Source organism: Pseudomonas sp. LBUM1679 (genome assembly GCF_059695565.1).
The window spans coordinates 3,908,157-4,021,038 of the sequence record NZ_CP166774.1; the positions used below are offsets into that span (position 1 = coordinate 3,908,157).

A 112,882-nucleotide genomic window follows, 5' to 3' on the forward strand; every position below is an offset into this window, starting at 1 on the left:
CGCTGCTGATCCCGTTGCTCGGGGTGATCAGTGCTTCGGCGCTGGTGGTCTACATCATCGCCAGCCGGTTGCTGCCGTTCAGCCTGTTCGGGTTGTTGAGCTATGTCGAGCCGGTGCTGTTACTTGGGGTGGCGTTATTGCTGGGGGAAAGTATCAAGCCCGGTGAATGGCTGACCTACATTCCGATCTGGCTGGCGGTGGTGGTGTTGGTGTTTGAAGGGTTCAAGCACATGCTGCGCAATCGACGGCCTTAAAAGCAAAAGATCGCAGCCTGCGGCAGCTCCTACATTGACCGTGTTCGCCGCAATATTTACGGATAAACACGCACCTGTAGGAGCTGCCGCAGGCTGCGATCTTTTGATCTAAAAAAAAGCCCGGTCAACGACCGGGCTTTTCTTATAGTTGGACCGGCTTACTCGGTGGACAACACACCCCGACGAACCTGGTCGCGTTCAATGGATTCGAACAGCGCCTTGAAGTTGCCTTCACCGAAGCCATCATCGCCTTTACGCTGGATGAATTCGAAGAACACCGGCCCCATCAGGGTTTCCGAGAAGATCTGCAGCAACAGGCGCTTGTCGCCCGACTCGGACGAACCGTCCAGCAAGATGCCACGCGCCTGAAGTTCGTTGACCGGCTCGCCGTGGTTCGGCAAACGGCCTTCAAGCATCTCGTAGTAGGTTTCCGGCGGCGCGGTCATGAAGCGCATGCCAATGCTTTTCAAGTGATCCCAGGTCTTGATCAGGTCCTCGCTGAGGAAGGCCACGTGCTGGATGCCCTCGCCGTTGAACTGCATCAGGAACTCTTCGATCTGCCCGGCGCCCTTGGACGACTCTTCGTTCAACGGGATGCGGATCATGCCGTCCGGCGCGGTCATCGCTTTGGACGTCAGGCCGGTGTATTCACCCTTGATGTCGAAGTAGCGGATTTCGCGGAAGTTGAACAGCTTCTCGTAGAAGTTGGCCCAGTAGGCCATGCGCCCGCGGTACACGTTGTGGGTCAGGTGATCGATGATCTTCAGGCCGGCACCGACCGGGTTGCGATCAACGCCTTCGATGAACACGAAGTCGATGTCGTAGATCGAACTGCCTTCACCAAAACGGTCGATCAGGTACAGCGGCGCGCCGCCGATGCCTTTGATTGCCGGCAGGTGCAGCTCCATCGGGCCGGTCTCGATGTGGATCGGCTGGGCGCCGAGTTCCAGGGCACGCTTGTAGGCCTTTTGCGAATCCTTGACCCGGAACGCCATGCCGCACACCGACGGGCCGTGTTCGGCCGCGAAGTAGGACGCGACGCTGTTGGGTTCGTTGTTGAGGATCAGGTTGATTGCGCCCTGGCGAAACAGGTGCACGTCTTTGGAGCGATGGGTCGCGACCTTGGTGAAGCCCATGATCTGGAAGATCGGCTCCAGGGTGTTAGGGGTTGGCGATGCGAATTCAATGAATTCAAAGCCCATCAGGCCCATTGGGTTTTCGTATAAATCTGCCATGGTTGACGCCTCATCATTTTTATCAAGTAACGGATTCGTTAGTTGCTGGCAATGCTGAGACCGGCGGGTGGCGCGCAGGAGATCCCCCGCACGCTGCGGGCGAGGAAGTCACCGTAGATCAATTGAAACCCAAATATCTTCATGGTCGACCCAAGGCTATGACGGGCGAGGCTTCTGCTGCCAGAAGACGATTATTCTTATATGCGTAACCGGATTCTACACAGCGTAAATCAATTTGTCCGCCTTCTGTATCAAATCGCCTTTTTCCCTGCGCGCGCAAGGGGTTTGTTGCGCAGTAATCCCCGCCAGCGGCGCGGGCTTTTATCCAATTGGCCATGGGTCTGTACTACCGTTGATCGGCAAAAATCCTCAAGCCCATCTATCATGCCCGTTATCTGCACTCTTCTTGGGAGGCCTGTTGTCGTCCTGCCAGCATTTGAGAGCCCTTTTTCACACCGCTACAGGTTCCACAAATGCCACTAAACGTCAAAACCCGTCGCAAACGCGGGATCAGGATTGCCGTGACAGTCTTGAGCGGTTTACTCCCGGTGCTGCTGGGTTTCGCCATTCTCCATATGCAGGCCGAACGCACACTGCAACACAGCACCCGGCTGTCGGCCAGCGAAGCGGTGCGCCAATTCGAACTGATGCTGGACAATACCGCCCAGGCCGCACGCGAATTGCTGCCGCTGGCAGGCCAACGCTGCAGCGATATAAAGCTGGCGTTGCGCGAACAGGTCACCCGCCGTCCGTTTGTGCGCTCGACCAACCTGATCTGGGACAACATTATCTATTGCAGTTCCTTGTTTGGTGATTATCAGGAGCCGATCAATTCCGGCGACTACACCCAAGGCCAGTTGTTATTGATGAAGGGCAACACGGTCACGCCCGACCGCGCGTTGCTGGTGTATCGACTCAGCGAAGGACAAAGGGGGGCCTTGAGCACCCTGGATGGTTATCACCTCAGTAACATTCTGCGCCTGATCGACCGCCACACCCTGCTGGTGTTACAGGTCGGCCCCCATTGGTTGTCTGCTGATGGTCAGTTTCATCAGGATGCCCTGCCCGCCTTTGCAGAGGCGCAAAGCGAACTGACTTCTTCACGTTATGCATTCAGTGTGGCAGCCGGTTTCCACGAGGGTGAAACCTGGCGCTACATGAAAAGCGAGTATCCGCCGCTGTTCAGTCTGCTGATCTTTTTCGGCGTGGTGTCGGGCTCGATCGGCCACTTTCTGCAAAAACGCTCCATGTCACCCAGCCATGAAATGCAGCGCGCGATGGAAGCCGCGGAGTTCATTCCCTACTTTCAGCCGGTGGTCCATGGCGGCAGCAAGCAGTGGTCCGGCTGCGAGGTGCTGATGCGCTGGAATCATCCCAAGGAAGGCCTGGTACGCCCGGACCTGTTCATCCCCTTTGCCGAGTACTCCGGGCTGATCGTGCCGATGACCCGCTCATTGATGCAACAGACCGCCGCGTTACTGGCGCCCCTGTCCTCGTCGTTCGACGAGCCGTTTCACATTGGCATCAACATCACCGCCAGCCATTGCAAGGACCTGGATCTGGTCGAGGATTGTCGCAAGTTCATCAAGGCCTTCGCACCAGGCTCGATCAGCCTGGTGTTGGAGCTGACCGAGCGCGAACTCATCGAGCCCACGGCCATTGCCCATCAATTGTTCGAACAGCTGCACGGGCTCGGCGTGATGATCGCGATCGATGACTTTGGCACCGGCCACTCCAGCCTGGGCTATCTGCGTCAATTCAACGTGGACTTCTTGAAAATCGACCAGAGTTTTGTCGCCATGATCGGGGTTGACGCCCTCTCCCGACACATTCTCGACACCATCATCGAGCTCTCGGCAAAACTCGATCTGGCCGTTGTCGCCGAAGGCGTGGAAACCGCGGAGCAAAGTGATTACCTGACCGCCCATGGCGTGAACTTCCTGCAAGGTTATCTGTTCGGCCGGCCAATGCCCGGCGCAGAGTTCATTAACGCATTAAGTCATCATTAACTAACCGCTAAAAGCGACGAGACAGAGCGGTCAGACAGCATCAAAAGACTAGTGTAGTTACATGAATAAAAAGACAGGATTTACTCTTGACCCATTAACAACTACAATTTTTAATGCCTGCGCAAGATTGGCAGGCGAGCCATCATCACCGAGTCGCTACAAGGCGCTTGGCTTATAACCTTGTTTGCGGTTGGTATCAGCCAAATACACTATTGGAGTAAAGATATTGTCCAGACTCGCTGAATTTCGTGCAGCTGAAAAGGCCCTTCAGGAACAGCTCAAGCAGCTCGAAGCCCTGAAGAACGATGCCGGGCTCAAGAAAGAAATCGAATTCGAAGAAAAGCTCCAGGGGCTGATGAAAACCTATGGCAAGAGCCTGCGCGACATCATCGCCATTCTCGATCCGAACCCGGGCAAATCCGGTCTGCAACAGGCCGCAGCGCCTAAAACCCGCCGTGCTCGCGTGGTCAAGGTCTATCAGAATCCGCACACCGGTGAACTGATCGAAACCAAGGGCGGCAACCACCGCGGCCTGAAAGCCTGGAAGGAACAATACGGTGTCGACACCGTGGATTCCTGGCTGCGTGGTTAAGTACGCGCGGTAATGAAAAAGCCCTGCCAATGCAGGGCTTTTTCATGGGCCCCGTCCAACTGCAACGATGGGCGCCGATCATTCGCTACTTGCCGACTACTTCAGGCTTAATCCTTCTAGCCTCTAAAAACAGGCACTGGGACCCTGGACTGCAGCACATTGAAATCTGCAACTAAAGTTTCAAGCTGTTACGGGCAGCGTCTATTTCACCCTGACTTGCCTTATAAGCCTCAGCCTGCCCCGCGCAAGAAAAAACATAGGCCTTATCGGCATCCACGGCCGCCACCAATGTTTGAGACAGCACATGACGCCCGTTCTGGGTAATCGTGCAGGTAGTTTCCAGCGCTTCCAGGCGGCTCAAACGAGCGGGGTGAATCTTGTTGCAGACACTTTGATAGCCCCCTTGAAAGAAGTCTTTCTGCACCGACTTGCGCATCTCCAGCAACACCCCCTGCAAGTTCACCTGATGGCCGGTTTGCACTTGAGTCATGGTCAACTCCATCACCATCACCGGCGTGCCGCCCTGATCGTGTTTCACTGCGCGCTGACGGGACACCTGGGCATTGGCGGCTTCCTGCGGAACAGCTTCGACCTCCCAACCGGCAGGCCAGGTCACGACTGGCGCATCGGCGTGAGCAGTGTTCGCAGCCAAGAGCACACTCAGCAGGACGAAAATCGATGGACAGAACCGAATCATTGCAATGAATACTCAGGGTTTGATCCGCAAAGTCTGAGCCTCGCCCGTCGGCCAGGCAATAGCCTAAATTTGGTGATGCCTGCGCCCTTGCGTATCATGGTCATCATTCGCCAGTCCCACTTATTGTCCGGAGGGCCCATGAGCCTGCACGAATTGAACACCTTCCCCGGCGTGACCGCCCAGCCTGATACCGCGACCCACAAGTTCGTGTTCAACCACACCATGCTGCGGGTCAAGGACATCACCAGGTCCCTGGATTTCTATACCCGGATCCTGGGTTTCTCGCTGGTGGAAAAGCGCGACTTCCCGGAAGCAGAATTCAGCCTGTACTTCCTGGCGCTGGTCGATAAAGACCAGATCCCGGCCGACGCCGCGGCGCGCACCGAATGGATGAAATCGATCCCCGGCATTCTCGAACTGACCCATAACCACGGCACCGAAAACGACGCCGATTTCGCCTACCACAACGGCAACACCGACCCGCGCGGTTTCGGCCACATCTGCATCTCGGTGCCGGACATCGCCGCCGCCTGCGAGCGCTTCGAGGCGCTGGGCTGCGATTTCCAGAAACGCCTGAACGACGGCCGCATGAAGAGCCTGGCGTTCATCAAGGATCCGGATGCCTACTGGGTCGAAATCATCCAGCCCGCTCCGCTCTAACGTACACCACCCCCCTGTAGGAGCTGGCTTGCCAGCGAAAGCGGAGTGTCAGTTGACATCTGCGCCGGCTGACACAATGCCTTCGCCAGCAAGCCGGCTCCTACAAAAGCGTGCAACGGCGCGCACAAAAAACCCCATGATCGATCATGGGGTTTTTGTGTTTTCAGCGTCCGGGTTTACGCCGGGGCCGAAGTCCGGATCAGGTGATCGAATGCGCTCAGGGAAGCCTTGGCCCCCTCGCCCACCGCAATCACGATCTGCTTGTACGGCACGGTCGTCACATCGCCGGCCGCAAACACCCCCGGCACCGATGTCTCACCACGGGCATCGACAATGATCTCGCCGCGCGGCGACAACTCGATGGTGCCTTTAAGCCAATCGGTGTTGGGCAGCAGACCGATCTGCACGAAGATCCCCTCCAGTTCCACCGTCCGCAGCTCGTCCGACTGACGATTCTTGTAGCGCAGTCCGTTGACCTTCTGACCATCGCCGGTCACTTCAGTGGTTTGCGCATGGGTGATCACGGTGACGTTCGGCAAGCTGTGCAACTTGCGCTGCAGGACCGCATCGGCGCGCAGTTGCACGTCGAATTCGAGCAGCGTCACATGGGATACGATGCCGGCCAGGTCGATGGCCGCTTCGACGCCGGAGTTGCCGCCGCCAATCACCGCCACCCGCTTGCCTTTGAACAGCGGACCGTCACAGTGCGGGCAGTACGCCACGCCCTTGTTGCGGTATTGCTGCTCACCGGGGACGTTCATTTCACGCCACCGCGCACCGGTCGAGAGGATCACGGTCTTGGCTTTCAATGTGGCGCCGCTGGCGAAGTGGACTTCGTTCAATTCACCGTTCTTGCCCGGCACCAGTTTGTCAGCGCGTTGCAGGTTCATGATGTCGACGTCGTACTGCTTGACGTGCTCTTCCAGGGCCACGGCCAGTTTCGGCCCTTCGGTTTCCTGCACGGAAATGAAGTTCTCGATGGCCATGGTGTCCAGCACCTGCCCACCGAAACGCTCGGCCGCGACACCGGTGCGAATGCCTTTACGGGCGGCGTAGATCGCTGCCGCAGCACCGGCCGGGCCACCGCCGACAACCAGTACGTCAAAGGCTTCTTTGGCGCTGATTTTCCCGGCCTGACGCTCGATGCCGCTGGTGTCGATCTTGGCGAGGATTTCTTCCAGGCCCATGCGACCCTGACCGAAGTTCACACCGTTGAGGTAGAGACTGGGCACGGCCATGATCTGGCGCTCGTCGACCTCGGCCTGGAATAGCGCGCCGTCGATGGCGACGTGGCGGATGTTCGGGTTCAACACGGCCATCAGGTTCAGCGCCTGGACCACGTCCGGGCAGTTCTGGCAGGACAGCGAGAAGTAGGTCTCGAAGTTGAATTCGCCCTTGAGCGAGCGGATCTGTTCGATCACGTCAACACTGGCTTTGGAGGGGTGGCCGCCGACTTGCAGCAAAGCCAACACCAGGGAGGTTAATTCGTGGCCCATGGGGATGCCGGCGAAACGCAGGCTGATATCGGCACCCGGGCGGTTGATCGAGAACGATGGCTTGCGTGCATCATCACCGTTGTCGAGCAAGGTAATCTGGCTGGAAAGACTGGCTACATCTTTCAGCAGTTCGAGCATTTCCTGGGATTTCGCACCGTCGTCGAGGGAGGCAACGATCTCGATCGGCTGGGTGACCCGTTCCAGGTACGATTTCAACTGGGCTTTAAGATTGGCGTCCAACATACGGGCGATTTCCTTTTTGAATTTGAAAAAAAACGCCCGAGCGAATCTCGCCCGGGCGTTTTTATTGGGCGGTTGCAGCTTACTTAGGTGCGGGAACCCGCCCTGATGATGCGATCCACAGACTTAGATCTTGCCGACCAGGTCCAGGGACGGAGCCAGTGTGGCCTCGCCTTCTTTCCACTTGGCTGGGCAAACCTGGCCCGGGTGAGCAGCGACGTACTGGGCTGCCTTGATTTTGCGCAGCAGTTCGGAAGCGTCACGACCCACACCACCGTCGTTCAGTTCGACGATTTTGATCTGGCCTTCAGGGTTGATCACGAAGGTGCCACGGTCAGCCAGACCGGCCTCTTCGATCAGCACGTCGAAGTTGCGGGAGATGGCGTGGGTCGGGTCACCGATCATGGTGTACTGGATTTTGCCGATGGCTGGCGACGTGTTGTGCCAGGCAGCGTGGGCAAAGTGGGTATCGGTGGAAACGCTGTAGATCTCGACGCCCAGTTTCTGGAACGCGTCGTAGTTGTCAGCCAGGTCTTCGAGTTCGGTCGGGCAAACGAAGGTGAAGTCGGCTGGGTAGAAGAACACGACAGACCACTTGCCTTTCAGGTCAGCGTCCGAAACTTTTACGAAGTCGCCATTTTTGAAGGCGTCAGCTTTGAATGGTTTAACTTGGCTGTTGATGATAGGCATCGATGACTCTCCGTCAGGGTTGAAAAGTTGATGGAATGAATCCTACCTATTCAATCCCCCGATAGCTCATTGGCAAACCTCATGCAACTGATTGGTTTTCGCTATTAGCGGACAGTATTAATAGAAGAAAACGCTCCTAGGAGCCTTTCTCAATGGATTCCCCAGCGCAACGGGGAAACAGATTGAGAACGCCCCCTAGGGGATCACGGGCTTTTCAACGATCCGGGGCATCACCGGAAACGGATTGGCCTCGACGTAGCGCATGGCCGACTTCATGTCCTTCCAGCCGACGTAACTCATCAACGATTTCAAATCCCACCCGCTCTGATGTGCCCAGGTGGCGAAGCCGCGCCGCAAGGAGTGGCTGGTGTATTGCTCAGCGGGAATTCCCGCGCGCTCCAGCGCCTGGCGCAATAACGGGATCACGCTATTGGCGTGCAACCCCTCCTCGCTCAAGTTGCCCCAGCGATCAATTGCGCGAAACACCGGACCACGGACCAGCGCGGCCGCGCTGATCCAGTCGATGTACGCCTGCACCGGACACAACCGCTGCAGGGCCGGCGTCTGATAAGTCTTGCCGAGATTTTCACGATCGCTCTTGCTGCGCGGCAGGTACAGCGTGATGCCGGCACCGGCGCTCGCTTGCACGTGCTCGATCTGCAGGCGACACAACTCATCGCTGCGAAAGCCACGCCAGAAGCCCAGCAGGATGAGTGCCGTGTCGCGCCTTGCCCGCAAGAGCGCCGGATGATCGCCTGCGGATTTTGCGGATTGCGCCTCCTGCTCCAGCCAGGCCACTGCTTGTTCGAGGTGCTGCAGCTGCAATGGCTCGGCCTGTTTCTCCTGCGCCGGATGCAGCGCGCGAATGCCCTTGAACACCTTGCGCACCACCGGCGCCTTGGTCGGGTCGGCAAAACCCTGGCTGTTGTGCCATTGCGCCAGTGCCGATAGGCGCAGCTTCAAGGTGTTGATCGACAGCTCACCGGCATACGCCACCAGGTAGCGCGCGATGCTGTCCGCCGTTGCTGGCAGAAACCCACCCCAACTGACTTCGAAGTGCTCGATGGCCGCCCGATAGCTGCGACGGGTGTTGTCGCGGGTGGCCGCTTGCAGGTAACGATCCAGCTCACTCATGAAAATGACCCGTAGGAGCGAGCTTGCTCGCGATGGACGTCAACGATGACGCTTGCTGCCTGAATGCCCGCGGCGCTCTCGGGTTTTCTGTGCCAATCCCCAAGTTGACACCGCCCCCTGTAGGAGCTGGCTTGCCAGCGAAAGCGGTGTGTCAGCCAACATATTTTTAACTGGACGGACGCCTTCGCTGGCAAGCCAGCTCCTACAGGGGATTTGTGTACCGAAATCCAGCGACGAATGCTTCAGAAACGCTCTGACACGGGGTAATACCAGTATATCCCGTGTCATTAAACAAGGCATATTTAACTTTTAAGATGGCGTGGTACAATGTGTATTTGGTGGTACGTACCACATTACGAAATCGTAGGAGAGCACATGGCCCGTGGCGGCATCAACAAAGCAGTGGTTCAAACGGCCCGCTTGGCAATCCTCGCCCGCGGTGAAAACCCGAGCATCGACGCTGTACGGATCGAAATGGGCAACACCGGCTCGAAAACCACCATTCACCGTTACCTGAAAGAACTGGATGACGGCGCTGAACCGGCCGAGTCTTCTTCCGAGCCCCTCGACGACGAGCTGGCAGGGCTGGTGTCGCACCTGGCGCAGCGCCTCAGGGAGCAGGCGCAGGAACCGATCGATCAGGCGCGGGCGCAGTTCGAGCAACAGCGAACAGTGCTTGAAACTCAGTTGACCGAAGCCCGGCAAGCCAACACGCTGCTGCAGCAGCAATACGAAATTCAAAGCCTGGCCTACACCCAGGAATCCGACGCACTGGAAAACACCCGCGCCCTGTTGCAGACCGAGCAAACCCGCAACGCCGGGCTGAACCAGGCATTGACCGATTTCGAATTACGCTTGCAAGACAAGGACGAGCAGATCCGCTCCCTTGAAGAGAAACACCTGCACACCCGCGACGCCCTGGAGCACTACCGCAACGCAGTCAAAGAGCAGCGCGAGCAGGAGCAAAGTCGCCATGAAGGCCAGGTGCAGCAGATTCAGATGGAATTGCGCCAGGCCCAGCAAAGCGCACTGGTACGCCAGGATGAAATCACCCAGCTGCACCGCGACAATGAGCGCCTGCTGACGGAGAACCGAGGAACGCTGCGGGAGTTGAGCCTGCTGCAGGAACAGCTCAAGCAAACCCACCATCGCCAGGACCAGTTGCTGGAACAGGTCAATCGCATCGACAGCGAGCGCACCCTCCTCCAGGAACGCTTGCGCACTGCTCTGCTGGAAAGTCAGTCACTCAAGCAGAGTGTCGAGGAGCACGCACAGGCCAATAAATCACTGGAAGCCGAATTGACCCAGACCCAGTCGTACCTGGAGCAACTGCGCCTGGCGGCCGTCGTTGCGACAGCGCCAGACGCAACAGAACAGCAGAAGGACGATTAACCGGCGACCGGCGACCGCATGGTGACGAACTCTTCGGCGGCCGTCGGGTGCACGCCGATGGTTTCGTCGAAGTCACGCTTGGTCGCGCCGGCCTTCAAGGCAATCGCCAGGCCCTGGACGATTTCACCGGCATCAGGGCCGACCATGTGGCAACCCAGCACCTTGTCGGTCTTGCCGTCCACCACCAGCTTCATCAGCGTGCGCTCCTGGCATTCGGTCAGGGTCAGTTTCATCGGCCGGAAACGGCTTTCGAAAATCACCACCTCGTGCCCGGCCTCCCGGGCCTCCTCCTCGGTCAAACCGACCGTGCCGATGTTCGGCAGGCTGAACACCGCCGTCGGGATCATCTTGTAATCCACCGGGCGATACTGCTCAGGCTTGAACAAGCGCCGCGCCACCGCCATGCCTTCGGCCAGCGCGACCGGTGTCAGCTGAACCCGACCGATGACATCGCCAAGCGCCAGGATCGACGGCTCGGCGGTCTGATATTGCTCGTCGACCTCGACGAAGCCTTTCTTGTCGAGCTTGACCCCGGTGTTTTCCAGCCCGAGGTTGTCCAGCATCGGACGCCGCCCGGTGGCATAAAACACACAATCGGCTTCCAGCTCGCGACCGTCCTTGAGGGTGACTTTCAGACTGCCATCAGCCTGTTTGTCGATGCGCTCGATGTCGGCGTTGAATTGCAGATCCATCCCGCGCTTGGTCAGCTCTTCCTGCAGGTGCTTGCGCACCGCACCGTCGAAGCCACGCAGGAACAGTTCACCGCGATAGAGCAAGGTGGTGTCGGCGCCCAGGCCATGGAAGATCCCGGCGAACTCGACGGCGATGTAACCGCCGCCCACCACCAGCACGCGCTTGGGCAGTTCCTTCAGGAAGAATGCCTGGTTGGAACTGATCGCATGCTCATGCCCCGCAATCTCTGGAATCTGCGGCCAGCCGCCAGTGGCAATCAGAATGTTGTTGGCGGTGTAGCGTTCGCCATTGATCTCGACCGTATGCGGGTCGACGATCTTGGCGTGACCTTCATGCAAGGTCACGCCGCTATTGACCAGCAAGTTGCGATAGATGCCGTTCAGGCGATTGATCTCGCGATCCTTGTTGGCGATCAGCGTCGCCCAATCGAACTTCGCCTCGCCCAGGGTCCAGCCAAAACCGGAAGACTGCTCGAAGTCTTCGGCGAAGTGCGCGCCGTAGACCAGCAGTTTCTTCGGCACGCAGCCGACGTTCACACAGGTACCCCCCAGGTAACGGCTCTCGGCCACGGCCACTTTCGCACCAAAACCCGCCGCAAACCGCGCAGCCCGCACACCGCCGGAACCGGCGCCAATCACATAAAGGTCAAAATCGTAGGCCATTTCTTTCTCCTCGGCAGGCTACCAGCATACCTGCGGGCGCCCATTGAGCAAGCATCACGCCGAAATGGCCGGGCCGAAATGCGCGGCCCGCCCTTTGCTTTCGATCAATGCCCCGCTGCCGGCTGCGCTTTCGGTATCCCTCGTTTTGATTCGTCCATCCTGTTACCTGAATTCCACCAGCAAAGATCCAACCAACAGCCAAACGCCACTACCAATCAACATCACAGCTTTGATTTGCAACAGACGCTTGAGATGAGGAGGGAAGTTCTTAATATCTACGGGGTCCAGTTCACCAATGCGGATTGATGTCCTTGGCATCATCACCATCCCGCTGATTTTTGCTACAAGCATGAGACATCCGAACCAACCCTGATTGCGCAGGCCAGGCCCCCAGATGTAGATATAACGACTGTTTTTCAAAGCCTCCATCATCGCGTCCAAGTGACGGCCCAAGTATAAAGAGTACGCGATACCCACAACCCCCAATAGGAATGGCCCCCCAACAACTATTATGGCAACCCAAGGTGGCCACGCGTCGATCATGGCGTTGAGCCTTCGTACAATTTTTCGCCTACAAACTCGCCCCCAACACCGCCACGATTCGTACCCACCCATGCGCCAACACCTATCACGGTTGCGACGCAGATAACTCCCCCAACTCCAGTAGAGACTCCAAGGGCCAGGCAGATAGGTCCACTGGCATATCTGCCAATCTCTCCACCGATAACACCACCAACAGTAGAGACCGCAAATCCCCCCCTTCAGTACACTTGACCTTCTCGCAAGCTTCTGCAGAACCGGTATTACAAACCTCCTGAATACTCAGCAGCGAAGACACCCCGCCGATACCAATGCCGATGTAACTACCACTCTGCATGTATTTGGCAGCACGACTGGTTGCCTCCACATGAGTGGCATAACCCGGTAACTGGCCCGGCACCCGGCTGCAACTGGAAATGCCGAGGGCCGTCTTTAACTTGGGGTGATCTCCCATAAAATTACTCAAACTTCATCAGCACATAGCCAACCAATACCCAAATTGCACTACCAACAAGCATCGCCACGTCTGTTTGTAGAAGTCGTTTGAGATGAGGAGGGAAATTTTCGATATCGATGGGGTCCACATCACCGATGCGGATATACGCCCTCGGCCACACCACCATCCCGGCAATTTTATTGATCAGTACGTAACCCCCAAACCAACCCTGATTCCGCAGGCCGGGACCCCAAATATAAATGTAACGACTGTTCTTCAAGGCTTGCATCATGGCGTCTAGATGACGCCGGCTCAGGTACAGACTGAATACAACATGTACATAAATCAGCAGAATTGGACCAGCTAGAAGCCAGAAAGCTAACCAAGATGTCCAAAATTCCTCCCTTATCACTGATGTGTTCTCTCATACAAAATTTCACCAGCTCTCTCACCTCCCGCACCAACATAAGTCGTACCCACCCATGCGCCAATACCTATCACAGTCGCGACGCAGATAACTCCTCCAACTCCTGTAGAGACTCCAAGCGCCAAGCAGATCGGACCACTGGCATGTCGAGCTATCTCGCCACCCGCAACGCCACCACCGGTGGACCCAAAAAATTTACCCCCTTCAGTAAACTTTACCTTTTCACAAGCTTCTGCAGAGCCGGTATTACAAACCTCCTGAATACTCAACAGAGAAGACACCCCACCGATACCAATGCCTATGTAACCACCACTCTGCATGTACTTGGCAGCACGACTGGTTGCCTCGACATGGGTGGAATAACCCGGTATCTGGCCCGGCGCACCAGCCTTGTCCCAGTGATGCACCAGGCTGCGACTGGAAATGCCGAGGGCCGTCTTCAACTTGGGATGATCACCCAAGGTCGTCTGCCCACGCAGGCGAGTGGAGTTCAGCAGGTGTGCATCAAGTTGGGCGAGCAGGCGCTGGCGCTCGGTGAAGAACTGCGGCGATCTGAGGTGGCCGTGCTGGCGATAGGTGTCCTGATGCAGGCGTTCCATGGCTTGAAGGGTATCGCGCAGCCGGGTCAGGTGCTTTTCCATCACCACCGCGCTGACGCCAAGCCAGGTCGAGGTCTGGCCGGTAAAACTGGCGATTTCAGCCGCGTGGCGGAACATGAAATCGGCTTCCTCCGGTGTCAGGGGATCGAGGTCCGCCTTGACCTGTTGAGCAGACTGCATCAGTAGCGCTTCCTGGTAGGTGCAGGATGTGTTGTTCGGATCGCTCAGCACGATCATCGAACCTGCTTTTAGGTCGCCTGGCTGAGGGTTGAGCGCCTGAAACTTGCTCATCACGGCCGGGTCGCGAGCGGGGAAAAGCGTCGCTTCCAATGCTTCGCGGGTCATGCTCTTGGGCACGACATAGAAGCCAGGTTCCTGGGGCTCTTCGCTATTAAAAATCGCTGGCGCTTGAGGGTTCGAAGGAGCGAAACCGGATTGACGCGGCGCTACCGAATGACGGGTAGCCGCAGGAGAGGTCGGTTGAGCGGCTCTACTGGTGGCATGCCGCGCAGGTCGTGCTTCATTCTGATAGGTGGCTGTGAACACCGAAGGGATCAGTCGCGCTTTACAGGGACAATTGCTGAAGCTGTCCAGCGTGCCAGCCACGTGTTTGCCATGACTGATAAAGTGCGAAACGCCACCGACGATCTGATAGATCTTCCCGTCCTTTCCACAAGTGACTCGATCACCTTCGCGAGCATGGGCAAGGCCATACAGCATGAGTCTGGTATCACCATCCAGGACTTTGCCACCACAGGTGGTCTTGTCATCCAAGCCAATGTAATAGCCTTCATTCATCGATTTACTTCTCCATTTCATCCGGTCGAGCCGGGAGGCTTGCGACCGTAAGTTGCGACCATTTGTTTTGAAGACATTGGCGCAGCGCGGCACTGAGAAATAATCCAGCAGCGCCACGCGTTCCTGTCAGCCCGTGATAGATGGCAGAAAATCTTCTGCCATCGGCACACCTTCACGCACCACATACAAGGCCATGCCTTGCGGCGTATTGATGATTTCATCTCCATTGCTGAGATAACTGCCAACCAGCGCAAAATGGTTACAGTCTTGTCCCGCGCCGGTGACGATCTGCGCCGTACTGCCATCGGCATACACGACGTAATCACCTTTCCTCGCTACGCGCACTATCCGATCGTTATCCAATGTGAACTCCAGCGTCGCTGTCGTTTGCTGGACCACCCCGCCGTTACGGGTTTGACTGCCCTCGGTTGCCCACCGGTAAACAGCGACGGGGGGATGAGCGATAACGTAATCCTGCTGCTGACGAATAATCGCCTGGGCCTGTTCGTCGAATTTCGCAACCTGCTGCTCCGTGAAAGGCGAGTCGTTCAGGCTGTTGAGAAATTCAGGGGAGACATCGTTGGTATACAAGGGATGCAAGGGTGTATTCATTCGCAGGATCCTTATCCTTGGGGGCTCTGGGTTACTTGCCCCTCTTCCCCCGGCAAGAGCGCCGAGCCGGGCAAATATCGGGGCGGTCATAAATGATAAGGCGGACGCTAACAGCGTCGCGGCCCCCAAGGCAGGGTCAAAAGGACGATTAGGAAATTTCGCCAAAATAAAAACTCCTTTTCCTACAACGGCGTTGTTATGGAGTTGTTATTCGGGCAAGAGAACTCTGTTTTATAGCCGGTTGATCAGCCACATCACTTTAATGTTGCGCTGATACCCAGCGTCGAGGCGATATCAATCAACGAGATGCTCCTCGGCGATCAACTCTTTCAGGGGCGGATGGAAACAGGCTGGTCTGGCTATGCGACTCTTTTTGTCAGCAGGCCACAACAAAAAATGCCCCGTATCTTTCGATACGGAGCATTTTCATGAATCGCCGCGCAGAGGTTTTCACCCTGCCTGCGGGCAGCCTTTCATTACAAGCAGCTCAAGCTATCAGTAAGCCTTGCCGGTCTTGTAGAAGTTCTCGAAGCAGAAGTTGGTCGCGTCGATGTAGCCTTCGGCGCCACCGCAGTCGAAACGCTTGCCCTTGAACTTGTAGGCCATCACGCAGCCGTTTTGCGCCTGCTTCATCAGGGCGTCGGTGATCTGGATTTCACCACCCTTGCCTGGCTCGGTCTGTTCGATCAGGTCGAAGATGTCCGGGGTCAGGATGTAGCGGCCGATGATCGCCAGGTTCGACGGCGCGTCTTCCGGCTTTGGCTTCTCGACCATGCTGTGCACGCGGTAGATGTCGTCGCGGATCATTTCGCCAGCGATCACGCCGTACTTGTGGGTTTCCTGCGGATCGACTTCCTGGATGGCGACGATCGAGCAGCGGAATTGCTTGTACAGCTTGACCATCTGGGTCAGTACGCCGTCACCGTCGAGGTTGACGCACAAGTCATCCGCCAGGACCACGGCGAAAGGTTCGTCGCCGATCAGTGGGCGGCCGGTCAGGATCGCATGACCCAGGCCTTTCATTTCGGTCTGGCGCGTGTAGGAGAACGAGCAGTTGTCGAGCAGCTTGCGGATGCCGACCAGGTATTTTTCCTTGTCGGTGCCCTTGATCTGGTTTTCCAGCTCGTAGCTGATGTCGAAGTGGTCTTCCAGGGCGCGTTTACCGCGACCGGTGACGATGGAGATTTCGGTCAACCCGGCGTCCAGTGCTTCTTCGACGCCGTACTGGATCAGTGGCTTGTTTACCACCGGCAGCATTTCTTTGGGCATGGCTTTGGTCGCTGGGAGGAAGCGAGTGCCGTAACCGGCTGCTGGGAACAAGCATTTCTTGATCATATAAGTCCTTGAAAGGGCTGTGTGTTCGAGTTTCGGCGCAGTCTAATCAGGCGGCGCGCACCTTACAATGCCCCGCGCTGGCTAACCGATGCCATCATAGAGAAATATTCACGCGGATAGTTCCGCATAACGTTCTGCAGATATTCCGCCGCCCTCTATAAATAGCAGAGGTTGGCAGACTTGCACGGCCATCGACCGGACAGGCAACCGCACCACCATACGCCCATCAGCACCCGTTGGCTGCATTTGGCGCTATCATTGCGCGATTGAACCAGCCAACGAGGCAGATAGATGTCGGTAGCAAAGAGCGTCAACGGGTACCTGATCAACCAGGCGAAAGACGGCCAGTGGTGGGTCGACAGCGTCGGCGGCGAGAATATCGCCGGACCGTTCCCCAGCGAAGCGTTGGCGATTGAAGTGGCATCGGTGTTGCAAGACCAGCCTGCAGCCCCTAAACGCCGTGGCAAGGACAAGAGCTGATCCGCCCTGTCCACACAGCCCTGCTTCACGCAGGGCTTTTTTGTGATTGCCCGCGGCGAAGTGGCCAATCGCTATAACCTTTTGCAGCCAGCGCTGTCACAGGCTTAGCCCCATCATCCCGACGACGACCACCCACATGAATAGATTTTTGCCAATGATTGCGCTTCTGGCCCTTGCCGGTTGCGCCACGTCGGAAACGACTTACCTGCACAACGGCGAACAGGGCCTGACGATCGACTGCTCCGGGGAGGCCAACTCCTGGGCCACCTGCTACGAAATGGCTGACGCCTCCTGCGCGGGCACCGGCTACAACATCGTCGGGACGGATGGCTCACCTTCGACCAGGGAAAGCGACAAGACCCTGGGCGTGGATGTAGGCAATTACAAGAACCGCAGCGTGGTGGTGGTCTGCAAGTAAGGCACCCTGCCCCTACATGTGGATCTCGGCGAACTTGATCCCCAGGCCGCGCACGGTCTCGATCAAGTCATCGAGACCAGCGAAGGATTCGACTTCGTCGTTGTCATCCACCAGGAAAAAACTGCGCCCGGCGCTTTTCTTGAAAAACACGATCCATTCCCCCGGGTTCGCCGGGTTCTGAATCACGTGGGTGGCAGAGATATGACCCTCTGCATGGCACTTGCGTACCTGCTCTCGCTTCATGCTCGACTCCAGAAATGACAATGCGGTCCTGCCAATGCGATCCACTGGTAGGAGCGAGCTTGCTCGCGATGGTCGTTAACGATAACGCGTACTGACTGGCTAAACGCGGCGCTCTTAAGTCCTTCGCGAGCAAGCTCGCTCCTACATAAACGCGGCGCTGTTGAGTCCATCGTCCGCACGACGCCCCGAGCGAGGTTGCTCCCGTCCATCAGCCGGAAATGCACGCAGTGGCGGCATCGCGTACATCCTGGGGGCGCAACGGCACATTGGAGATGCGTTCGTGCAACTTGATGCTGCTGCCGCTGGAGCGCTCTTCGATGTCGAATACCGCCGCCGGGCCCGAGGAAAGCTTCTGCGGCACGATCACCCGCACACCATCCTTCTGCGGCTCGACCTGCAGGGCGCCACGGCTGTCGGCCAGTTTCCCGGTCAGGCACTGCGCATATTCATGGGGTTTCTTGCCTGAAATCACACTCATGGTAGGCAGCGTCTGACTGATATCCGAGACACTCGCACAACCACTCATCGCCACTACCAATGGCAGGATCCATATACCCCATTTCATGTTAAATCTCCAATAAAGAGCCTCCGACCGCATAAACGCGGTTTTTCTCCGAGGCTCGTTGCGTTTATCGCGCAGGGAATCGCGAATAACTGTTTTTAATTGTCAAAGCACGCCTCGACGACCGGATAATAACCTGTTCGGGCTGATAAACTGCGCCAATCGCCCATGCTATCGTTTTGATTTTGTAGAAAAAGCCCTTCTGGAGGCGCCCATGAAATTTATCCACCAGCGCGAGCACCTCAACGAAGACGACATCGTCGTCATTCAATGCTCGCAAACCTGCAACATCCGCTTGATGAACGACGCCAATTTCCGCAGTTTCAAGAATGGCGGTCGTCACACTTACCACGGCGGTGCGTTCGACACCTTCCCGGCGCGTATTACGGCGCCGAGCACCGGTTTCTGGAACATCACCATCGACACGGTCAACAGCCGGCCGATCAGCGTGACCCGCAAACCGACCCTGACTCATTCGATCAAGATCATCCGCCGCTCCAGCTCGAAACTGAGCTGAGTGACGCGACCACCCACAGACAAGCAGGTATGACCGTGGCTCAAACGACCAAGTACGTCATCAAATACAAACTCAACGGCGAGCGCCGCTTCGAATTTGCCCAGCTTGAAAACGGCACTGAAGCAGAAGCCAAAGTCGCGCTGGACGCCATTCATGGCCAGGGTGACGACGTCATCAGCGAAATCAGCGTCAGCAAAGCGCTGTAACGCAATCCAGAGCGAGGAATTCGACCGCAAGCGCCGGAGTGTTCGCGCCGGCAGCGCGCCCTAGACTGGCGACCTCAACCCTGGTCAAGGCGTCAGAACATGTCCGCTTCCTCGATTCGCTCTATCAGCGGCACTGCCGATCGCGAGGCGCGACGATGAGCGAGCCACTTCTCGAAGGACTGGATTGGCCAACCCTGGAGCAGCAACTGGATCAGGATGGCTGCGCGATCATCCGATCGCTCTTGAGTGGCCAGACGTGCGATGCAGTCAGCGCCCTGTACCCCCGGTCAGAACCGTTCCGCTCGCAAGTGATCATGGCTCGTCACGGTTTTGGCCGTGGCGAGTACAAATACTTCAGATATCCTTTGCCCGATGTCGTCGTCCGCTTGCGCAGTGCGCTCTACCCTCGCCTGGTGCCGATTGCCAATCGCTGGTACGAACGCATGGCGCTGCCGACCCGCTTCCCGGCGACGCACGAAGCTTTTCTCGAACGCTGCCATGCCGCCGGTCAGGAACGCCCGACCCCGTTGTTGCTGCAATATGGGCCGCAGGATTACAACTGCTTGCATCAGGATCTGTACGGTGAACAGGTGTTCCCGCTGCAAGTGGCGATTCTGCTGTCAGCGCCGGACGAGGATTTCACCGGCGGCGAGTTCGTGCTGACCGAACAGCGTCCACGGATGCAGTCGCGGCCTCAGGTCATCGGCTTGAAGAAAGGCGACGGGCTGATCTTTGCGGTCAATCACCGACCGGTCAAAGGCGTTCGTGGCTATTACCGCGTGACCCTGCGCCACGGCGTGAGTCGCCTGCACAGCGGAAAACGGCATACCCTTGGAATCATTTTTCACGATGCCTCATGAGCCCATGTCCCCGATCACTTTCGACCTGTTTGCCGATGCTGAACCCGAGCAGCAGCCCCGGCGCGAACAGATTGGCGAACAGTCTTTCGTCCTGAGGGGCTTTGCCCTGCCCTGGCTGGACCGGTTGCTGCCCGCGCTGGACACAGTGCTGGCCGCTGCGCCGTTGCGCCAGATGGTCACGCCGGGCGGCTTCACCATGTCGGCGGCCATGAGCAGTTGCGGCACATGGGGCTGGACCACCGACCGCAGCGGCTACCGCTACACCCGCCATGACCCGCGGACCGGGCAACCCTGGCCAGCGATGCCCGAGGCATTTTTCGAATTGGCCCAGGCGGCGGCGCGTGAAGCAGGGTTTGCCGGTTTCGTGCCTGATGCCTGCCTGATCAACCGTTATGTCCCCGGCGCGAAGATGTCATTGCACCAGGACAAGGACGAAGCCTGCCTCGCAGCGCCGATTGTGTCGGTGTCGCTGGGGTTGCCGGCGATGTTCCTGTTCGGCGGCTTCGAGCGCAGTGACAAAAGCCAGCGAGTGCCGTTGCTGCATGGCGACATCGTGATCTGGGGCGGCGTCGATCGCCTGCGTTATCACGGGGTGTTGCCGATCAAGGCCGGCCAGCATTCGCGCCTGGGTGAGCAACGCATCAACTTCACCTTTCGCACTGCCAGATGACGACCTCGAATTCGACCACAAGACCCGGAGTGCAGCCACCCCTGCGGCTGGTTAATCTGGATCAAACGGACCAACGGATATGACGCCATGACCAGTCACTCGCCAATTATCGCCACCGAGCATGACCCGCGCTGGGCCGCTGTCGTCGCGCGTGATCCTCGCGCCGACGGGCAGTTTGTCTATGCCGTGAAAACCACCGGTATCTACTGTCGCCCCAGCAGCCTGGCGCGCTTGCCGAAACCGCAGAATGTCGAATTCTTCGACACCGCCGCGCAAGCCGAGGCGGCGGGTTATCGTCCGAGCAAACGGGCGGCCAAGGACCACAGCGAGGTCGCCGCACAACATGCCCTGACGGTGGCCGCCGCTTGCCGCCAGATCGAAACCGCCGAACACTTGCCCGCGCTGGGCGAGCTGGCCCAGGCTGCGGGCCTCAGCAGCTTTCACTTCCATCGGGTGTTCAAGACCGTGACCGGGCTGACACCCAAGGGTTATGCCACGGCCCATCGTTCCCGCAAGGTCCGTGAGCGTTTGACCGATGGCGGTTCGGTGACCGACGCGCTGTATGACGCCGGCTTCAACTCCAACAGTCGATTTTACGAGGCGGCGGATCAGTTGCTGGGCATGAAACCCGGCGATTACCGCGCAGCCGGTCAGAATACCGACATTCGTTTTGCCGTCGGCCAGTGTTCCCTGGGCGCGATCCTGGTGGCGCAAAGTACACGCGGGGTATGCGCGATCCTGCTCGGCGATGATCCGCACCAACTGGTCTGTGACCTGCAGGACAAGTTTCGGCGGGCCAACCTGATTGGTGCCGATCGTGAGTTCGAGCAGCTGATTGCCAGGGTCGTCGGTTTTATCGAAGCCCCGGCCATCGGCCTGGACTTGCCGCTGGATGTTCGCGGTACGGCGTTTCAGGAGCGGGTCTGGCAAGCGCTGCGGGAGATTCCGGCCGGCAGCACCGCCAGCTACGCCGATATCGCCCAGCGCATCGGCGCACCGAAAGCCGTGCGCGCCGTGGCTCAAGCCTGTGGCGCGAACAGCCTGGCGGTGGCGATTCCGTGCCACCGCGTGGTGCGCAGTGATGGTAATTTGTCGGGGTATCGGTGGGGGGTGGAGCGCAAGCGGCAGTTGTTGGAGCGGGAGGGGCTGTAGATCAATCGATCAAAGATCAAAAGATCAAAAGATCAAAAGATCAAAAGATCAAAAGATCAAAAGATCGCAGCCTCGCTTCGCGAGACAGCTCCTACGCACACAGCCCCCCTGCACAAGCCGGTGTTGTCGTCCCTGCCCTGTTTTCATGTTGGAGAATTCTGCAATGAGCCAATGGCCAGATACCCGCATTCTTGATCTGCTCGGAATCGAACTGCCGATCATCCAGGCGCCCATGGCCGGCGCCACGACCTCGGCCATGGTGATCGCGGCGAGCAACGCCGGCGGACTGGGCTCGATGCCCGCCGCCATGCTGAGCATCGAGCAGTTGCGTGAGGAATTGAAGACGATTCGCCAGCACAGCCAGCGACCGATCAACGTCAACTTCTTCTGTCATCAATCTCCGGCGGTCGATGAGCAACGCGCCCGGGACTGGAAACATCTGCTGGCGCCTTACTACCGCGAACTGGGCGTCGACTTTGAAGCGCCGACACCGGTGTCCAACCGTGCGCCATTCGATAACGCGGCGTGCGAAGTGATCGAAGCGCTGCGTCCCGAAGTCGTGAGTTTTCACTTCGGCCTGCCGGAAAAAACCTTGCTGGATCGGGTGAAAGCGACCGGGGCCAAAGTGCTGTCTTCAGCCACCACCGTCGAAGAAGCCCTCTGGCTTGAGCAGCAGGGCTGTGATGCGATCATCGCCATGGGTTATGAAGCGGGTGGTCACCGCGGGATGTTCCTCAGCGACGACCTGAGCAGCCAGGTCGGCCTCTTCGCCCTGGTGCCGCAGATCGTCGACGCCGTGAACGTGCCGGTCATCGCCGCTGGCGGCATAACCGATGCGCGAGGCGTCGCGGCGGCATTTGTGCTCGGGGCATCGGCGGTGCAAGTGGGCACCGCGTATTTGTTCACGCCAGAGGCCAAGGTCAGCGCCTCTCACCACAAGGCCCTGCGCACGGCCAGGGCGAGCGAGACCGCCATGACCAACATTTTTACCGGTCGCCCGGCACGGGGCATTCTCAACCGGGTCATGCGCGAACTCGGTCCGATGAGCGATAAAGCACCGGCCTTCCCGCTGGCAGGGGGGGCGCTGATGCCGTTGCGGGCCAAGGGGGAAGCGGATTTCAGCAACTTGTGGGCCGGGCAGGCGTTTACCCTGGGGGTTGAAATGAGCACGGCGCAGCTGACCCGCAAGCTGGCGGATGAAGGATTGGCAAGATTGATTAACCGCTAAAAGCCGGCCCCCGATTCTCCGACATGATCATCTGTGTACAAATGATTGCGAAAAACGCCGCCCCCTGTAGGAGCCGGCTTGCCGGCGAAGGCGTCCTCATGGGCGCGGCAAGACTTGAAGCCGTCTTCGCTGGCAAGCCAGCTCCTACATGATCACCTGCATACCGATAAATTGTGGTCAACGCCAAACCCTGTAGGAGCCGGCTTGCCGGCGAAGGCGTCTTAATGGGCGCTGCAAGGCTCGAGGCCGCCTTCGCTGCGGTGCGGCGATCCGACAAACCATTTCTACAACGTTCCGTTTACAGGCATTTCGCTATATATTCCGCTATATAGCGTTTCCCCCCTTGCTGTATTTGCCTATAGCGGAGCCGTTTCATGACCATTCGCGCCTCACGTTTTGCCCCCACCTGCCTTTCGAGCCTGATCGCTGTGTTCGCCTCGGGTTCTGCGCAGGCGGACGAAGTCCAGGTCGCCGTCGCGGCCAACTTCACGGCGCCGATCCAGGCCATCGCGGCTGATTTCGAGAAAGACACCGGGCACAAACTGGTCACCTCCTTTGGTGCAACCGGCCAGTTCTACACTCAGATCAAGAATGGCGCGCCGTTCGAAGTGTTCCTCTCGGCCGACGACACTGCCCCGCAAAAACTTGAAACCGAAGGCGACACCGTCAAGGGTTCGCGCTTCACCTATGCCATCGGCACCCTGGCGCTGTGGTCGGCCAAAGAAGGCTACGTCGACGCCAAGGGCAAAGTGCTCAGCGACAATCAGTATCAGCATCTGTCCATCGCCAACCCGAAAGCCGCACCCTACGGCCTGGCTGCGACCCAGGTGCTGGCCAAGCTGGGCCTGACCGACAAGGTCAAAGCCAAGATCGTCGAAGGCCAGAACATCACCCAGGCCTATCAGTTCGTCTCTACCGGCAACGCCGAACTGGGCTTCGTGGCCTTGTCGCAGATCTACAAAGACGGCAAAGTCACCGGCGGTTCGGCCTGGATCGTTCCGGCCGAGATGCACGACCCGATCAAACAGGATGCGGTGATCCTCAACAAAGGCAAGGACAACCCGGCCGCCAAGGCGCTGGTTGACTACCTCAAGGGCCCGAAAGCCGCCGCCGTCATCAAGTCCTACGGTTACCAACTCTAAATGACCCTATCGAGTGCCGACTTTTCCGCCATCTGGCTGACCCTGAAACTGGCGTCGCTGACCACGATCATCCTGCTGATCATCGGCACTCCGATTGCGTTATGGCTGTCGCGCACCCAATCCTGGCTGCGCGGTCCGGTCGGGGCGATCGTCGCCCTGCCCCTGGTGCTGCCGCCTACGGTCATTGGCTTTTATTTGTTGCTTGCGCTCGGCCCCCACGGGTTTGTCGGCCAGTTCACCCAATCCCTGGGGCTCGGCACCCTCACCTTCAGTTTTGCGGGGCTGGTGATCGGCTCGGTGTTGTACTCGATGCCATTCGTGGTCCAGCCGCTGCAAAATGCTTTTTCCGCCATCGGCACCCGCCCCCTGGAAGTGGCCGCGACCTTGCGCGCCAATCCCTGGGACACTTTTTTCAGCGTGATCCTGCCCCTGGCCCGGCCGGGTTTCATCACCGCGGCCATCCTCGGTTTCGCCCACACCGTCGGCGAGTTCGGCGTGGTGCTGATGATCGGCGGCAATATTCCCGACAAGACCCGGGTGGTCTCGGTGCAGATCTACGACCACGTCGAGGCCATGGAATACGCCCAGGCCCACTGGCTGGCCGGGGCGATGCTGGTGTTCTCGTTTGCCGTGTTGCTGGCGCTCTACTCCAGCCGCAAAACCAAAGCGGGCTGGAGCTGATCGATGATTCATACGCGCTTGAAACTGAAATATTCGGGGTTTGCCCTGAATGTGGATTTGCAATTGCCCGGTCGTGGCGTCACCGCGCTATACGGTCACTCCGGCTCGGGCAAGACCACTTGCCTGCGCTGCATTGCCGGCCTGGAACGGGCCGAACAGGGCTTTGTAAAGGTCAACGATGAAGTCTGGCAGGACAGCGACAAGCAGATTTTCGTCCCGCCGCACAAACGCGCACTGGGTTATGTCTTTCAGGAAGCCAGCCTGTTTCCCCATCTGTCGGTGCTGGCCAACCTGGAATTCGGCCTGAAGCGAATCCCGAAACCACAACGCCGGGTCGATATGATTCACGCGACCGAACTGCTCGGGATTGGCCATCTGCTGGATCGCCATCCACAACACCTTTCCGGCGGTGAACGGCAACGGGTCGGCATCGCCCGCGCCCTCCTCACCAGCCCGAAACTGCTGCTGATGGACGAACCGCTGGCGGCGCTGGACAGCCAACGCAAAGGCGAAATCCTGCCTTACCTGCAACGGTTGCACGATGAACTGGACATCCCGGTGCTGTATGTCAGCCACTCCCAGGACGAAGTCGCGCGGCTGGCCGACCACATCGTCCTGCTCAGCAACGGCAAGGCGCTGGCCAGCGGGCCGATCGGCGAAACCCTGGCGCGGCTCGACCTGCCCCTGGCACTGGGCGATGACGCGGGCGTGGTGATCGAGGGGCATGTCAGTGCCTATGACCCGGAGTATCAACTCCTGACGCTGCAGCTGCCAGGCACCGCCCTGAACATTCGCGTGGCGCACACGCCGATGGACGCGGGCCAGGCACTGCGCTGCAAGGTTCAGGCACGGGATGTCAGCCTGAGCCTGCACAGCGTCGAGCAAAGCAGCATTCTCAATCGCCTGCCGGTCACCGTGATCAGTGAGATGGGCGCCGACAATGCCGCTCACGTGCTGATCCGCCTGGACGCCGCCGGCACGCCGCTGCTGGCGCGCATCACCCGCTACTCCCGGGACCAGTTGCGCGTGCACCCCGGCCAGCAACTCTGGGCTCAGATCAAGGCGGTCGCCGTGCTGGCATAACTTGGCTGGCACCACTGCAACGGCATGCGGTCAATGGCAATAACGGCCCCTGATTCGTCGCAAGGACTACCGCCATGCCCGATACCGTATCGCCCGACGTGCTGCCGCCCGATTTGCATTACGTCGATGACACCCTGCCCGGAATCACCCGCCGGAAGCTGCGCGGCAAGTTCTGCTACTTCGATCCAACGGGCCGGCGCATCACCGACCCGGATGAAATCAAGCGCATCAACGCCCTCGCCGTGCCCCCGGCCTACACCGATGTGTGGATCTGCGCCGACCCGCGCGGGCACCTGCAAGCCACCGGACGCGATGCTCGGGGTCGCAAGCAATACCGTTATCACGCACGCTGGCGGGAAGTGCGCGATGCCGATAAATACTCGCGCCTGCGCGACTTCGGGCGCGCCTTGCCCAAGCTGCGCCGACAGCTGGAAACGCTGTTGGCGGCGCCGGGTTTCAGTCGGGACAAGGTCATGGCCACGGTCATCACCTTGCTCGATGCGACATTGATCCGGGTCGGCAATACGCAATATGCGCGGGATAACCGCTCCTACGGCCTGACCACCCTGCGCAGCCGACACGTCGAGGTCAATGGCAGTGCGATCCTGTTCCAGTTCCGCGGCAAAAGCGGCGTTGAACATCAGATCACCGTCAAAGACCGGCGCCTGGCGCGGATCGTCAAGCGCTGCCAGGAAATCCCCGGGCAAAACCTGTTTCAGTATCTGGATGAAAATGGCGAGCGGCATAGCATCAGCTCCTCCGACGTCAACACCTACCTGCAAACCCTGACCGGCGCCGACTTCACCGCCAAGGATTACCGCACCTGGGCTGGCAGCGTCCTGGCGTTGTCGGTATTGCGTCATTTGCAATGGGAGCCGGAGTCGGACGCCAAGCGCCATGTGGTGGAGATGGTCAAGAACGTCGCCCGGCAACTGGGCAACACCCCGGCGGTCTGCCGCAAGTGCTACATCCACCCGGCAGTGCTCGACGGATTTCTCCTGGGGGCCCTGGCCGAGTTGCCGCGCCCCAGAACACGCAAAGGACTCAGGGCCGAGGAAGTCGGACTGGCGACTTTTCTCGAGAACATGATCGCTGCCGCGGACAAAACCTGACTGGCGGTACGCCGCAGATTCAGCCGACGAACTGCCCGTTGATTTTTTTGCATGATCGCAAATGGCTTCTATGCTTGTTCTGGACACGTTTCACCTGCGGTGACGCAGTTGAACGCCAGGTCGCAGATAACCGCCCGACAAGGCTCAAGTCCGGGTCTATACTGAAAAAGGCTGAAGGATCAGCGACCCCATCGGTAGAAAGCTCGCTCCCAGCGGGCTTTTTGCTAGCACTGACAAGGTATCTTCAACGGAGGTGTTTGCCATGTCCGAAAAAGAGTCCATCACCACCCTGCTCACCCTGCTTGACTCTCGCCAGGCTCGCTTGGCTGCGGCGTGCAAGGAAATCGCCGACTGGGTCGACCATCAAGGCGGGCACCCGACTGCACTCAGAATTCGTGATCGGCTGAATGACATCGAGAAGGACACGCCACTGATCCGCAACACGCTGTCTTCGCTCCAACCTGTCGACCCGCCCCTGCCGCGGTTCAGATGAGTGGATCTGGACAACGGATTCGAGAGCACGGCCTGATTCAGGACGCATGAACGGCAACGAACAGTTACCGGGTACGTCCTTGCCTGAGCGCTTGCCGCTACACCCGTCAACCCGACCTGGCGTCGGGATTTTTTTACCTGAAGTTTCCTTTCACATCGCTTTCACAATTCACCCCCTACAGTGGCCTCACTCCTTTTGAAGCATCCCTTGGCCCGCCCGCATGCGAGCCTTTTTTTTGCCCGTGACCCGGTCAACGAACGTCGTCACCTGCGCAAGGTCAAACGATCACACGTCACGAAGGAGACGACTGATGGTCACCCATCTAAAGATCGACGGGCATCTGGCCTGCGGTCACAAAGGCACCAATCTCACCTCGACCCGCGAACTGAACCGCGTGAAATGCAGAAGCTGTCGCAACACCGACGCCTTCAAGCAAGCGCGCAAAGACCAGCGCAACGCTGCACGCCGCGCCTCACGTAAAACCAGAGTCACCCCCACTGCCAACGGCTGGCGCGCGGCCTGGACCGAGCGGCTCACCGCCATGGCCGGACGGCAACGCTTGCCTCGGGGTTTTACCGGTCAACCATTCGTTTAACCGAGCGGTCAGGCGGCCGGGTTGCGTTCATTCGGCCCGGCCGTCCACTGGCGGAGTGCTCAGTGGAAAATCCGATGGAACAAGGCTGTTCGTTATGTTTCCAAAGGTATAGGCCCTGACCTTGCAGGCAGGGCGTTACTGGAGAGGAAATCCTGATGAACAGTAGACTTGTGCTTCTGCTTGCCTGCCTGAGCCCTACCCTGACGATGGCCCAGGGGTGCGATGTCCTGACCCGATCCCAGAGCCCTTCCGTGCCCGTGATCGAGACCCATACCTGCTATGAATACAAAGGCCTGCCGGTAGACGCCATCGACTGGTCCTGCAGCAACGAGAGCAAGGAGATGCTGACCAGCACCAAGAAAAAAGTCGAGCAGTGCGCCGACCTTTACCAGGCCACGTGCATGGGCACCGTGACGCCCGAATCCCTGGCCAACCCTCAGTCCGTCAGCAAGGACAAGAACAGCAAGGCACTCAACATCCCGAAAGATGCCCAGATCATTACCTATTACTACGCGGCTGAAAATCTCGGGCAATCGAAGGTCGATTGCGAAACCGGCGGTGGCAGCTGGAAACAGAAATAGCAACTAACGCACACTGAATTTATTATTGGTGGTCTTTTTCGTTTGATCGACCAGCCAAACTGACACACCATCGCTGTGCACTGTGCTGCATTCCTCACCATATTGTTCATAATTGACACAGATGACCTCGCCTGCAATTTTCCAGTTGCCTTTCTCTATATGATCATTGGCAATCTGGATTTTCGCAGTTCCGTCAGGATTCAAGGTCTCCCAGAAATCATACCCTTTAGCCGTAACGCTGGTGAGCTTGCGACCAATAAGCGTCTGCTGGATCTCGGCGCCACTTAGCTGCTTGGCACCGGGAGGGGGTGGAGCATGGGCATCATTCGGCGCCTGGGGGCCGGAAGAACATCCCGTCAGAAAGAGTGCCATGGCTAGGGTAGTCAATTTGATCATCACTTCCACCTCACTGATCCGCCTGTTTGGGCACCACAGCGCTTAAGGTTAGATAAATCAAAATTGTGCACTATATTATTTGATTATTAGGGTTATAGCGTCGCCGTCAGCAAGGTAGCGCTATCGTGTCAATTTGTTGGCAACAATGAGTTTCCTCAACTAGGGTTCCTAGCACATCAAGCGTCGATTTTTATAACCGCGTCCAATCAAGGAGAGATAGATGACCTCCATTCGTGCCGCCGAAAAAACCTATCGTGCCTGGTCCAGCCCGATCCTGCTTGAACTCAAGGAGAGAGAGCATCAGCTGGATCCTGATGCCCGGCAGGCCTTGCAAAACGTTTTGGTGGAGCGAAGGCTGCTGAATGTCGGCAATCCTTCAGGGAGCGATCGCCGCAAGCCTGATCCGACTCCTGGTGGAGGTCGACCCTAGATTTTTGAAGCACAAAAATACGATTAACATGAAGAGGGTTTGCATTAAGTATTACTTGCAAGTCATTGATTTTGCGGAGTTCTACCCACTAAAAAATGAATTTTTGTTGCGATGACAGTCTATCTTGCATGGCGTATCGATACTCGTCCTGTCACAGACCAGAACTCAAGATCCTGTGCCAATTGGGTCTGGTGCAATGAAGCGCTCCTGGCCTGGCGATGGAAAGAGGTTGCGTAATTTGAAAGGCAAATTATTGGGTGCCGCCGCCACCTTGGCGATTATTGGTGCCGTGACATATGGGTTGAGCACCTGGGAAGCCAACGAGAACCCGCAGCGGGATGAGCAGTGCAAGATAGCCCGGCAGCGTGTGAAAGCCCTGGAAATCCAGGCGCGAGCGCTGGCTGCAGGACTCTCGGTCGATGGTTACGCCGAGGCCGAAAAGGCCGAGGTCGGCAAGCTGGTTCGCGCGCTCGATACCGCTAAAAACGAGCAAGAGGTCGAGGCAGTCATCGAGGCGCACGCTGCCACGGTTCAAGCGCAGGTTGCCGCTTCAGATGCCGAGGTGAAGTCCCGGGGCGATCAGCTGTTTCTCGAACAACGGCTGAAAGAGCAGCGAATACCTGCCGACGTCAAACAGCAACTCAAGCGCGCCGAAAAGGCCGTCGCCATCGCCTGTAATTGACCTTTGGCATTTCATCCCAGCGAACGCCAGGCACCCACCGCTCGTCCGCTGCCCAGCACGATTTCGTCGCCGATTTTTCCAATGCCGTGTTAACCACATGCAAGGAAGATTGACCATGATGAAGCATAAAATTGCAATGCTCACGCTTGCAGGCCTTATCTGCGCCTCCTCGCTGTATGCGGTCGCAGCAGACAGCACGTCCACAGGATCGACTTCAACCGATGGCACCAGCCAGACGCGTGAACCGGCGCCAAAAAGCACCAATGCCGATCCAGACGCCGCTTCGCTCCCCAAAGGAGCCGATGGCGGCACCACGGATAGCGGCCCTACGCCTGCCGGTTCCAAACCCGGTGGTGCCGACAAGGCCGGAGCCGGTAGCAGCAGCGGAGGCAGTGGTGGCAGCTAGTGGTCTGACTCAGGACTTTTGTACAACACCGATTAACTGTGGGAGCTGGCTTGCCAGCGAAGGCGGCCTATCAGTCGACATCGATGCCGGATGTCAGTTCGACATAAGGGCCTGCGCGAGGTATCTCACGCAAGCCCTTGATATGTATGGTGCCCGAAGCCGGAATCGAACCGGCACGCCCTTACGAGCGGGGGATTTTAAGTCCCATGCGTCTACCAGTTTCGCCATTCGGGCGGTAGCGCGGTGAAGCGGTCTGAACAGTGCCAATAAACAAGCTGGCAGTTCTGACGCTTGTGCAGCAGAGGTGGAAATATATACATCCCGCCCCGGTGAAGCAAGTTCGCAGATGCCCATTTCAAGACTAAATCTTGCCGAACTATGCAAATAAAAAAGCTCCGTAAATCATAGATCTACGGAGCTTGTTTAAAGTGGAGGCCGAGGTCGGAATCGAACCGGCGTAGGTGGATTTGCAATCCACTGCATAACCATTTTGCTACTCGGCCTCAAACATCTGATGTCATGTAGCACAACACCAAACGCGTACAAACTTGGAGCAAGATCTCGATCTAACTCCTTGAAAACATTGAGCTTTTTGAGCGATCAGTGCTTTCGATGGCGTGAATTATGTACTGATTTCCCAAGGCTGGCAACCCCTTGATTTCAAAAAAATTTCTGTCACGTGGATTACGGGCTTTCAGGCGGCCGTCCAGCCCTGCTGCAGGGGATAACCCCCTGTAGGAGCGAGCTTGCTCGCGATGGTCTCAAGGGCGCCGCGTCCATTCAGAAAAAACAAGTTATCGTTGACGTCCTTCGCGAGCAAGCTCGCTCCTACAGGGGATTCCTGTGTTTGACACACAGCGTATGGTTCACCCGCCGCTGGACCTTCCATGGTCATCCGCACCCGATTTCAATTACCACAGTAGTTGCGGATTCAACCTGCTGCTGAGCCGCTCAGTGCCCGCGAATGTAGTGCTCCAGCTGCCGAATCAAATCGGCCTGCTCGACGATGGCTTCCTTGACCAGATCGCCGATCGACAACAGCCCGATCAGTTCACCGCCCTCCACCACCGGCAGGTGGCGCAGGTGACTGTCGGTCATGACCGCCATGCAACGCTCGATGCTTTGCTGGCTGTCGGCCGTGACCACCGGCGCACTCATGATGGCCCTGACCGGGGTGCCGACCGACGAGCGTCCCTGCAGCACCACTTTGCGTGCGTAGTCGCGCTCGCTGATCACGCCCACCACCTGCCCGTCTTCAATGACGGGCAGCGCGCCGACGTTCTTTTCGGCCATGATCTTCAGCGCCTCAAGGACCATCACATCTGGCGCGACGCTATGTACCTGGCGGTTTTGTACCACCTTCAGCTTAAGTAACTGTGCGGCTGTTTTCATAAGAGTCTCCGATACTGTTGCGCCTTGACTCGAAGGAGCGTGGCATCAAGCCACCCCCACCTCCACCACACCGCCATTCAAGCGCACCGGCCACACCCGCAGGCGCTGTTGCGGGTACTCCAGGCAACTGCCGTCCTCCAGGCGGAAGTGCTGCTTGTAGATCGGCGAGGCAACGACCAGGTCGCCCTTGATATTGCCGACCAGGCCGCGGCCGATGACATTCGCCCCGGATTGCGGGTCATGGTTGTCGATGGCGTACAGGGTCTTGCCGTGAACGCCCGGCAGGTAGAACAGCGCCACTTGTGCGCCGTCGAGCCAGACGACCACGCCGGAGTTGCTGACCAGATCCCCTTGCCCGCACACCGTTTGCCAGACATCGGTGTGGGTCAGGGATTCGACACGCTGGGTAGTGGACTGGCTCATCAGACAATCTCCTCGATAACAGGGATAAGGTTGAGTTCGGCGGCCATGATCGGGCGCCGCTGGCCGCGTTCCTGGACAAAGTGGATGTCCGGGTCCGGGCGTTTATCGTTGACGAAGGTGCGGAAGCGCTTGAGTTTTTCCGGGTCCTGGAGGGCGTTGGCCCATTCGCATTCATAGCGATTGACCACCAGCTGCATCTGCGACTCGAGTTCGGCGCCCAGGCCAAGGCTGTCGTTGATGATCACGTCCTTGAGGTAGTCCAGGCCGCCTTCCAGGCTTTCACGCCAGACCGAGGTGCGCTGCAGTTTGTCGGCGGTGCGGATGTAGAACATCAGGAAACGGTCGATGTAGCGGATCAGAGTTGCATCGTCGAGGTCGGTGGCGAACAGCTCGGCGTGGCGCGGGCGCATGCCGCCGTTACCGGCAATGTAGAGGTTCCAGCCCTTCTCGGTGGCGATCACGCCGACGTCTTTGCTCTGGGCTTCGGCGCATTCACGGGTGCAGCCGGAGACGGCGAACTTGAGCTTGTGCGGCGAGCGCAGGCCCTTGTAGCGGTCCTCGATCGTCAGGGCCATCTGCACGCTGTCCTGCACGCCATAACGGCACCAGGTACTGCCGACGCAAGACTTCACCGTGCGGGTCGATTTGCCATAGGCGTGGCCGGTCTCGAAACCGGCTGCAATCAGTTCAGCCCAGATGTCCGGCAATTCGTGCAACTGTGCGCCAAACAGGTCGATGCGCTGGCCGCCGGTGATTTTGGTGTAGAGGTCGTATTTCTTCGCGACGACGCCGATCGCGATCAGTTTGTCGGCGCTGATTTCGCCACCGGGGATGCGCGGCACCACCGAATAGGTGCCGTTCTTCTGCATGTTGGCCATGAAGGTGTCGTTGGTGTCCTGCAAGGGCACCAGCGAGGCGTCCATGATCGGCTGGTTCCAGCACGAAGCGAGGATCGAGCCCACCGCCGGTTTACACACGTCGCAACCGGTGTGGCCACGGCCGTGTTTGGCCAGCAGTTCTTCGAAGGTGATCACCCCTTCTACCCGCACCAGTGCGTACAGCTCCTGACGGGTATAGGCGAAGTGCTCGCACAGGCTTTTGTCGACACTGACGCCACGGGCAATCAGCTCATGCTCGAACACCTGCTTGAGCAACCCGGCGCATCCGCCACAGCCGGTACCGGCCTTGGTTTGCGCCTTGAGCAGGCCAAGGTCGGAGCAGCCACCGTCGATGGCCGAGCAAATGGAACCCTTGGTGACGTTATGGCACGAGCACACCGTGGCCGACTCGGGCAATGCGCCCGGGCCCAGGGTCGGCGCGCCTTCGGATGACGGCAGGATCAGGCTGGCGGGCTCCGCAGGCAACGCAATGGCGTTCTGCATGTATTGCAGCAAGGTATCGTAGTAGCTGTTGTCGCCAACCAGCACCGCGCCGAGCACGTGCTTGCCCGTGGCGTCCACCACCAGGCGGCGGTAGCTGGCGCTGGTTTCGTCGATGAACTGATAGCTGCGTGCGCCCGGCGTGTTGCCGTGGGCGTCGCCGATGGAGCCGACATCGACCCCCAGCAGTTTGAGTTTGGTCGACATGTCGGCACCGGTGAACGGCTCCGCGACCTGGTGGCATAACCGCGCCGCGACGCTGCGCGCCATCTGGTAACCCGGCGCGACCAGGCCGAACAGGCTGCCGTTCCAGGAGGCGCACTCGCCGATGGCGTAGATGTTCGGGTCGATGCTCAGGCAATGGTCATCAATCACCACGCCACCGCGCGGGCCGATGTCCAGCGCGCATTGACGGGCCAGCGCATCTTGCGCACGGATACCGGCGGAGAACACCACCAGGTCGGTTTCGAGGCATTCGTCGTTGGCAAAATTCATGCGGTAGCGGTAGTCCTGACCCGCACTGATCGATTGGGTGGCGCGGGACAGGTGCACACCGACGCCCAGCCGTTCGATCTGCGACTTGAGTGCCAGGCCGCCCATCTCGTCCAGTTGCACCGGCATCAAGCGCGGGGCGAACTCCACCACATGCGCTTCCAGGCCCAGGCTTTTCAGGGCGTTGGCGGCTTCAAGGCCGAGCAGGCCACCGCCGACCACCACGCCGCGGCGGGCGTTGGCGGCCGCGGCACGGATTGCGTCGAGGTCTTCAAGGGTGCGGTAGACCAGGCGCGAGTCGCCCTCGGCGCCTTCGATCGGCGGCACGAAGGGATAGGAGCCCGTCGCCAGCACCAGCTTGTCGTAGGCGACGCAACCTTGCGCGGTGATCACCTGGCGGCGGGCGCGGTCGATTCCCAGCACCGGCACGCCCAGGTGCAGGGTGACGCCCGGGGTCTGGTACAGCGACGCATCCGACAGCGCCAGCGACTCGGCATCACGGCCGGTGAAATACTCGGAAAGGTGCACACGGTCGTAGGCGCGCATCGGCTCCTCACTGAACACATGCAGCCGATAGTGATCGAGGGCACCGCGCTCGATCAGCTGCTCGACACAATGATGTCCGACCATGCCATTGCCGATCACGACCAGCGTTTGCAGTTTGTTCAACGCGGCAACATTGGAATTCATAAGTAGCACCCGGCTAAAGCCCGTCACGGTTCAAAAATGCAAAAAAAAACGCCTGAAACCTTGCGGTTCCAGGCGTCTTTGCCTGTTCTTTTGCGGTGTTGAAACCAGACGTCTGTGCCTGATTCACCGATGTTGCCCACGAATCGATCGTCGTTGACCGAGGGGGCTGCCCACTCGACTGTATTCGCTGCGGGCCTGGCAAGAGCTAATGCAGCGTTTGTGCCAGATCGTGCAGACAGCGCATTCAGGCCCGCGTATCAGGCACTTGGCGATGCAAGGGGACACGGATGAACACCCGCGGTTTGCCTTCGCATAGTGCAGCGGGCTGCATCAGGGCTTTATAAAAGTGCACGGATCACGCGCCGGACAGCTCAACGGGGATTGAGCAAGGCCTCGCGCAACAGTCTGGCGGCTGGCGAGTCCGGCACGCCCGTGCGCGACACCAGCTCGTAGGGTTCGCTGCGCGAGGTAATGGGCAGCGGCAGCGTGGTGGTAAAGCCGTAGCCAGAGCAGAATTTCGCCACGTCAGTCGACACCAGTGCGACCAGGGTCGGGTTTTCCTGGAGCAGCGACAAGGTCGCGAAGGCCGAGGTCGTCTCCAGCAGGTGCACCGGAAACCGCAGGTCGGCCTCGTGGAATTCCCGCTCCAGCAGCAGGCGCATGGGCATGTTGGCGCGATAGACCACCCAGCGGTAATCCACCAGATCCTTGAGGGACAGCCGCCTGGCATAGGCGAACGGATGCTGGGTGCTGGCGATCACCGCCAGGGTTTCCTCGACGAAGGTCGCGCTCTCATACAAATACGGCGTGGTGCTCACGGTGGTGCGGCAGATCGCCAGGTCCAGGCGCCCGGAATCCAACTGGCTGAGCAGCGCGGCGCTGGTGTCCTCGACGATCTCGATGGACAGCTTCGGGTGGTCGGCAATCACCCGGCTGATCGCCGTGGTCAATAAAGGCACGGCGCCCATGATGGTGCCGACCGCCACCCGGCCACCCTCGCCGCTCATGATGCCGATGATCTCTTCACGCAGGTGCGCGAGGTCGGTCTGGATCAGGCGCGCGTAACGGATCACCGAGCGCCCGGCGTCGTTTGGCTCCAGCCCGCGGTTGGTTCGGGTGAACAGCGAGGTGCCAAAGGTGGTTTCGATTTCCTGCAGCGCCTTGCTGGCGCCGGGCTGCGTCAGCGCGACCTGCCTGGCCGCCCCCAGCAAGGAGCCGTGCTCATCCAGGGCTATCAATAAACGCAGCTGCTTGAGGTGCAGGCGGGACATGATCGAGTTCAGTGAGGGAGTCATCAGGGTTAACTAAAAGTTATAGAGGTATCGAAAGTTGTCAGTATCGAGGCTCGCCACGACGGCCCTATAGTCCACCCCACAACCAGGCAATGCAATGGGTTTGACCAGAGCGCGCAAGCCCTCCTGCCATCCGACCGATTGCAACAACAACAATCCTGTATAACTTGTGGTGAATCATGTCCCTCATCAATTACGTCACCAAGATCCAGTTCGGTTACGACAGCTTGCAGCAACTGGCCTCAGAAGCCGAACGCGCCGGCATCACTCGCCCACTGATTGTCACCGACGTCGGTGTGCGCAAAGCCGGCATCGTCGACAAAGTCATCGCCGCCCTGGGCGCCACACGTACTCCCACGATTTTCGACGCCACCCCGCCCAACCCTAACGAGCACGCGGTGCGTCAAGCCGTGGCGCAATACCACCTTGGCGAGTGCAACGGCATCATCGCCGTCGGCGGCGGTTCTTCCATCGACCTGGCCAAGGGCGTTGCCGTGTGCGCGACCCACGACGGCCCGCTGCAAAGCTTCGCGGTGATCGAAGGCGGGCTGGATCGCATCACCTCGGCCACCGCGCCGTTGATCGCGATTCCGACCACCGCCGGCACCGGCAGCGAAGTCGGGCGCGGCGCCATCCTGATCCTCGACGATGGTCGCAAAGTGGGCGTAATCTCACCGTATGTGGTGCCGCGCGTGGCCATCTGCGATCCCGAGCTGACCCTGGGCCTGCCGCCCATGCTCACCGCCGCCACCGGCATGGACGCCATCGCCCATTGCATCGAGACTTTCATGGCGCCGGCCTTCAACCCCGCCGCTGACGGCATCGCCCTCGATGGCCTGTGGCGCGCCTGGGAACACATCGAGCGCGCCACCGCCGAACCGGGTGACCGCGAAGCACGGATGAACATGATGAGTGCCTCGATGCAGGGCGCCCTCGCGTTCCAGAAGGGCCTGGGCTGCGTGCACAGCCTGTCCCACGCCCTGGGCGGGATCAACCCGAAGCTGCACCACGGCACCTTGAACGCGATCTTTCTGCCCGCCGTCGTGGACTTCAACGCCAACGCCCCCACCGTTCGCGATGAACGCAAACTCGAACGCCTGCGCCACGCCATGGGTCTCGAGGCCGGCGCGAACATCGGTACCGCGATCGAAGACCTGACCCGCCGTCTGGGCCTGCCGACCCGCCTGCGTGACATCGGTGTCGACGAGAGCCTGTTCGCCGGGATCGTCGAAGGCGCGTTGCACGATCACAGCCACAAGACCAACCCCCGCGAAGCATCGTCGGCGGACTACCTGTCGATGCTCCGGCAGTCGCTGTAAACAGCCGCTATCCCACAACAATAAAACAGGAGGCAGCCGCATCGTCGAACGGTGATTCGACGCCAGCGGCACCATCATGAACTCCACTGTCCTTATCGAACGGCAAGACGCCATTGCCATCGTCACCCTCAGCCACCCGGGAAAAATGAACGCCCTGACCTTGTCCATGTGGCAGGACCTGGGTGACGTCATGACCGAGCTGTCCGCTGACGCCACCGTGCATTGCGTGGTGCTGCGCGGCGCCGGCGAACAGGCCTTTGCCGCCGGCGCCGATGTTGGCGAGTTCCCGAGCGTGCGGGCTGATCAGGCGCAAGCCCGGGTGTACGCCGAAGTGACGTCGGCCGCCATGCGTGCGGTCGTTGACTGCCCGCACCCGGTCATCGCCATGATCCACGGCGTGTGCGTCGGTGGCGGCCTGGAAATCGCCGCGCTCTGTGACCTGCGTATCTGTGGCACGTCCAGCCGCTTCGGTGCGCCGGTCGGCAAACTGGGCCTGGTCATGTCCTATGACGAAATGGCCGGGCTGGTGGCGCTGGCCGGACGCTCGACCACCCTCGAGATCCTGCTGGAAGGCCGCATCCTCGACGCCAACGACGCCTACGTGAAAAACCTCGTGACCCGCGTCGTGCCAGACGCCGAGGTCGAAACCGAGACCCTCGCCACCGCCAGACGCATTGCCAACGGCGCGCCCCTCGTTGCCCGCTGGCATCGCCAGGCCGCGCGCCAACTTGAAGCCGGCGTGGCACCCACCGCCGAGCAGATCGACAGCAGTTACAGCTGCTACGACACCGAAGATTTTCAGATCGGCCTGAACGCTTTCATCGCGAAAGCCAAACCACAGTTCAAGGGGAAATGACATGGGACCGCTGACAGGCATGCGCGTTGTAGAACTGGCTCACATCATGTCCGGCCCGGTGTGCGGGATGATGCTGGCCGACATGGGCGCCGACGTGGTGAAGGTCGAGAAAGTCCCGGACGGCGATGATTCGCGGCGATTCTCGCCGATCATGGCCAGCGGCGAATCCGCCTCCTTCATGGTGGTCAACCGCAACAAGCGCGGGATCGGCCTGAACCTGAAAACCGACGGCGGCCGCGACGTGTTGCGCCGCCTGTTGCTGGATGCCGATGTGGTCACGGAAAATTACCGGGCCGGCACCATGGAGAAATTCGGCCTGGGCTATGAAGCGCTCAAAGTGATCAACCCCGGACTGATCTACTGCGCGATCTCCGGTTACGGGCGCAGCGGGCCGTTCGGCGAGAAAGGCGGTTTCGACCTGATCGCCCAGGGCATGAGCGGCATGATGAGCATGACCGGTGAAGCCGGGCGCGAGCCGGTCAAGGCCGGTTCGCCGGTGGCCGACATCAACTCCGGGATCCTCGCCGCCCTCGGCATTTGCGCCGCCTATGCCGCCAAACAGAAAACCGGGCTGGGGCAGATGGTCGACACCTCGTTGTTCGAAGCCGGTTTGCAACAGATGTACTGGCCGGCGGCCGCGTACTTCGCCGACGGTACCATCCTGCCGAAGATGGGTTCGGCCAACTCCACCAGCGCGCCGTATCAGGTGTTCCGCACCGCCGACGGCTGGATCAACATCGGCGCTGCCAACCAGGCCAACTACGAACGACTGGTCGAAGCCCTGGCCGTGCCGCAACTGAAGGCCGATCCGCGCTTCGCCAGCAACGCGTTGCGCATGGAGCACCGCCTGGCCCTGGTGGAAATCCTCAACGAAGTGCTGGTGGCGCGCACCACGGATCAATGGATGGTGGTGTTCGACAGCCTCGGCCTGCCTGCCGGGCCGGTGCTGGACATTGCCGCGGCGCTGGCCCATCCACAAACCATCGCCCGGGGCATGGTCGTCGAAACCGAACACCCCACCGAAGGCCGGGTACGCGGCATGGGCCTGCCGATTCACTTCTCCGACATGGACAGCGCCGCGCCGCCCACCAGCCGCCACGCTCCGCTGCTCGGCGAACACACCCGCGAAGTGCTGAAGGAAAGTGGTTATGCGGAAGGTGAAATCGATGAGTTGATTCGCACCCGGGCGGTCGTGGCACTCGCATCCTGAACCGCCACAACACCAGAACCCGATCCTGATCCTGATCCTGATCCCGATCCCGATCCCCTGTGGGAGCGAGCTTGCTCGCGATGGACCTGAGAGCGCCGCGCTTAACCAGAAAGCCCGCGATATCGTTAACGACCATCGCGAGCAAGCTCGCTCCTACAGGGAGCAGCGTTCGATCAGTTGATCCGAAAGTTTTTTAGAACAACAAAAACAACAAGGTGAACATCATGAGCCGTATCTTGACCGAGGCCGTCAGCCGCCGATCATTTCTAATGTCTGCCGGCATCACCGTGGGCGGTGCATTCGCCGCCAACCTGCTGCCCTCCAGCGTCTTCGCCGCGACCAAACCCATCGTGCTGCGCTACACCAGCAGCCTGCCCGACACCCATCCGCTGAACATCCAGATGAAGGCCGCGTCACTCGCGATCAAGACCGAAACCAACGGCGCGGTGGACCTGCAGGTGTACGCCAACGGCGCCATGGGCGGCGACACCGACATGCTGTCCCAGGTCCGTGCCGGGGCAATCGACTTCATCCCGTTGCCCGGCGCCATCCTCTCCACCCTGGTGCCGGCCATGTCCATTGAAAGCATGCCCTTTGCCTTCAAGGACTACGACAGCGTCTGGGCCGCCCTGGACGGCAAGCTGGGCGAGTACGTGCGCGCCAAGACCGCCAAGGTCGGCCTGATCCCGATGGAGAAAGTCTGGAACAACGGCTTCCGCCAGATCACCAGCTCGACGCGGCCGATCTTCACCCCGCAGGACCTGGCCGGCTTCAAGCTGCGGGTGCTGGTCAGCCCGCTGTGGACCTCCATGTTCAGCGCCCTGGGCGCCTCTCCGACCGGCATCAGCATCAACGAAACCTACTCGGCGCTGCAGACCAAAGTGGTCGACGGCCAGGAAAACCCGTTGGTGGTCGTGGAGTCCGCGCGCTTCTATGAAGTGCAGAAATACTGCTCGATGACCGACCACATCTGGGGCGGGTTCTGGATCGTCGCCTCGGGCAAGACCTTTCCAAAACTGCCCGCCGATGTGCAGGAAATCGTTTCCCGCCAGATCAACGCCGCGGCGCTGGTCCAGCGTCAGCAGGTGATCGACCTCAACGCGAGCCTGGAACCGTCCCTGACCGCTCATGGCATCACCTTCAACAAGGTCGACCGTTCATTGTTCAGGGCCGATCTGCAATCGAAAGGCTTCTACACCCAATGGAAGGAAAAGTACGGCGACGAAGCCTGGAGCTTGCTCGAGCAGTACGCGGGTCAACTGTCCTAAGCCGGAGACAAGGTCATGAAAAACGAACTGCCAATGACGGACGTATCTCCCGCTGAAGGACTCAGCCCGCGCGCCGCCACCTTTCGCCTGGGTCGCGCGCTCGACACCGGCCTGCGCTGGCTGACCGAAGGCAGCGCAGCGTTGCTGGTGGTGGTCGAAGTGGTGTTGCTGTTCTGCAACGTGTTCTCGCGCTACGTGCTCAACCAGCCCATCGTCTGGGGTGACGAGCTGGCTTCGCTGCTGTTCCTGTGGCTGGCGATGCTCGGCTCGGTGGTGGCGATGCGCCGGGGCGAGCACATGCGCCTCACCTCGTTCATCGCGCGGCTGACGGTGGAAAAACGCGCCTTCGCCGACACCCTCGGCGCGGTGATCGTGATCACCTTCATCGGGTTGCTGTTCACCCCGGCCTGGGAGTACGTCAGCGACGAATGGATCATCACCACCGCTGCCCTGGAAATTCCCAACGCCTTTCGCGTGTCCGCCATCGCGGTCGGTCTGAGCCTGATGCTGATGACCTGTGTCGCCCGCCTGCTGACCAGTGCGCGGTTGATCGACTTTTCGGTGTCGGTGGCGATGCTCGCCTCCCTCGGCGGGTTGCTATGGGTGGCGGAAGGCCCCCTGCTGCTGATGGGCAACTGGAACCTGGTCATCTTCTTCATGATCGGCGTGATGGCGATGATCATCATCGGCGTGCCGATCATGGTCGCGTTCGGTCTGGCCACCGTGGCGTACCTGTCGACCATGACCGGCACGCCCTTGAGCCTGGTGGTGGGCCGGATGGACGAAGGCATGGCCAGCCTGATCCTACTGGCGATCCCGCTGTTTGTATTTTTGGGCGCGCTGATCGAAGCCATGGGCATGGCCCGGGCGATGATCAGCTTCCTCTGCTCGTTGATTGGCCATGTGCGTGGCGGGCTGTCCTACGTGCTGATCGGTGCCATCTATCTGATCTCCGGCATTTCAGGTTCCAAGGCTGCCGACATGGCTGCCATCGCCCCGGCGCTGTTTCCGGAAATGAAGAAGCGCGGCGAGGATGAAAACGAACTGGTGGCGATGCTCAATGCCTCCGGGGCGATGTCGGAAACCATTCCGCCAAGCCTGGTGCTGATCACCATCGGCTCGGTGACCGGCGTGTCGATCTCCGCCCTGTTCACCGGTGGCTTCATGCCGGCGGTGGTGGGTGCGATCGCCATGGCGGCGGTGATCTGGTGGAAAAACCGCAAAGGCGAGGCCTCCACCGGCAAGCGCGCTTCGGGCAAGGAAATCGGCCGTTCGTTGCTGGTCGCGGTGCCGGCCCTGGCGTTGCCGTTCGTGATCCGCACCGCGGTGGTCGAAGGCGTCGCCACCGCTACCGAAGTCGCCGCCATCGGCGTCGCCTACACCTTTATCGTCGGTTTGCTGTGCTACCGCTGCTTCGACTGGCGCCGCCTGTATCCGATCCTGGTCAGCACCGCGTCGCTGTCCGGGGCGATCCTGATCATCATCGGCAGCGCAACCGCCATGGCCTGGGCGCTGACCCAGTCGGGCTTCTCCCATCAGCTGGCGCAAGTGATGTCGACGGTGCCGGGGGGGGCGCTGGGTTTCCTGATCATTTCCGCCGTGGCGTTCATCCTGCTGGGCAGTTTTCTCGAAGGCATCCCGGCCATCGTGCTGTTCGGGCCGCTGCTGTTCCCGATTGCCAAGGCCATGGGCATCCACGACGTGCATTACGCCATGGTCGCGATCTTCGCCATGGGCCTGGGCCTGTTCGCCCCGCCGTTTGGCGTGGGTTTCTACGCCGCCTGCGCCATCGCCAAGGTCGACCCCAGCGGCGCCATGCGCCGGGTCTGGCCGTATCTCGGGGCGTTGGTTGTCGCCCTGGGGGTGCTGATCGCCGTGCCATGGATTTCCATCGGTTTCCTGCCCACTAAATAAATCATCCTTTGCCATCCCGGCCGACAGTCGTCGCTGCGACTGTCGACACTCTGAGAACACGAGGTCGCTCATGAACTTCTCCACGCTGGAAGCCGGCACCGCCGCCACCGAACGCCAACTGATCGTCGACAAGGCGCGCACCATCTCGTTCCTGGGTGAGGACTTGCGCATCTACGCCACGCCGCGCCTGGTGGATGACATCGAACAGACGTGTCTGGATTACCTGCTGACCTTCCTCGATGAGGGCGAGAACACGGTCGGCGCCGCGGTCGATATCCGGCATGTCGGCGCCACGCTGCTGGGCATGTCCGTTAGCATCGTTGCTACGGTCACCCGGATCGAGGGGCGCAGTGTCACCTTCAATGTCGAGGTGCGCGATGACGTCGAGCTGGTGGCGACCGCCGCCCATACCCGCGTGGTGGTGAACGTGGCCAAACTGCGCAGCCGCGTACAAGCCAAGGCCGAGGCGGCCGCCGCCGGCGAAGTCGAAGACGGCGTGCTCAGCCCTTCCCAATTCGCCGCGTCGCGCTGAGCAAGGGACGACCTCATGATCACCCTGCATGAACGCAACGGCCTGCCGAACCTGGCGGCCGGGGATGCGCTGCCGATTGTCGATGCCCACCATCACCTGTGGGACCTGGGCAACGGTCGTTATCCCTGGCTGCAGGACGAGTATCACGAGGATTTTTTCCTCGGGGACTATCACAGCCTGTGCCGCGATTTCCTGCCGGAACACTTCCTGGCCCTGACCGAAAAGCAACGGTTGGTCGGCACGGTGCACGTCGAGGCCGAGCGCGCCCGCGACCAGCAGGTCGCCGAGACCCGCTGGTTGGAACAGGTGCACGCACGCTATGGCTTCCCCAATGCCATCGTTGCCCACGCCTGGTTCGACCGCGAAGACAGCGCGGAGATTCTCGCCGCACAGGCCGCTCGCCCACTGGTGAGAGGCATACGCTCGAAACCGGTCACCTCGGCTTCGCCGGAGGTATCGGTGGCCGGCGCAAAAGGAACCATGCAAGACCCGAAATGGCTGGAAGGGTTTTCGCGGCTGGCTGAGCACGGTCTGTCGTGGGACCTGCGCGTTCCGCCCTGGCACCTGGTCGAAGCCGCCGAAGTGGCGGCCATGTTCCCGCAGATCCCGATCGCACTGAACCACACCGGATTCGCCTGGGATCGCAGCCCGCCAGGCATGGCGCGCTGGCGCAAGGGCCTGGAAGCACTGGCTCTGCAGCCCAACGTGCAGATCAAGCTCTCGGAGTTCGGCCTCAAAGACTCGCCTTGGAACTACGACGACAACCGGATGGTGGTGCTGACCGCGCTGGAGATCTTCGGCCTGGAACGCTGCATGTTCGCCAGCAACTTTCCGGTCGCCGGGTTGCGCGCCTCCTACGACACGATTGCCGATGGCATGGCCGCGATGCTCGCGCCCCTGGGGCGTGCGGTGCAGGAAGCGGTGTTCGCCGGCAATGCGCGACGCTTTTATCGCCTGGAGCAACCGCATGGATGAGTTAACGAACATCGACTGGCGTGCTCGCTTTCTAGCCAGCGGCGAAGACGCGGATTTGCCCATCGTCGACGCGCATCAACACTATTTCGACATCGAGGCCCATTACTACCCGTGGCTGAACGATCGACCGTTGCGGCCGTTTCGTTATGGCGATTACTCGTCGATCTGCCGCAACTTTCTACCCGAGGACTATCGCCGGCTCACCGGCAGCCACCGCATCGTGCAGACGGTGGTCATCGAAGGTGAATGGGACCCGGCGACGCCCTTTGACGAGGTTCGTTTTGTCGAGTCATTGGCCAAAGACGAACCCACCCTGGCCGCGATGGTGGCGCAGGTCTGGCTCGATCGTGAAGACGCGACCGATCTGCTTCGCCTGTACGGCGATCACCCATTGGTGCGCGGCGTGCGCCACAAACCCGTGGTGACCAGCCTTGAGGCATGGCGTGAGGATTTCGCGGCACCTGGCTCGATGCGTGATCCCCGCTGGCGCGACGGATATGCCCGACTGGCGGATAACGGCCTGCACTTCGAGTTGCAGGCGCCCTGGTGGCACCTGCCGGAAGCGGCCGAGCTGGCCAGGGACTTTCCCGACGTGACCATCGTGGTCAATCACACGGCGCTGCCGGCGGATCGCTCGGAGCAAGGCCTGGCCAGCTGGCGTGACAACCTCGCAGTGCTGGCACGGGAACCGAACGTCGCGCTGAAGATTTCCGGCATCTGCATCCCGGGCAAGGCCTGGCCTGTCGAGTCGAACCGCGGGGTGGTGAACGATGCGATCTCGATCTTCGATGTCAGTCGCTGTGCCTTTGCCAGCAATTACCCGGTCGACGGCGTGGTGAACAGCCTCAGCGAAGTGCTCGATGGCTTCAAGACCATCGTCAGGGAACGTTCCCTCGCCGAGCGGCTTGCCCTGTTTCATGACAACGCCCGACGCCTCTACCGCCTCACTTGATCCCTATTTGAACAGCCCTTCAGGAGTTCCCATGTTTGAAGTTTCAGGCCACAACTACATCGCAGGCAGCCGCTCGGCCCAAGGCTCGAACACCTTGCAGAGCCACGACGCCAGCAGCGGCGAAGCGCTGCCCTATCGATTCCACCAGGCGACCGCGGCTGAAGTGAATGCGGCCGCCGAAGCGGCGGCCTCTGCCTTCCCGATCTTTCGCAACCTGTCGGCTGCCCGCCGCGCCGGGTTCCTCGACGCCATCGCCACCGAGCTCGAGGCGCTGGACGATTCGTTCATTGCCCTGGTGTGCCGGGAAACCGCCCTGTCCGCCGGCCGCATTCAGGGCGAGCGGGCCCGCACCAGCGGCCAGATGCGCCTGTTCGCCACGATGCTGCGCCGCGGCGACTTCTACGGCGCACGCATCGACCGTGCATTGCCGGACCGCCAACCCTTGCCGCGACCCGACCTGCGCCAGTACCGCAGCGGGCTCGGGCCGGTCGCCGTGTTCGGCGCCAGCAACTTTCCGCTGGCCTTCTCCACCGCCGGTGGCGACACCGCTTCGGCCCTGGCCGCCGGTTGCCCGGTGGTGTTCAAGGCCCACAGCGGTCATATGGCCACGGCCGATTACGTCGCCGATGCGATCACTCGCGCAGCGCGCAAAACCGGGATGCCCGAGGGCGTGTTCAACCTGCTCTACGGCAGCGTCGGCGAGGCCCTGGTCAAGCACCCGTTGATCCAGGCCGTGGGCTTCACCGGATCTTTGCGCGGGGGGCGTGCGTTGTGTGACATGGCGGCGGCACGCCCGCAACCGATCCCGGTGTTCGCCGAGATGAGCAGCATCAACCCGGTGGTGCTGATGCCCCAGGCGCTGAAAGTCCGGGGCGAGAAAATCGCCGGCGAACTGGCCGCTTCGGTGGTATTGGGCGCAGGGCAGTTTTGCACCAATCCCGGTCTGGTGCTGGGCATCCGCTCACCCGAGTTCTCGACCTTCCTCGAACGGTTTACCGGGCTGATGGGCGAACAACCCGCGCAAACGATGCTTAACGCCGGCGCGTTGAAAAGCTATTGCCACGGCCTGGACAACCTTCGCGCCCACCCCGGCATCACCCACCTGGCCGGCGCCGAACAACAGGGCAACCAGGCGCGGCCGCAAGTGTTCAAGGCCGACGTCAGCCTGTTGATCGAGGGTGATGAGTTACTACAGGAAGAAGTGTTTGGCCCGACCACCGTCGTGGTCGAAGTCGCTGACCAGGCCGAGTTGCTCGAGGCGCTGAACGGTATGCGCGGCCAGTTGACCGCCACCCTGATCGTCGAGGATACGGAACTCGACTCCCTGGGCGAGGTGCTGGCCGTGCTGGAACAGAAAGTCGGACGCGTGCTGTTCAACGGCTACCCCACCGGAGTCGAAGTCTGCGATGCCATGGTCCACGGCGGGCCGTATCCGGCGACTTCGGATGCACGCGGCACCTCGGTCGGGACGTTGGCGATCGATCGTTTCCTGCGCCCGGTGTGTTACCAGAACTGTCCCGACAGCTTGTTGCCGGACGCCCTGAAGAACTGCAACCCGCTGGGCATTACGCGATTGATTGACGGCGTCGGCAGCCGCGATTCGCTGTAAGCCACCAAGGCTCGGCTCCAACTAACGCCCACCGTTAACAACAACTACCCGCGCCTGTTGCAAAACAGGCGCCGGGGACACTCGTCTCAAAATCCGTTGCACCCACACAACAACAAAAACAGAGGAAGCCCCATGCACGTTCAGCTTCAGACCAGACACTGCCTTTGCAAACTGCTATTGGCCATGACCGCCGCCGTGATGTTCACCACAGCGGCCACTCAACCGGCCGTTGCCCAAGCCCAGCCAACCGCCACGACAGCGCCCATGCAATGTGCAACCGAAGCGACCCCGCGCTACACCAAGACCCCCACCGGTTATTTCATGGTTCTGCGCATGGGCGATAACGCCTTCAAGGAACTGACCAAACTGGCCATTGCCGAGAAAATCCCTAGCGCCTCCATCAGCGGCATCGGCTTCGGCAACGTCAAGTTCGGGTTCTGGAACAAGGACAAAAAAGACTTCGACGCCAAGACTCTGAACAGCGTCGAAATGGCGAGCATCACCGGCTCCGTGGCGTGGAAGAACGACCAGCCTTCGATCCACATGCACGGCGTCGCCGGTGACGCGACCTTCCAGGCCTATGGCGGCCATATCCTCGACTTCGATGTCACCACCGGCTCGATGGAAATCACCGTAATCGTCCACCAGCGTCGCCTGGAGCGCGGGATCGACCCGTGCATCGGCGCCAATGTGCTGGGTATTTAACCCAAGCCCCTCCGATTCGACAACATCGCTCCCGCAGGCAGCGCACTTTGCCGACACCCGCCGTGGCGGGAGCAACCCTGATATTCCTTGAAACTTGCATCTGACCGATAGCATGCGCGGACACGTCCGCTCCCAACTTCAAACTACAAAAAAAGGGGCGATATACATGAGCACAAATAAGACGGCGGTAACGGTTGCACTGGGCGCTCTTGCACTCGGCAGCCAGGCCCATGCGGACTTCTTGAGTGACAGCAAAGCCACCCTGGGGATGCGCAACTTCTACTTCAATAACGACAACCGTGACGGCACGGCCGCACCTTCGAAAACCGAAGAGTGGGCCCAGGGTTTCATGCTCGACTACAAGTCGGGTTATACCGATGGCACCCTCGGCTTTGGCGTCGACGCCTTGGGACTGATGGGCATCACGCTGGACAGCGGCATGGGCCGGCACGTCGGCAGCTCGATGATTCCCTCGGACAGCGACAACAGCGCGGTCGACCAGTGGAGCCGACTGGGGCTGACCGGCAAGGTCAAGGTCTCGAAAAGCGAACTGCGCCTGGGCACGCTGATGCCGAAGCTGCCGATCCTGGTGTCCAACGATGGCCGCCTGCTGCCCCAGACCTTCGAAGGTGGCCAGGTCACCTCGAGCGAGTTCAAGGACCTGACCCTCATTGGAGGCCGGATCGAACATGCCACAGGACGGGGTTCAAGCGACCGGACCGGGCTGGCCGCCACCGGTGGCACCCGTGAAAGCAACGAATTCGACTTCGCCGGCGGCGACTGGAAAGTCACCAAGGACCTGACCGCCCAGTATTACTATGCCAACCTCGACAACTACTACACCCAGCAGTTTGTCGGCCTGGTCCACACCCTGGCAATCGGGGACGGTCAATCGCTGAAAACCGACCTGCGCTACTTCAAGACAGATTCATCCGGGGCCAACAGCTCGGGGACCACAGGCTACCGAATCAGTGGCTACACCGAAGACAATGATGGCGAGATCGACAACCGCACCTGGAGTGCCACGCTGGTGTACACCCTGGGTGGTCATGGCATCACCGCGGGCTACCAAAGCGTTTCCAGCGGCAGCAACTTCACCCAGCTCAGCCAGGGCAACCTGCCGGACAAGGGTGCCGGCGGCGCCAGTCTGTACCTGTATACCGATCGCCTGATCCAGACCTTCACCCGCGCGGGCGAGCGCACCGCCTTCGGCCAGTACGCCTACGACTTCGCCGCCCTCGGCATGCCGGGCCTCAAAGCCTCGGTCATGTATTTGAGCGGTGACCATATCAAGACGGCCTCGGGTGACGACCAGAAGGAGTGGGAACGGGATATCAGCCTGGATTACACGATCCAGTCCGGCGCGCTCAAGGGCGTCGGTTTCGGTTGGCGTAACGGCGAGACCAACAGTGAAGCGTCTCGTGACCAGGATCAGAATCGGTTGTTCGTCAGCTACAGCGTGCCGCTGCTCTGACCACGCGGCCGCATTATCCGTGAACGACCCGGTCACCTGTAATTGAATGGACTCGTCGGGTCGCCGCATCGCAGCGAATGCAGTGTGACCGACGACATTGATGCTGGATGTACTGGCCTCTTCGCTGGCAAGCCAGCTCCTACATTTGACCTTTGCCGGGCGCAGGATTTGTGTGGACCCCGATCACCTGTAGGAGCTGGCTTGCCAGCGAAAGCGGCGTGTCAGGCGACATCAATGTTGGATGTGCTGGCCTCTTCGCCGGCAAGCCGGTCTCGCTCCCACATTTTGAACTTGGGTCTGAGCGCTGACATCGCGAAAAAAAACGCCACTGCGGGATCGAGTGGCGTTTTTTTTATCTGGGGAGTGCAGTCGTTAGATCATCGGCGAACTACTGACCACCCGCAGTGCAAGTCCTTCATAGGCATCCAGGGTGATGGTGAAATCGCCCTCGGGCGTGAGATCGCCCTCAACCCGCTCATTGATGATGTCGACCACCGGCCCGGGCGCAATATTGGGCAGGTGCAGGGTTTCGGTGATCGGTGTCGAGCCGAAGTTCAGCGCGGTGATTTGCGTGCCTTTGCCGGCCGGCAACTCATGGACCATGACCAACAGCCCCGGATGCTCGACATCCGGCACCAGGATCTGGCGACTGGCGGCGATATCGTAGGCGCGCCGCGCCGCAAGAATTTTCTGCAGCTGCGAGGCAAACGAATCCGGGTCGTCCAATTGACTGATCAAGCTGCCGTACAAGGTTTTCGCGCGCGGCATCTGCCCCGCCGACAGCGGTGCATCGGGATTGAGATCGACCAGATCGTAGGCACCGCGATGAATCCAGCGGGTATCGCCGTCGAGCATCAGATCCGCGACCTGCTCCGCCGGCAACGGCAGTGCACCCACGAGGTCCCAGCCCGACAGTGCGAACACGCCGGGTTGCATGGCGTTGTACATCACCAGCAGCAGATGGACCTGGCGGATCTGCTGAATGTCCGCCGGGGTAATCCCATCGAGGTCGCGAATGCCGAGCGCCGCGGTGATGATGCTGGCGGTGGTGCAGGACACGCCGTTGGTGACAAATTTCAGGTTATAGGGCGCATGCTCTCCGGCCAGGCGTTCGTACATCTGCTCGCGGATGTGCTCGCGCAAGATGTTGCCGGGGAAGGTCTGGCCCTGATAGAGGAAGGTGTCGTGGGCGTGCAGGGTCCAGAAATGCACCAGTTCCAGGGTCAGTTCGTCATGGTTCTGCAGGGCATGGATCAGCGAGCCCGGGTCGATGCCGAGGTTGTGCATCTGGCGCAGCATCAAGCGCAAAAATTCGGTGTCGCCCATCAGCAACGCATGCTGGTAGGCCGGCCGGGTGATGAAGTCATACGACAGGTCGGCGCCACCGTGGGACATGGAGGCGATGTCGTCGACCGTCAGGTTCAATTCCTGAAAACTGAAGCCGCCGGCCTTGCGAATCGCGCCGCCCAGCAACTGGTTGCCGGTGATCGACAACGGGTGGCTTTCGGACCAGGCGGTGCCATCCAGCTTGCGTTCGACGCCGAGGAAGCCGTTGGCGTCCAGGCGCAGGATCTTCGCGCCCATGACATCGATCGCATGCAACGCATCGCCGATGATCATCTGCTGCGCGGCGAAGGTCGGGTCCAGCCAGTTCAACGACGGTTGCCCCTCCTTGAAGTAATGCAGGTAGACCCAGCGTCGCGGCTTGCCGTCAACGCCCACCACCACCGATGTCGCGCTCCAGTCGGTTTCCTTGACCCCAGGCTCGAAGAAGATCACCCGCTGCAGCTGGCCGACGATGTAATGCTTGTCCCGCAGCATGTCCACCTGCGGCGGACTGAGGTTCTGCGCATCGCGCCCCTCGGCGATCTCCGGCAGCAGCGGCCAGTCCTCTTCGCGGATTTCCACCATGTGGTAGAGCCCCGGATAGTCCTCGTACGCCATCTCGGCCAGGCGAAAATCCGCGCCTTTGCCCGTATGCGAGGGGATGACGTCATCGATGATGACGGCGTTGTGGGCGGCGGCCATGCGGGTCAGCGCGTGGAGTTGGGCGTCGGTGCCCAGTTGCGGGTCGATGTCGAAGCTGATCCGGTCGAAATTGCCGTCGATCGTCGGGGTGAATTCACTGCCCTTCAGGCCGCCAGAGCGTTTCAGCGGGCCATTGTGAATCCCCTGGATACCGATTTTCGACAGCGCGTGCCACAGGGTTTCATCGCCCAGCGCTTCAAGCACGGTGCCCTCTTCCCGGGTGATGATGGACGCCGGGTACGCGGTGAACCATACGGACGCCAGGGCCGAAGCATCACGGGGCCGGGTATGGGCATAAGGCTGTTGCCACATCCGGCCTTGTCCGGAATAAAGCTTGGCCCGCTGCCTGGCGACATGCAGCATGGATTGTTCGACCAACCAGGTCACTTGGTTCTTTTCAGCAGCCGTCATATAAACAATTACCTATTGTCGGGGTGAAACCGCAATCGGCCATTGCATCGGTACCAATGGCTCAGCTCGTCTTTATATGAGGCCCTGGTGTGGCATTCGTTGCATCGCAGGGGCGTGATATCCGCGTGGTTTTGCCTGGCGACGCGTGGCGACCCGGCCAGAAGCCCGGCTTTCAAGCATCCCAAGGTGCCACAGCATCCACGTCAATGGCATACCGCGCAATGGCCTCGGCACAGACGCTGGCGTCGAGGCGTCCCTCGTGTTCCAGTGACGTCAGTGCACTCAAGACGATCTGATAACGGTCCACTTCGAAAAACCTGCGCAGCTGGCTGCGGGTATCGCTGCGGCCGAACCCGTCGGTGCCGAGCACGGTGTAACGGGCCTCCAGATAACTTGAGATCAGCTGAGGCACGGCGCGCACGTAATCGGTGCAGGCAATGATCGGCGCCGACCCTTCAAGCGACGCCTGCACATGGCTACGGCGCGCGGGCTGTCCGGGATGCAGGCGATTCCAGCGCTCCACTTCACGGGCATCACGGGCCAGTTCGGAAAAGCTGGTGACGCTCCAGACCTGGCTGTCGATCTCCCAATCGCTGGCGAGCAACTCGGCGGCGGCCATCACTTCGCGCAGGATGGCGCCGGAGCCCAACAACCGGACTGCGCCGCGTGCCTCCTCGACTTGATGCCGGGCAAACAGGTACATGCCCTTGATGATCGCCTGTTCGACGCCTGCAGGCAGGTTGGGCTGCGGGTAGTTTTCGTTCATCAAGGTGACGTAATAAAACTCGTCCGCATGACGCTCCAGCATCTGGCGCATGCCATGATCCAGGATCACCGCAAACTCGCCGGCGAACGCCGGATCGTAGGCACGGCAGTTGGGCACCATCGACGCCATCAAATGGCTGTTGCCGTCCTGATGCTGCAGGCCTTCGCCGCCCAGCGTCGTGCGCCCGGCGGTAGCGCCGAGCAGGAACCCGCGAGCCCGCTGATCCGCTGCCGCCCAGATCAGATCGCCAATGCGCTGGAAGCCGAACATCGAGTAGTAGATGTAGAACGGCAGCATCGGCAGGCCATGCACCGAATAGCTGGTCGCGGCGGCCACCCAGGAACTGATGGCGCCGGCCTCGCTGATGCCCTCTTCGAGAATCTGCCCGTCCAGGGCTTCCCGATAACTCAGGATCGAACCGATGTCCTCCGGCTCATAGCGCTGCCCCACGCTGGAATAGATGCCGATCTGCTTGAACAGGCTGGCCATACCGAAGGTCCGCGCCTCATCCGCCACGATCGGCACGATGCGCGGCCCCAGCTGCTTGTCCCGGAGCAAACCGCTGAGCATCCGCACGAAGGCCATGGTGGTGGACATTTCCTTGCCTTCGGCGGCGATGGCAAACCCGGCGTAGCTGTGTACATCGGGTACGGCCAATGATGACTCGCCGGTCGCAGGCCGCGACGGCATGTACCCGCCCAGTGCACGGCGGCGTTCATGCAGGTAGCGCATTTCGGCACTGTCTTGTTCGGGCTTGAAGAAGCTCAGCGAGATCGCCTGCTCATCGGTCAGCGGCAGGTTGAAACGGTTGCGGAACGCGAGCACTGCCTCGTTATCGAGTTTCTTCTGCTGGTGCACGGTCATCTTGCCCTGCCCGGCCGCGCCCATACCGAACCCTTTCTTGGTCTGAGCCAGGATCACTGTGGGCTTCTTGCCCTCAAGCATTGCGCTTTGATATGCGGCAAAGATCTTGACCATGTCGTGCCCACCGCGCTTGAGGCGGTCGATCTGCTCGTCGCTCAGGCCTTGGGCCAACTGCGCCAATGCCTCGTTCTGCCCGAAGAAATAATCGCGATTAAAGCGCCCATCCTTGGCCGCGAATGTTTGAAACTGGCCATCGACAGTGCTGGACAATGCCTGGACCAACGCGCCGTCTTTATCCCGGGCAAACAGTCCGTCCCAGTCGGAGCCCCAGACCAGTTTGATCACATTCCAGCCGGCACCGCCGAACAGCGCCTCAAGCTCATCGATGATGCGCCCGTTGCCCCGGACCGGACCGTCCAGGCGCTGCAGGTTGCAGTTGATCACCCAGACCAGATTATCCAGCCCTTCACGCGCCGCCAGGGTCAGGGCCGACATGCTTTCCGGCTCATCCATCTCACCGTCGCCAAACACCCCCCAGACGGTGCGCCCGGAGGTGTCTTGCAGGCCGCGGTGCTCCAGATAGCGCATAAAGCGCGCCTGGTAAATCGAACTGATAGGACCAATCCCCATGGAGCCGGTCGGGAACTGCCAGAAGTCCGGCATCAACCAGGGGTGCGGATAACTCGACAACCCCCGGGCGCCATGGGCGCGCGCGCCGATCTCTTGCCGATAGTGCCGCAGATCCTGTTCCTCCAGGCGTCCCTCGAGAAAGGCTCGGGCATAGACGCCTGGCGCCGAGTGCGGCTGGTAGAACACCAGATCACCGCCTCCGGTGTCGGTCCGGGCCTTGAAGAAGTGGTTGAAGCCCACTTCGAACAGATCCGCCGCGCTCGCGTAACTGGCAATGTGTCCGCCCAATTCCCCATAGGCGTGATTGGCCCTGGCCACCATCGCCAGGGCATTCCAGCGCATGATCGACGCCAGGCGCTCTTCGATGGCCAGGTCCCCGGGAAACACCGGTTGCTGCTCAACGCTGATGGTATTGATGTAGGGCGTGCCGTGACTGGGCCGCCAGCCGATGTCTGAAGCGCCTGCCACGGCCACCAGCATGTCGAGGATCTGCTTGGCCTGGGCCGTTCCGCCGTGGGCGATGACGGACAGCAACGCATCGCGCCATTCAGCGATTTCTTGAGCGTCTTCGGTGGCCTGGCCCGACAATTGGGCGTGAAGATCGGACGGATTCATGGGCAACTCCTGCAGGTGTCGGGTAACACTTCAAGGTGGCGCGAATGGCTCGCTCGGGCGAGCTTTTGACTTGCTCTACCGCGGCAACGACAGATCTGGTTTTTGAAGTTGATTCAGTAAAAGAATAGTCATCACATGGACGGGTTGACGAAACACGCTTCAACGCGCTTTTCGCCTGTCACACCGCTATCGCGGGCAAGCCCGCTCCCACAGGGATCCGTGCGAGTTTGGAGATTTTGTATATACCACCGCCCCCTGTAGGAGCGAGGCTTGCCCGCGAAGAGGCCATCACATTCAACCTCGATGGCGCCTGACCCACCGCTTTCGCGAGCAAGCCCGCTCCCACAGGTGATCGGGGTCGTACACAAATACTGCGCCCGGCGAAGATCCAATGTGGGAGCGAGCCTGCTCGCGAAGGGGCCATCACATTCAACATCATCATTGACTGTTTCATAGCTTTCGCGAGCAGGCTCCCAAAGGGATTCCATGGCGGAGTTGGATTTTTCGGATGCGCGTAAAACGCGTCAGAGCTGGAAGCCGTGTCCGATCAACCCCACCAACACCTCCCCCGCTTCACTCAATTTCCCCGGGGCCAGCATCAGTCGCAGTTCATGCACCGGCAGTTCAGGCAACCCGTCCGCCGTGGACAATACGCGCATGCCTGGCCTCACTTGAGCGCGGTCGACGATGCCGACGGCCAGTCCGGCTTCGATGGCGGTTTCCAGTGCGGTGACCCCGGCACTCATGATGACCACCCGCCAGCGCCGGCCCAGCTGGGTAAGCGCGTCGACCGCCACACTTCGATACGGGCAGCCCTTGCCGTGCAAAGCCAAAGGCACCGGCCTGGCGAGGTCCAGCCGGTAGTCGTGGGCGGCCACCCAGACAGGCTGGGTGAGGCCCAGGGTCTTGATGCAGCGCGTGTCCGGCGCAATAACGTCAACCGGCTCCACCAGCAACGCCAGATCCAGTTGCCCGCGCTGCAGGCGAGTGTTCAAGCGCCCGCTGGAACCGGTTTCGACCTCCAGCTCAATGTAAGGAAAGTCCGCGGTCAAATGCGGCAGCGTACAACCAAGTACCGCGCCGGCGTACTCTTCGGATATGCCCAGCCTGACCCGGCCACTGGCCACCGGCGCACTGAAGCTGGCAAGCATCCGGTCGTGCAGCAACAGGAGCTCGGCACTTTGCAGGGCAAAGCGACGGCCCAGCGGAGTCAGGTTGACGGTCTGGTTGTCACGCTCCAGCAAGCGTCCCCCTGCCAGGGCTTCCAGGCGCCGCACATGCAGACTGACCGCCGATGGGCTTTTGTTCAAAAAGCTCGAAGCCGCCAGGAACTGCCCGAAGCGCACGATCGCATGGAAGGTGCGCAGCAGTTCAATATCGATCGTCTCGGCCATGATTCATAAATCCTGCACCAGTTGTGCTGATCGTATCGTTTGATTGCATCACCTGTTGATTCATACCATCGAACTCAGCCCACTGTCAGGTGCCATTCGATGAACGTCCCTTCCCCCCGCTTATCGCTGTTGGCCAGCGGCTTGCTGTTGTTGGCCATGGTCGTCAGCTGGAGCTCCGGTTTCATCGGCTATCGGTACGTGGCCGATCAGGGCAGCGTCTACCTGGCCACGCTCTGGCGTTTCATCCTGGCAGCGGCTGTATTGCTGCCCTTCGCCTGGACGGGTTTGCGCGCCTTGCGCGGCCGCGACCTGGCGCATCAAGGACTGCTGGGGCTGTTCGCGATTGGCGGCTATATCGGACCGATCGCCGCCTCCATTCAGCTGGGGGTGGCGCCAGGCACAGCCTCACTCATCGCCAATCTGTTGCCACTGACGATCGTGGTGTTGGCCGGTAGCGTGCCCGGGCAACGCACCCGCGGCTGGCAGTGGTTGGGACTGGCGCTGTGTCTGACCGGCATGCTGGTGGCCAGCGCTGCCAGTGTCGAATGGGACGCCACTGATCTGCGGGTTTATGGCTTGCCACTGCTGGCAGTCCTGTCCCTGGCGGCGGCTACGCTGTACCAGAAAGCACTGCCCGGGGCATCGATGTCCGCCCTGACTGCGCTGTTCATTCAGGTCTGTGCAGTGATCCCGGTGTTTGCCCTGCTGGCGGCTCTTGAAGGCGAAATCAGGCCGCCGATGAGTACCGGCTTTGCAGCAGGAGTGGTGTGGCTGGTGGTCTTTGCGACGCTGGGTGGCTACGGTTTCTACTGGCTGTGCCTGCAGCGGTTCAGCATTCAGCGCATCAGTGGCGCGCTGTTCCTGACCCCGCCGGTGACCATGATCTGGGCCTGGCTGCAGTTCGGCGATCCGTTGGCCAGTAGTGCAATGGTGGGCGTGGGGCTGACGCTTCTGGGATTGCCGTTGCTGGGGATGAGCCTTGTTGACACACATTGTGCCGATAAGGCCGGGCGGCACGTCCGCTCCTCGTAATGAACAATGGTCGTGGCGACGAGAGAAGGCAGGTCCGATGATATCGGACCCTGAAGGACGTCCAGACGCTAGCCCAACGCAGTATCCAGAAACATCATCACCCCAAACCCCAGCATCAAGCCCAACGTGGCAGGCGTTTCATGCCCGTTGCGGTGCGTCTCGGGAATCACCTCATGGGAGACCACGAAGATCATCGCACCGGCCGCCAGCCCCAGGGCGATCGGATAGCCCAAGGCAAACCCGGAAGACACCCCGAGACCGATCACCGCGCCCAAGGGTTCCATCAGGCCGGAACCGACGGCCACCAGGGCTGCACGCAGTGCCGAGATACCGGTCACCCGCAGCGCCAGTGCGATGGCAAGACCTTCCGGGATGTCCTGCAGCGCGATGGCCGTCGTCAGTGGCAGCCCCACGGTCATGTCGCCGTCGGCGAAGCTGACGCCGATGGCCATGCCCTCGGGCAGGTTGTGCAGGGTGATGGCCAGGACAAACAGCCAGACCCGGTTGATCCGTTGCACCTCGGGCCCTTTTCTTCCGCTCCTCTGGTGTTCATGGGGCACAAAGCGATCCAGCCCGACCATCAGCGCCGCGCCCAGTCCCATCCCGAACACCACGACGGCGGCAGCCGCCATCTGGTTGCCCGTGATGGACTGCGCCGCATCGATGCCGGGCAGGATCAGCGAAAAGGAACTGGCCGCCAGCATCATCCCGGCGGCAAAGCCGAGCATCATGTCCTGGGTGCGCACCGCCACTTCACGCAGCACCAGCGCCAGTACGGCGCCCAGGGCTGTCGCCGCGAAACCGGCAGTGCCGCCCAGCATCGCGAAATGCAGTATCTTCGGGTCGGCCCCGGTCAGCGCGCTATAGCCACTGAACAGCAACAGGAACGTGACGATGGTCAGGGTCAACCAGAAGCAGGCGCCCTGCCAACTGCTGCTGCGAGCCAGTTCAAGCCATGAGCGTGATGCACTTGCACCAGACGACGCTGGATCTGCCATACAACCTCCTATCGACTGTTCGCCCGCTTGCGGCCTGCCCCTGAAGTCATCGGCAGCAACTGCCTTGAGATGCGCTGTGCGTCTCGTTCGAATGCCTTCGCCGTGGCGCTGATCAAACCGGACAGGTCCAGGGAGCTGTCCCGGGATCCCCTATTGAAATTCGAAGCCATGTCATTCACCCCGTAGTCACTTGGTAGTAGTCACTTGGTAACGGAAAGGCACCGCACACCTTAACAGCGTGCGGTGACAGGCGGTCTGAATGCGCCGCCCACAGTCATCTGAAGCAATTGCCCGATTGAAAATTTTAAAAATATTTTTGAGTCACGACAGGCGGTCTTGAACCGTTGACTATGCATCGAATTACCGCCAGTCGTCGGCGGCATGCCCTGCGGATACAAACTTCCAGTGACCCGTCGATATCTATATCGCACAAGACAAACGCGTGCCGCGAGCCGCCCTATAAGGGTGTCAGAGGATCAGCAAAGCAGAGTTTTTTGTAGAGGGAGTCGAACGAAACAGCAAGGTGCACCAGCCCTGGTGCACCTTGTATCGGGAGGGAGTGTCAGGCGTTACAGCGCCAGGGGACGATCGCCATGCTCGTCCTTGATGCGGGTCGGCAGGCCCATCACGTCCAGCGCCTTGAGGAACGGCTCGGCAGGCAGCTCTTCGACGTTGGCCATACGCTGCACGTCCCACTCGCCGCGGGCGACCAGCAGGGCTGCTGCCACCGGTGGCACGCCTGCGGTATAGGAGATGCCCTGGCTGTCGGTTTCGGCGTAGGCGTCTTCGTGATCGGCGACGTTGTAGATGAACACCTCGCGCGGCTGGCCATCCTTGGTGCCCTTGACCAGATCGCCAATGCAGGTCTTGCCGGTGTAGCCGGGCGCCAGCGAGCTCGGGTCAGGCAGCACGGCCTTGACCACTTTCAGCGGCACCACTTGCAGGCCTTCGGCGGTCGTGACCGGTTGCTCGGAGAGCAGGCCGAGGTTCCTCAGTACCGTGAACACATTGATGTAGTGCTCGCCGAAGCTCATCCAGAATCGCACGTTGGGCACGTCGAGGTTCTTCGACAGCGAGTGCACTTCGTCGTGGCCGGTCAGGTACAGGTTCTGCGCCCCTACCACCGGCAGGTCGTCGGTGCGTTTGACTTCGAACATGGTGTTGCTGGTCCACTGGCTGTTCTGCCAGCTCCACACCTGTCCGGTGAATTCGCGGAAGTTGATTTCCGGGTCGAAATTGGTGGCGAAATATTTGCCATGGGAACCGGCATTGACGTCGAGAATGTCGATCGAATCAATGTGGTCGAAATACTGTTGTTGCGCCAGCGCCGCATAGGCGTTGACCACACCTGGGTCGAAGCCCACACCGAGGATGGCGGTGATGTTCTTCTCTTTGCACTCTTCGAGGTGGTTCCACTCGTAGTTGCCATACCAGGGCGGCGTCTCGCAGATTTTACCCGGTTCTTCGTGAATGGCGGTGTCCAGGTAGGCCACGCCGGTATCGATGCAGGCACGCAGCACCGACATGTTGAGGAAGCTGGAGCCGACGTTGATGACGATCTGCGAGCCGGTCTCGCGGATCAGCGCCTTGGTTGCCTCGACATCCATGGCGTTCAGCGCAAAGGCCGTGATTTCAGCGGGCACTTTGAGGCTGCCCTTGGCCTTGACGCTGTCGATGATGGCCTGGCATTTGGAGATGTTGCGCGACGCGATAGCAATACGACCGAGTTCATCGTTGTGCTGCGCGCACTTGTGGGCCACCACCTTGGCGACACCTCCTGCACCAATGATAAGTACGTTCTTCTTCAATTTATCTAACTCTCCTCTGCGCCAGCTTACGAAAGGCTGGACATGTAGTCGTTGTAACCAAATTCGCGAACCACCTCGATACTACCGTCGAGTTGTTTCACTACGATGGACGGCATTTTCAAGCCATTGAACCAGTTCTTCTTGACCATGGTGTAACCCGCTGCATCGACGAACGACAGCCGATCGCCGATGGCCAGCGGCCGAGCAAATTGATACTCGCCGAAAATGTCGCCGGCCAGGCAGGATTTGCCGCACACCATGTAGGTGTGCTCACCCTCGCTCGGCGCCAGCTTGGCGTTCAGGCGATAGATCAGCAGATCGAGCATGTGCGCTTCGATGGAGCTGTCCACGACTGCCAGGTGCTTGCCGTTGTACAGGGTGTCGAGCACCGTGACTTCCAGCGACGCGCTCTGGGTGATGGCGGCTTCGCCCGGCTCCAGGTAGACCTGTACGCCGTACTTCTGCGAGAAGGCCTTGAGGCGCGCGCAGAACTCGTCCAGCGCATAGCCTTCACCGGTGAAGTGAATGCCGCCACCGAGGCTGACCCACTCGACCTTGTGCAGCAGGTGACCGAAACGCTCTTCGATGGTGCACAGCATCTGGTCGAACAGGCCGAAGTCGCCGTTCTCGCAGTTGTTGTGGAACATGAAGCCGGAGATCTGGCCGATGACCTGCTCGATCTTCACCGGGTCCCATTCGCCCAGGCGGCTGAACGGACGCGCCGGGTCGGCCAGCAGATAATCCGAGCTGCTCACCTGCGGGTTGACCCGCAGGCCGCGGACCTTGCCCGCCGACGCTTCGGTGTAGCGCTGCAGCTGGCCGATGGAGTTGAAGATGATCTTGTCGCAGTTCTCGAGCATCTCCTCGATCTCGTCGTCGGCCCAGGCCACGCTGTAGGCGTGGGTCTCGCCGGCGAACTTCTGTCGACCGAGCTTAAGTTCGTAAAGCGACGACGACGTGGTGCCGTCCATGTACTGCTGCATCAGGTCGAACACCGACCAGGTGGCGAAGCACTTGAGCGCCAGCAGGGCCTTGGCCCCGGACTGTTCGCGCACATAGGCGATCTTCTGCATGTTCGCCAGCAGCTTCTGTTTATCGATGAGGTAATACGGCGTTTTGATCATTTCGAGGCGCCTCCGGCAAGGCCAGCCAAAAAAGGATGCGCATTGTGCCTTCACTTATTACATATCGAAAGAGCAGAATGCGCAGTTTGCCGATTGTCGGGTGGCCTTTACCCGGTCGATTGATTCGAAAATGCAGCGCTGGGTGCCCATCGGGCTGACGAATGGTGTTAATTTTGGAAATGTTCTGTTACTTCGATCAGACACTTCCCAACCAGCCTGCAAAGGAATGCCCAGCAATGAATTATTCACTCAAGCACCTGGCCGCAGCCACCTTGCTACTCGCCAGCCTTTCTTCGATTGCCACGCCAGCGTACGCCAACATCACTCCGCAACAGAGCGCGGCCATCCTCAAGCGCTTCGATAACGCATCTGTCACGGATTTCAGGCAGTTCCTGGGAGACCTGGCCAAAAGCGACCTGGCCAAGACCAACGACCTCGGCGCGGCCATCAGTGCCTTCCTGGGCAACAAGACCCTTTCCCCTGAACAGCAGAACGAGATCCATCGCCTGCTGGGCATTTATGCACGGGTGAAATACGGCAACGCGGCCAACGAGACCCTGCGCGAACTGGTCGCCATCCCGACCTTTCGCGTGGACGGCGTTGCCCAGCACGAGAACCCCGAGTTCATCAAGATCGCCGACAAGCTCAAGGGCCTGGCGCAAGCCTTCAACCTGAACTTTCGCAACATCGACAACCGCGTCTACGAAGTCGCCCTCGAGGGCAGTAGCGAGGAAGTCGTGGGCATTCACGCGCATGCCGATGTGGTGCCCGTGACCCCGGAAAACTGGGTCCTCAAAGACGGCACCCGGCTCGATCCGTTCAAGGTCACCCTGGTCGGTGACCGCCTGTATGGCCGGGGCACCGAAGATGACAAGAACGGCATCGTCGTGGCGCTCTACGCCATGAAGGTGATCAAGGAAGAAAAGCTGCCGCTGGCGAGGAATTTCAAGCTGCTGATAGACACCACCGAGGAAACCACCGGCGACGCCATCCCTTACTACTTCGAACGCAACCCGACGCCCAACTACAACCTGGCACTCGATGGCAGCTACCCTGTGGTGATCGCCGAGAAAGGCTACGGCACCGTCATGGCCAGCTTTACCCGGCGCGCTGCAGAAGGCAAAGGCGCCGAAATCATCTCAATGACTGGCGGGCTGGCCACCAACCAGATTCCGTCGACCTCGGTCGCCACCCTGGTGACCGACCAACCCGCCGAACTGGCTGCCAGCCTGCAAAAGGCCGGTGCCGATTATGCCCAGCGCAATGGCGCCAACTTCGAGGTGACCGCCAAGGTCGTCGGCAAGGATGTGCAACTGACGGTCACCGGCGTTTCCGCCCACTCCTCCGAACCCGAATCCGGCGTCAACCCGGTGGCCAGGATGCTGGACTTGATCAACAGCCTCGACGGCAAGGTCGCGCTCAAGCACAACCACATCACCGACGCCGCGCGCTACGCCGCCGACAACTGGGGACTGGATTACCTGGGCGGCAAATTGGGTGTGGGCTTTTCCGATGCCTTTATGGGCCCGCTGACGGCCTCCCTGACCTATGTCGGGATGGATGAAAAAGCCTTCAAGCTCGCGGTCAACCTGCGGGTGCCGAAAGGCAAGTCGCCAGAAGTGCTCAAGAGCGAAATCGCCGACAAGCTGGTCGCCTGGAGCAAGCACACCCACATTGCGCCGACCTTCGACTACTCGATCGCCGAGCCGATGTACCGCAACCCCGAGGGTGAATGGGTCAAGGCCCTGCTGGCCGTGGCCAGCGAAAACCTGAGCATGGAACACAAGTACGGCACCTCCGCCGGCGCCACCTCGGTCCATGAGCTGCCCAATGGCGTGCAGTTCGGCCTGGCCCGACCCGAGCTCAAGTACACCGGCCACACCGACAACGAGTTCAAGACCGTCGACCAGTTCCTGCTGGACCTACAGATCGTGACCGAGATGCTCGGACGCATCGGGCAGTTGCCGAAGCTCTGATCTCCCTTTCGGACCCGCTGTTCTGGCGGGTCCAACTCTTTGACCGGCTGGGTCCCGTCGTGACGCCGAGCAGCGCCGTGCTGTTGTAGGAGCAAGCTTGCTCGCGATGGTCTCAAGGCCGACGCGTTAATTCAGGGAACACGCATTATCGTTGACGTCCTTCGCGAGCAAGCTCGCTCCTACAACGGCTCTTTTATCCAATTACGACCCTTACACACTAAAAGCGACACCTCATCCCCTAGACGATTGACGCACCAAGCCACGTCCTATTAAGTGCTATTTATCCGCATTAATAGGATAAATGGAAATCCATGCTCAGTCGCCCGATCCGCCGCAAACGCCAGAAGCTTTCCGATGTGATAGTCGAGTCGGTCAAGCGCTCCATCGTCACCGACGCGCTGCGCCCTGGCGACCGTTTGCCCACCGAGCGCGAGCTGATGGAAAGTTTCCAGTGCTCCAAGGGCTCGGCGCGTGAAGCGCTCAAGGCCCTTGAGGTCGAAGGTCTGGTCAACACCCGCACCGGCCCCAGCGGTGGCGCGTACCTGAATGAAGCCGGCACGGAGCCGGCCAGCCGCGCCTTGCGCAACTACCTGCATTTCCAGCACCTGGACGGCGAGCAGGTGTACCAATTACGCAAGGTCATCGAGGTCGAACTGTCGGTGTCGGTGATTGGCCGCCTCAGCGCGGCTGACTTCAAAGCCCTGCAGGACAACGTGGATTTCTGTAGCGCGCCGGAAGACAGCGAAGCCGGCCAGCGCGAACAGCGCCTGGCGGAACTGGAGTTCCACAACCTGCTGGCCCGTGCCTGTCCCAACCCTCTGCTGGCGTTCATGGCGCACTTTCTCAATGACCTGCTGCGCGACCTGGTGGTGTTGAAGAAAGCCTACAAACCCAAGCGCAAGCAGTTTGACGCGGCCAACCTCGACTACCACAAGCGCCTGCTGAACGCCTTGCAAGCCGAGGATGAAAGCAGCGTGCGGCAATTGATGCATGAACATATGTGCGATGCCGAGCACCACATGAGCGCCCTCGAAGGGGAAGTCACCCGCCACTTTTTACTGGAGTTCGATCACACCCACTGAAGTCCGCTGCGACCTCCAATAAAAGGCCTGCCCACAGGCCGTGATGCGCCGTTTTGCCATTGCCACTCCTGCCAATAACTACTCCAGGGAGTTACCCCATGCAGCGTCGTACGTTGTTGAAAGCCAGTCTGACCGTTGCCGGAGCCCTCAGCCTTCCGCTGGGTGTGCGTCATGCGTTTGCCGCCGAGCCCTTTACCTTTTATGGGCTTAAATCGATGTCCGGCGCCTTCGCCAGCTACGGCAAGTTCGCCGACATGGGCTCGCGCCTGGCGGTGGAGCAACATCCGACCTTGCTCGGCCGGCCCCTGCACTACAAGGTAATCGACACCGAAGGCAACGCCGGCAAGGCAGTGCGCAAAGTCCAGGAGGCGATTGCCCAGGATGGCGCGCGATTTTTCCAGGGTTGTACCCTATCGTCTTCAGCACTGGCAGTGGCCAAGGAAGTTGGCAAGGTCGGCGGTGTATTCATGACCCCCGTGGGGGCTGATGAAGTCACCGGCAAGGACTGCAATGCCTCGACCTTTCGCTGGTCGGTGCCGACCTACGGCGCCATTCGCGAAACCATGGTGCCGCTGATCAAGCTGCTGCCCAACGCCAAGCGCTGGTACACCATCACCCCACAATACGTCTTCGGCGAGGCGCTGCTCGCAGGCGCGAAACAGGTGTGCGCCGAGCATGGCATCGAACACATCGGCAATAGCTATCACTCGTTGCAGGAGCAGGAATTTTCCGGCTACCTGACCAACGCCATCGCCGCCCGGCCTGACGTACTGGTGCTGCTCAACTTCGGCAGCCAGTCCTCCAATGCCCTGCGCCAGGCAGTGAACTTCGGCATCAAGGAAAGAATGAAAGTGCTGCTGGTGTGGTCCGCCGGGCTTGACCAGTTCCAGGAGCTGGGCAGCGACGTGCTCGAAGGCGTCTACCTCGGCGCCCAGTACTGGCACCAGGTCGATACCCCGCTCAACCGCGAGCTGGTAAAGATCACCCAGGCCAAATACGGCATCAATCCCACCTACCCGCTGGCGGCCGATTACATCGGCACCAGGATCATGCTCGAGAGCATCATCGCCACCGGCAGCTTCGACGGCCCTACCGTGGCCAAGGCCATGCAGGGCTTGAGCTACGAAGGGCCCACCGGCCAGGAGTCGATCCGCGCCGGTGATCACCAGGTGATCAAGGATTACTACCTGTTGGTGGGCAAGGCCGCCGCCGACATGCGCGACAAGGATGACCTTGCGCAGGTCGTCAGCTCCGGCCGCTCGTTCCCGCCGGCAGACGCGACCGGCTGCGTCCTCGGCTGACCCGAGAAACCTTTCTACCGCTCGCCACAGGCAGCGGGCCGGGTGACGCCTTCGTCAGCCGGCTCCCTGCAGAGGGTACCTGCATGCTCAATCTTTACCTGTTCCAGATACTCAATGGCCTCGGCCTGGGGATGATCTACTTCCTGATCGCGGTCGGCCTGACGATCATTTTCGGCCTGCTGAACTTCGTCAACTTCGCCCACGGCGCGTTTTTCGTGCTCGGCGCCTACATCTGCTACACCGTCGTCAGCCTGAGCGGAAGCTTCTGGCTGGCCCTGCTGCTTGCGCCGTTGGTGGTGGCCGCCCTCGCCTGGGCCATCGAGCGATTATTGATCCAAAGGATCTACCACTTACCCCATACCTTTCAGATTCTGGTGACCCTAGGTATCGCGCTGATTATCCAGGAAGCCAGCGTGCTGATCTGGGGCCCGGTGGGCAAGAGTGTGGCGGTGCCGGAACTGCTGCGCGGCGTGTTGATCATCGGCGACTTCGTCTATCCCTACTACCGCTTGTTCCTGATTGTCTTTTCCGCACTGATAGGGCTGACGCTGTGGCTGCTGTTGGAGTGCACGCGGTTCGGCGCATTGGTGCGGGCCGGCAGTGAAAGCACTGAAACCGTGTCGCTGCTGGGCACCAACATCTTCCGGCTGTTCTCCATGACCTTCGCCCTCGGCGTCGCCCTGGCGGGTGTCGCCGGTGTGCTGTTTGCGCCGTTGCGCGGTGCCCAACCCTTTGTCGGCCCGGAGATTCTCGGGGTCGCGTTCGTGGTGGTGGTGATCGGCGGAATGGGCTCGTTCAGCGGTGCGCTGGTTGGCGGTTTGTTGGTCGGTGTGGTGCAAAGCCTGATGACCACTATCTGGCCGCAGGGCGCCAGTCTGATGATTTACGGCGCCATGGCGGCGGTGATTCTGGTCCGTCCCTACGGCCTGTTCGGGAGAGCATGAGCATGAGCGAAAAAACCCCCCTGCCCTTTGCCAAGACTCAGTCGCGCTCCATGCTGCTGTTGGTGATTGCGGTGCTGATCGGCCTGCCGCTGGTGCTGCCATCGGCGACCCTGGCTACAGAAATCCTGATCTTCGCCCTCGCGGCGCTGGCCTGTAACCTGCTGCTGGGCTACACCGGGCTGCTGTCATTCGGCCAGGGCATCTTCTTCGGTGCCGGTGCCTACTGTGCCGCGTTGTTGATGATCCACCTGCAATTGGGACTGTTGAGCGCCCTGCTCGGTGCCGCAGTGGCCGGCGCAGTGCTGGCGTTAGTGGTAGGCGCCCTGGCGATTCGTCGCACCGGCATCTATTTCGTGATGCTGACCCTGGCGTTCAGCCAGATGGCCTACTTCATCGCCTACACCCTGAGCGACTGGACTGGCGGCGACAACGGCCTGCTCAGCGTGCCGCGCCCGGAAATCCGCATCGGCGACACCGTGCTGCTGTCGCTGAGCGACGCGCGTTATTTCTACGGTTTCGTCGCGGTCCTGTTTCTGCTGATCTTCATGGGTGCCCGTCGGGTAATCGCCTCGCCATTCGGCAGCACGCTGATGGCAATTCGCGAGAACGAGACCCGGGCCGCCGCCATCGGCTACGACACCCGGCATTTCAAGATCCTGGTGTTCATGCTGTCCGGCGCGGTGACCGGGATCGCCGGGGCGCTGTACGCCATGCTCCTGCATTTCGTACCGCTGTCGAACATCGACCTGGCGATGTCGGAAAACATTCTGATCATGACCATAGTCGGCGGTACCGGTTCGCTGTTCGGCTCCTTGCTGGGCGCCGGTTCCATCGTATTGCTCGGCGAGTTCCTCTCCGATCTCTGGCCACGTTGGCTGATGCTCCTGGGGATCATCCTGATCCTGGTGGTGGTGTTCATGCGCGGCGGGTTGTGGGGCGGGCTGTCGAGCCTGTTCGAGCGCCTCAAGGGCCAGCGCAAGACGGCCGAGCCGGTCAAGGAGAAACTGTCATGAACAACCCTGGCCAATACCTGCTCGAAACCCGCGACCTGGAACTGGCCTATGGCGCCTTCCACGCGGTCAACGGCGTCAACCTGAAGGTCGAGGCAGGCACTATCCACACCATTATCGGCCCCAACGGCGCCGGCAAGACCAGCCTGTTCCACTGCCTGACCGGTGAACGCCAGGCCACCGCCGGGGCCATTCTGTTCAACGGCAAAAACATCATCAAGAAACCGGCTCACGGCCGGGTCGGCCTGGGCATGGCGCGTTCGTTCCAGCTGACCAGCCTGTTCCAGAACCTCAGCGTGCGGGAAAACCTGCGCCTGGCCGCCCAGGGCCGCGATGGGCTGGGGGCGCTGAACTTCTGGCGTCACGTCGACAGCCGCCGCGAACACCTGGAAGTGGCCGATCAGGTACTCGAACGCCTGCAGCTGACGACCCGCGCCGACACCCTCGCCGGCGAACTGTCCCATGGCCAGCAGCGGGTGCTGGAAGTCGGCATGTCGATCTGCTCCAAGCCAAAGCTGCTGATGCTCGATGAGCCAACGTCCGGCATGGGCATCGACGACATCCCGATCATGACTCAACTGATCAGCGACCTGGGCCGCGATCACACCGTGCTGCTGATCGAGCACAACATGAGCATCGTCATGTCGATCAGTCAACGCATCACCGTCATGAGCCACGGCCAGATTCTGGTCGAAGGCACACCGGAATTCGTCCGCGCCGACGAGCGCGTACGCATCGCCTATCTGGGAGAAGCTGCCTGATGCTGACCGTCGAGAATATCCATTCCTACTACGACAAGAGCCACGTCCTCGAAGGTGTCTCGTTGCAGGTCAACGCCGGTGAGTTGGTGACCCTGCTGGGACGCAACGGTGCGGGCAAGACCACAACCCTGCGCAGCATCCTCGGGATCATCTGCCCGCGTCAGGGGCAGATCCGTTTCAACGGTCAGGAGCTGGTCGGCCAGAAAATCTTCGAGATCGCTCGCCAGGGTTTGGCGCTAGTGCCAGAACATCGGGGCATCTTTCGCTTGCTCAGCGTTGAGGAAAACCTGCGGATCGCCCAGCGCAAGACCAGCCGCTGGCAGCTGGAGGATGTCTACGCGATGTTTCCGCGCCTCAAGGAACGCCGTAAAAACGCCGGGCACGCGCTGTCCGGCGGCGAACAACAGATGCTGGCCATCGCCCGCGCCCTGCTCAATGACCCGAAGCTGCTGATCCTCGACGAACCCACCGAAGGCCTGGCGCCAGTGATCGTCGATGAGCTGGTGAAGATCCTGCGCAAGATCAAGGACGACGGCCTGCCGGTGCTGCTGGTGGAACAGAACCTGATGGTCTGCGACAAGCTCGCCGACCGCCATTACGTCCTCGAACAGGGCCGTGTGGTGTACGAAGGCAGCGCCGCTGACTTCCGCGCCGACCCGACCATCAAGAACCGCTACCTGGCCCTGAGCGCCTGACGGGAGAGATGAAAATGAACCACCCGATAGTGTCTGCACCGCAGTTGCAAAACAACGCCCCACTGGTCAACCGCGAACGTCTCTGGCAATCGCTGATGGCCCTCGCGCAGCTCGGCGCCACCGCCAAGGGCGGCGTCTGTCGCCTGGCCCTGACCGACCTTGACCGGCAGGCCCGTGACCTGTTCGTGCGCTGGTGCGAAGAGGCCGGTTGCACCGTCAGTATCGATGGCATCGGCAATATTTTCGCTCGCCGTGCCGGACGCGACCCCGAGCGCGCGCCCGTGATGACCGGTAGCCATATCGACACCCAGCCCACCGGCGGCAAGTTTGACGGTTGCTACGGGGTGATGGCCGGACTGGAAGTGATCCGTACCCTCAATGACCTCGGCGTGCAGACCGAGGCGCCGATCGAGGTGGTGGTCTGGACCAACGAAGAAGGCTCCCGATTCCCGCCGTGCATGATGGGCTCGGGGGTGTTCGCCGGTAAGTTCGACCTCGAGGACACCCTGAGCAAACAGGATGAACAGGGACTGTCGGTGGGCAGCGAGTTGCAGCGCATCGGCTATGCCGGTTCGCGGGCGGTGCACGGCCATCCAGTGGGCGCGTATTTCGAGGCACACATCGAACAGGGCCCGGTGCTGGAAGACCGGGAGACCACCATCGGCGTGGTCATGGGCTGCCTCGGGCAGAAGTGGTTCGACCTGACCCTGACCGGGGTGGAGGCCCATGCCGGGCCGACGCCGATGCACCTGCGCAAGGACGCCCTGGTCGGCGCCGCGCAGGTGGTCAGCGCGGTCAACCGCATCGCCCATGCGCAACAGCCTCATGCCTGCGGTACCGTCGGTTGCCTGACCCTGCACCCTGGCTCGCGCAATGTGATTCCCGGTCAAGTGCAGATGACCATCGATCTGCGCCACTTGCATGCCGATAAACTGCAAGCCATGGTCGATGAGGTGCGCCAGGTGATTGAAGACACCTGCCTGCAGCACGGTTTGAGTTACGAGCTGACCCCTACCGCCGACTTCCCGCCGCTGGACTTTGACCCTGCCTGTGTCACCGCCGTGCGCCAGGGCGCCGAGCAGTTGGGCCTGAGCCACATGGACATCGTCAGCGGCGCCGGACACGACGCGATCTTCGTCGCCGAGCTGGGCCCGGCCGGGATGATCTTCGTTCCCTGCGAAGGTGGCATCAGCCACAACGAAATCGAAAACGCCGCGCCCCAGGACCTGGCCGACGGTTGCGCCGTGCTGTTGCGCGCCATGGTCAACGCGGCACAAGCACAAGGAGGACCCGCGGCATGAAGCAACACAGCGAAATCGCCGAGATGAGTGGCGTCGAGCTACTGGCCCATTACCGCGACAAGCGCCTGTCGCCAGTGGAGGTGACCGAGGACGCCCTGGCGCGCATCGAGCGCTTCAATCCGCAGGTCAACGCCTATTGCCATGTCGATCCGCAAGGCGCGCTGGAAGCGGCGCGGGCCTCTGAACAGCGCTGGCTCAAGGGCCAGCCGTGCGGCGCACTGGACGGTGTGCCGGCGTCGATCAAGGACCTGACCCTGACCCGTGGCATGCCCACGCGCAAGGGTTCGAAAACCACCTCCGCCACCGGCCCCTGGGAGGTGGATGCGCCCTTCCCGGCATTCATGCGCAACGCCGGCGCGGTGCTGCTGGGCAAGACCACCACCCCGGAATTCGGCTGGAAAGGTGTGACCGACAACCCGTTGTACGGCATCACCCGCAACCCCTGGGACACGCGCATGACCGCCGGCGGTTCCTCCGGTGGTGCGGCCGCTGCCGCTTCGCTGAACCTCGGGGTGCTGCACCAGGGCAGCGATGCCGGCGGCTCGATCCGCATTCCCTGTGCCTTCACCGGTACCTTCGGGATCAAGCCGACCTTCGGATACGTACCCCAGTGGCCGGCCAGCGCCATGACCCTGCTCTCGCACCTGGGGCCAATGACCCGCACCGTCGACGATGCGGTGCTGATGCTGCAAACCGTTGCCCGGCCGGATAGCCGGGACGGCCTGTCCGGGGCATCACGCAGCACGCCCTGGCTATCCGAGAGCAATGATCTCAAAGGCCTGCGCATCGCTTACAGCCCGGACTTCGGTTATGTGAAAGTCGATCCGCAGGTGGCGCGGGTGGTGGCCCAGGCAGTGGGACGCCTGGCGCAACTGGGCGCGCACGTCGAGCAGGTCGACCCTGGTTTCAACGATCCACTGGAGCTGTTCAACACCCTGTGGTTCGCTGGCGCCGCACGACTGGCCGGACAACTGAACCCGACGCAACGCGCACAACTCGACCCAGGCCTGCTGCGCATTGCCGAACAGGGTGAACGCATCAGCCTTCACGACTACACACTGGCCCTGGAAGCCCGCGCGGCGCTGGTGGCGCATATGGCCGAGTTCCACAGCCGCTACGACCTGTTGGTGTCGCCGATGCTGCCGATCACCGCCTTCGCCGCCGGGCACAACGTTCCGCCGGACTCTGGCCTGGGCGAATGGATGGAGTGGACGCCCTTCAGCTACCCCTTCAACCTGACCCAGCAGCCGGCAGCATCCGTGCCGTGCGGCTTCGCGCAGGACGGGTTGCCTGTCGGCTTGCAGGTGGTCGGTGCGCGCTTTGCCGATGATCAGGTACTACGCGTATGCCGGGCCTACGAACGGGCATTTCCAAGTCCCCATCCCCGGCAGCCGTTGGTGAAAGGCTGAAACCTTGCGCGGAACAAGCGGGTCGTGGTTTGACACGACCCGCGTTCTGCATCTTGTGCGCGGCAACCCGATCACATGCTCACAAGAAACTCATCGCTCGTCACAAATGGCTTGAGCCCACCAATAAACGTTTTGCCGTGCTCAAACCAAACCTTTCTTTTATCGGCCTCCATGTACAGCTCATAGTCGGACCGATCGCGAAACCAGCATTCCCCAATAGCATGCACAGGTGGCACCTCAAGATAGGGTACGTGGGTGTCGCTTGGGTTGTCTGACACCAACCTGACCTCATATTTGTGCAAGCCAGGGGCTGGCTGTCGGCGATGATCCCCACCGAGTACGGCGCCGCTGATCTGCGCGGTACGACGCTCAATCAGCGCATCACAAAATTGCTGGATATTGCCCATCCCGAACACAGGGCTGCACTTCAGGCGCAACTCGATAAGGGCGACGCATGCATCGCGACAGCCTAACAACAATAAAATACCTTTGAAGTATCAAACAATACTTTCACGATATTAGACCGCCTAAATAACACAGAGGAAACTTGAATCAAGCAAAATAATACCTAAAGAGCATAACCATGATCCCTGTCTACGAACACGTTTCTGCCACAACCCCATCAACCTTCAGCACGTTGATTGGATAACGAACATGCAGTCCAACTCTTCCTGGATTGTCCTTTCCATCACCGGTTTCTACATGCTCAGCCTCGCGCTGATCAGCTTCGGTGTTCGTCGACATTCTCGTAGCGCCAATAACTACACCACCGGCGGCGGGCACTTTCCTGCATTCTTGATCGGCTTTCTGATGCTGTCGGAATTCATCGGCACCGCCGTCAGTATCGGTACGGCCCAGACTGGCTTCAAAACCGGCATCTCCGCCGCATGGAACCTTTTTGCGCTGGCGTTGGGTTTTGTGTTGTTCGCTTGGCTGTTGGCGCGTAAATACAAGGACCTGGGTGACAACACCATCTCCGGCGTGTTGTCGCGTAACTACGGGCAAAGAACCCGTTTCGCCACGTCGATCATCACCATCTTCGCCCTGGAAATCGTTGCCGTCTCAATCTATGCCAGCGGCGGTGCGGTGTTGGCCAGTGTGCTGCAAGTGGATCGCACACTGGCGATCATCATTGTCGGTGTCGTGTCAGTCATGTATGTCAGCATCGGCGGCATGCGCTCAGTCATCTACACCAACTTCGTACACGCCAGTCTCAAATACTTGGGTGTCGGGTTAGCGCTGTGGTTTGGCCTGAAACAGGTCGGAGGGATCAGCGCGCTGCAGACTCAATTGCCGCCAAGCATGTTCGACTGGACCGCCATCGGTTGGGGTCAAATCATCGCCTGGATGATTGCCGGTATCGGCTCGATCTTCTCCACCCAATACGTGATTCAGGCGGTGAACACCGTCAGCGATGCAGGTAAGGCGCAACGCGCATGCTTCTATTGCGCAATCCTGATGATCCCGTTCGGTATCGGGGCTGCCTTGATCGGCATGTGCAGCGCCGCGTTGTTCCCGCAAGTCGATTCGCTGCAAGCCTTCCCGCGCCTGATCGCGAGCATGGACCAATTGACCGCCGGACTGGTGGTCGCAGGATTGGCAGGCTCGCTGTTCGGCACCATCTCAGCGGTCAGCATGGGCTCGGCCACTTTGTTGCTGCGCGACTTCTATGAGCCATGGTTCAACCCGGAAAAAAGCGATGTTAAATCCCTGCGCTTTGTACGCCTGGCTACCATCGCCGTCGGCCTGCTGCCAATTGCGTTGGCCCTGACCTCCGAGAAAGTGCTGATGATCGCCTTCCTCGGCAAGGCCCTGCGCGCCTCTCTGGCAGTGCTGGTGCTACTGGTGTTCTACGCACCGAAATTCGGCACCGCGACCGCCGCGTTCCTGAGCATCATCGCCTCCCTGGTGGCTACCGTCAGCTGGTTCCTGGCCGGCAATCCGTGGGGCATCGACAATGCCTACATCGCCCTTTTCACGCCGTTGGTGATCATGAGCATCAGCCACATTACACGACGCGGTGCACCGCCCGAGTCGGTTGTTGTAGAAGGGTTGAAACAACAGGGTGCCTGACCACGTTATATACCGGGGCACCCCGATCAAATCGACACTGCCGTTCAAGGACAACTGACTCATCCTTGAACGCCAGGAAACCGAGCGGGGTGTGAGAGGGCATGTTGGACACCCCTCCCCCCGAGCAGCCATCAAGCCTCAGTGGAACCTCATCATGCGTATACCTTCCCTGCCTTTCGGTATTGCTCTTTTGAGCACCTTCTCAGCAGCCCTCTGCCAAGCCTCCGATTTCAGTTGGGTCGACCCCGCCGTCGCCTCAGTCAATCAGGACGTCATCGAGCTGCGCCACACCATTCACCAGAACCCCGAGTTGGGGAATATGGAGGTGAAAACCTCGGAACTGGTGGCGCAGCAGCTCAAGGCACTGGGGCTGGAGGTGCGCATCCACATCGGCAAGACGGGCGTGGTCGGCGTACTCAAGGGCGGTAAACCCGGCCCTGTGGTGGCCTTGCGTGCCGACATGGATGCCCTCCCCGTCAAGGAAATGACCGGCTTGCCGTTCGCCAGCACGGCAACCGGCGTGCGCCGGGGCAAAACGGTGCCGGTCATGCATGCCTGTGGGCATGACACGCACACCGCGATGCTCCTGGGCGCGGCCAAGGTGCTTGCGGAGCATCGCAACGAGGTCGCCGGCACCGTGGTTTTTCTGTTCCAGCCGGCTGAAGAAGGAGCCGCCGACGTGGATGAGTTCCAGGCAGACGCAGTGATCGGCGCGCAGGCGATGATCCGCGACGGGGCACTGGACTCGCCGAAGGTCGAAGCCATATTCGGGGTGCATGTCATGGCCGGTTACCCGACCGGCCACCTGTATTACAAATCCGGGACTGTACTCAACAGCAACGACGCCTTCCGCATCACCCTCAAAGGCCAGCAGACCCATGGCTCCGCGCCGTGGAGCGGCGTGGACCCGATAATCGCGGGCGAGAACATCATCGGCGGCCTGCAAACCCTGATCAGTCGGCGGATAGACATGACCAAGGGCATGGGCGTCATCAGTGTCGGCACGATCAATGCCGGCTCGGCGAGCAATATCATTCCCGAGACTGCCGAACTCACTGGCACCATTCGCACCAATAACGCCTCGATACGCAACACCATATTGCAGAAGATGCCGCCGCTGGTGAACGGCATCGCCAGCGCCTATGAGACCCAGGCCAACCTGTTATTGGTGAACATTGCCCCGGTGACCACCAATAATCCTGCGCTGACCGAAGCCATGGTGCCCGCGCTGGAGCTGGCTGCGCCGGGCAAGGTCGAGCGACTGGAATCATCGCTGTCACCGAGCGAGGACTTTTCCTTCTACGCAGAGAAGGTGCCGGGGCTGTTCGTGTTCCTTGGGGCAACGCCTGCCAACCAGGACATGCAGAAGGTCCCGAACAATCACAGTCCCTACTTCACCGCGGACGATGCGACCCTGGCGACAGGGGTGAAGGCGCATGTCCAGTTTGTGCTCAACTATCCAGGGCAGGTGGCCAAAAAATCTTGAAGGCCTGAAGTATCCTCAGGTCTACTGGCAGTCCACAGGTTTCGTCTCTCACCAGGCTTCTAAATGGACCACTACGTTCCGCGCGACTGGCAACCCCACGAACGGCCCAGCTTGCCCGGTTCGCCCTCGACGCCGCTGCACCCCAATGCCAAGCGGTTCGCCTACGGGCTGGTGGGGTTGCTGGTCGCGTTGACCGGTGGTTTGGGTAACTCGCTGGTAATCGCCAACCTGCCTTACCTGCAAGGCGCACTCGGTGCGACGACTGCCGAAATGGCCTGGCTGCCGGCAGCGTATGTCATGGCCAACGTTTCGATGAACCTGCTGCTGGTGAAGTTTCGCCAGCAGTTCGGGCTGCGCGCCTTCACCGAAGTGTTCCTGGTGCTTTATGCCCTGGTGACCTTCGGGCATTTATTCGTCAACGACTTGAATTCGGCGATCGCGGTGCGGGCGGCGCACGGCATGGTCGGCGCGGCCCTGAGCTCGTTGGGCCTGTATTACATGATCCAGGCCTTCCCGGAGAAATGGCGGTTGAAGGCGCTGGTGCTGGGACTGGGTGCGTCGCAACTGGCATTACCGCTGGCCCGGCTGTTCTCCGAAGACTTGTTGCAGATCGCCGAGTGGCGAGGGCTGTATCTGTTCGAACTGGGCATGGCGCTGCTGTCGCTGGGTTGCGTGCTTTTGCTCAAGTTGCCGCCGGGTGACCGCTTCAAAACCTTCGAAGCACTCGACTTTCTGACCTTCACGATCCTTGCCAGCGGCGTGGCGTTGCTCTGCGCGGTGCTGTCGCTGGGGCGGATCGATTGGTGGCTCGAAACGCCGTGGATCGGCGTCGCTTCGGCGGCCTCCATCGTGTTGATCCTGGCTGGCCTGGCCATCGAGCACAACCGCAGCAACCCGATGCTGATGACCCGCTGGCTCGGCAGCGGCGTGATGATTCGCCTGGCGCTGGCGGTCATCCTGATTCGCATGGTCACCTCGGAACAATCGACCGGCGCGGTCGGCTTCATGCAAATGCTCAACATGAGCAGTCAGCAGCTGCACAGTCTATATGTCGTGATGCTGATCGGCAGCGTCGCCGGACTGGCCACCAGTGCGCTGACGATCGACCCCAAACACCTGCTCATGCCACTGATCATCTCCCTGGCGTTGATGGCCGTCGGCTCGGTAATGGACAGTCATTCGAACAACCTGACCCGCCCGGAAAACCTCTACTTCAGCCAATTCCTGCTGGCCTTCGGCGGCACGTTTTTCCTCGGCCCGACCATGGTGCTGGGGGTGCGCAACGTACTGACCAATCCGCGCAATCTGGTGAGTTTTTCAGTGATGTTCGGGATTTGCCAGAACCTCGGCGGCCTGATCGGTGCGGCGCTACTGGGGACGTTCCAGATCATTCGCGAGAAGTTTCATTCCAGCCACATCGTCGAGCACCTGACCCTGCTCGATCCACGCGTGGCCGCGCGGGTGCAGAGCGGCGGCTCGGCGGTCGGTTCATTGATCGCCGACCCGGGCCTGCGTAATCTTCAGGGCATTCGCAGCCTGGCCACAGCCGCCACCCGCGAGGCCAATGTGCTGGCCTATAACGATGTGTTCATGCTGATTGCGGTAATCGCCGTGCTGACCATGGCCTGGATCTTCGTTCGCGCCCTGTGGCTGATGAGCACCACCAAAACCGTCGCCCCAACGCCTGCCCCTCCTTTCGGACAACCCAGCGGTGCCACTTCTTCATGACCGAACCGACTACCACGACCACCAACGCTATTGCCTCGACGCCCGAAGGTGTTGCACCACCGGCCACGCCGGCTACCGCTCCCCGCTCGCTGCGAGTCAGGATGATGTCGTCCCTGGGCTTTGCAGCGATTGCCATCGTCGGTGTGCTGATCGTGTTGTACGCCTGGCAACTGCCTCCGTTCAGCAGTGCGGTCGAGACCACGGAAAATGCCCTGGTGCGCGGCCAGGTGACCATCATCGGCCCGCAGCTCAGCGGGTACGTGTACGAGGTGCCGGTGCAGGATTTTCAATTCGTGAAGACGGGCGACTTGCTGGTGCGTCTCGACGACCGGATCTACAAGCAGCGCCTCGATCAATCCCTGGCGCAACTGGCGGTGCAAAAAGCCGCGCTGGCCAACGTGGTACAGCAACGCAACAGCGCCGAAGCGACCATCCAGCTGCGTCAGGCGGCGGTCGCCGACAGCCAGGCGCAGGCTCGCAAAAGTGCAGCCGATTTACGCCGCAACCAAGCGTTGGTCAACGACGGTTCGGTGTCCCGAAGTGAGCTGGACGTCACGTTGGCGGCCAATGCCCAGGCCCTTGCCACCGTGGCTCAGGCACAGGCCAATCTGGAAATCGCCCGGCAAGACCTGCAGACGGTGATCGTCAATCGTGGCTCGCTGGAGGCCGCCGTCGACAGTGCGCAAGCGGCAGTGCAACTGGCGCGGATTGACTTGTCCAACACCCGTATCATCGCCCCCCGGGACGGCCAGCTCGGGCAAATCGGTGTGCGTCTCGGTGCCTATGTGAACTCAGGGGCGCAGTTGATGGCATTGGTGCCCAATCAGTTGTGGGTGATCGCCAACATGAAGGAGACCCAGATGGACAACGTGCGCGTTGGCCAACCGGTGACGTTCAGCGTCGATGCCCTCAACCATCGTCAATTCCAGGGCCGGGTACAGCGGATTTCACCGGCCACCGGTTCCGAGTTCAGCCTGTTGCAGGCGGACAACGCCACCGGCAACTTTGTCAAGATTGCCCAGCGGGTGCCGGTGCGGATCACCGTGGATGCGGATCAGCTGGAGAGCGAGCGACTGCGGCCGGGGATGTCGGTGGTGGTGAGCATTGATACGGGTGTGCAAAGCGATTAAACCTGAGTCCCCGTCTTTTCTACCACCAGGCGGTCGCCATCGGCGGCCGCGAGCGTATCTCTAGCGAAGCAGCCCGATGTTATCGTCGATTCGGCTTTGAATGAGGTGCAGGGTGTCCTGGGTGATCACTTGCGGGTACAGGTGCTCGGCCGTGGCCGCAAACCGGCTGGCCACGTCGCAAATTCTGTCGATGGTGACGCCTGCCATCTCCTCTGGGACCTCTGCTTCATCCGCAAGCCTGAGCATGGCCTTTCGGTCGATCGCCAAGGCCTCGCCCATCACATCCATCTGGTGGTACCCGCCCGGCCCCTCGCAGAAGGTAACGTCGTAGGCCGGTGCCAGCTTCCACTCGCCGGTTGACGACATAAGGTAGGAGAAATTCTTGGGGTGGTCGCCCCGGTTGTTGAACGCGATGTTGAAGACTGCACGCTCGAACGCGATCGCTTTCTCTCGCACATCATTGGTGCACATCTGGGTTGCACGCAAGAAGTTGACGTAGTCCAGGACACCCGGTGATAGGTAATCTGCTCCGGTAAAGGCTGCGAGGCTTTGCATGGGCACCCGCTGACCGTTCAGTCGATCAAAGCGTTTACTCGCGAAGGCTGCCAGGCCGTTGGGCAGACTGAAATACTGCGTGTCCGGAGTCTGGATACCGCACAAGCGCAAGCACTCGGCATAGACCATTTCGATTGCACATACCTCGCAATGTTCTCCTTTGGCCGGGAACTTGATCAGCCAGGCTTCGAAGCCAGGCTTGACGGCCGTGGTAAAGGCTCCGGTTCGAGCATCGCGATAGACCAAGGCCTTTGGCCTGGCGCCCTGAGGAGAGCCCCCCACCAGCAGCAACGTTTGCAGGAACGCCCCACCATCACCATTGAGCACTTCCTGCACCTCGGTTGCGAGCAAGTCAAGGGAGATATGCACTTGCGGCGCCTGCCCCTCGGGTGCCACGGGCTCGAACGACATTGCCCCCATGGCATTGTTGCCGATGTAGGCCAGCCGCTCCAGAGGCCCTATGCGCGCGGTGTTGAGGCTGCGGCGCCTGAACAACCGGTCCATCAGCAGCATGCCCCAACCATCAGGCAAGGCGTCATAGACAGGCGCTGGCAGGTTCAACTGGTGGGACGGGAAACCCCTGCGTAGCTGGGGCCCCTCCAACGCAAGTGTGTAGGACGACAGCTCCAAGCCTCGACTCTTCGCTTCATTGCTGTACTCAAACACAATCTGTGGGCGACCGGTGATGGCAGTTGTAGACACAAGCGTGCCCCACAGCCAACGTTCACCCCAGCCCTCGTAGTAGACGTCGACTTGCTCAAGCATTGTCGGGCTTCCTCTTGGCACGATGACGCTTGGCACTGTTTTCGTAGCGGCGAATGTCTTCAAGGCTGTCCAGCTTGGGCAAGAACAGTCCTTCGAGTTCCTTGCTTCGCCCAAGGACCATGGCCACGCGGACCACATTCTCGAACCCGACATTACGCCCGGCTTCCAGGTTGGAGACGGTATTGGTCCCGATACCTGCGCGCCCGGCCACATCGGCTTGCGTCATCTGCAGAGCCAGCCGCTCCGTGCGAAGGCGTTCACAAATTTGCTTGACGATCTCACCCGGCTTACTGAAGCTTAAATCCAACATAATGGGTATTCCGTGGCCATAAGCGCCGTTAACACACAAAATTATAGAGTTAGCGGCCAGCCTGATCAAGGTATTCTTGTCGTGCAGGCCCATGGCCATCCATTGCGCGCGGCTGCAGGGACGAACCCGGCCCTTACACAGTGGTCAAAACAAGTAATGGCGTCGCGACTGCTCAAAGGCCTTGGGCTTGCTTCATGGTCGGGCATCGAGCCAGTGATGGCAGCTTGATCTATGCCAACGCGGTTTTAGTTGCCCAGTTGAGTTAGCAACTACTTGGTCCAGAAGTACGGACGCATCCACTGTCACAGTGTGTATCCCGGCTCGCCCCCTTTGGACAGGATGCACGGCGAAATTTTTAGATTGTTGAGCGCTATCACCGTCCTCGCCAAGAGGGGGCCTAATGAATCCACTATCCACATCCAAGGGTGTATGTATTCCTCTGTTGCTGTGCGTCGCCGTGCTCCTGGCATTTGTGATTTCCTACAGTACATTGCCGAGGATCGTACCCGACATGGCGCACGCGCCCTCTGCGCCAGTGAAACTCGACGGGATACACGGACCTCTGTCAACCGAGCGCAGCAAAGCCATTCTCGACCGACTTAATTCCACCGGTGCAGAAACCAACATCTTCGATGTGCATCTCGCAATCGAAGAGTCCATCACCGGTAGCCCGCTCACGGAAGGAAACAAGGTCGACTTGCTGCAGGACGGCCCACCACCTACCAGTCGATGATCAAAGCCGTGGAATCTGCGCGCGACCACATCAACATGGAGACCTACATCCTCGACGACGATGAAGTCGGTCAGCGTTTCGCCGCCGCATTGATCGCTCGGCAACAGAATGGCGTACAGGTCAATCTGATCCGTGACAGCGTCGGAACCCTTGGAACACCCTCAGCGTTCTTTTCCCGATTGACCGAAGCGGGCATCAAGGTGCTGGAGTACAACCCTATCCATCCGGTGACGGCCAAGGCGGGCTGGGACGTGAACCAGCGCGACCACCGAAAGCTGCTGATAGTGGACGGCCGTATTGCCTTTCTCGGCGGGATCAACATCAGCAGCGTCTATTCCGGGGGCTCGTTCAGCGCTCATTCGAAGACTCGCCCAACGGGTGATTTGCCCTGGCGCGATACCGACTTGCGCATCGAGGGGCCCGTGGTTGCGGAACTGCAGAAGCTGTTCATCGGAACCTGGACGACGCCTCAACAGCCTCAAGCTGATACCCCAGAAGCACCCTCATTAGGCGCAAGTAATAGAAGCTTGCCTCTGCGTCTGACCTCGTCTCAAAGGCTTCGGTCTGCTCGGCGGTCTTACAGCGATATCGAAAGCATTTGAACGATCCACTGATCCCGCTGGTCAACATCACCTGTTGGCCAGGCGGATCCTTAACGCTGAATTGCACGTCATCTACGACGGGCACCTGTTCCCGCCCAAGCCGAAACCATCGCCCATCATGTCGTTTCTGTCCGGCGTCGCGCACGTCGAAGAGCCGCTTTCTGAGCTCACTGACTCGAACGACCTTTGCGCTATCTAACCATCCGGCTCCAACCCTGAGGATCCCATCATGAAATTCCAAATTGTCGATCGCTCTATCAATGGCACCGCGAAATTCTCGGTCGATACCGAGTGCGGAAAGAACGTGGATTCATTCTCGACCATCGAGGAGGCTCGGGACCGCGCGGCCTGGCTGGAATCCGAATATGAGCGGATCAGCGAAACTCTCTAGCCGCGTCCTACCCGAAGGAATAACTCCGCTTCAACGAATCCGCAGCCCCGGCATGACCCGGCATGACCCGGCGATCAAATGGTGTCATTTATTTGAGGATCACGTAATAACCGCAATGTGGATGAAGGGGAATATTTTGACGTATCTGGATTGGATTCAATGGCCAGCGATGGTGGTGACGGTACTTGCCGCGTGGTTGATCGGATCTCAACAGCCATCAAGACGAATGACAGGGTTTGTATGCTTTATATTGAGCAATGTACTGTGGGTTATTTGGGGTACATACGCTGAAGCCTACGCCCTCATCGTCCTGCAGATTTGCTTGTGTCTCATGAACCTTCGCGGGTTTAAGAAGAACTTCGAAGGCCAGTAGGGAACGAACCTTAGATAACCTCATTTGCCAGAAAAATGAGCGTTGGATTTTGACGGATGAACGGAAACCGCAAGAAAGAATTTCCAAGAGCAGCCGTGGTCTATCAGTCACCACAACCGGAGCTCGCAATCATGAAATTCGCAAAATTCTGTCAAGCCCTCTCCAACTGGGCTGGCAGTTCAAAGACCTTTCTCACCGCCATCCTTTTAATCGTTGGATGGGCGCTGACAGGGCCATACTTTCATTACAATGACACATGGCAACTGATCATCAATACGTCCACGACAATCATTACCTTCCTCATGGTGTTCCTCATTCAAAACACACAAAATCGTGACAACGACATTTTGCATCTGAAAATAGATGAGCTAATTCGAGCCACCAAAGAAGCGCAAAACGCCACCTTATGCTTGGATAAAATGGGTTCGAGAGACCTGAGAAAACTGCGTGAACAGTACAGTTCTTTGGGTGAGGCCGGCGAGATCAATATCGATATGGCGGAGGAGAATGCTGCGGTAAGCCGCATGCCCTTTTCCTCCTGACCACCGAACCAGGCCAAGTGGCTTACCTCCTCTCGCCACTTCTGCTTGGGCCCAACGTGGGTTGGTTGTAGCTTGGTAAAAACGCTCTGAAAATCATTTCGCAACTCCCGTTGAATGAATCACTGTGCACGCGTTACTTATCCGCTTGAATGGATCACCAACGGTAACGTGACCACGAACTCGCTACCCTTGCCATCACCCTCGCTCATGCCGGTAACCTCGCCGCCGTGCGCCTCAACCAGCTCGCGGACTACTGTCAGTCCGATGCCCAAGCCTGACCCATTGAATCCGACGGCATGCACGTCTTGAACATAGGGATCGAAAATAAACGGGAGCGCTTTAGCGGAAATGCCGATTCCATCGTCGGAAATGTTTATCTTCAAAACGTCGGACGCGACTGTTACAGAGAGTTCGATTCTACCGTGGGTCGGTGTGTATTTGGCCGCATTCGCCAGAAGGTTGTGGAGTACCTGCGCGAGGCGCCCCGGGTCACCATTTACCATCAAGATGCCATTGGGAAGATGGACGTTGAAATGCTGCTCTTGTGCGCTCATCAAAGGGCGGCACGCATCAATGGCTTCACGCAGAACCTGAATCATGTCGACATCGCGGCGATTGAGTCGCAACTTGCCAGTGCTGGCACGGGAGACATCCAGCAGATCATCGACCAGCTGTGACATATGTTGCACTTGGCCTTCGATCAACTCCCGCATCCGAGGCAGCTGATCGCTAGGCAAACGCACCATACGCTCTGCAATCATACTGATAGGCGTTAATGGGTTACGTAGCTCATGGGCCACCGTCGCCAGGATGCTTTTTTGCTGACTCAGTGCGCGCTCTGCTACAGCCTGAAGGTTTTGAGCGCTGAGCGCGGCGATGACCAGCTGTGCATTAGCCTCGCGCAGTTCCTGGTACAAACGTTGCTCTTCCAAGCGAGGGGCGACTATAGCGTCTGACTGCACCATGAGTTTCGCCGGTACTCGCTGCTGATTGGTCTCAATCACCTCCTCGACCTGCTGGCTATCCACAAGCCGGCTGCTGGCGTCGTTCAACTCTTTTTGCAGTGCTGCCAGCACAGCGCGTGCTTCAACGGTTTTCTGGCCAAGCAAGAAGAGTTCGTGAGCGGCATTAGCGATCTCACGCTCATTCTTGCCATCGACATTACTCATGAGTCGGGCTCAAGCATTTTATCTCCTGGATGTGATACACCTGAAATCCGCTTTGTCGGTCGGCCTCCGAGCAGACCTTCCTGGTCATGAAGCATTTCGCCAATCTGCAAGCCGTTTTCATCGACGCGGTACAAGCGCAGCTCATCGGAGTGGGCGCTGGCCCGCACCTTGACCACGGCCATGATGCGCAGCAAGCGGCTCTGCACTTCGATATAGCGTTGAACGATGATCGCGTCGGTGAGAAATGCCGTGCCGTAAGGGCTGAAACGCAGATCGGTGTAGCGGTCTTCCAGCTCGGAGGTCATCAACACGCTGACCCCGGCACTGGTCAGCGCGGTGACCATGCGCGACAGCGATTCACGGAAGTCTTCGCGGAAGGTCGGCGCCAGCGCCAGTTCGAAGCCCGACAACGAGTCGATCACCACACGAGTGGCTTTCAGGCGAGAGATCTCGGCCAACAGCAACTGGACGATTTCGTCGATGGACAAGTCCGGTGCACGACTGTCCACCAAGCCTACCTGACCGCTTTGGATCAACTGAATGAGGGCGGCATTTTGAAAATGATTGGGCCGTTGTTCGAACACCGCGATCACGCCGGTTTCGCCGTTGCGTGCGCCTTCGGCCAGGAACGTTGCCGCCAGGATGCTTTTGCCCGACCCGGACGGCCCGGCCACCAGCAAGGAATAACCACGGGGCAGGCCGCCACCCAGCATCTCGTCGAGCTGTGGCACGCCCATTTTCAGGCGCTTGATGGGGATCTCCAGCGGCGCTTCCACCGGGTTGAGTGGCGCGGGTGCAAAGACCTTGATCCCCGACGTCGCAATGCGGAAGGTGTGCAGCCCCGGCAGCGTCGGCTGGCCGCGCATCTTCATGATTTCCATCTTGCGCACCATGGAATTGCGCTGAACGCTCTGGCGCAGCCAGATCAGGCCATCGGCGACGGTGAAAATCGGATTGGTGTCGGTTTCGGTGAAGTATTCGCCAATCAGGAAGGTCGTCGCCTGCCAGGTGGTCATCAACATGCCTAGTTGCTGAATGAACTGCGGCAAGTTGTTGTTGGGGTTGTCCTGAGTCTGGCTGGCCAGCACCACGGAACGGAACGAGTCTACAAACACCAGTGCCGGTGAATGCACCTCCACCTCGCTGACGATGCGCCGCAGCACCTCGTCCAGATCCCCGACCAGGGTGTCGTCGGCCAGGTTGATGTAGCGGATCGACTGATTGATCGCTTCGCTGTCGAAAAAGTCGAATTGCTGCTGATAACGCAGCATCTTCAGCGGCGGCTCGCCAAGCACTGTAAAGAACAGCGCCGGACGTTCAGGCGTCGCCAGGGCAAACATCATCTGATGCGCGAGGGTGGTTTTGCCGCAGCCAGGCGGGCCGGCGATCAGGTTGAACGAAAACTCCGGCAAACCTCCGCCCAGCACCTCGTCCAGTCCTGGCACACCGGTGGCCAGGCGGTTGATAGTCACTTTGGTGCTCATGGCGAATTTTCCTGCGAAGGGGTGTCGCTCAAAGAAGGTTCCCACACGCCACGAAGCAAACGTGCGGAGAGCGAGGGCCCGATCAGCGTGGTCAGCAATGCGTAAAACGTGGTCAACATCACTTCACCGAAAAACAGCGCTTCGGTTTCGCTTTGCTCGACGAGCACGGCTTTGAGGGCAATCAGATCCATGCCTGCCTGCACTCTGTCACAGGTGCCGGCCAGTCGCGGATGATTGGAAACGCACAGATTGAGGCTGCGGCGATAAAGCGCGACAACCCCTTGCTGACCGATAATGGGCCTGAGGGCTGCGTCCATATCCTGCAAGGTTGAAATAATTGCGTGGGCGGTCTTTGCAAGATCGGCAATGTCACCAACCCGGTGCGCCAGAGAAGCTACGATCTGGCGGCCCTCTTCGCTTTCCCTGGACATGGCTCACTAATTTTTGATGGGCACCTGTCGATGGTACACCCTATAACCTGTGATCGAGCTTTCAATTGGACGAAGAGCTGATGATGTCCGTATACCTGCCAGATGGCTAAAGAAAATCCGGCACCTGTGGTCGATACCTTCGTCGACGAACTCGACTTGGGTGCGCTCGGTTTTGAGGGCATTGCCCCTGCCAAAGCTGGTCATCCGGCCTGTCATCAGCGACCAAACAGCAAAGACTTACCTTCTCTGCTTACGTCTCAAGCACCTGGATTTGTGATTTGGATTTAAGCCAACATTACCGGCACAAAACAAAGGCTTTTGACATGAAGATTCCAGATCTGCCAACGGTTCAAAACTGACCTAGGCAGCACTCAAACCAATCCAGCCGTGAACCCCCACGTAAAGTCCGACACCGATGATCAGCACGCTGGACAGATAAGGTGCGCGACGCGCAACTGCGCCAAGCCAAGGCCAGCGATTGGAAGCTTGTTTAGCGCCAATGGCCGCCGCCGCACCGACGGATACCAATGTAAGCGCCAAACCAAGGCTGAAACACAGGACCAGCACGCCTCCCAAGGCGACTTCTTTGACCTGAAGGCAGAGCAGCAGAACGGTAATAGCCGCTGGGCAAGGAATCAGCCCCCCGGTCAACCCGAACATAATGATCTGGCCAGTGGTGACCTCACGATTGGTAAAGCGCTTACGGATATCGTTGGCATGGGCGCGTTCATGTGCATCCTGATACCCATCTATCGACAGTTCCAGGCCTTCCAGTTCGGAGTGCTCGTGACTGTGTCCGTGCTCTTGATAATCCAGATCGTAATCATGGGAATGGCCCGCATGCCCAAGACTCAGGCGAGCACTAAACTCATGAGGCTCAGGAATGTCGACGGTCGATTCCAGGAAACCTCCGCGCTCGACGAACGAGAACGCTTGAATGCTGCCATCTGAGCGGGTAGTCGTCAGTCGAACCTCTGCCGCTGTCCAGGCATGCCCACTCAACGCCTTCATGCGCCAGTGTGGGGGCATTCCCTGTTCGAAAATCGCCAGTTCGATCCGCCCGTGACCCGTATCAATGTGCTGAGTCTCATCGTGATGAGCATGGTCATGGTCGCCGTGGTGGTGATCATCACCTTGCTCGAACTTGAACATCTGTTCGCCGCGCCAGGTACGCCACAACATCCACACCGCAATCAGAATGATCAGCGCGGAGGATGCGAGCTGGAAGTACGGTTCGGTGGTTTGTGCGTCCAGACCTTTGCCCAGATACATGCCACCGATGGCAACCAGCCACACCACTGCGGTGTGCGAGAGCGTTGCGGCCAAGCCCAGCACCACCGCTTGCTTCACCGATCCACGAATGGCGACGATGAAGGCTGCCATCATGGTCTTTGAATGGCCGGGCTCAAGCCCGTGCAACGCACCTAGCAGTATCGCGCTCGGGAAGTAAAGCCACGCGTGGGTGCCACCCTGTTGAAGCAGTTCTGCAAAATTTGGCATGACAAGGTCTACTTCGAGTAACGACGGATGGCTTCGAGCAACTCGTCGACGCCTTTGGCGCGCTCTTCATCGCTCAATTCAGGGTTCGCGACGTGCGCGTGCGCGTGAGCTTCGATAATTTCATCCATCAGGCCGTTCATTGCCCCGCGCGTGGCCGCGACAAGATGCAGCGTTTTGGCACAGTCCGCGTCCGACTCCAGCGCTCGTTCTATAGCCTGAACTTGTCCAGCGATACGTCGGACACGTTTCAACAAGTCGTCTTTTTTTCCATGCACATGCGACATACCATACCCCCCTACCCTATATTGATGCGCATATTCACTCAGAAACCAGGCATTCGCAATGCCAGCATTCGAGTGGGTCACGGCCAAAGCGGGTGAAGCTGACAAAACCGTAATCATTGGCTCAGCCTTCTGAAAGGTTGCACCCATTACCCTCTTCATCGAACTTGGCAGCATCTCCTGTTTGCTCTGTCATCCGACTGACTGGGAACAAAGCGTCATGCGACCTGAAACATCAAGACGAACCTTTGTAAAGGGGCTCGCCGCCGCCGGGATTCTCGGCGGCCTCGGGCTATGGCGCACACCTGTCTGGGCGATTACCAGCCCCGGCGAGGCGAATGTCCCGGCCGGTACCGATTTCGACCTGTTCATCGGCGAAACCCCGGTCAACATCACCGGCAACCCGCGCACCGCGATGACCATCAACGGCAGCATTCCCGGCCCCCTGCTGCGCTGGCGCGAAGGCGACACGGTCACGTTACGGGTGAGGAACAAACTCAACGCTGACACTTCCATTCACTGGCACGGCATTCTGCTGCCGGCCAACATGGACGGCGTGCCGGGCCTGAGCTTTCATGGCATTGAACCGGGCGGGATGTATGTCTATCAATTCAAGGTCCGGCAGAACGGCACTTACTGGTATCACAGTCATTCGGGGTTCCAGGAACAGTCCGGCGTTTACGGCCCGTTGGTGATCGATGCGAAGGAGCCCGAGCCGTTCCAGTACGACCGAGATTACGTGGTGATGCTGACCGACTGGACCGACGAAGACGCGGTCGGCTTGATGAAGGCGTTGAAAAAACAGTCGGATTACTACAACTACAACAAGCGCACCGTGGGCGACTTCATCCACGACGTCAGGGAAAAAGGTTGGGGCTCCACGGTCGCCGATCGAAAGATGTGGGCTGAAATGAAGATGAATCCCACGGACCTGGCCGACGTCAGCGGCGCGACTTACACCTACTTGATGAACGGCCAGTCGCCTGAGATGAACTGGACGGGGGTATTCCGGCCCGGCGAGAAACTGCGCCTGCGCTTTATCAACGGCTCCGCCATGACCTACTTCGACGTACGAATTCCCGGTCTGAAAATGACGGTGGTCGCCGCAGACGGTCTGCACGTCAAACCGGTGAGCGTCGACGAGTTTCGCATCGCGGTGGCGGAGACATTCGATGTGATCGTCGAGCCGACCCAGGATGCCTACAGTTTGTTCGCCCAGTCGATGGATCGCACTGGCTATGCCTGTGGCACGCTGGCAGTGAAGACGGGGGTATCCGCGCCGATACCACCACTGGACCCGAGGCCGCTGGTGACCATGGATGACATGGGTATGGGTGGTATGGATCACGCCAGTATGGGTGGCGACATGGCGGGCATGGATCACAGCCAGATGACGGGTATGGACCACAGCTCAATGCAAGGCATGGACAGCATGTCCGGCATGGATCACAGCGGCATGGCTGGAATGGGCGAAATGCTGTCCCACCCCGCGACGGAAAGCAACAATCCGCTGGTGGACATGCAAGCCATGACCACTTCACCCAAACTCGATGACCCTGGCCTCGGCCTGCGTGACAACGGTCGTCGCGTCCTGACTTATTCCGACTTGCGCAGCACCTTCGCAGATCCGGACGGCCGCGACCCCAGCCGCACCATAGAACTGCACCTCACTGGCCACATGGAAAAGTTCGCCTGGTCATTCAACGGCGTGAAGTTCTCCGATGCCGAACCCGTGCGCCTCAAGTATGGCGAGCGGGTGCGGGTGGTACTGGTCAACGACACGATGATGACTCACCCCATCCATCTGCACGGCATGTGGAGCGATCTCGAAGACGAAAACGGCCAGTTCATGGTGCGCAAACACACCATCGACATGCCGCCCGGCTCCCGGCGCAGTTATCGGGTCACTGCCGATGCACTCGGCCGTTGGGCCTATCACTGCCATCTCCTGTACCACATGGAAATGGGCATGTTCCGTGAAGTTCGCGTGGAAGAATGAGGCGCTACCCATGATCACTCCGATTTCTTTGGCGCTCATGACCGCGAGCCTGACACTTTCTTCGGCAATGGCGGCCACGGACGACATGCAGAACATGGATCATAGCCAGATGCAGGGCATGGACCACAGCCAGATGCAAAGCATGGACGACGGCCAAATGCAGCCTGCCGCGCCTACCGAAAGCCGCACGCCGATCCCGGTGTTGACCGATGCCGACCGCGCCGCCGTGTTCGTCAGCCAGAACGGCCATAACGTCCATGACTCCGCGCTCAACCATTACTTCCTTGCCGACAAGCTCGAATGGCAGGACGCTGATGACGGCAGCACCCTGGCCTGGGATATCTCAGGCTGGATCGGCGGCGATATCGACCGCCTGTGGCTGCGCTCCGAAGGCGAACGTACCAACGGCAAGACCGAAGATGCGGAAGTCCAGGCTCTCTGGGGCCACGCCATTTCCCCGTGGTGGGACGTAGTGACCGGCGTTCGCCAGGATTTCAAACCCGGCGACCCGCAAACCTGGGCGGCGTTCGGCGTGCAAGGCATGGCGCTGTACAACTTCGAAACCGAAGCTACGGCGTTCATCGGTGAAGGTGGCCAAACCGCCGCGCGACTGGAAGGCGACTACGACATCCTGCTGACCAACAGACTCATTTTGCAGCCAACCGCCGAACTTAATTTCTACAGCAAAAACGACCCGCAACGAGGCATCGGTTCCGGCCTGTCCAACACCGAAACGGGCCTGCGCCTGCGTTATGAAATCCGCCGGGAGTTTGCGCCTTACATCGGCGTGACCTGGAACCGCACCTACGGCAACACCGCCGATTATGCCAAGGACGACGGCGAGGATCGCAGCGAGGCACGTCTCGTCCTCGGTGTTCGGCTGTGGTTCTAGAACGCGTCAAACTGACAATCAAAAAAATACCGCTCAAAGCGGTGAGAGGCCTTGTATGCGCTTGATCAAAACCACCGCTGTTGCCATCGCACTTTCCACCGGGTTGCTCATGAGCACATTCGTTCAGGCGCACCCGAAATTGCTCTCCTCTACCCCGGAGGAAGGCGCGGACGGCGCGGCCCCCGGCAAGATCGAACTGCACTTTTCCGAAAACCTCATGACCCAGTTCTCCGGCGCGAAACTGGTCATGACCGAAATGCCCGGCATGGCCCACTCCCCGATGCCCATGAAGGCCAAAGTCTCCGGCGGCAGCGACCCGAAAACCATGGTTATCACGCCGCTCTCTCCTTTACCCGCTGGTAGCTATAAAGTCGAATGGCGCGCGGTGTCATCGGACACTCATCCGATCACCGGCAACGTTACGTTCAAAGTGAAGTAATTGATGAGCGACTGGGCCAGCATTGCCCTGCGCTTCGGCTTGTACATGGATTTGATGCTGCTGTTTGGCTTAGCGCTTTTTGGGTTGTACAGCCTTAAAGGACGAGAGCGAGTATCGGGTGCCGTGTTGCCGTTTCGGTCTATGGTGGCGGGAACGTCGGCGCTCGGTGTGCTGGTGTCTGTCGCCAGTATGGTGATGATGGCGAGCGCCATGAGTGGGGAGTCGGACTTCGCTGAGCTGCGTCCGCATATTGAGATGATGGTATTTGAGACGGACGTAGGACTGGCCTGGGTCGTGCGAATCATCGCGTTGGTCGTTGGCGGTTTAGCGGTGATACTTAACCACCGTGCGCCTAGCGTTAGCTTGATGGTCGCAGTTATTGCCGGCGGTATCGCCCTCGCAAGTCTAGCCTGGAGCGGACATGGGGCGATGGATGAAGGCAGTCGTCGTTATTGGCATTTTGCAACGGACATACTGCACTTACTGGCGGCAGGCGCCTGGCTTGGTGCATTAGTCGCTTTAGCCTGGATGGCAAAGTTCGACACGCTGCAAACCGAAGAGCGCATTAGATTGCTGGCTCGGGCTGTCACCCGGTTCGAATCGGTGGGCGCATTGATCGTCGTTGTCATCACGGTCACCGGAGTCGTGAACTACCTGTTTATCGTGGGCCCTAAACTCGATGGTGTAGTCCTCAGCACCTATGGAACTTTGCTGTTCATCAAAGTAGTGCTTTTTGTCGGAATGCTGGTGCTGGCTGCATTAAACCGGTTTCACCTTGGTCCGCTTGTGGAGAGGTCATTACGGAAGGGCCAGTATAGGGCGGCAGCTAATTCGTTAAGGCGCAGCTTGTTGGTTGAATTATCGAAGGCGGTTTTGATTGTGGGGCTAGTGGCTTGGTTGGGAACGTTGAGTCCCGAAATGGAGATAGCATCCCAATAGTGTTGCCAAAAACCTGTAAAAGCTCTTCGTCACCATGAACACAGTAGGTGGGCGGCATCTAGTGCCGCCCGTAATAGACCAAGAGGTTATTTCAGTGACTTGCGTGCCGAGGCAGTGCTTTGGAAATCAAAGCTGCAAACAGAACGAATGCACTCGATATCCACAAGCACGCCCCCAGCCCATACACCTGATAAACCCATCCGGAGAGCACCGTGCCTATCAACCGTCCCATGGCGTTCGACATGTAATAAAAACCCACATCCAGCGACACACCGTCTTCCTTGGCGTAGGACACGATCAGGTAGCTGTGCAGCGACGAATTCACCGCGAACAGCGCGCCAAAGACCATCAATCCACCCAACAGCACAACCTGCTGTGACAGCCCGGTGTTCAGCCCGAGAGCAATTGCCGCCGGCAGACCCGCCAGCGCAAGCGCCCACAGAAATGCCGCACGACCATCCGGTACGTGCCCACGTTTCTTGCCGGTGATATTGGGCGCGAAGGACTGCACGATGCCGTAGCCAATCACCCAGGCCGCGAGAAATCCGCCAACTTTCCAGAAGTCCCAGCCGAACACGCTGCTCAGGTAAACCGGCAAGGCCACCACAAACCAGACATCGCGGGCGCCAAACAGGAACATCCGCGCCGCTGAGAGGATATTGATCGCCCGGCTCTTGGACAGGATGTCGCGAAACTTGGGCTTGGCTTTCGCTTTGCCCAGGTCCTTCGTCAACAGGATCAAGCTGCTGACCCAGATCAGCGCCAAAAGACCTGCCATGGCCAGCAAGGCGCCTTTGAAGCCGATCAATGCCAGCAAGGCTCCGCCGAGAAAAAAGCCAACACCCTTGAGTGCGTTCTTCGAACCGGTGAGGATCGCCACCCACTGGTAGAGTTTGCCCTGCTGCCCATCCGGAACCAGAAGCTTGATGGAGCTCTTGGCACTCATCTTGTTCAGGTCTTTGGCAATCCCCGACAGCGCCTGGGCCCCCATCACCCAAGGGATGGTCAGCCAGGCTACCGGAACCGTCAGCATCAGCAGCGCCGCGACCTGGATGCCCAGCCCGATGTTCATGGTTCGGTTCAGACCCAGCCGGGCGCCGAGGTAGCCACCCACCAGGTTGGTGATCACGCCAAAGAGTTCGTAGAACAGAAACAACGCCGCGATTTGAAGTGGGCTGTAGCCCAGCGCGTGAAAGTGCAGCACCACCAACATGCGCAAGGCGCCGTCGGTGAGGGTGAAGGCCCAGTAGTTGCCCGTCACGAGCAGGTACTGCCGCACTTGCGGAGCGAGGGCTGACAACGCTTTCATGACCGCTCCTTAGACTGCCAGACCGACCATTCTGGCCAGTTCGACGGTGCGGTTGGCATAACCCCACTCGTTGTCGTACCACGCATAGAGTTTGACCTGGGTGCCGTTGATGACCATGGTCGACAGCGCATCGATAATCGATGAGCGAGGGTCGGTACGGTAGTCGATGGACACCAGTGGACGCTCCTCGAAACCGAGTATGTCTTTCAGCTCGTTCTCGGAGGCGTCCTTGAGGAACTGATTCACCTCTTCAACAGTGGTGGCACGCTCGACTTCAAAGACACAGTCAGTTAGCGAAGCGTTGGCCAGCGGCACGCGTACCGCATGACCATTCAGGCGTCCACGCAACTCCGGGAAGATTTCGGCAATCGCGGTGGCCGAGCCGGTGCTGGTCGGAATCAAACTCATCCCGGAAGCACGCGCCCGCCGCAGATCCCTGTGCGGCTGATCGAGAATGCTTTGGGTGTTGGTCAGGTCGTGGATAGTGGTGATCGAACCGTGGCGAATACCCAGCTTTTCGTGGATGACTTTCACCACGGGCGCCAGACAGTTGGTGGTGCACGAGGCCGCCGTGACGATGCGATGTTCCGCCGCCTTGAACAGCTGATGATTGACGCCCATGACGATGTTCAACGCGCCTTTTTCCTTAACCGGGGCGCTGACCACTACGCGCTTCACGCCTTGGTCGAGGTAAGCCTGAAGCACAGCGACGGTCTTCATCTTGCCGCTGGCTTCAATCACCAGATCGCAGCCCGACCAGTCGGTGTCGGCAATCGCCTTGTTGGCCGTTACCTTGATTCGTTTGCTGTCGATGAGGATGCTGTCGCCCTCAGAGTCGGCCTGGTAATTCCAACGGCCATGCACCGAGTCGAAGTTCAGCAGGTGCGCATGAGTCGCCGCGTCACCTGCCGGATCGTTGATCTGCACGAATTCAAACTCTGGCCAACTCCAGGCTGCTCGCAGAGCGAGGCGACCGATCCGACCAAAACCATTGATGCCAACTTTGATAGTCATGTTGTTGTGCTCTGTATCTGTAGTCAGTGGGTGTTTGACTGGGTGTCGAACTGGCCGATGTACTCAATGTGGGCAAGATGCTGAATGGCGCGTGGACGCAATGGGCACTGGGTGAGATCAATTGGCCACGGAACTGCACCAGGGGCAGTACGGAACAGGAGTGTTGTGGCACGGTGAAATATCCTCAGATAGAGCGCTGATTGACACGTTTCATGAGCTCTTCCGCCGACTCCTTGCGCTCGGAATAACGATCGACCAGATAGTCCTGACGGTCGCGAAGCAGCAGCGTGAATTTCACCAACTCTTCCATCACATCAACGACGCGGTCATAGAACGCAGAAGGTTTCATCCGGCCGTTATCGTCGAATTCCATATAGGCCTTCGGCACGGAGGATTGGTTGGGGATGGTGAACATGCGCATCCAACGTCCCAGCACTCGCAGCTGATTGACCACGTTGAACGACTGCGAGCCACCGCACACCTGCATGACCGCAAGGGTTTTGCCCTGGGTCGGACGTACCGCGCCCATCGCCAGTGGCACCCAATCAATCTGAGCCTTGAAGACCGCGCTCATCGAACCGTGACGTTCTGGAGAACACCAGACCTGCCCCTCGGACCACAACATCAGCTCGCGCAGTTCCTTCACCCGCGGGTGATCATCGGGAGCGTCATCTGGCAGCGGCAAGCCTGACGGATTGAAAATCCGCGCCTCGGCGCCGAAGTGCTCCAGCAGTCGAGCGGCCTCCTCTACCATCAGGCGACTGAAAGAGCGCTCACGGGTCGATCCATACAGCAGCAAAATGCGTGGCTTATGGATAGAGGTCTTCTCGATGCCCAGCTTGTCAGTCGATGGGAGATCAACCAGTTCGGTATCGAGTTGGGGGATGTGGTCATCAAACATAGTCTTTGTCCTGCGCCACGAAAAGGCGGCTTTTACTCATGATCATTGCTCCTGTTGGTGACAGCGTGCCAATCAGGGCCAGCTGTGTCTTGAGCTGTTCGGCACTCAGTTGGGCAAGCGGTAAAGCCAGGCTATTGGCAGTGCAGAGCAACAGGATTTTCATCGAGCGGTCTCGTAGTCGAAGGCGGAATCAGGCGATTTTGCTTTCACAGCACACCGCTGCACGTTGAGGACGGTCACCCATTTCATCAAGGCGTTTGGCGTCAGGGCTCAACCAGTGCTTGTTACTTTCCAGCACGGTGGTCAGCACTTGATGAACCCAATCAGGGAGATTCGGGTGCAGTCGGTAATACACCCATTGGCCTTGCCGACGGTCCGACAACAGGCCGCAAGTACGCAGTTGCGCCAGGTGCCTGGAGATTTTTGGCTGACTCTCGTTCAACGCGCAGGTCAGCTCGCAAACACAAAGCTCCCCTTCACGAGTGATGAGCAGCATTGTGCGAACACGGGTGTCGTCCGCCAGGCATTTGAAAACAGTGGTCGGTGTCAGATGGTCAGCCATATCGATTCTCAGCGTTTGGTTTTCACCAGGACGAACATCTTGATGCGCTCATGAATTTCGTGCTTGGGCCAACTGGGAGCGTGCTGCGTTGGCGGTACAGACGCACAGGACACGGGCTTTGCTGGTCATTGTGAAGCCTCAGCTCATATGCGGTTTAACGAATATATGATTTTCCGCATGCAAGGTAAAGAGCCAACGACACATTAATCCATCAAAACGATTGGACTCCGCCGTCCACCGTCAATGAAAGCCCTGTATTACAGCGTTAGCCAGGTAAATCGCTTTCCGGTTCTCTTCAAATATCTGTGGCGGTACATATATGGCTTCTGTAATGAATCTGTCACTCACCCAGCAATAGTCGGCCTCATCGAAATCCGAGTTGCAAATGCCAGTTTCCGGAAGGACGAGCTCAACCCTTTTGGCCGCATCCAAATCACCCGCCAGCGCCGCGACGACAGAGCGAACTTGCTCATAACCAGTCATCAACCCCAAATCGGCAACCCACCGCCCGCGGGCTTTTGTTGTCTACCCTCCCCCGCTGCTACGCTTTCGATTCCTCGATACCGGTTCAGCACGCGCTGTTTGGCGCGAAGGATGACCCCGCACGACACATTCGTCAGATACAAATCCCAAACTATGTGTTCGCGGGAAAATGGCATAATAGCCAATGGTCGAAAGAACCTGTTTGCCCAGAGCTCGAGCTAATTATGGCGACGCGAAACATTGTGCTCACCCCTCACCAGGAACAGGTTATCCATGACCTGGTTCAGTCCGGCCGTTATCAAAATGCCAGCGGTATCAGGCGCTGATCCTCGCGGCGCTGCAAGCTATTGCCGGACGCCTTATCGCATTGGCAGCCACGAACGCGATGAGCTTGCACCGGGGCTTCGCAGCTATCACCCCATCTATTCACGCCAGCAGGCCAAACACCCCCATGGGCCGGTCAAAAGCCCACGCCGTATCGTGTTCTATCGTGTGGCGAACGACGACGTGATCGAGGTCGTCAGACTCCTTCATGACGCCATGGAGCTGCAGCTGCACTTGCCCAACGACTGATCACAGGCCTGGCCCAAAGGGTTAACTGGCCATGAACAGCGAAGGCAACGCGCCCCCCCCTCTACATCTCAACCTGAGCGCCCTCGCTGTCAGCCGACTCGGCGGCCAGTTGAAGCGAGAGGTTCTGGGTCCAAGACTATCGAGTCCCACGACCAGAACCACGATGTTCAACTTTGCACACCACTTTCAATGCTGAACATCCATTTCTTAGGCGCTTTCCGTGGCCAGGCGCCTAGCATTACGCTCCAGCTGCCGATGGACACGCGGATCGATGCCCCTAGCGACCAGTGCCCTCGCACCATCACGCAGTAGTCCTTGGCACGGGGTTTGGCGTGTCGGACCGCGGTCTTGGTGAGAGCCATCGCACAATCTCCGTCTCGTATGAATGGAGGAGATTTGTAGGGTTTGCGGTTAGACTGGCGCCACGAGAAAACCGATCTGCCGAGCACCGGATTGATGTACTGGAAAATGTGCCCATTGGGGCTGGATCTGAGTGTTTTCAGGGGCGGCGCGGCAAAAGCCAAAGAAAGACTTTTCTTTGGCCGAAAAAAATGGACCTCTTTTCAGAGATCCATTTTTTAATGCTTGGAGCGGGAAACGAGACTCGAACTCGCGACCCCGACCTTGGCAAGGTCGTGCTCTACCAACTGAGCTATTCCCGCGTCTTGGTGTGGCGCATTCTATAGAATTCAGAAGCGCCGTCAAGCCTTTGATTCAAAAAAGTTTTATTTCTTTTCTGCATCGGTCTTCAGATGCGGCCAGGCAGCCCGCAAGTACTGGATCATGGACCACAACGTCAGGCCGGCGGAGACCAGCAACAAGGCGTAACCGAACAGGACCCAGAACGTGAAGTCCGACGGGTTGGCCAGCAGGATCACCAACGCCAGCATCTGCGCGGCGGTTTTCCATTTGCCCAGGTTCGATACTGCGACGTGGGCACGGGCGCCAAGTTCGGCCATCCACTCGCGCAGCGCCGAGACCACGATCTCGCGACCGATGATGACGGCGGCCGGCAGCGTGAGCCACAGGTTGCCGTGTTCCTGCACCAGCAACACCAGCGCCACGGCGACCATCAGCTTGTCGGCCACCGGATCGAGGAAGGCCCCGAATGGCGTGCTTTGCTCCAGACGGCGGGCCAGGTACCCGTCCAGCCAGTCTGTGGCGGCAGCAAAGGCGAAGACCGAGGCGGATGCCAGGTAGCTCCAGTGGTAAGGCAGGTAAAACAGCAGAATAAAGATCGGAATGAGCAGGACGCGTAGAACGGTAATCAGATTAGGGATATTCATCGGCACAACTGGCTACGAGGTGAGGTGGCATTCTACTCGCTGTGCAGATTTGCATAAATCAACTCTGCGAGCTTTTTACTGATCCCGGGTGCTTTGGCGATCTCTTCGATGCTGGCACGAGACAGCTCCTGCAATCCACCAAAATGTTTCAACAAATCGCGCCGACGTGTCGGACCGACGCCCGCGACGCCCTCAAGTGTAGACGTACGGCGGGTTTTGCCGCGACGGGCACGGTGCCCGGTGATTGCGAAACGGTGGGCTTCGTCGCGTATCTGCTGGATCAAATGCAGCGCGGGGGAATCGCCGCGCAAGGTGAATTCGTGGGCGGCATCATTCAGGTACAAAATTTCGAATCCGGCTTTACGTGTTGCGCCCTTGGCCACGCCCAGCAGGATCAGGTCGGGCACCGCCAGTTCATTGAGCACGTCCCGGGCCATGGACAGCTGGCCCTTGCCGCCGTCCACCAACAGAATGTCCGGCAGCTTGCCCTCCCCGTCCTTCAGCTTGCTGAAGCGTCGGGTCAGGGCCTGGTGCATCGCGGCATAGTCATCGCCGGGGGTGACGCCTTCGATGTTGTAGCGTCGGTAGTCGGACTTGATCGGGCCTTCCGGGCCGAACACCACGCAGGAGGCCACCGTCGCTTCGCCGCTGGAGTGACTGATGTCGTAACACTCCAGACGCTGCGGTGGCTCGTCCAGGTTCAGCACTTCGGCCAAGGCATCGAAACGTGCTGCAACATGTTGCCGGTTGGCCAGTCGTGCGCCCAGGGCCTGGTCGGCATTGGTGACCGCCAATTGCTGCCAGCGTGCCCGGGTACCACGGACCCTGTGACTGATGGTCAGTTCGCGACCGCGCAGCTTGTCGATGGCCGCGATCAGGGTCGGGAAGTCTTCGTGAACCACATTGACGATCAGCTCGCTCGGCAAGTCGCGTTCGGGGCTGCTGACGTAGTACTGGCCGAGAAACGCCGCCATGACTTCAGCTACGTCTTCTTCAATACCCACCTGCGGGAAGAAGTTCTTGCTCCCCAGCACTCGCCCGCCGCGTACGCTGATCAAGTGCACGCAGGCACCGCCCGGATTGACGAACGCCGCGATCACGTCGACATCGCCCGTACCGCCTTCCATGCTCTGCTGATCCTGGACCCGGCGCAGCAACGAGATCTGGTCGCGCAACTCGGCGGCACGCTCGAATTCGAGGTTGATCGCCGCCTCCTCCATGGCGACGGACAATTCGTCCGCCAACGCATTGCTGCGCCCCTCGAGGAACATCACCGAGTGCCGTACGTCTTCGGCGTATACCTCGGGCTCCACCAGGCCGACGCAGGGTGCCTTGCAGCGTTTGATCTGGTATTGCAGGCACGGTCGCGTGCGGTTCTTGTAATAGCTGTCTTCGCACTGGCGTACGAAAAAGGTCTTCTGCAGCAGGCTCAGGCTTTCGCGAATCGCCCCGGCGCTGGGATAAGGACCAAAGTACTTACCCTTGGCCTTCTTCGCCCCGCGATGGATGCTCAGGCGCGGGAACGCGCCATCCGAGAGAAAGACGTAGGGGTAGGATTTGTCGTCGCGCAGCAGAATGTTGTAGGGCGGCCGCCACTCCTTGATCAGCGTCTGCTCAAGCAACAGGGCTTCGGTTTCATTGGCCGTGATCGTCGTTTCGACCTGGGCGATACGCGCCACCAGGGCCGCGGTCTTGGGGGCGAGCCCGGACTTGCGAAAGTAGCTCGACAGACGACTCTTGAGGTTCTTGGCCTTGCCGACGTAGAGCAGGCGCGCATCGCTGTCGAACATGCGATACACACCGGGGCGCCCACTGACTGTCGACAGAAAGGCACCTGGATCAAAGGCTTCAGTCATTTTCAGAGGCTGGCATCGACCATGCCGTGACGAACCGCCAACAGCGTCAACTCGACATCACTGCTGATCGAAAGCTTTTCGAAAATGCGGTAACGGTAGGTATTCACGGTTTTTGGCGACAGGCACAGCTTGTCGGAAATGATCTGGACTTTCTGACAGCCGACAATCATCAGCGCGATCTGGATTTCCCGTTCCGACAGCGCATCGAAGGGTGAATCGTTGGTCGGCTGGAACGACTTGATCGCCAGTTGCTGGGCAATCTGCGGGCTGATGTAGCGTTGCCCGGCAAACACCAGGCGAATCGCCTGGACCATTTCCGGCAACCCGGCACCCTTGGTCAGGTAACCCGCGGCACCGGCCTGCAACAACCTTGTAGGAAACGGATCTTCTTCGCACACGGTGACCGCGACGACCTTGATGTCCGGATGACTGCGCAATAATTTGCGCGTGGCTTCAAGACCGCCGATTCCCGGCATCTTGACGTCCATCAGTACCACATCGGGTTTCAACTCACGCGCCTTGAGCAGGGATTCTTCACCTGATTCAGCCTGGCCGACCACTTGCAGGCCATCGATGTCAGCCAGCATTCGTGTAATGCCTGTACGAACGAGATCATGGTCATCGACTACTAGCACCCTAATCAAGCAGACACCTCGCGATATGGTCTTATTGGGTTGCTCGACACCTTAGCAAAAAGCGACTGGCAGACCTAGCGGCACGCGCTATATAAAAAGTATCAATAGTTCTTGAAAGGCTTGTCGTATACGTGTCTTAGCCATGCACCCCATCGATCTCGCGCTGCATTCTCAGGAAACACCCGTCCGTGCCGACGACTGCCAGTCCCTTTCTCTCATATAAAGCTCGCGCGGGATTGTTTTGAAAAACCGTCAAACGCAACGCCCGGCGTCGCTCCCGGCACGCCATGGCCAGCACCCGATCGATCACCCAGGCGCCGGCGCCCTGCCCTTGGAACGCTTCGAGGACGTGCAATTCACGGATGTACAGGTCCCTGGCGTCCCGACTCAGGCTGACATAACCGAGCAAGGTCTCGCCCTCCACGATCAACCAGTTCTCGCGCCCGGCCCAGCCGATATCGAAACCTTCGTCCAGCCACAACAGATGATGCTGAATGTAATAGCGCAGCATGTTGTCGCAGGTCAGCTTTCGAGCGAAGTCGAGGTCCCGGAGCGTCGCCGGGCGTAATTCCAGTGCCATCAAGCCTCCGCGACCGCTACTGTTTTCTTCTGTCGGCCATTGCATTGCACGGGGCAATGACCACGCGGTCCGACGCCAGGATTGCACGGCATCCTGCCGACTCGATGACGTGGGGTTTGTCCAGGCCTCAAGTGTGTCACAACCTTCAACGCACTCAAGCGATAGAACACGCCATCGGCAACCGATAGCATTTTTTGATTGAATCTGCCTGCCGGCCTCTAGTAAGCTCGGTGCATTCATCGGAGACAGACCATGTTCAACACCCTCTCACCGCTTCAGACCACCAGCGCCCTGCGCTCGGTCGCGGCTGCACGGGTGAATGACGTCTGTGCTTCGGTCAGCTTTTATTTTGGGTATTGGTTTAGCCACTGGCGCGCCTGATACCCACACGGCGCCCACTTTGAACGGGTCGCCACCAGAGAATTCTCAACCCCCGGTCGGCCTCCCGACCGGGGGTTTTGTTTTTTTCAACCCTGCACATTTTTAGCGACACACCGACAACTCGAGGATTTCAACCATGAACTACGCCACTTATTACCGTTACGACAGTTTTACCGCCTGGCGATTTAGCAGCCTCCGCTCGGGACAGCCTGCCGCCTCCGATCGGTCACCCACAGGTGGCAAGCACACACACGCAGCCAATCCGGCCAATTGTCGAACACCCCAGTAGGGCCGAGTGCGCGGGACCGAACCCGCCACCTGCCCAGGAAGCCTGAACATGAACTCGTCCGTCTCCGCTCTGCCGCTGTCCACCCTGAGCCCTGCCAATGAAGCGCTGACCCTGCGTCTGCCCAGCTCATTGCAACTCAAGCAGCAACTGCCGCTCACCAACGCCCTGACCCAACAAGTCGCTGCCCACCGCCAGGCGGTTCGCGCGATCCTCGATGGCGAAGACTCCCGCCTGCTGGTCATCGTCGGCCCTTGTTCGATTCACGATCCCCGGTCTGCCCTCGAATACGCCACTAACCTTGCTCGCCTGGCCACTGAAGTCAGCGATGAGATGCTCCTGGTGATGCGCGCCTATGTCGAAAAACCGCGCACCACAGTCGGCTGGAAAGGCCTGGCCTACGATCCGCACCTGGATGGCAGCGACGACATGGCGGGTGGCCTGACCCTGTCTCGCGAGTTGATGCGCGACATGCTCCAGCTGGGCTTGCCGATTGCCACCGAACTGCTGCAACCGATGGCCGCCGGCTATTTTGACGACCTGCTCAGCTGGGTGGCGATCGGCGCCCGCACCACCGAGTCGCAGATTCACCGGGAAATGGCCAGCGGCCTGGGCGTGCCGGTCGGTTTCAAGAACGGCACCGATGGTGGCGTGACCGTTGCCAGCGACGCCATGCGCTCGGCCGCCCATCCCCATCGTCATTTCGGTGTCGACAGCCAGGGGCATCCTGCAATCATCCAGACCCCTGGCAACCAGGACACCCACCTGGTGCTGCGCGGCGGACATCGCGGTCCTAACTACGACCGTGAGAGCGTCGCCCGGGTGCACAGCGATTTGACCAGGCTGAAAATTCCGGCGCGGATCATGGTCGACTGCAGCCATGCCAACAGTGGCAAAGACCCGTTACGGCAGCCGGCGGTGTTCAACGACGTGCTTGAGCAACACCTGCAAGGGGATCGATCGCTGATCGGGATGATGCTCGAGAGCCATTTGTTCGAAGGCTGCCAAGCGTTGAGCCCGTCACTGCGGTACGGGGTGTCGGTCACCGACGGCTGCCTCGGCTGGACCGCGACCGAAGACGTGTTGCGCCAGGCGGCGATCCGGTTGCGGGCCCAGCGCGACTGACAGACACATGACACTCCGGAGGCAGGTCATTGCACACCTGTGCACTGCCTCCGGCGAAAGGCTGTCCGGACCTTCCGACCAAGACCTCATATCCCTTCGAGATTTCGTACTGTTTCTATTCCGTTTTCATCAGGCTAGCGCGGCTTTTTCATACATCGCACCCGCGCTGGAGTGTTTTAGAGTGAGGCGCAAGCATCCCACAACCTCCTGTGAAAAAGGTATGAACAATGCAACGGAATGCAACGACTCGCTACCCGATTCTGCTGGTCCATGGGCTCTTCGGTTTCGATCGCATCGGCCGGTTCGAGCTCTTCCATGACATCAAGCAAGCCCTCAGGAACGCCGGCGTCCGAGTGTTTGTCCCACACCTGTCGGCCACCCACAGCAACGAAGTACGCGGTGACCAGCTTCTGGCGCAGATCGAGCGGGTGCTGGAAGGTACCGGCGCGAACAAGGTCAACCTCATCGGTCACAGCCAGGGTGCGCTGGCCGCACGTTATGCGGCGGCGATTGCCCCCGGGGCCGTCGCGTCGGTGACCTCCGTCAGCGGGCCGAATCACGGTTCGGAACTGGCCGACGTCCTGCGCAAGGCCCTGACACCCGGGCGCCTGTCAGAGCAGGTCGCCGAGGCAGTTGCCACCTTGTTCGCCGACTTTCTATCGTTACTCAGTGGCAACCGCCAGCTGCCGAAAAACGCCATTGCCGCGCTGAATGCGCTGACCACCGAGGGCGTGGGCCTATTCAATAAAAAATACCCCCAAGGGCTGCCGCACACCTGGGGTGGCAAGGGCCATGAGCTGGTCAACGGTGTTCGCTACTACTCCTGGAGCGGCACGCTGCAAGGGCGCCTCCTCGATCAGGGGCGCAATGCATTCGACCCGTTGCACGGGTGTTGTCGGGCCTTCTCCCGTTATTTCACTACTGAAGCCAGGCAGAACGACGGGCTGGTCGGGCGCTACAGTTCTCATCTGGGCACCGTGATCCGCTCCGACTATCCGCTGGATCACTTTGACAGCATCAGTCAGATGGCCGGTCAGATCCGTAGAGGCATCGACCCGGTCGAGCTCTATGTAGAGCATGCCGAACGCTTGAAAAAGGCCGGACTGTGACGAATGCCCCACTGCCGACAGCCACGGAGGGAACTTTGGGAAGAAATAGGCCACTGAATCCGGTAGGCTCTCCACTTTACTGAACATTGAAAGGAGTATTTCCCATGGCTAAAGCCACTGCCCGCCACATCCTGGTTGCCAGCGAAGCCAAGTGCAACGAACTCAAGGCCCAAATCGAGGGTGGCGCCGATTTCGCCGAAGTCGCCAAAGCCAACTCCACTTGCCCGTCCAGCCGTCAAGGCGGTGATCTGGGCTCGTTCGGTCCGGGCCAGATGGTCAAGGAATTCGACACCGTGGTCTTCAGCGCACCGATCAACGTGGTGCAAGGCCCGGTAAAGACCCAGTTCGGTTACCACTTGCTGGAAGTGACCAGTCGTCAGGACTGATCGATCCGCAGTTTGCTACATAACGGCCCACCTTTTGGTGGGCCGTTGTGTTTCGGTCATGTGATACGGCTGGCGAGGGACGCGCCGCTAGCGTACAAATTGCGGTTATCGACCACCCGGCTCAAAGGCTGACAATGCGACTGGCTTTCCCAACCTTGTTGTTCACTGCCCTGGCCCTGTTATCGGGTGCTGCCGGGGTGAATGCAACACCGCAACATGCGCTGACCGTGTACGGCGAACCGGCAAAGTATCCGGCCGACTTCAGTCATTTTGCCTACACCAACCTGCAAGCACCCAAGGGCGGCACGATGCGTCGTTCGGCAATCGAAATCGGCCATTTCGACCATACCCTGCCGTACATCGACAAGGGCATCGGCGTCACTCAGATCGACGGCTTGATCTATTCGCCCCTGGCCCAGCGCTCGCTGGACGAACCCTACACCGTGTACGGCCTGGTGGCGCAGACGATGGAGCGCGCCGATGACGGCCTGTCCCTGCGTTTCAACCTCAACCCCAAGGCCCGTTTTGCCGATGGCCAGCCGATCACCGCCGAAGACGTGCGTTATACCTTCGAGCTGCTGATGACCCAGGGCAGCCTGCGTTATCGCACGCAATTCGCCGACGTCAAGGGCGTCGAAGTGGAGTCGCCACGCACCGTGCGTTTCGACTTCAAGAACAACGAAAACCGCACCCTGCCCCTGGATATCGCGACCTTGCCGGTGTTTCCCGAGCACTGGTGGAAAACCCGCGACTTCGCCGGCGGCGGCGGATACGAGCCACCGCTGGGCAGCGGTCCGTACCAGGTCACCAAGGTCGACTCCGGGCGCAGCATCACCTTCAAGCGCAACCCCGACTGGTGGGGCAAGGACCTGCCGGTCAGCCGCGGCCTGTACAATTTCGACCATTTCAGCATCGAATATTTTGGCGATACCGACGTGGCGCGCCAGGTGCTGCGTGGCGGTGCCTACGACTACAACCGTGAATTTTCCGCCACCGGTTACTCGATCGGCTACGACAGCCCGGCGCTGAGTGACGGGCGCCTGCAAAAGGCCCACCTGGCCCAAAACGCCCCGCAATCGGCGCAAGGCTTTGTGTTCAACCTGCAAAATCCGCTGTTCCAGGACCGTCGCGTTCGCCAGGCCCTGGCCATGCTCTGGGATTTCGAGTGGAGCAACCGGCAGATGATGCGCGACCTGTATATCCGTCAGCAGAGCTTCTTCTCCAACACCGACCTCGCCGCGCGCAACCTGCCCGATGCCGCCGAGCTGGCGATTCTCGAGCCCCTTCGCGGACAGATCCCGGATGAGGTGTTCACCCAGGTCTTCGAAGCACCGAAAACCGATGGCAGCGGCGTCATTCGCGACAAACAGTTGCAGGCCCTTGAGTTGCTGGAAGCAGCAGGCTGGACGCCCGATGGCGATCAACTGGTGAACGCCGAAGGCAAGCCGCTGAGCTTTACCTTCCTGGTCAGCCAGAACGGCATGGACCGCTTGCTCCTGCCGTACAAACGCACGCTGAAACAGATCGGCATCGACCTGAACATCCGCCGCATCGACTCGTCGCAGTACGTCAATCGCCTGATGTCCCGGGACTACGACATGATCGTGACCGGCTACCCGGTCACCACCTCGCCGGGCAATGAGCTGTACAACTACTTCGGCTCGGTGGCGGCCAACGATCCGGGTTCCAACAACTACATGGTGCTGAAGAACCCGGCGGTCGATACGCTGCTCAACGGCCTGGTTCGCGCCAACACCCAGGCCGACATGTTGCGCCATGCCCATGCCCTGGACCGGGTACTGCAATGGAACTACTACTGGATTCCCAACTATTACCCGCCAGGCAGTTCGACCGTATGGTGGAACCGCTTCGGCATTCCCAGCGTGCAAGCCAGCAATGACGAAGCCGTCGAGAGCTGGTGGGAAGTGAGCTCCACGCCCCTGACCAACCAGCAGATGACGGCCGAACTCATCAAGCGCGGCGCACCCGGAGGGCCGCACTGATGTGGGCTTATATCCTGCGGCGCCTGCTGCTGATCATTCCGACACTGTTGATCATTCTCCTGGTCAACTTCGTCATCGTCCAGGCCGCGCCGGGCGGCCCGGTGGAACAGGCGATCGCGCACCTGCAAGGCATCGGCGGCGCCAGTGTCGGCGGTGGTTCCAGCGACGCCATCAGCCATGGCGGTTCCCGGGCCAGCCGAGGCCTCGACCCGCAGCTGATCAAGGAGATCGAAAAACAGTACGGCTTCGACAAGCCGGCCCCGGAACGCCTGTGGCTGATGCTCAAGAGCTATGCGCAACTGGACTTCGGCAAGAGCTTCTTCCGCGGCGCCACGGTCACCGACCTGATCCTGGAAAAAATGCCGGTGACCATTTCCCTCGGGCTCTGGGCCACGCTGATCACCTACCTGGTGTCGATTCCCCTGGGCATCCGCAAGGCCGTGCATCACGGCAGCCATTTCGATATCTGGAGCAGCACCGCCATCGTCATCGGCTACGCCATGCCGGCGTTCCTGTTCGCGATGTTCCTGATCGTGGTGTTCGCCGGGGGTACTTCGTTGAACTGGTTTCCGGTGCGAGGCCTGGTCTCGGACAACTTCGAGTCGCTGTCGACTCTGGGCAAAATCGCCGACTACTTCTGGCACCTGGTGTTGCCGGTCACGTCACTGGTGATCGGCGGCTTCGCCACCCTGACCATCCTGACCAAGAACTCCTTCCTCAATGAAATCACCCGCCAATACGTGGTCACCGCCCGCGCCAAGGGCATGAGCGAGCGACGGGTGCTGTACGGCCATGTGTTTCGCAACGCCATGCTGCTGGTGGTGTCGGGGATACCCCAGGCCTTCATCAGCGTTTTTTTCGCCGGTTCCTTGCTGATCGAAGTGATCTTCTCCCTCGATGGCCTGGGCCGCATGAGTTACGAAGCCGCGGTGTCTCGGGACTATCCGGTGGTGTTCGGCTCGCTGTTCATCTTTACCCTGTTCGGCCTGCTGATAAAAATCGTCGGTGATCTGTGCTACACCCTGGTCGACCCGCGTATCGACTTCGCCGCGAGGAACGCCTGATGTTCAAGCTCTCGCCGCTGGGCCGTCGCCGCTTCGAACGGTTCAAGAAAAACCGTCGTGGCTGGTGGTCGCTGTGGCTGTTTATCGGCCTGTTCCTGCTCACCCTCGGCGGCGAACTGATCGCCAACGACAGACCGCTGGTGGTGGGTTACCAGGGTTCGCTGTACTTCCCCGCCTTCAAACGCCACACCGAGCAGGAATTCGGCGGACAACTGCCGTTCCAGGCGGATTACCGCAGCGACTATGTGCAGAACCTGATCAAGAAGGACGGAGGCTGGCTGCTGTTTCCGCCGATCCCGTTCAGTGACGATACGCCCAACTATGACCTGGACAAACCGGCACCGAGCCCGCCGTCGAAGGTCAACCGGCTGGGCACTGACGACCAGGCCCGGGACGTGATGGCCCGGGTGATTTTCGGCGCACGGGTGTCGATCCTGTTCGCCTTGATGCTGACCTTGGTCAGCGCCCTGATCGGTATCGCGGCCGGCGCACTGCAAGGCTATTACGGCGGCTGGGTCGACCTCTTGGGTCAGCGGCTGCTGGAGGTCTGGTCCGGGTTGCCAGTGCTGTATCTGCTGATCATTCTCTCCGGGTTCGTCGAGCCGAATTTCTGGTGGTTGCTGGGGATCATGGCGCTGTTTTCCTGGCTGGCCCTGGTCGACGTGGTGCGCGCCGAATTCCTGCGCGGGCGCAACCTGGAATACGTCAAGGCCGCCCGAGCCCTGGGCCTGAGCGACCGCAAGGTCATCGTGCGGCACATCCTGCCGAACGCGATGAATGCGACCCTGAGTTATCTGCCATTCATACTGACCGGGGCGATCTCGACCCTCACGGCCCTGGATTTCCTCGGTTTCGGCATGCCGGCCGGCAGTGCGTCCCTGGGCGAGTTGATCGGTCAAGGCAAGCAGAACCTGCAAGCGCCGTGGCTGGGACTGACCGCGTTTTTCACCCTGGCACTGATTCTTTCTCTACTGGTGTTTATCGGCGAGGCGTTGCGCGACGCCTTTGATCCCCGGTCATGATTAGGGCGTTGATATGAGTAATAACCTGATCGAAATTCGTGACCTCAGCGTGGCCTTCAGCGGCCAGACCGTGGTGCGCAACCTGTGCCTGGATATCCGCCCCGGCGAGTGCCTGGCCCTGGTGGGCGAGTCGGGTTGCGGCAAGTCGGTGACCGCGCACTCGATCCTGCAACTGCTTCCCGAGACCGGCACCGACACCTCGGGCAGCATTCGCTATCGCGGCAAGGAACTGCTCGGCGCTTCCTCCACGGTACTGCGCGAGTTGCGCGGCAACCGGATCGCGATGATCTTCCAGGAACCGATGTCGTCGCTCAACCCGCTGCACAGCGTCGAAAAACAGATCGGTGAAACCCTGCTGTTGCACAAGGGGCTGACCGGCAAAGCGGCGCAGGCGCGGATTCTCGAGTTGCTGCAACTGGTGGGCATCCAGAAACCCAAGGAGCGGCTCAAGGCTTATCCCCATCAATTGTCCGGCGGCCAGCGCCAACGGGTGATGATTGCCATGGCCCTGGCCTGCGAGCCAGAGTTGCTGATCGCCGACGAACCTACCACCGCGCTGGACGTGACGGTGCAGCGCAAGATCCTGCTGCTGCTCAAATCCCTGCAGAAGCGGCTCGGCATGTCACTGCTGTTGATCAGCCACGACCTCAATCTGGTGCGCAGCATCGCTCAACGTGTGTGTGTGATGAAGGCCGGCGAAATCGTCGAGCAAGCGCCCTGCGAGACGCTGTTCACCGAACCGAAGCATCCCTACAGCTGCGTGCTGCTCAACGCCGAGCCGGAAGGCGAAGCCCTGCCCCGGGACGAACGCGAGAACGTGCTGGAAGTGGCCGACCTGTGTGTGCGGTTCGCCCTCGGCGGCGGGCTGTTCCAACGCAAGACGTATTTGCACGCGGTGGACGGCATCAGCCTGAATGTCCAGCGCGGCAAGACCCTGGGCATCGTCGGTGAATCCGGTTCCGGCAAGTCGACCCTGGGTCAGGCGATTTTGCGCCTGCTCGATTCCGACGGCAGCATTCGCTTCCAGGGTGAAGCGCTGGACGGCTTGTCGCAAAAACAGCTGCGGCCGTGGCGCAAGAAAATGCAGGTGGTGTTCCAGGACCCCTTCGGCAGCCTCAGCCCGCGAATGTCGGTGGCGCAGATCATCAGTGAAGGCCTTGAAGTGCATAGCCGATTGACGGCGGACGAATGCAAGGCCGAGGTGATTCGGGCGCTGGAAGAAGTCGGCCTCGACCCGCAAAGCCGCGATCGTTACCCCCACGAATTCTCCGGCGGGCAACGCCAGCGCATCGCCATCGCCCGCGCGCTGGTGTTGAAACCGGCGCTGATCCTGCTGGACGAACCGACCTCGGCGCTGGACCGCACCGTGCAAAAACAAGTGGTCGCCCTGCTCCGTCAGCTTCAGGAAAAGCACGGGCTGACGTACCTGTTCATCAGTCACGACCTGGCGGTGGTACGCGCCCTGGCCCACGACATGATCGTGATCAAGGACGGCAAAGTGGTGGAAAGCGGTGCCAGCCACGACGTGTTCGATTCGCCGCAGCATCCCTATACCAAAGAGCTGTTGGCGGCGGCGCATTTGGGGTGGGCATAATCCGGTGCTTGCCGTTGAACCGCGGCGCGGCCTTCGCGAGCAAGCCCGCTCCCACAGGGGATTTGTGAACGACACAGATCAACTGTGGGAGCGGGCTTGCTCGCGAAGGGGCCGGCACAGACACCACACTTTCTGGATATGACACCCATGAACACCACCGAAAGCCTCAAGGATTACCAACAGGTCCGCCTGCTGGCGATCCGTTCATTGTTCGAAATCATCGAGCAGTCGAGTGAAGGCACGGTGATCGTCGATCGCGACGCCAATATCGTCTGGATGAACGAGCGGTACGCCCGACGCTTTGGCCTGGAGTCGGCGCAAGTGGCAATCGGCAAAGCCTGCGAAAGCGTGATCCCCGGCAGCCTGCTGCGTGAGGTGGTGCGCAGCGGCCGGCCGATTCTGCTCGACATGCAGGACACCCCCAAGGAACCGCTGGTGGTGATGCGCCTGCCGATTCACGACGATACAGGCGTGGTGATCGGCGCCATCGGCTTTGCCCTGTTCGACGAATTGCGCAGCCTGTCGCCGATGCTCAAGCGCTACATGAGCATGCAGGAAGAGCTTGCTTCCACGCGCTCGCTGCTGCGATCACGGCAGACCAAATACAACTTCGCCCACTTCATCGGCACCAGCGCCGCCAGCCTGGAAGTCAAACGTCGCGCCCGGCGCAGTGCCAGCGCCGATTCGCCGGTGTTGCTGCTTGGTGAAACCGGCACCGGCAAGGAATTGCTGGCCCAGGCGATTCACGGTGCTTCGCCCCGCGCGCACAAAGCCTTCGTCAGCATCAACAGCGCGGCGATTCCCGAGGCGCTGCTGGAGGCCGAGTTCTTCGGCACCGCGCCAGGCGCGTTTACCGGTGCCGACCGCAAGGGCCGTGCCGGCAAATTGCAGATCGCCCAGGGCGGCACGCTGTTCCTCGATGAAATCGGCGACATGCCGCTGCCCCTGCAAAGCAAGTTGCTGCGGGTGCTGCAGGAAAAGGAATTCGAGCCGGTGGGCTCCAACGAAGTGATCCAGAGCGATGTGCGGGTGATTGCCGCCACGTCGACTGATCTGGAAGCGGCGATCAGGCGCGGCGAGTTCCGGGCCGATTTGTATTATCGCCTCAATGTGCTGCCGATTCAGGTCCCGCCCTTGCGCAATCGCCTTGACGATCTACCGGCGCTCAGCGAAGCGATCCTGGAAGAACTGCGCAGTCAGCATGAACTGAACCGCGAGGCGCTTGAATTATTGGGTCAACATGCCTGGCCGGGAAACATTCGCGAACTGCGCAATGTGCTGGAGCGGGCGGCCTTGCTCAGTGATGACCTGATGCTCAATGCCACGGATATCCGCGCGGCGATCGGTACGCTCATGCCGGTGGAGCGTGTGGCGCCCTTGAACTTCGAGGCGGTTGCCCAGGAGACCTTCAGCGAGGCGCGGGCGCGGTTTGACCGGCAGTTGATTGAGTCGGCCCTGGCGCAATGCGGAGGCAAGGTGATTGAAGCGGCGTCCAGGCTGGGGTTGGGGCGATCGACGTTATACAAGAAAATGGTGGCGCTGGGGATTGCAGAGTCTCCATAACGAGACATAAATCTCTATTTATAGACACACCATTGAAGCGCTGCGCGCTCTTCGCCAGCAAGCCGGCTCCTACAGAAATCGCATGCACACCGCACACCCTGTGTAGGAGCTGGCTTGCCAGCGAAGAGGCCCTCTACCTCAGCAAAAATCTCAAAACAGAGACAAAAAACTCATCAACTTCACCAATACAAATAAATATCCTTATATTTCAACAAGTTGGCATGTTGGCACACATATCGCTATAGCCTTGCCTCACAACGTTTCACCCAAAAAAAATAACAATCCAGGAGACACACCATGAGTGTGATCATTGCCTTGGCAGCCCTCACGCTGCTGATGCTCGCGGCCTACCGTGGCTACAGCGTTATCCTCTTTGCCCCGATTGCCGCCCTCGGCGCTGTCCTGCTCACCGACCCTTCCGCCGTCGCCCCTGCCTTCACCGGGGTGTTCATGGAAAAAATGGTCGGCTTCATCAAACTGTACTTCCCGGTATTCCTGCTGGGCGCAGTGTTCGGCAAGCTGATCGAACTGTCGGGTTTCTCGCGCTCTATCGTTGCGGCAGCGATTCGACTGCTCGGCACTCGCCAGGCGATGCTGGTGATCGTGCTGGTCTGCGCGTTGCTCACTTACGGCGGCGTGTCACTGTTTGTGGTGGTGTTTGCGGTCTATCCGTTTGCCGCCGAAATGTTCCGCCAAAGCAATATTCCCAAGCGCCTGATCCCGGCGACCATTGCCCTCGGCGCGTTCTCGTTCACCATGGACGCCCTGCCCGGCACCCCGCAGATCCAGAACATCATCCCCAGCACCTTCTTCAACACCACCGCCTGGGCCGCGCCCTGGCTGGGCCTGATCGGCTCGATTTTCGTGGTCTGCGCCGGCATGCTGTTTCTGCAGCGCCAGCGCAACAAGGCTCAGCGGGCCGGTGAAGGCTATGGCACCGAACTGCGCAACGAGCCGGAAACCGCTGCCGACATCAAGCTGCCAAACCCATGGATCGCCCTGTCGCCGCTGCTGGCCGTCGGCATCATGAACCTGTTGTTTACCCAGTGGATTCCGCAGTGGTACGGCAAGACCCATAGCCTCGCGCTGCCGGGCATGGCGGCGCCCGTGACCACCGAAATCGCCAAACTCACCGCGATCTGGGCAGTTCAGGCCGCCTTGCTGGTCGGCATCATCATGGTGCTGGTGTTCGGCTTCCAGGCGATTCGCGGCAAGTTGGCCGAAGGCAGTCGAAGTGCGGTCAGCGGTTCGTTGCTGGCGGCGATGAACACTGCGTCGGAGTACGGCTTTGGTGCGGTGATCGCCTCCTTGCCGGGCTTCCTGGTACTGGCCGACTGGCTCAAGAGCATTCCCAACCCGCTGGTCAATGAAGCGATCACCGTGACCCTGCTGGCCGGCATCACCGGTTCGGCCTCGGGCGGCATGAGCATTGCCCTGGCGGCCATGGCCAATGACTTCATCGCGGCGGCCCATGCGGCCGACATTCCCCTGGAAGTGCTGCACCGGGTCGCTGCAATGGCCAGCGGCGGCATGGACACCCTGCCGCACAATGGCGCGGTGATTACCTTGCTGGCAGTCACCGGCCTGACCCACCGCGAAGCTTACAAAGACATTTTCTGTATTACGCTGATCAAGACCCTGGCGGTCTTTGTGGTGATCGGTACTTTCTACGCCACTGGCATTGTGTGAGGTTTTCATGACAACTCTTTCGGGCAAGACTGCACTGGTCACCGGTTCCACCAGCGGCATCGGCCTGGGCATCGCCCTGAGCCTGGCCAAGGCCGGCGCCAACCTGATCCTCAACGGTTTCGGCGATGCTTCCAAGGTGATTGCCGAGGTGGAGCAGATCAGTAACAAAAGCGGGGGCAAGGTCGGTCATCATCCGGCTGACGTCAGCGACCCGGCACAGATTGCCGAGATGATTGCCTACGCCGAGCGCGAGTTCGGTGGCGTGGACATTCTGGTCAACAACGCCGGCATCCAGCATGTGGCGCCGGTGGAAGATTTCCCGTTGGAGCGCTGGGATTCGATCATTGCGATCAACCTCTCGTCGGTGTTCCACGGCACCCGTTTGAGCCTGCCGGGCATGCGCGCCAAGGGCTGGGGGCGGATCATCAACATCGCCTCGGTGCACGGTCAGGTCGGCTCGGTGGGCAAGGCGGCGTATGTGGCGGCCAAGCATGGGGTGATCGGTTTGACCAAGGTGGTCGGCCTGGAAACGGCCCGGACGAATGTGACGTGCAACGCCATCTGCCCCGG

At 59.9% G+C, this 112,882-nt stretch carries 111 protein-coding genes, 3 tRNA genes and 2 pseudogenes (2 of these 116 only partly in view); 71 read left to right on the top strand and 45 right to left on the bottom strand.

The genetic code is table 11. The features are described from left to right. A protein-coding gene (rarD, locus tag ACA062_RS17670) for an EamA family transporter RarD (protein WP_497452256.1) crosses the window boundary here: on the top strand, positions 1–254 show its 3' portion. The gene continues 628 nt to the left of window position 1, outside the view; only the last 254 of its 882 coding nucleotides appear in the window; its start codon lies beyond the left edge, outside the window; it ends in the stop codon at positions 252–254. 158 nt (positions 255–412) lie between these two features. Here rarD and hppD read toward each other — a convergent pair whose 3' ends face one another. Further along, on the bottom strand, positions 413–1,489 hold the full coding sequence (hppD, locus tag ACA062_RS17675; RefSeq protein WP_497452257.1) for a 4-hydroxyphenylpyruvate dioxygenase: 1,077 nt from the start codon (positions 1,487–1,489) through the stop codon (positions 413–415). A gap of 473 nt (positions 1,490–1,962) precedes the next feature. Here hppD and ACA062_RS17680 point away from each other — a divergent pair, with 473 nt between their 5' ends. Beyond that, positions 1,963–3,498 (top strand): EAL domain-containing protein, encoded by a 1,536-nt coding sequence (locus ACA062_RS17680; RefSeq protein ID WP_497452258.1) that lies wholly within the window; start codon positions 1,963–1,965, stop codon positions 3,496–3,498. Between the two features lie 226 nt (positions 3,499–3,724). Beyond that, positions 3,725–4,090 carry a histone-like nucleoid-structuring protein, MvaT/MvaU family gene (locus ACA062_RS17685; protein WP_497452259.1) on the top strand — a complete coding sequence of 122 codons (366 nt, stop codon included), beginning with the start codon at positions 3,725–3,727 and terminating at the stop codon, positions 4,088–4,090. Positions 4,091–4,262: 172 nt separating this feature from the next. Here the strand turns inward: ACA062_RS17685 and ACA062_RS17690 are convergent, their stop codons facing one another. Further along, complete coding sequence (locus ACA062_RS17690) at positions 4,263–4,787, bottom strand: DUF4946 domain-containing protein (RefSeq protein ID WP_497452260.1); 525 nt, start codon at positions 4,785–4,787, stop codon at positions 4,263–4,265. A 138-nt stretch (positions 4,788–4,925) separates the two neighbouring features. Between ACA062_RS17690 and gloA the strand changes: the two genes are divergently transcribed. Further along, complete coding sequence (gloA, locus tag ACA062_RS17695) at positions 4,926–5,447, top strand: lactoylglutathione lyase (protein WP_497452261.1); 522 nt, start codon at positions 4,926–4,928, stop codon at positions 5,445–5,447. 176 nt (positions 5,448–5,623) lie between these two features. On the opposite strand, the gene ahpF is transcribed toward gloA, so the two are convergent. The 3 genes from ahpF to ACA062_RS17710 form a co-directional block, all read right to left on the bottom strand. Then, positions 5,624–7,186 carry an alkyl hydroperoxide reductase subunit F gene (gene ahpF, locus ACA062_RS17700; protein WP_497452262.1) on the bottom strand — a complete coding sequence of 521 codons (1,563 nt, stop codon included), beginning with the start codon at positions 7,184–7,186 and terminating at the stop codon, positions 5,624–5,626. Positions 7,187–7,309: 123 nt separating this feature from the next. Next, positions 7,310–7,873 (bottom strand): alkyl hydroperoxide reductase subunit C, encoded by a 564-nt coding sequence (gene ahpC, locus ACA062_RS17705; protein ID WP_007975937.1) that lies wholly within the window; start codon positions 7,871–7,873, stop codon positions 7,310–7,312. Between the two features lie 195 nt (positions 7,874–8,068). Continuing rightward, a complete protein-coding gene (locus ACA062_RS17710; protein ID WP_497452263.1) occupies positions 8,069–9,007 on the bottom strand; it encodes a site-specific integrase in 939 nt (312 codons plus the stop codon). Positions 9,008–9,382: 375 nt separating this feature from the next. Here ACA062_RS17710 and ACA062_RS17715 point away from each other — a divergent pair, with 375 nt between their 5' ends. Next, positions 9,383–10,399 (top strand): DNA-binding protein, encoded by a 1,017-nt coding sequence (locus tag ACA062_RS17715; protein ID WP_497452264.1) that lies wholly within the window; start codon positions 9,383–9,385, stop codon positions 10,397–10,399. On the opposite strand, the gene gorA is transcribed toward ACA062_RS17715, so the two are convergent. The 6 genes from gorA to galU all read right to left on the bottom strand — a co-directional run bounded on the left by gorA (position 10,396) and on the right by galU (position 16,501). Beyond that, a complete protein-coding gene (gene gorA / locus ACA062_RS17720) occupies positions 10,396–11,754 on the bottom strand; it encodes a glutathione-disulfide reductase (RefSeq protein ID WP_497452265.1) in 1,359 nt (452 codons plus the stop codon). The genes ACA062_RS17715 and gorA overlap by 4 nt on opposite strands. 162 nt (positions 11,755–11,916) lie before the next feature. Further along, positions 11,917–12,297: a hypothetical protein gene (locus tag ACA062_RS17725; RefSeq protein WP_497452266.1), complete on the bottom strand. Its 381-nt coding sequence runs from the start codon at positions 12,295–12,297 to the stop codon at positions 11,917–11,919. A 455-nt stretch (positions 12,298–12,752) separates the two neighbouring features. After that, complete coding sequence (locus ACA062_RS17730) at positions 12,753–13,010, bottom strand: hypothetical protein (protein ID WP_497452267.1); 258 nt, start codon at positions 13,008–13,010, stop codon at positions 12,753–12,755. Between the two features lie 128 nt (positions 13,011–13,138). Further along, on the bottom strand, positions 13,139–14,554 hold the full coding sequence (locus tag ACA062_RS17735; RefSeq protein WP_497457444.1) for a PAAR domain-containing protein: 1,416 nt from the start codon (positions 14,552–14,554) through the stop codon (positions 13,139–13,141). A 126-nt stretch (positions 14,555–14,680) separates the two neighbouring features. After that, positions 14,681–15,166: a hypothetical protein gene (locus ACA062_RS17740; protein WP_497452268.1), complete on the bottom strand. Its 486-nt coding sequence runs from the start codon at positions 15,164–15,166 to the stop codon at positions 14,681–14,683. Between the two features lie 495 nt (positions 15,167–15,661). After that, positions 15,662–16,501 carry a UTP--glucose-1-phosphate uridylyltransferase GalU gene (galU, locus tag ACA062_RS17745; RefSeq protein ID WP_064678069.1) on the bottom strand — a complete coding sequence of 280 codons (840 nt, stop codon included), beginning with the start codon at positions 16,499–16,501 and terminating at the stop codon, positions 15,662–15,664. Between the two features lie 291 nt (positions 16,502–16,792). Here galU and ACA062_RS17750 point away from each other — a divergent pair, with 291 nt between their 5' ends. Together ACA062_RS17750 and ACA062_RS17755 are read left to right on the top strand one after the other, a co-directional pair. Further along, complete coding sequence (locus ACA062_RS17750) at positions 16,793–16,981, top strand: hypothetical protein (RefSeq protein ID WP_338919153.1); 189 nt, start codon at positions 16,793–16,795, stop codon at positions 16,979–16,981. 136 nt (positions 16,982–17,117) lie between these two features. Then, positions 17,118–17,399 (top strand): hypothetical protein, encoded by a 282-nt coding sequence (locus ACA062_RS17755; protein WP_497452269.1) that lies wholly within the window; start codon positions 17,118–17,120, stop codon positions 17,397–17,399. Positions 17,400–17,411: 12 nt separating this feature from the next. Here ACA062_RS17755 and ACA062_RS17760 read toward each other — a convergent pair whose 3' ends face one another. Further along, positions 17,412–17,642, bottom strand: a complete 231-nt coding sequence (locus ACA062_RS17760) for a hypothetical protein (protein ID WP_497452270.1) — start codon at positions 17,640–17,642, stop codon at positions 17,412–17,414. Between the two features lie 208 nt (positions 17,643–17,850). Beyond that, entirely contained in the window at positions 17,851–18,207 is a 357-nt protein-coding gene (locus ACA062_RS17765) for a hypothetical protein (protein ID WP_497452271.1), read from the bottom strand. Between the two features lie 211 nt (positions 18,208–18,418). Between ACA062_RS17765 and ACA062_RS17770 the strand changes: the two genes are divergently transcribed. From ACA062_RS17770 to ACA062_RS17830, 13 genes are all read left to right on the top strand, one after another. Continuing rightward, positions 18,419–18,721 carry a DUF1883 domain-containing protein gene (locus tag ACA062_RS17770; RefSeq protein WP_497452272.1) on the top strand — a complete coding sequence of 101 codons (303 nt, stop codon included), beginning with the start codon at positions 18,419–18,421 and terminating at the stop codon, positions 18,719–18,721. Between the two features lie 29 nt (positions 18,722–18,750). Beyond that, the gene (locus ACA062_RS17775) at positions 18,751–18,927 is read left to right on the top strand and encodes a hypothetical protein (RefSeq protein WP_168187367.1); all 177 of its coding nucleotides are present in this window, start codon (positions 18,751–18,753) and stop codon (positions 18,925–18,927) included. 155 nt (positions 18,928–19,082) lie between these two features. Next, a complete protein-coding gene (locus tag ACA062_RS17780; RefSeq protein WP_497452273.1) occupies positions 19,083–19,787 on the top strand; it encodes a 2OG-Fe(II) oxygenase in 705 nt (234 codons plus the stop codon). Then, positions 19,777–20,457, top strand: a complete 681-nt coding sequence (gene alkB / locus ACA062_RS17785) for a DNA oxidative demethylase AlkB (protein WP_497452274.1) — start codon at positions 19,777–19,779, stop codon at positions 20,455–20,457. Before ACA062_RS17780 ends, alkB begins: the two co-directional genes overlap by 11 nt. Positions 20,458–20,544: 87 nt before the next feature. Continuing rightward, positions 20,545–21,609: a bifunctional DNA-binding transcriptional regulator/O6-methylguanine-DNA methyltransferase Ada gene (ada, locus tag ACA062_RS17790; RefSeq protein ID WP_497452275.1), complete on the top strand. Its 1,065-nt coding sequence runs from the start codon at positions 20,545–20,547 to the stop codon at positions 21,607–21,609. A gap of 163 nt (positions 21,610–21,772) precedes the next feature. Beyond that, positions 21,773–22,837: an NAD(P)H-dependent flavin oxidoreductase gene (locus ACA062_RS17795; protein ID WP_497452276.1), complete on the top strand. Its 1,065-nt coding sequence runs from the start codon at positions 21,773–21,775 to the stop codon at positions 22,835–22,837. A gap of 374 nt (positions 22,838–23,211) precedes the next feature. Beyond that, on the top strand, positions 23,212–23,979 hold the full coding sequence (modA, locus tag ACA062_RS17800; RefSeq protein ID WP_497452277.1) for a molybdate ABC transporter substrate-binding protein: 768 nt from the start codon (positions 23,212–23,214) through the stop codon (positions 23,977–23,979). Next, on the top strand, positions 23,980–24,660 hold the full coding sequence (gene modB / locus ACA062_RS17805; protein WP_497452278.1) for a molybdate ABC transporter permease subunit: 681 nt from the start codon (positions 23,980–23,982) through the stop codon (positions 24,658–24,660). A gap of 3 nt (positions 24,661–24,663) precedes the next feature. Continuing rightward, positions 24,664–25,743, top strand: coding sequence for a molybdenum ABC transporter ATP-binding protein (gene modC, locus ACA062_RS17810; RefSeq protein WP_497452279.1), 1,080 nt, complete (start codon positions 24,664–24,666; stop codon positions 25,741–25,743). Between the two features lie 74 nt (positions 25,744–25,817). Next, entirely contained in the window at positions 25,818–26,855 is a 1,038-nt protein-coding gene (locus tag ACA062_RS17815; protein ID WP_497452280.1) for a DNA topoisomerase IB, read from the top strand. Between the two features lie 262 nt (positions 26,856–27,117). Beyond that, entirely contained in the window at positions 27,118–27,348 is a 231-nt protein-coding gene (locus ACA062_RS17820; RefSeq protein WP_497452281.1) for a hypothetical protein, read from the top strand. A gap of 310 nt (positions 27,349–27,658) precedes the next feature. After that, positions 27,659–27,943: a hypothetical protein gene (locus ACA062_RS17825; protein WP_497452282.1), complete on the top strand. Its 285-nt coding sequence runs from the start codon at positions 27,659–27,661 to the stop codon at positions 27,941–27,943. Positions 27,944–28,098: 155 nt separating this feature from the next. After that, entirely contained in the window at positions 28,099–28,524 is a 426-nt protein-coding gene (locus ACA062_RS17830) for a hypothetical protein (RefSeq protein WP_497452283.1), read from the top strand. A 3-nt stretch (positions 28,525–28,527) separates the two neighbouring features. Here ACA062_RS17830 and ACA062_RS17835 read toward each other — a convergent pair whose 3' ends face one another. Then, complete coding sequence (locus ACA062_RS17835) at positions 28,528–28,920, bottom strand: hypothetical protein (protein ID WP_497452284.1); 393 nt, start codon at positions 28,918–28,920, stop codon at positions 28,528–28,530. A 220-nt stretch (positions 28,921–29,140) separates the two neighbouring features. Here ACA062_RS17835 and ACA062_RS17840 point away from each other — a divergent pair, with 220 nt between their 5' ends. From ACA062_RS17840 to ACA062_RS17850, 3 genes are all read left to right on the top strand, one after another. Further along, on the top strand, positions 29,141–29,350 hold the full coding sequence (locus ACA062_RS17840) for a hypothetical protein (RefSeq protein WP_497452285.1): 210 nt from the start codon (positions 29,141–29,143) through the stop codon (positions 29,348–29,350). Between the two features lie 238 nt (positions 29,351–29,588). After that, positions 29,589–30,032, top strand: coding sequence for a hypothetical protein (locus ACA062_RS17845; RefSeq protein WP_497457445.1), 444 nt, complete (start codon positions 29,589–29,591; stop codon positions 30,030–30,032). Between the two features lie 115 nt (positions 30,033–30,147). Continuing rightward, entirely contained in the window at positions 30,148–30,438 is a 291-nt protein-coding gene (locus ACA062_RS17850; protein ID WP_497452286.1) for a hypothetical protein, read from the top strand. Positions 30,439–30,585: 147 nt separating this feature from the next. Here ACA062_RS17850 and ACA062_RS17855 read toward each other — a convergent pair. The 6 genes from ACA062_RS17855 to ACA062_RS17880 form a co-directional block, all read right to left on the bottom strand. Continuing rightward, a tRNA-Leu gene (locus ACA062_RS17855) sits at positions 30,586–30,672 on the bottom strand. A gap of 195 nt (positions 30,673–30,867) precedes the next feature. Further along, positions 30,868–30,941: transfer RNA gene (locus tag ACA062_RS17860), tRNA-Cys, on the bottom strand. A 448-nt stretch (positions 30,942–31,389) separates the two neighbouring features. Then, positions 31,390–31,830, bottom strand: coding sequence for a CBS domain-containing protein (locus ACA062_RS17865; protein ID WP_497452287.1), 441 nt, complete (start codon positions 31,828–31,830; stop codon positions 31,390–31,392). A 45-nt stretch (positions 31,831–31,875) separates the two neighbouring features. After that, entirely contained in the window at positions 31,876–32,253 is a 378-nt protein-coding gene (gene nirD / locus ACA062_RS17870) for a nitrite reductase small subunit NirD (RefSeq protein ID WP_497452288.1), read from the bottom strand. Further along, positions 32,253–34,814, bottom strand: coding sequence for a nitrite reductase large subunit NirB (nirB, locus tag ACA062_RS17875; RefSeq protein WP_497452289.1), 2,562 nt, complete (start codon positions 34,812–34,814; stop codon positions 32,253–32,255). Before nirB ends, nirD begins: the two co-directional genes overlap by 1 nt. A gap of 371 nt (positions 34,815–35,185) precedes the next feature. Continuing rightward, complete coding sequence (locus tag ACA062_RS17880) at positions 35,186–36,109, bottom strand: LysR family transcriptional regulator (RefSeq protein WP_497452290.1); 924 nt, start codon at positions 36,107–36,109, stop codon at positions 35,186–35,188. A gap of 176 nt (positions 36,110–36,285) precedes the next feature. Between ACA062_RS17880 and gbd the strand changes: the two genes are divergently transcribed. The 11 genes from gbd to ACA062_RS17935 all read left to right on the top strand — a co-directional run bounded on the left by gbd (position 36,286) and on the right by ACA062_RS17935 (position 48,920). After that, complete coding sequence (gene gbd, locus ACA062_RS17885; RefSeq protein ID WP_497452291.1) at positions 36,286–37,425, top strand: 4-hydroxybutyrate dehydrogenase; 1,140 nt, start codon at positions 36,286–36,288, stop codon at positions 37,423–37,425. A gap of 76 nt (positions 37,426–37,501) precedes the next feature. Next, positions 37,502–38,281 carry an enoyl-CoA hydratase-related protein gene (locus ACA062_RS17890; protein ID WP_497452292.1) on the top strand — a complete coding sequence of 260 codons (780 nt, stop codon included), beginning with the start codon at positions 37,502–37,504 and terminating at the stop codon, positions 38,279–38,281. 1 nt (position 38,282) lies between these two features. Beyond that, a complete protein-coding gene (locus ACA062_RS17895; protein WP_497452293.1) occupies positions 38,283–39,491 on the top strand; it encodes a CaiB/BaiF CoA transferase family protein in 1,209 nt (402 codons plus the stop codon). A 224-nt stretch (positions 39,492–39,715) separates the two neighbouring features. Continuing rightward, positions 39,716–40,759: a TRAP transporter substrate-binding protein gene (locus ACA062_RS17900; RefSeq protein ID WP_497452294.1), complete on the top strand. Its 1,044-nt coding sequence runs from the start codon at positions 39,716–39,718 to the stop codon at positions 40,757–40,759. Between the two features lie 15 nt (positions 40,760–40,774). Continuing rightward, the gene (locus tag ACA062_RS17905; protein WP_497452295.1) at positions 40,775–42,673 is read left to right on the top strand and encodes a TRAP transporter large permease; all 1,899 of its coding nucleotides are present in this window, start codon (positions 40,775–40,777) and stop codon (positions 42,671–42,673) included. A 70-nt stretch (positions 42,674–42,743) separates the two neighbouring features. Beyond that, on the top strand, positions 42,744–43,205 hold the full coding sequence (locus tag ACA062_RS17910) for a thioesterase family protein (protein WP_497452296.1): 462 nt from the start codon (positions 42,744–42,746) through the stop codon (positions 43,203–43,205). A gap of 15 nt (positions 43,206–43,220) precedes the next feature. Beyond that, positions 43,221–44,180 carry an amidohydrolase family protein gene (locus ACA062_RS17915; RefSeq protein WP_497452297.1) on the top strand — a complete coding sequence of 320 codons (960 nt, stop codon included), beginning with the start codon at positions 43,221–43,223 and terminating at the stop codon, positions 44,178–44,180. Continuing rightward, entirely contained in the window at positions 44,173–45,132 is a 960-nt protein-coding gene (locus tag ACA062_RS17920; RefSeq protein WP_497452298.1) for an amidohydrolase family protein, read from the top strand. Before ACA062_RS17915 ends, ACA062_RS17920 begins: the two co-directional genes overlap by 8 nt. A gap of 31 nt (positions 45,133–45,163) precedes the next feature. Next, on the top strand, positions 45,164–46,741 hold the full coding sequence (locus ACA062_RS17925) for an aldehyde dehydrogenase (NADP(+)) (RefSeq protein ID WP_497452299.1): 1,578 nt from the start codon (positions 45,164–45,166) through the stop codon (positions 46,739–46,741). Positions 46,742–46,873: 132 nt separating this feature from the next. Next, positions 46,874–47,446 (top strand): PPC domain-containing DNA-binding protein, encoded by a 573-nt coding sequence (locus tag ACA062_RS17930; protein WP_497452300.1) that lies wholly within the window; start codon positions 46,874–46,876, stop codon positions 47,444–47,446. A gap of 166 nt (positions 47,447–47,612) precedes the next feature. Then, positions 47,613–48,920 carry an OprD family porin gene (locus ACA062_RS17935; protein ID WP_497452301.1) on the top strand — a complete coding sequence of 436 codons (1,308 nt, stop codon included), beginning with the start codon at positions 47,613–47,615 and terminating at the stop codon, positions 48,918–48,920. Between the two features lie 372 nt (positions 48,921–49,292). Here ACA062_RS17935 and treS read toward each other — a convergent pair whose 3' ends face one another. From treS to ACA062_RS17950, 3 genes are all read right to left on the bottom strand, one after another. Then, positions 49,293–51,359: a maltose alpha-D-glucosyltransferase gene (gene treS / locus ACA062_RS17940; RefSeq protein ID WP_497452302.1), complete on the bottom strand. Its 2,067-nt coding sequence runs from the start codon at positions 51,357–51,359 to the stop codon at positions 49,293–49,295. Between the two features lie 172 nt (positions 51,360–51,531). After that, entirely contained in the window at positions 51,532–54,234 is a 2,703-nt protein-coding gene (gene mdeB / locus ACA062_RS17945; RefSeq protein ID WP_497452303.1) for an alpha-ketoglutarate dehydrogenase, read from the bottom strand. Between the two features lie 524 nt (positions 54,235–54,758). After that, the gene (locus ACA062_RS17950; RefSeq protein WP_497452304.1) at positions 54,759–55,628 is read right to left on the bottom strand and encodes a LysR family transcriptional regulator; all 870 of its coding nucleotides are present in this window, start codon (positions 55,626–55,628) and stop codon (positions 54,759–54,761) included. 99 nt (positions 55,629–55,727) lie between these two features. Here ACA062_RS17950 and ACA062_RS17955 point away from each other — a divergent pair, with 99 nt between their 5' ends. Beyond that, positions 55,728–56,660: a DMT family transporter gene (locus tag ACA062_RS17955; protein ID WP_497452305.1), complete on the top strand. Its 933-nt coding sequence runs from the start codon at positions 55,728–55,730 to the stop codon at positions 56,658–56,660. A gap of 68 nt (positions 56,661–56,728) precedes the next feature. On the opposite strand, the gene ACA062_RS17960 is transcribed toward ACA062_RS17955, so the two are convergent. From ACA062_RS17960 to ACA062_RS17970, 3 genes are all read right to left on the bottom strand, one after another. Then, positions 56,729–57,658, bottom strand: coding sequence for a ZIP family metal transporter (locus tag ACA062_RS17960; protein ID WP_497452306.1), 930 nt, complete (start codon positions 57,656–57,658; stop codon positions 56,729–56,731). 569 nt (positions 57,659–58,227) lie between these two features. After that, positions 58,228–59,466, bottom strand: coding sequence for a saccharopine dehydrogenase family protein (locus ACA062_RS17965; RefSeq protein WP_138967162.1), 1,239 nt, complete (start codon positions 59,464–59,466; stop codon positions 58,228–58,230). Between the two features lie 26 nt (positions 59,467–59,492). Then, positions 59,493–60,590, bottom strand: coding sequence for a carboxynorspermidine decarboxylase (locus ACA062_RS17970; RefSeq protein WP_064677473.1), 1,098 nt, complete (start codon positions 60,588–60,590; stop codon positions 59,493–59,495). A 236-nt stretch (positions 60,591–60,826) separates the two neighbouring features. Between ACA062_RS17970 and ACA062_RS17975 the strand changes: the two genes are divergently transcribed. From ACA062_RS17975 to ACA062_RS18015, 9 genes are all read left to right on the top strand, one after another. Continuing rightward, positions 60,827–62,566: a dipeptidase gene (locus ACA062_RS17975; protein WP_497452307.1), complete on the top strand. Its 1,740-nt coding sequence runs from the start codon at positions 60,827–60,829 to the stop codon at positions 62,564–62,566. A gap of 311 nt (positions 62,567–62,877) precedes the next feature. Then, on the top strand, positions 62,878–63,648 hold the full coding sequence (locus ACA062_RS17980; RefSeq protein ID WP_497452308.1) for a FadR/GntR family transcriptional regulator: 771 nt from the start codon (positions 62,878–62,880) through the stop codon (positions 63,646–63,648). Between the two features lie 98 nt (positions 63,649–63,746). After that, positions 63,747–64,949 (top strand): ABC transporter substrate-binding protein, encoded by a 1,203-nt coding sequence (locus tag ACA062_RS17985; protein ID WP_497452309.1) that lies wholly within the window; start codon positions 63,747–63,749, stop codon positions 64,947–64,949. Positions 64,950–65,032: 83 nt separating this feature from the next. Continuing rightward, positions 65,033–65,893, top strand: a complete 861-nt coding sequence (locus ACA062_RS17990; RefSeq protein ID WP_497452310.1) for a branched-chain amino acid ABC transporter permease — start codon at positions 65,033–65,035, stop codon at positions 65,891–65,893. Between the two features lie 2 nt (positions 65,894–65,895). After that, positions 65,896–66,906, top strand: a complete 1,011-nt coding sequence (locus ACA062_RS17995; RefSeq protein WP_497452311.1) for a branched-chain amino acid ABC transporter permease — start codon at positions 65,896–65,898, stop codon at positions 66,904–66,906. Then, a complete protein-coding gene (locus tag ACA062_RS18000; protein WP_497452312.1) occupies positions 66,903–67,664 on the top strand; it encodes an ABC transporter ATP-binding protein in 762 nt (253 codons plus the stop codon). Before ACA062_RS17995 ends, ACA062_RS18000 begins: the two co-directional genes overlap by 4 nt. Then, positions 67,664–68,359, top strand: a complete 696-nt coding sequence (locus ACA062_RS18005; RefSeq protein ID WP_128871044.1) for an ABC transporter ATP-binding protein — start codon at positions 67,664–67,666, stop codon at positions 68,357–68,359. Before ACA062_RS18000 ends, ACA062_RS18005 begins: the two co-directional genes overlap by 1 nt. A gap of 14 nt (positions 68,360–68,373) precedes the next feature. Beyond that, positions 68,374–69,660 (top strand): Zn-dependent hydrolase, encoded by a 1,287-nt coding sequence (locus ACA062_RS18010; protein ID WP_497452313.1) that lies wholly within the window; start codon positions 68,374–68,376, stop codon positions 69,658–69,660. Further along, positions 69,657–71,069: an amidase gene (locus ACA062_RS18015; RefSeq protein ID WP_497452314.1), complete on the top strand. Its 1,413-nt coding sequence runs from the start codon at positions 69,657–69,659 to the stop codon at positions 71,067–71,069. The genes ACA062_RS18010 and ACA062_RS18015 overlap by 4 nt, the downstream gene beginning before the upstream one ends. 71 nt (positions 71,070–71,140) lie before the next feature. On the opposite strand, the gene ACA062_RS18020 is transcribed toward ACA062_RS18015, so the two are convergent. Continuing rightward, positions 71,141–71,476 (bottom strand): EthD domain-containing protein, encoded by a 336-nt coding sequence (locus tag ACA062_RS18020; RefSeq protein ID WP_497452315.1) that lies wholly within the window; start codon positions 71,474–71,476, stop codon positions 71,141–71,143. On the opposite strand from ACA062_RS18020, the gene ACA062_RS18025 reads away from it, so the two are divergent. From ACA062_RS18025 to ACA062_RS18045, 5 genes are all read left to right on the top strand, one after another. Continuing rightward, the gene (locus ACA062_RS18025; RefSeq protein WP_497457446.1) at positions 71,423–71,542 is read left to right on the top strand and encodes a hypothetical protein; all 120 of its coding nucleotides are present in this window, start codon (positions 71,423–71,425) and stop codon (positions 71,540–71,542) included. The genes ACA062_RS18020 and ACA062_RS18025 overlap by 54 nt on opposite strands. 181 nt (positions 71,543–71,723) lie before the next feature. Then, positions 71,724–73,142, top strand: coding sequence for a sodium:solute symporter family protein (locus ACA062_RS18030; protein ID WP_497452316.1), 1,419 nt, complete (start codon positions 71,724–71,726; stop codon positions 73,140–73,142). A 154-nt stretch (positions 73,143–73,296) separates the two neighbouring features. Next, positions 73,297–74,628: an amidohydrolase gene (locus ACA062_RS18035; RefSeq protein ID WP_497452317.1), complete on the top strand. Its 1,332-nt coding sequence runs from the start codon at positions 73,297–73,299 to the stop codon at positions 74,626–74,628. A gap of 63 nt (positions 74,629–74,691) precedes the next feature. Further along, positions 74,692–76,356, top strand: a complete 1,665-nt coding sequence (locus ACA062_RS18040; protein WP_497452318.1) for an MFS transporter — start codon at positions 74,692–74,694, stop codon at positions 76,354–76,356. Next, positions 76,353–77,486, top strand: a complete 1,134-nt coding sequence (locus tag ACA062_RS18045) for an HlyD family secretion protein (RefSeq protein WP_497452319.1) — start codon at positions 76,353–76,355, stop codon at positions 77,484–77,486. Before ACA062_RS18040 ends, ACA062_RS18045 begins: the two co-directional genes overlap by 4 nt. A gap of 60 nt (positions 77,487–77,546) precedes the next feature. Here ACA062_RS18045 and ACA062_RS18050 read toward each other — a convergent pair whose 3' ends face one another. Next, complete coding sequence (locus ACA062_RS18050) at positions 77,547–78,806, bottom strand: type II toxin-antitoxin system HipA family toxin (RefSeq protein WP_497452320.1); 1,260 nt, start codon at positions 78,804–78,806, stop codon at positions 77,547–77,549. Beyond that, the gene (locus tag ACA062_RS18055; protein ID WP_497457447.1) at positions 78,799–79,116 is read right to left on the bottom strand and encodes a helix-turn-helix domain-containing protein; all 318 of its coding nucleotides are present in this window, start codon (positions 79,114–79,116) and stop codon (positions 78,799–78,801) included. The genes ACA062_RS18050 and ACA062_RS18055 overlap by 8 nt, the downstream gene beginning before the upstream one ends. A gap of 400 nt (positions 79,117–79,516) precedes the next feature. Here ACA062_RS18055 and ACA062_RS18060 point away from each other — a divergent pair, with 400 nt between their 5' ends. From ACA062_RS18060 to ACA062_RS18080, 5 genes are all read left to right on the top strand, one after another. Next, positions 79,517–79,849, top strand: a complete 333-nt coding sequence (locus tag ACA062_RS18060) for a hypothetical protein (protein WP_497452321.1) — start codon at positions 79,517–79,519, stop codon at positions 79,847–79,849. Continuing rightward, the gene (locus ACA062_RS18065; protein WP_497452322.1) at positions 79,846–80,451 is read left to right on the top strand and encodes a phospholipase D-like domain-containing protein; all 606 of its coding nucleotides are present in this window, start codon (positions 79,846–79,848) and stop codon (positions 80,449–80,451) included. The genes ACA062_RS18060 and ACA062_RS18065 overlap by 4 nt, the downstream gene beginning before the upstream one ends. 229 nt (positions 80,452–80,680) lie before the next feature. Then, the gene (locus ACA062_RS18070; protein WP_497452323.1) at positions 80,681–80,842 is read left to right on the top strand and encodes a hypothetical protein; all 162 of its coding nucleotides are present in this window, start codon (positions 80,681–80,683) and stop codon (positions 80,840–80,842) included. 136 nt (positions 80,843–80,978) lie between these two features. Beyond that, a complete protein-coding gene (locus ACA062_RS18075; protein ID WP_497457448.1) occupies positions 80,979–81,215 on the top strand; it encodes a hypothetical protein in 237 nt (78 codons plus the stop codon). Between the two features lie 131 nt (positions 81,216–81,346). Further along, complete coding sequence (locus tag ACA062_RS18080) at positions 81,347–81,757, top strand: low affinity iron permease family protein (protein WP_497457449.1); 411 nt, start codon at positions 81,347–81,349, stop codon at positions 81,755–81,757. Between the two features lie 137 nt (positions 81,758–81,894). On the opposite strand, the gene ACA062_RS18085 is transcribed toward ACA062_RS18080, so the two are convergent. The 5 genes from ACA062_RS18085 to ACA062_RS18105 all read right to left on the bottom strand — a co-directional run bounded on the left by ACA062_RS18085 (position 81,895) and on the right by ACA062_RS18105 (position 86,625). Next, a complete protein-coding gene (locus ACA062_RS18085) occupies positions 81,895–82,926 on the bottom strand; it encodes a sensor histidine kinase (protein WP_497452324.1) in 1,032 nt (343 codons plus the stop codon). Next, a complete protein-coding gene (locus ACA062_RS18090) occupies positions 82,923–84,410 on the bottom strand; it encodes an ATPase domain-containing protein (protein WP_497452325.1) in 1,488 nt (495 codons plus the stop codon). Before ACA062_RS18090 ends, ACA062_RS18085 begins: the two co-directional genes overlap by 4 nt. Beyond that, on the bottom strand, positions 84,407–84,841 hold the full coding sequence (locus ACA062_RS18095; protein WP_497452326.1) for a hypothetical protein: 435 nt from the start codon (positions 84,839–84,841) through the stop codon (positions 84,407–84,409). The genes ACA062_RS18090 and ACA062_RS18095 overlap by 4 nt, the downstream gene beginning before the upstream one ends. A 360-nt stretch (positions 84,842–85,201) precedes the next feature. Continuing rightward, positions 85,202–86,341 carry a nickel/cobalt efflux protein RcnA gene (locus tag ACA062_RS18100; RefSeq protein ID WP_497452327.1) on the bottom strand — a complete coding sequence of 380 codons (1,140 nt, stop codon included), beginning with the start codon at positions 86,339–86,341 and terminating at the stop codon, positions 85,202–85,204. Between the two features lie 8 nt (positions 86,342–86,349). Beyond that, positions 86,350–86,625, bottom strand: coding sequence for a metal/formaldehyde-sensitive transcriptional repressor (locus tag ACA062_RS18105; RefSeq protein ID WP_497457450.1), 276 nt, complete (start codon positions 86,623–86,625; stop codon positions 86,350–86,352). A gap of 217 nt (positions 86,626–86,842) precedes the next feature. On the opposite strand from ACA062_RS18105, the gene ACA062_RS18110 reads away from it, so the two are divergent. From ACA062_RS18110 to copD, 4 genes are read left to right on the top strand one after another with little or no spacing between them, the layout of a single operon-like run. Continuing rightward, the gene (locus ACA062_RS18110; RefSeq protein ID WP_497452328.1) at positions 86,843–88,621 is read left to right on the top strand and encodes a copper resistance system multicopper oxidase; all 1,779 of its coding nucleotides are present in this window, start codon (positions 86,843–86,845) and stop codon (positions 88,619–88,621) included. Positions 88,622–88,631: 10 nt separating this feature from the next. Beyond that, entirely contained in the window at positions 88,632–89,513 is an 882-nt protein-coding gene (locus ACA062_RS18115) for a copper resistance protein B (protein ID WP_497452329.1), read from the top strand. Positions 89,514–89,568: 55 nt separating this feature from the next. Then, complete coding sequence (copC, locus tag ACA062_RS18120; RefSeq protein ID WP_497452330.1) at positions 89,569–89,952, top strand: copper homeostasis periplasmic binding protein CopC; 384 nt, start codon at positions 89,569–89,571, stop codon at positions 89,950–89,952. A 3-nt stretch (positions 89,953–89,955) separates the two neighbouring features. Further along, positions 89,956–90,891: a copper homeostasis membrane protein CopD gene (copD, locus tag ACA062_RS18125; RefSeq protein WP_497452331.1), complete on the top strand. Its 936-nt coding sequence runs from the start codon at positions 89,956–89,958 to the stop codon at positions 90,889–90,891. Between the two features lie 91 nt (positions 90,892–90,982). Here the strand turns inward: copD and arsJ are convergent, their stop codons facing one another. The 5 genes from arsJ to ACA062_RS18150 all read right to left on the bottom strand — a co-directional run bounded on the left by arsJ (position 90,983) and on the right by ACA062_RS18150 (position 94,677). Beyond that, positions 90,983–92,200 carry an organoarsenical effux MFS transporter ArsJ gene (gene arsJ, locus ACA062_RS18130; protein ID WP_497452332.1) on the bottom strand — a complete coding sequence of 406 codons (1,218 nt, stop codon included), beginning with the start codon at positions 92,198–92,200 and terminating at the stop codon, positions 90,983–90,985. A gap of 9 nt (positions 92,201–92,209) precedes the next feature. Continuing rightward, a complete protein-coding gene (locus ACA062_RS18135; RefSeq protein ID WP_497452333.1) occupies positions 92,210–93,214 on the bottom strand; it encodes an ArsJ-associated glyceraldehyde-3-phosphate dehydrogenase in 1,005 nt (334 codons plus the stop codon). A 184-nt stretch (positions 93,215–93,398) separates the two neighbouring features. Beyond that, positions 93,399–94,115, bottom strand: a complete 717-nt coding sequence (gene arsH / locus ACA062_RS18140; protein WP_497452334.1) for an arsenical resistance protein ArsH — start codon at positions 94,113–94,115, stop codon at positions 93,399–93,401. Beyond that, a complete protein-coding gene (locus ACA062_RS18145) occupies positions 94,108–94,278 on the bottom strand; it encodes a hypothetical protein (protein WP_497452335.1) in 171 nt (56 codons plus the stop codon). Before ACA062_RS18145 ends, arsH begins: the two co-directional genes overlap by 8 nt. A gap of 27 nt (positions 94,279–94,305) precedes the next feature. Then, entirely contained in the window at positions 94,306–94,677 is a 372-nt protein-coding gene (locus tag ACA062_RS18150) for a metalloregulator ArsR/SmtB family transcription factor (protein WP_497452336.1), read from the bottom strand. Between the two features lie 707 nt (positions 94,678–95,384). On the opposite strand from ACA062_RS18150, the pseudogene ACA062_RS18155 reads away from it, so the two are divergent. Then, positions 95,385–95,483 (top strand): annotated as a pseudogene (locus ACA062_RS18155) (ribbon-helix-helix domain-containing protein); the annotation flags it as partial. Next, positions 95,468–95,733 (top strand): annotated as a pseudogene (locus ACA062_RS18160) (type II toxin-antitoxin system RelE/ParE family toxin); the annotation flags it as partial. The pseudogenes ACA062_RS18155 and ACA062_RS18160, both read left to right, overlap by 16 nt. A 167-nt stretch (positions 95,734–95,900) precedes the next feature. On the opposite strand, the gene ACA062_RS18165 reads toward ACA062_RS18160, so the two are convergent. The 6 genes from ACA062_RS18165 to ACA062_RS18190 all read right to left on the bottom strand — a co-directional run bounded on the left by ACA062_RS18165 (position 95,901) and on the right by ACA062_RS18190 (position 100,090). Further along, positions 95,901–96,095 carry a hypothetical protein gene (locus ACA062_RS18165; protein ID WP_497452337.1) on the bottom strand — a complete coding sequence of 65 codons (195 nt, stop codon included), beginning with the start codon at positions 96,093–96,095 and terminating at the stop codon, positions 95,901–95,903. A 224-nt stretch (positions 96,096–96,319) separates the two neighbouring features. Next, positions 96,320–96,395 (bottom strand) — tRNA-Gly (locus tag ACA062_RS18170). Between the two features lie 63 nt (positions 96,396–96,458). After that, positions 96,459–97,019 carry a CDP-diacylglycerol--glycerol-3-phosphate 3-phosphatidyltransferase gene (gene pgsA, locus ACA062_RS18175; RefSeq protein WP_128872701.1) on the bottom strand — a complete coding sequence of 187 codons (561 nt, stop codon included), beginning with the start codon at positions 97,017–97,019 and terminating at the stop codon, positions 96,459–96,461. Between the two features lie 32 nt (positions 97,020–97,051). Beyond that, a complete protein-coding gene (uvrC, locus tag ACA062_RS18180) occupies positions 97,052–98,875 on the bottom strand; it encodes an excinuclease ABC subunit UvrC (RefSeq protein WP_497452338.1) in 1,824 nt (607 codons plus the stop codon). A 2-nt stretch (positions 98,876–98,877) separates the two neighbouring features. Continuing rightward, positions 98,878–99,519, bottom strand: a complete 642-nt coding sequence (gene gacA, locus ACA062_RS18185; RefSeq protein ID WP_008015884.1) for a response regulator transcription factor GacA — start codon at positions 99,517–99,519, stop codon at positions 98,878–98,880. A gap of 127 nt (positions 99,520–99,646) precedes the next feature. Further along, the gene (locus ACA062_RS18190) at positions 99,647–100,090 is read right to left on the bottom strand and encodes a GNAT family N-acetyltransferase (RefSeq protein WP_497452339.1); all 444 of its coding nucleotides are present in this window, start codon (positions 100,088–100,090) and stop codon (positions 99,647–99,649) included. Between the two features lie 252 nt (positions 100,091–100,342). Here ACA062_RS18190 and ACA062_RS18195 point away from each other — a divergent pair, with 252 nt between their 5' ends. From ACA062_RS18195 to ACA062_RS18245, 11 genes are all read left to right on the top strand, one after another. After that, a complete protein-coding gene (locus tag ACA062_RS18195; RefSeq protein WP_497452340.1) occupies positions 100,343–100,471 on the top strand; it encodes a hypothetical protein in 129 nt (42 codons plus the stop codon). 337 nt (positions 100,472–100,808) lie between these two features. After that, the gene (locus ACA062_RS18200; RefSeq protein ID WP_497452341.1) at positions 100,809–101,882 is read left to right on the top strand and encodes a 3-deoxy-7-phosphoheptulonate synthase; all 1,074 of its coding nucleotides are present in this window, start codon (positions 100,809–100,811) and stop codon (positions 101,880–101,882) included. Positions 101,883–102,109: 227 nt separating this feature from the next. Beyond that, positions 102,110–102,991, top strand: a complete 882-nt coding sequence (locus ACA062_RS18205) for a lipase family alpha/beta hydrolase (RefSeq protein ID WP_497452342.1) — start codon at positions 102,110–102,112, stop codon at positions 102,989–102,991. 104 nt (positions 102,992–103,095) lie between these two features. Continuing rightward, the gene (locus ACA062_RS18210) at positions 103,096–103,377 is read left to right on the top strand and encodes a peptidylprolyl isomerase (protein ID WP_008150918.1); all 282 of its coding nucleotides are present in this window, start codon (positions 103,096–103,098) and stop codon (positions 103,375–103,377) included. Positions 103,378–103,511: 134 nt separating this feature from the next. Further along, positions 103,512–105,380, top strand: a complete 1,869-nt coding sequence (locus ACA062_RS18215; protein ID WP_497452343.1) for an extracellular solute-binding protein — start codon at positions 103,512–103,514, stop codon at positions 105,378–105,380. Then, a complete protein-coding gene (locus ACA062_RS18220; RefSeq protein WP_497452344.1) occupies positions 105,380–106,444 on the top strand; it encodes a microcin C ABC transporter permease YejB in 1,065 nt (354 codons plus the stop codon). Before ACA062_RS18215 ends, ACA062_RS18220 begins: the two co-directional genes overlap by 1 nt. After that, the gene (locus ACA062_RS18225) at positions 106,444–107,466 is read left to right on the top strand and encodes an ABC transporter permease (protein WP_497452345.1); all 1,023 of its coding nucleotides are present in this window, start codon (positions 106,444–106,446) and stop codon (positions 107,464–107,466) included. The genes ACA062_RS18220 and ACA062_RS18225 overlap by 1 nt, the downstream gene beginning before the upstream one ends. Before the next feature lie 13 nt (positions 107,467–107,479). Next, the gene (locus ACA062_RS18230; RefSeq protein ID WP_497452346.1) at positions 107,480–109,060 is read left to right on the top strand and encodes an ABC transporter ATP-binding protein; all 1,581 of its coding nucleotides are present in this window, start codon (positions 107,480–107,482) and stop codon (positions 109,058–109,060) included. A gap of 147 nt (positions 109,061–109,207) precedes the next feature. Continuing rightward, positions 109,208–110,623, top strand: coding sequence for a sigma-54 interaction domain-containing protein (locus ACA062_RS18235; RefSeq protein WP_497452347.1), 1,416 nt, complete (start codon positions 109,208–109,210; stop codon positions 110,621–110,623). A 297-nt stretch (positions 110,624–110,920) separates the two neighbouring features. Further along, positions 110,921–112,312: a GntP family permease gene (locus tag ACA062_RS18240; RefSeq protein ID WP_497452348.1), complete on the top strand. Its 1,392-nt coding sequence runs from the start codon at positions 110,921–110,923 to the stop codon at positions 112,310–112,312. Between the two features lie 7 nt (positions 112,313–112,319). Continuing rightward, positions 112,320–112,882, top strand: the 5' portion of a protein-coding gene (locus tag ACA062_RS18245; RefSeq protein ID WP_497452349.1) for a 3-hydroxybutyrate dehydrogenase. 223 nt of this gene lie beyond the right edge of the window; only the first 563 of its 786 coding nucleotides appear in the window; it begins with the start codon at positions 112,320–112,322; its stop codon lies off the right edge, out of view.

What these genes read in the sequence shown, in the direction of transcription:
- ACA062_RS18190 (WP_497452339.1), bottom strand. Translation starts at nt 100,090, where the DNA reads ATGGCACTGGAATTACGCCCGGCGACGCTCCGGGACCTCGACTTCGCT.
- gbd (WP_497452291.1), top strand. Translation starts at nt 36,286, where the DNA reads ATGTCCCTCATCAATTACGTCACCAAGATCCAGTTCGGTTACGACAGC.
- ACA062_RS18215 (WP_497452343.1), top strand. Translation starts at nt 103,512, where the DNA reads ATGCGACTGGCTTTCCCAACCTTGTTGTTCACTGCCCTGGCCCTGTTA.
- ACA062_RS17950 (WP_497452304.1), bottom strand. Translation starts at nt 55,628, where the DNA reads ATGGCCGAGACGATCGATATTGAACTGCTGCGCACCTTCCATGCGATC.
- ACA062_RS17755 (WP_497452269.1), top strand. Translation starts at nt 17,118, where the DNA reads ATGAATAGATTTTTGCCAATGATTGCGCTTCTGGCCCTTGCCGGTTGC.
- ACA062_RS17865 (WP_497452287.1), bottom strand. Translation starts at nt 31,830, where the DNA reads ATGAAAACAGCCGCACAGTTACTTAAGCTGAAGGTGGTACAAAACCGC.
- ACA062_RS18200 (WP_497452341.1), top strand. Translation starts at nt 100,809, where the DNA reads ATGAACTCGTCCGTCTCCGCTCTGCCGCTGTCCACCCTGAGCCCTGCC.
- ACA062_RS18085 (WP_497452324.1), bottom strand. Translation starts at nt 82,926, where the DNA reads ATGAGTAATGTCGATGGCAAGAATGAGCGTGAGATCGCTAATGCCGCT.
- ACA062_RS17770 (WP_497452272.1), top strand. Translation starts at nt 18,419, where the DNA reads ATGAAATTTATCCACCAGCGCGAGCACCTCAACGAAGACGACATCGTC.
- copC (WP_497452330.1), top strand. Translation starts at nt 89,569, where the DNA reads ATGCGCTTGATCAAAACCACCGCTGTTGCCATCGCACTTTCCACCGGG.
- ACA062_RS17775 (WP_168187367.1), top strand. Translation starts at nt 18,751, where the DNA reads ATGACCGTGGCTCAAACGACCAAGTACGTCATCAAATACAAACTCAAC.
- ACA062_RS17925 (WP_497452299.1), top strand. Translation starts at nt 45,164, where the DNA reads ATGTTTGAAGTTTCAGGCCACAACTACATCGCAGGCAGCCGCTCGGCC.
- ACA062_RS17710 (WP_497452263.1), bottom strand. Translation starts at nt 9,007, where the DNA reads ATGAGTGAGCTGGATCGTTACCTGCAAGCGGCCACCCGCGACAACACC.
- ACA062_RS18060 (WP_497452321.1), top strand. Translation starts at nt 79,517, where the DNA reads ATGAATCCACTATCCACATCCAAGGGTGTATGTATTCCTCTGTTGCTG.
- modB (WP_497452278.1), top strand. Translation starts at nt 23,980, where the DNA reads ATGACCCTATCGAGTGCCGACTTTTCCGCCATCTGGCTGACCCTGAAA.
- ACA062_RS17955 (WP_497452305.1), top strand. Translation starts at nt 55,728, where the DNA reads ATGAACGTCCCTTCCCCCCGCTTATCGCTGTTGGCCAGCGGCTTGCTG.
- ACA062_RS18015 (WP_497452314.1), top strand. Translation starts at nt 69,657, where the DNA reads ATGAAGCAACACAGCGAAATCGCCGAGATGAGTGGCGTCGAGCTACTG.
- ACA062_RS18240 (WP_497452348.1), top strand. Translation starts at nt 110,921, where the DNA reads ATGAGTGTGATCATTGCCTTGGCAGCCCTCACGCTGCTGATGCTCGCG.
- ACA062_RS17795 (WP_497452276.1), top strand. Translation starts at nt 21,773, where the DNA reads ATGAGCCAATGGCCAGATACCCGCATTCTTGATCTGCTCGGAATCGAA.
- ACA062_RS17735 (WP_497457444.1), bottom strand. Translation starts at nt 14,554, where the DNA reads ATGAATGAAGGCTATTACATTGGCTTGGATGACAAGACCACCTGTGGT.
- ACA062_RS17850 (WP_497452286.1), top strand. Translation starts at nt 30,148, where the DNA reads ATGATGAAGCATAAAATTGCAATGCTCACGCTTGCAGGCCTTATCTGC.
- hppD (WP_497452257.1), bottom strand. Translation starts at nt 1,489, where the DNA reads ATGGCAGATTTATACGAAAACCCAATGGGCCTGATGGGCTTTGAATTC.
- ACA062_RS17910 (WP_497452296.1), top strand. Translation starts at nt 42,744, where the DNA reads ATGAACTTCTCCACGCTGGAAGCCGGCACCGCCGCCACCGAACGCCAA.
- ACA062_RS18035 (WP_497452317.1), top strand. Translation starts at nt 73,297, where the DNA reads ATGCGTATACCTTCCCTGCCTTTCGGTATTGCTCTTTTGAGCACCTTC.
- ACA062_RS18165 (WP_497452337.1), bottom strand. Translation starts at nt 96,095, where the DNA reads ATGGCTCTCACCAAGACCGCGGTCCGACACGCCAAACCCCGTGCCAAG.
- ACA062_RS18090 (WP_497452325.1), bottom strand. Translation starts at nt 84,410, where the DNA reads ATGAGCACCAAAGTGACTATCAACCGCCTGGCCACCGGTGTGCCAGGA.
- ACA062_RS18070 (WP_497452323.1), top strand. Translation starts at nt 80,681, where the DNA reads ATGAAATTCCAAATTGTCGATCGCTCTATCAATGGCACCGCGAAATTC.
- ACA062_RS17815 (WP_497452280.1), top strand. Translation starts at nt 25,818, where the DNA reads ATGCCCGATACCGTATCGCCCGACGTGCTGCCGCCCGATTTGCATTAC.
- nirD (WP_497452288.1), bottom strand. Translation starts at nt 32,253, where the DNA reads ATGAGCCAGTCCACTACCCAGCGTGTCGAATCCCTGACCCACACCGAT.
- ACA062_RS18210 (WP_008150918.1), top strand. Translation starts at nt 103,096, where the DNA reads ATGGCTAAAGCCACTGCCCGCCACATCCTGGTTGCCAGCGAAGCCAAG.
- ACA062_RS18110 (WP_497452328.1), top strand. Translation starts at nt 86,843, where the DNA reads ATGCGACCTGAAACATCAAGACGAACCTTTGTAAAGGGGCTCGCCGCC.
- ACA062_RS17960 (WP_497452306.1), bottom strand. Translation starts at nt 57,658, where the DNA reads ATGGCAGATCCAGCGTCGTCTGGTGCAAGTGCATCACGCTCATGGCTT.
- ACA062_RS17920 (WP_497452298.1), top strand. Translation starts at nt 44,173, where the DNA reads ATGGATGAGTTAACGAACATCGACTGGCGTGCTCGCTTTCTAGCCAGC.
- ACA062_RS17880 (WP_497452290.1), bottom strand. Translation starts at nt 36,109, where the DNA reads ATGACTCCCTCACTGAACTCGATCATGTCCCGCCTGCACCTCAAGCAG.
- gorA (WP_497452265.1), bottom strand. Translation starts at nt 11,754, where the DNA reads ATGGCCTACGATTTTGACCTTTATGTGATTGGCGCCGGTTCCGGCGGT.
- ACA062_RS18045 (WP_497452319.1), top strand. Translation starts at nt 76,353, where the DNA reads ATGACCGAACCGACTACCACGACCACCAACGCTATTGCCTCGACGCCC.
- ACA062_RS18005 (WP_128871044.1), top strand. Translation starts at nt 67,664, where the DNA reads ATGCTGACCGTCGAGAATATCCATTCCTACTACGACAAGAGCCACGTC.
- galU (WP_064678069.1), bottom strand. Translation starts at nt 16,501, where the DNA reads ATGATCAAGAAATGCTTGTTCCCAGCAGCCGGTTACGGCACTCGCTTC.
- modC (WP_497452279.1), top strand. Translation starts at nt 24,664, where the DNA reads ATGATTCATACGCGCTTGAAACTGAAATATTCGGGGTTTGCCCTGAAT.
- ACA062_RS18135 (WP_497452333.1), bottom strand. Translation starts at nt 93,214, where the DNA reads ATGACTATCAAAGTTGGCATCAATGGTTTTGGTCGGATCGGTCGCCTC.
- ACA062_RS18195 (WP_497452340.1), top strand. Translation starts at nt 100,343, where the DNA reads ATGTTCAACACCCTCTCACCGCTTCAGACCACCAGCGCCCTGCGCTCG.
- ACA062_RS17890 (WP_497452292.1), top strand. Translation starts at nt 37,502, where the DNA reads ATGAACTCCACTGTCCTTATCGAACGGCAAGACGCCATTGCCATCGTC.
- ACA062_RS17680 (WP_497452258.1), top strand. Translation starts at nt 1,963, where the DNA reads ATGCCACTAAACGTCAAAACCCGTCGCAAACGCGGGATCAGGATTGCC.
- ACA062_RS17930 (WP_497452300.1), top strand. Translation starts at nt 46,874, where the DNA reads ATGCACGTTCAGCTTCAGACCAGACACTGCCTTTGCAAACTGCTATTG.
- ACA062_RS17995 (WP_497452311.1), top strand. Translation starts at nt 65,896, where the DNA reads ATGAGCGAAAAAACCCCCCTGCCCTTTGCCAAGACTCAGTCGCGCTCC.
- ACA062_RS18150 (WP_497452336.1), bottom strand. Translation starts at nt 94,677, where the DNA reads ATGGCTGACCATCTGACACCGACCACTGTTTTCAAATGCCTGGCGGAC.
- ACA062_RS18095 (WP_497452326.1), bottom strand. Translation starts at nt 84,841, where the DNA reads ATGTCCAGGGAAAGCGAAGAGGGCCGCCAGATCGTAGCTTCTCTGGCG.
- ACA062_RS18220 (WP_497452344.1), top strand. Translation starts at nt 105,380, where the DNA reads ATGTGGGCTTATATCCTGCGGCGCCTGCTGCTGATCATTCCGACACTG.
- copD (WP_497452331.1), top strand. Translation starts at nt 89,956, where the DNA reads ATGAGCGACTGGGCCAGCATTGCCCTGCGCTTCGGCTTGTACATGGAT.
- arsH (WP_497452334.1), bottom strand. Translation starts at nt 94,115, where the DNA reads ATGTTTGATGACCACATCCCCCAACTCGATACCGAACTGGTTGATCTC.
- ACA062_RS18115 (WP_497452329.1), top strand. Translation starts at nt 88,632, where the DNA reads ATGATCACTCCGATTTCTTTGGCGCTCATGACCGCGAGCCTGACACTT.
- ACA062_RS18230 (WP_497452346.1), top strand. Translation starts at nt 107,480, where the DNA reads ATGAGTAATAACCTGATCGAAATTCGTGACCTCAGCGTGGCCTTCAGC.
- modA (WP_497452277.1), top strand. Translation starts at nt 23,212, where the DNA reads ATGACCATTCGCGCCTCACGTTTTGCCCCCACCTGCCTTTCGAGCCTG.
- ACA062_RS17975 (WP_497452307.1), top strand. Translation starts at nt 60,827, where the DNA reads ATGAATTATTCACTCAAGCACCTGGCCGCAGCCACCTTGCTACTCGCC.
- ACA062_RS17715 (WP_497452264.1), top strand. Translation starts at nt 9,383, where the DNA reads ATGGCCCGTGGCGGCATCAACAAAGCAGTGGTTCAAACGGCCCGCTTG.
- ACA062_RS17765 (WP_497452271.1), bottom strand. Translation starts at nt 18,207, where the DNA reads ATGAAATGGGGTATATGGATCCTGCCATTGGTAGTGGCGATGAGTGGT.
- ACA062_RS18100 (WP_497452327.1), bottom strand. Translation starts at nt 86,341, where the DNA reads ATGCCAAATTTTGCAGAACTGCTTCAACAGGGTGGCACCCACGCGTGG.
- ACA062_RS17780 (WP_497452273.1), top strand. Translation starts at nt 19,083, where the DNA reads ATGAGCGAGCCACTTCTCGAAGGACTGGATTGGCCAACCCTGGAGCAG.
- arsJ (WP_497452332.1), bottom strand. Translation starts at nt 92,200, where the DNA reads ATGAAAGCGTTGTCAGCCCTCGCTCCGCAAGTGCGGCAGTACCTGCTC.
- ACA062_RS18040 (WP_497452318.1), top strand. Translation starts at nt 74,692, where the DNA reads ATGGACCACTACGTTCCGCGCGACTGGCAACCCCACGAACGGCCCAGC.
- uvrC (WP_497452338.1), bottom strand. Translation starts at nt 98,875, where the DNA reads ATGACTGAAGCCTTTGATCCAGGTGCCTTTCTGTCGACAGTCAGTGGG.
- ada (WP_497452275.1), top strand. Translation starts at nt 20,545, where the DNA reads ATGACCAGTCACTCGCCAATTATCGCCACCGAGCATGACCCGCGCTGG.
- ACA062_RS17985 (WP_497452309.1), top strand. Translation starts at nt 63,747, where the DNA reads ATGCAGCGTCGTACGTTGTTGAAAGCCAGTCTGACCGTTGCCGGAGCC.
- ACA062_RS18080 (WP_497457449.1), top strand. Translation starts at nt 81,347, where the DNA reads ATGAAATTCGCAAAATTCTGTCAAGCCCTCTCCAACTGGGCTGGCAGT.
- ACA062_RS17750 (WP_338919153.1), top strand. Translation starts at nt 16,793, where the DNA reads ATGTCGGTAGCAAAGAGCGTCAACGGGTACCTGATCAACCAGGCGAAA.
- ACA062_RS18055 (WP_497457447.1), bottom strand. Translation starts at nt 79,116, where the DNA reads ATGTTGGATTTAAGCTTCAGTAAGCCGGGTGAGATCGTCAAGCAAATT.
- nirB (WP_497452289.1), bottom strand. Translation starts at nt 34,814, where the DNA reads ATGAATTCCAATGTTGCCGCGTTGAACAAACTGCAAACGCTGGTCGTG.
- ACA062_RS18020 (WP_497452315.1), bottom strand. Translation starts at nt 71,476, where the DNA reads ATGGGCAATATCCAGCAATTTTGTGATGCGCTGATTGAGCGTCGTACC.
- ACA062_RS17830 (WP_497452283.1), top strand. Translation starts at nt 28,099, where the DNA reads ATGAACAGTAGACTTGTGCTTCTGCTTGCCTGCCTGAGCCCTACCCTG.
- ACA062_RS17990 (WP_497452310.1), top strand. Translation starts at nt 65,033, where the DNA reads ATGCTCAATCTTTACCTGTTCCAGATACTCAATGGCCTCGGCCTGGGG.
- ACA062_RS17725 (WP_497452266.1), bottom strand. Translation starts at nt 12,297, where the DNA reads ATGATCGACGCGTGGCCACCTTGGGTTGCCATAATAGTTGTTGGGGGG.
- alkB (WP_497452274.1), top strand. Translation starts at nt 19,777, where the DNA reads ATGCCTCATGAGCCCATGTCCCCGATCACTTTCGACCTGTTTGCCGAT.
- ACA062_RS18030 (WP_497452316.1), top strand. Translation starts at nt 71,724, where the DNA reads ATGCAGTCCAACTCTTCCTGGATTGTCCTTTCCATCACCGGTTTCTAC.
- ACA062_RS18235 (WP_497452347.1), top strand. Translation starts at nt 109,208, where the DNA reads ATGAACACCACCGAAAGCCTCAAGGATTACCAACAGGTCCGCCTGCTG.
- ahpC (WP_007975937.1), bottom strand. Translation starts at nt 7,873, where the DNA reads ATGCCTATCATCAACAGCCAAGTTAAACCATTCAAAGCTGACGCCTTC.
- ACA062_RS17760 (WP_497452270.1), bottom strand. Translation starts at nt 17,642, where the DNA reads ATGAAGCGAGAGCAGGTACGCAAGTGCCATGCAGAGGGTCATATCTCT.
- ACA062_RS17970 (WP_064677473.1), bottom strand. Translation starts at nt 60,590, where the DNA reads ATGATCAAAACGCCGTATTACCTCATCGATAAACAGAAGCTGCTGGCG.
- ACA062_RS17935 (WP_497452301.1), top strand. Translation starts at nt 47,613, where the DNA reads ATGAGCACAAATAAGACGGCGGTAACGGTTGCACTGGGCGCTCTTGCA.
- ACA062_RS18065 (WP_497452322.1), top strand. Translation starts at nt 79,846, where the DNA reads ATGATCAAAGCCGTGGAATCTGCGCGCGACCACATCAACATGGAGACC.
- ACA062_RS18145 (WP_497452335.1), bottom strand. Translation starts at nt 94,278, where the DNA reads ATGAAAATCCTGTTGCTCTGCACTGCCAATAGCCTGGCTTTACCGCTT.
- ACA062_RS17690 (WP_497452260.1), bottom strand. Translation starts at nt 4,787, where the DNA reads ATGATTCGGTTCTGTCCATCGATTTTCGTCCTGCTGAGTGTGCTCTTG.
- ACA062_RS17835 (WP_497452284.1), bottom strand. Translation starts at nt 28,920, where the DNA reads ATGATCAAATTGACTACCCTAGCCATGGCACTCTTTCTGACGGGATGT.
- ACA062_RS17740 (WP_497452268.1), bottom strand. Translation starts at nt 15,166, where the DNA reads ATGAATACACCCTTGCATCCCTTGTATACCAACGATGTCTCCCCTGAA.
- ACA062_RS18105 (WP_497457450.1), bottom strand. Translation starts at nt 86,625, where the DNA reads ATGTCGCATGTGCATGGAAAAAAAGACGACTTGTTGAAACGTGTCCGA.
- ACA062_RS17840 (WP_497452285.1), top strand. Translation starts at nt 29,141, where the DNA reads ATGACCTCCATTCGTGCCGCCGAAAAAACCTATCGTGCCTGGTCCAGC.
- gloA (WP_497452261.1), top strand. Translation starts at nt 4,926, where the DNA reads ATGAGCCTGCACGAATTGAACACCTTCCCCGGCGTGACCGCCCAGCCT.
- pgsA (WP_128872701.1), bottom strand. Translation starts at nt 97,019, where the DNA reads ATGAATATCCCTAATCTGATTACCGTTCTACGCGTCCTGCTCATTCCG.
- ACA062_RS18010 (WP_497452313.1), top strand. Translation starts at nt 68,374, where the DNA reads ATGAACCACCCGATAGTGTCTGCACCGCAGTTGCAAAACAACGCCCCA.
- ACA062_RS17905 (WP_497452295.1), top strand. Translation starts at nt 40,775, where the DNA reads ATGAAAAACGAACTGCCAATGACGGACGTATCTCCCGCTGAAGGACTC.
- ACA062_RS18205 (WP_497452342.1), top strand. Translation starts at nt 102,110, where the DNA reads ATGCAACGGAATGCAACGACTCGCTACCCGATTCTGCTGGTCCATGGG.
- ACA062_RS18000 (WP_497452312.1), top strand. Translation starts at nt 66,903, where the DNA reads ATGAACAACCCTGGCCAATACCTGCTCGAAACCCGCGACCTGGAACTG.
- ACA062_RS17895 (WP_497452293.1), top strand. Translation starts at nt 38,283, where the DNA reads ATGGGACCGCTGACAGGCATGCGCGTTGTAGAACTGGCTCACATCATG.
- ACA062_RS17900 (WP_497452294.1), top strand. Translation starts at nt 39,716, where the DNA reads ATGAGCCGTATCTTGACCGAGGCCGTCAGCCGCCGATCATTTCTAATG.
- mdeB (WP_497452303.1), bottom strand. Translation starts at nt 54,234, where the DNA reads ATGAATCCGTCCGATCTTCACGCCCAATTGTCGGGCCAGGCCACCGAA.
- treS (WP_497452302.1), bottom strand. Translation starts at nt 51,359, where the DNA reads ATGACGGCTGCTGAAAAGAACCAAGTGACCTGGTTGGTCGAACAATCC.
- ACA062_RS18225 (WP_497452345.1), top strand. Translation starts at nt 106,444, where the DNA reads ATGTTCAAGCTCTCGCCGCTGGGCCGTCGCCGCTTCGAACGGTTCAAG.
- ACA062_RS17980 (WP_497452308.1), top strand. Translation starts at nt 62,878, where the DNA reads ATGCTCAGTCGCCCGATCCGCCGCAAACGCCAGAAGCTTTCCGATGTG.
- ACA062_RS17915 (WP_497452297.1), top strand. Translation starts at nt 43,221, where the DNA reads ATGATCACCCTGCATGAACGCAACGGCCTGCCGAACCTGGCGGCCGGG.
- ahpF (WP_497452262.1), bottom strand. Translation starts at nt 7,186, where the DNA reads ATGTTGGACGCCAATCTTAAAGCCCAGTTGAAATCGTACCTGGAACGG.
- ACA062_RS17820 (WP_497452281.1), top strand. Translation starts at nt 27,118, where the DNA reads ATGTCCGAAAAAGAGTCCATCACCACCCTGCTCACCCTGCTTGACTCT.
- ACA062_RS18050 (WP_497452320.1), bottom strand. Translation starts at nt 78,806, where the DNA reads ATGCTTGAGCAAGTCGACGTCTACTACGAGGGCTGGGGTGAACGTTGG.
- ACA062_RS17825 (WP_497452282.1), top strand. Translation starts at nt 27,659, where the DNA reads ATGGTCACCCATCTAAAGATCGACGGGCATCTGGCCTGCGGTCACAAA.